General features: G+C 40.3%; 113 protein-coding genes, 1 other RNA gene and 3 riboswitches (1 of these 117 running past the window's edge). Of the genes, 93 read left to right on the forward strand and 21 right to left on the reverse strand.

Features of this window, described 5'->3' with window-relative positions:
- Window positions 1-181: 181 nt before the first annotated feature.
- A non-coding RNA gene (ssrS, locus tag D1B33_RS11715) (6S RNA) lies at window positions 182-373 on the reverse strand.
- Between the two features lie 182 nt (window positions 374-555).
- Window positions 556-1,197 carry a YfbR-like 5'-deoxynucleotidase gene (locus D1B33_RS11720; RefSeq protein ID WP_199677403.1) on the reverse strand — a complete coding sequence of 214 codons (642 nt, stop codon included), beginning with the start codon at window positions 1,195-1,197 and terminating at the stop codon, window positions 556-558.
- Window positions 1,198-1,507: 310 nt separating this feature from the next.
- Here D1B33_RS11720 and D1B33_RS11725 point away from each other — a divergent pair, with 310 nt between their 5' ends.
- From D1B33_RS11725 to D1B33_RS11830, 23 genes are all read left to right on the forward strand, one after another.
- Window positions 1,508-2,071, forward strand: a complete 564-nt coding sequence (locus tag D1B33_RS11725) for a superoxide dismutase family protein (RefSeq protein WP_118876591.1) — start codon at window positions 1,508-1,510, stop codon at window positions 2,069-2,071.
- 167 nt (window positions 2,072-2,238) lie between these two features.
- Window positions 2,239-2,811: a 5' nucleotidase, NT5C type gene (locus D1B33_RS11730; RefSeq protein WP_199677404.1), complete on the forward strand. Its 573-nt coding sequence runs from the start codon at window positions 2,239-2,241 to the stop codon at window positions 2,809-2,811.
- Window positions 2,812-3,371: 560 nt separating this feature from the next.
- Complete coding sequence (locus D1B33_RS11735) at window positions 3,372-4,085, forward strand: GntR family transcriptional regulator (RefSeq protein ID WP_118876593.1); 714 nt, start codon at window positions 3,372-3,374, stop codon at window positions 4,083-4,085.
- Between the two features lie 131 nt (window positions 4,086-4,216).
- The gene (phnG, locus tag D1B33_RS11740) at window positions 4,217-4,639 is read left to right on the forward strand and encodes a phosphonate C-P lyase system protein PhnG (RefSeq protein ID WP_118876738.1); all 423 of its coding nucleotides are present in this window, start codon (window positions 4,217-4,219) and stop codon (window positions 4,637-4,639) included.
- Window positions 4,640-4,650: 11 nt separating this feature from the next.
- Window positions 4,651-5,214, forward strand: a complete 564-nt coding sequence (gene phnH / locus D1B33_RS11745) for a phosphonate C-P lyase system protein PhnH (RefSeq protein ID WP_118876594.1) — start codon at window positions 4,651-4,653, stop codon at window positions 5,212-5,214.
- Between the two features lie 2 nt (window positions 5,215-5,216).
- Window positions 5,217-6,308 (forward strand): carbon-phosphorus lyase complex subunit PhnI, encoded by a 1,092-nt coding sequence (locus D1B33_RS11750; RefSeq protein WP_118876595.1) that lies wholly within the window; start codon window positions 5,217-5,219, stop codon window positions 6,306-6,308.
- Window positions 6,301-7,152: an alpha-D-ribose 1-methylphosphonate 5-phosphate C-P-lyase PhnJ gene (locus D1B33_RS11755; RefSeq protein WP_118876596.1), complete on the forward strand. Its 852-nt coding sequence runs from the start codon at window positions 6,301-6,303 to the stop codon at window positions 7,150-7,152. The genes D1B33_RS11750 and D1B33_RS11755 overlap by 8 nt, the downstream gene beginning before the upstream one ends.
- Window positions 7,142-7,978, forward strand: a complete 837-nt coding sequence (locus D1B33_RS11760; RefSeq protein WP_118876597.1) for an ATP-binding cassette domain-containing protein — start codon at window positions 7,142-7,144, stop codon at window positions 7,976-7,978. The genes D1B33_RS11755 and D1B33_RS11760 overlap by 11 nt, the downstream gene beginning before the upstream one ends.
- A 10-nt stretch (window positions 7,979-7,988) precedes the next feature.
- Window positions 7,989-9,164 carry a phosphonate metabolism protein PhnM gene (gene phnM / locus D1B33_RS11765; protein WP_118876598.1) on the forward strand — a complete coding sequence of 392 codons (1,176 nt, stop codon included), beginning with the start codon at window positions 7,989-7,991 and terminating at the stop codon, window positions 9,162-9,164.
- Window positions 9,165-9,180: 16 nt separating this feature from the next.
- Window positions 9,181-9,870 (forward strand): phosphonate C-P lyase system protein PhnL, encoded by a 690-nt coding sequence (locus D1B33_RS11770; protein ID WP_118876599.1) that lies wholly within the window; start codon window positions 9,181-9,183, stop codon window positions 9,868-9,870.
- Window positions 9,867-10,679 (forward strand): PHP domain-containing protein, encoded by an 813-nt coding sequence (locus D1B33_RS11775; protein ID WP_118876600.1) that lies wholly within the window; start codon window positions 9,867-9,869, stop codon window positions 10,677-10,679. Before D1B33_RS11770 ends, D1B33_RS11775 begins: the two co-directional genes overlap by 4 nt.
- A 116-nt stretch (window positions 10,680-10,795) precedes the next feature.
- On the forward strand, window positions 10,796-11,863 hold the full coding sequence (locus D1B33_RS11780; RefSeq protein ID WP_118876601.1) for a PhnD/SsuA/transferrin family substrate-binding protein: 1,068 nt from the start codon (window positions 10,796-10,798) through the stop codon (window positions 11,861-11,863).
- 153 nt (window positions 11,864-12,016) lie between these two features.
- Window positions 12,017-12,823: a phosphonate ABC transporter ATP-binding protein gene (gene phnC / locus D1B33_RS11785; RefSeq protein WP_118876739.1), complete on the forward strand. Its 807-nt coding sequence runs from the start codon at window positions 12,017-12,019 to the stop codon at window positions 12,821-12,823.
- Window positions 12,824-12,836: 13 nt separating this feature from the next.
- Complete coding sequence (locus tag D1B33_RS11790; RefSeq protein WP_407656726.1) at window positions 12,837-13,628, forward strand: ABC transporter permease subunit; 792 nt, start codon at window positions 12,837-12,839, stop codon at window positions 13,626-13,628.
- The gene (locus D1B33_RS11795; protein ID WP_118876602.1) at window positions 13,628-14,473 is read left to right on the forward strand and encodes a PhnE/PtxC family ABC transporter permease; all 846 of its coding nucleotides are present in this window, start codon (window positions 13,628-13,630) and stop codon (window positions 14,471-14,473) included. The genes D1B33_RS11790 and D1B33_RS11795 overlap by 1 nt, the downstream gene beginning before the upstream one ends.
- A gap of 174 nt (window positions 14,474-14,647) precedes the next feature.
- Window positions 14,648-14,794, forward strand: a complete 147-nt coding sequence (locus D1B33_RS18580) for a hypothetical protein (RefSeq protein WP_199677406.1) — start codon at window positions 14,648-14,650, stop codon at window positions 14,792-14,794.
- 157 nt (window positions 14,795-14,951) lie between these two features.
- Window positions 14,952-16,067, forward strand: coding sequence for an amidohydrolase (locus tag D1B33_RS11800; protein WP_118876603.1), 1,116 nt, complete (start codon window positions 14,952-14,954; stop codon window positions 16,065-16,067).
- A gap of 22 nt (window positions 16,068-16,089) precedes the next feature.
- Window positions 16,090-17,205 (forward strand): mandelate racemase/muconate lactonizing enzyme family protein, encoded by a 1,116-nt coding sequence (locus D1B33_RS11805; RefSeq protein WP_118876604.1) that lies wholly within the window; start codon window positions 16,090-16,092, stop codon window positions 17,203-17,205.
- An 8-nt stretch (window positions 17,206-17,213) separates the two neighbouring features.
- On the forward strand, window positions 17,214-17,906 hold the full coding sequence (locus D1B33_RS11810) for a GNAT family N-acetyltransferase family protein (RefSeq protein ID WP_118876605.1): 693 nt from the start codon (window positions 17,214-17,216) through the stop codon (window positions 17,904-17,906).
- A gap of 114 nt (window positions 17,907-18,020) precedes the next feature.
- Window positions 18,021-18,584 (forward strand): HPP family protein, encoded by a 564-nt coding sequence (locus tag D1B33_RS11815; RefSeq protein WP_118876606.1) that lies wholly within the window; start codon window positions 18,021-18,023, stop codon window positions 18,582-18,584.
- Between the two features lie 275 nt (window positions 18,585-18,859).
- On the forward strand, window positions 18,860-19,399 hold the full coding sequence (locus tag D1B33_RS11820; RefSeq protein ID WP_118876607.1) for a sigma-70 family RNA polymerase sigma factor: 540 nt from the start codon (window positions 18,860-18,862) through the stop codon (window positions 19,397-19,399).
- The gene (locus tag D1B33_RS11825; protein WP_118876608.1) at window positions 19,396-19,548 is read left to right on the forward strand and encodes a YvrJ family protein; all 153 of its coding nucleotides are present in this window, start codon (window positions 19,396-19,398) and stop codon (window positions 19,546-19,548) included. Before D1B33_RS11820 ends, D1B33_RS11825 begins: the two co-directional genes overlap by 4 nt.
- Before the next feature lie 26 nt (window positions 19,549-19,574).
- Window positions 19,575-19,781 carry a hypothetical protein gene (locus tag D1B33_RS11830; RefSeq protein ID WP_118876609.1) on the forward strand — a complete coding sequence of 69 codons (207 nt, stop codon included), beginning with the start codon at window positions 19,575-19,577 and terminating at the stop codon, window positions 19,779-19,781.
- A gap of 44 nt (window positions 19,782-19,825) precedes the next feature.
- On the opposite strand, the gene D1B33_RS11835 is transcribed toward D1B33_RS11830, so the two are convergent.
- Window positions 19,826-20,533, reverse strand: coding sequence for a Fe-S oxidoreductase (locus D1B33_RS11835; RefSeq protein ID WP_118876610.1), 708 nt, complete (start codon window positions 20,531-20,533; stop codon window positions 19,826-19,828).
- Between the two features lie 122 nt (window positions 20,534-20,655).
- On the opposite strand from D1B33_RS11835, the gene D1B33_RS11840 reads away from it, so the two are divergent.
- From D1B33_RS11840 to D1B33_RS11855, 4 genes are all read left to right on the forward strand, one after another.
- A complete protein-coding gene (locus D1B33_RS11840; protein ID WP_118876611.1) occupies window positions 20,656-21,084 on the forward strand; it encodes a DUF4395 domain-containing protein in 429 nt (142 codons plus the stop codon).
- A gap of 140 nt (window positions 21,085-21,224) precedes the next feature.
- Window positions 21,225-22,673: a GMC oxidoreductase gene (locus D1B33_RS11845; RefSeq protein ID WP_233549464.1), complete on the forward strand. Its 1,449-nt coding sequence runs from the start codon at window positions 21,225-21,227 to the stop codon at window positions 22,671-22,673.
- A 458-nt stretch (window positions 22,674-23,131) separates the two neighbouring features.
- Window positions 23,132-23,467, forward strand: a complete 336-nt coding sequence (locus D1B33_RS11850) for a pirin-like C-terminal cupin domain-containing protein (protein ID WP_233549465.1) — start codon at window positions 23,132-23,134, stop codon at window positions 23,465-23,467.
- Window positions 23,468-23,705: 238 nt separating this feature from the next.
- On the forward strand, window positions 23,706-24,248 hold the full coding sequence (locus D1B33_RS11855) for an NADPH-dependent FMN reductase (RefSeq protein ID WP_118876612.1): 543 nt from the start codon (window positions 23,706-23,708) through the stop codon (window positions 24,246-24,248).
- A gap of 448 nt (window positions 24,249-24,696) precedes the next feature.
- On the opposite strand, the gene D1B33_RS11860 is transcribed toward D1B33_RS11855, so the two are convergent.
- Together D1B33_RS11860 and pepT are read right to left on the reverse strand one after the other, a co-directional pair.
- A complete protein-coding gene (locus tag D1B33_RS11860; RefSeq protein WP_118876613.1) occupies window positions 24,697-25,662 on the reverse strand; it encodes a DMT family transporter in 966 nt (321 codons plus the stop codon).
- A 102-nt stretch (window positions 25,663-25,764) separates the two neighbouring features.
- The gene (gene pepT, locus D1B33_RS11865) at window positions 25,765-26,994 is read right to left on the reverse strand and encodes a peptidase T (protein ID WP_118876614.1); all 1,230 of its coding nucleotides are present in this window, start codon (window positions 26,992-26,994) and stop codon (window positions 25,765-25,767) included.
- A gap of 185 nt (window positions 26,995-27,179) precedes the next feature.
- Between pepT and D1B33_RS11870 the strand changes: the two genes are divergently transcribed.
- Window positions 27,180-28,877, forward strand: coding sequence for a hypothetical protein (locus D1B33_RS11870; protein ID WP_233549466.1), 1,698 nt, complete (start codon window positions 27,180-27,182; stop codon window positions 28,875-28,877).
- 77 nt (window positions 28,878-28,954) lie between these two features.
- Here the strand turns inward: D1B33_RS11870 and nfsA are convergent, their stop codons facing one another.
- On the reverse strand, window positions 28,955-29,692 hold the full coding sequence (gene nfsA, locus D1B33_RS11875) for an oxygen-insensitive NADPH nitroreductase (protein ID WP_118876615.1): 738 nt from the start codon (window positions 29,690-29,692) through the stop codon (window positions 28,955-28,957).
- A gap of 1,755 nt (window positions 29,693-31,447) precedes the next feature.
- Here nfsA and D1B33_RS11890 point away from each other — a divergent pair.
- From D1B33_RS11890 to D1B33_RS11905, 4 genes are read left to right on the forward strand one after another with little or no spacing between them, the layout of a single operon-like run.
- Window positions 31,448-32,842 (forward strand): spore germination protein, encoded by a 1,395-nt coding sequence (locus D1B33_RS11890; RefSeq protein WP_233549467.1) that lies wholly within the window; start codon window positions 31,448-31,450, stop codon window positions 32,840-32,842.
- Entirely contained in the window at window positions 32,842-33,945 is a 1,104-nt protein-coding gene (locus D1B33_RS11895) for a GerAB/ArcD/ProY family transporter (protein ID WP_118876618.1), read from the forward strand. Before D1B33_RS11890 ends, D1B33_RS11895 begins: the two co-directional genes overlap by 1 nt.
- Window positions 33,938-35,122, forward strand: a complete 1,185-nt coding sequence (locus tag D1B33_RS11900) for a Ger(x)C family spore germination protein (RefSeq protein WP_118876619.1) — start codon at window positions 33,938-33,940, stop codon at window positions 35,120-35,122. Before D1B33_RS11895 ends, D1B33_RS11900 begins: the two co-directional genes overlap by 8 nt.
- 4 nt (window positions 35,123-35,126) lie before the next feature.
- Window positions 35,127-35,330: a hypothetical protein gene (locus D1B33_RS11905; RefSeq protein WP_118876620.1), complete on the forward strand. Its 204-nt coding sequence runs from the start codon at window positions 35,127-35,129 to the stop codon at window positions 35,328-35,330.
- A 69-nt stretch (window positions 35,331-35,399) separates the two neighbouring features.
- Here D1B33_RS11905 and D1B33_RS11910 read toward each other — a convergent pair whose 3' ends face one another.
- Window positions 35,400-36,899: an SLC13 family permease gene (locus tag D1B33_RS11910; protein WP_118876621.1), complete on the reverse strand. Its 1,500-nt coding sequence runs from the start codon at window positions 36,897-36,899 to the stop codon at window positions 35,400-35,402.
- 277 nt (window positions 36,900-37,176) lie between these two features.
- A complete protein-coding gene (locus tag D1B33_RS11915; protein ID WP_118876622.1) occupies window positions 37,177-37,809 on the reverse strand; it encodes a glycerol-3-phosphate acyltransferase in 633 nt (210 codons plus the stop codon).
- 192 nt (window positions 37,810-38,001) lie between these two features.
- A riboswitch (SAM riboswitch) is annotated at window positions 38,002-38,110 on the forward strand.
- 114 nt (window positions 38,111-38,224) lie between these two features.
- Here D1B33_RS11915 and D1B33_RS11920 point away from each other — a divergent pair.
- From D1B33_RS11920 to D1B33_RS11930, 3 genes are all read left to right on the forward strand, one after another.
- A complete protein-coding gene (locus D1B33_RS11920; RefSeq protein ID WP_118876623.1) occupies window positions 38,225-39,526 on the forward strand; it encodes an O-acetylhomoserine aminocarboxypropyltransferase/cysteine synthase family protein in 1,302 nt (433 codons plus the stop codon).
- Window positions 39,527-39,803: 277 nt separating this feature from the next.
- Window positions 39,804-40,193: a hypothetical protein gene (locus D1B33_RS11925; protein ID WP_118876624.1), complete on the forward strand. Its 390-nt coding sequence runs from the start codon at window positions 39,804-39,806 to the stop codon at window positions 40,191-40,193.
- 453 nt (window positions 40,194-40,646) lie between these two features.
- On the forward strand, window positions 40,647-41,633 hold the full coding sequence (locus D1B33_RS11930; RefSeq protein WP_118876625.1) for a homoserine dehydrogenase: 987 nt from the start codon (window positions 40,647-40,649) through the stop codon (window positions 41,631-41,633).
- 515 nt (window positions 41,634-42,148) lie between these two features.
- On the opposite strand, the gene D1B33_RS11935 is transcribed toward D1B33_RS11930, so the two are convergent.
- A complete protein-coding gene (locus D1B33_RS11935; RefSeq protein ID WP_118876626.1) occupies window positions 42,149-42,379 on the reverse strand; it encodes a DNA-binding protein in 231 nt (76 codons plus the stop codon).
- Window positions 42,380-42,521: 142 nt separating this feature from the next.
- Here D1B33_RS11935 and D1B33_RS11940 point away from each other — a divergent pair, with 142 nt between their 5' ends.
- From D1B33_RS11940 to D1B33_RS11965, 7 genes are all read left to right on the forward strand, one after another.
- Window positions 42,522-43,385 (forward strand): DMT family transporter, encoded by an 864-nt coding sequence (locus D1B33_RS11940; protein ID WP_118876627.1) that lies wholly within the window; start codon window positions 42,522-42,524, stop codon window positions 43,383-43,385.
- 300 nt (window positions 43,386-43,685) lie between these two features.
- On the forward strand, window positions 43,686-44,381 hold the full coding sequence (locus tag D1B33_RS11945; RefSeq protein ID WP_118876628.1) for a response regulator transcription factor: 696 nt from the start codon (window positions 43,686-43,688) through the stop codon (window positions 44,379-44,381).
- Window positions 44,359-44,514, forward strand: coding sequence for a hypothetical protein (locus D1B33_RS18465; protein WP_158582966.1), 156 nt, complete (start codon window positions 44,359-44,361; stop codon window positions 44,512-44,514). The genes D1B33_RS11945 and D1B33_RS18465 overlap by 23 nt, the downstream gene beginning before the upstream one ends.
- Window positions 44,515-44,528: 14 nt before the next feature.
- The gene (locus tag D1B33_RS11950; protein ID WP_118876629.1) at window positions 44,529-46,730 is read left to right on the forward strand and encodes a sensor histidine kinase; all 2,202 of its coding nucleotides are present in this window, start codon (window positions 44,529-44,531) and stop codon (window positions 46,728-46,730) included.
- A gap of 100 nt (window positions 46,731-46,830) precedes the next feature.
- Window positions 46,831-47,931 (forward strand): metallophosphoesterase, encoded by a 1,101-nt coding sequence (locus D1B33_RS11955; RefSeq protein WP_118876630.1) that lies wholly within the window; start codon window positions 46,831-46,833, stop codon window positions 47,929-47,931.
- Between the two features lie 91 nt (window positions 47,932-48,022).
- Window positions 48,023-48,850, forward strand: coding sequence for an undecaprenyl-diphosphate phosphatase (locus D1B33_RS11960; RefSeq protein ID WP_118876631.1), 828 nt, complete (start codon window positions 48,023-48,025; stop codon window positions 48,848-48,850).
- A 183-nt stretch (window positions 48,851-49,033) separates the two neighbouring features.
- Window positions 49,034-50,323 (forward strand): globin-coupled sensor protein, encoded by a 1,290-nt coding sequence (locus D1B33_RS11965; RefSeq protein ID WP_147370402.1) that lies wholly within the window; start codon window positions 49,034-49,036, stop codon window positions 50,321-50,323.
- A gap of 69 nt (window positions 50,324-50,392) precedes the next feature.
- Here D1B33_RS11965 and D1B33_RS11970 read toward each other — a convergent pair whose 3' ends face one another.
- Complete coding sequence (locus tag D1B33_RS11970) at window positions 50,393-51,190, reverse strand: TIGR00266 family protein (RefSeq protein WP_118876633.1); 798 nt, start codon at window positions 51,188-51,190, stop codon at window positions 50,393-50,395.
- 180 nt (window positions 51,191-51,370) lie between these two features.
- Between D1B33_RS11970 and D1B33_RS11975 the strand changes: the two genes are divergently transcribed.
- The 4 genes from D1B33_RS11975 (at window position 51,371) to D1B33_RS11990 (ending at window position 57,470) form a co-directional block, all read left to right on the forward strand.
- Window positions 51,371-52,846, forward strand: coding sequence for an aldehyde dehydrogenase family protein (locus D1B33_RS11975; protein WP_118876634.1), 1,476 nt, complete (start codon window positions 51,371-51,373; stop codon window positions 52,844-52,846).
- Window positions 52,847-52,876: 30 nt separating this feature from the next.
- Window positions 52,877-54,046 (forward strand): saccharopine dehydrogenase family protein, encoded by a 1,170-nt coding sequence (locus D1B33_RS11980; protein ID WP_118876635.1) that lies wholly within the window; start codon window positions 52,877-52,879, stop codon window positions 54,044-54,046.
- Window positions 54,047-54,175: 129 nt separating this feature from the next.
- Window positions 54,176-56,326, forward strand: coding sequence for a beta-propeller domain-containing protein (locus D1B33_RS11985; protein ID WP_118876636.1), 2,151 nt, complete (start codon window positions 54,176-54,178; stop codon window positions 56,324-56,326).
- 274 nt (window positions 56,327-56,600) lie between these two features.
- Window positions 56,601-57,470 carry a hypothetical protein gene (locus D1B33_RS11990; RefSeq protein WP_118876637.1) on the forward strand — a complete coding sequence of 290 codons (870 nt, stop codon included), beginning with the start codon at window positions 56,601-56,603 and terminating at the stop codon, window positions 57,468-57,470.
- 383 nt (window positions 57,471-57,853) lie between these two features.
- Here D1B33_RS11990 and D1B33_RS11995 read toward each other — a convergent pair whose 3' ends face one another.
- The gene (locus tag D1B33_RS11995; protein WP_158582967.1) at window positions 57,854-59,269 is read right to left on the reverse strand and encodes a polysaccharide deacetylase family protein; all 1,416 of its coding nucleotides are present in this window, start codon (window positions 59,267-59,269) and stop codon (window positions 57,854-57,856) included.
- A 173-nt stretch (window positions 59,270-59,442) separates the two neighbouring features.
- Between D1B33_RS11995 and D1B33_RS12000 the strand changes: the two genes are divergently transcribed.
- Window positions 59,443-60,186 carry a threonine/serine exporter family protein gene (locus D1B33_RS12000; RefSeq protein WP_118876639.1) on the forward strand — a complete coding sequence of 248 codons (744 nt, stop codon included), beginning with the start codon at window positions 59,443-59,445 and terminating at the stop codon, window positions 60,184-60,186.
- An 11-nt stretch (window positions 60,187-60,197) separates the two neighbouring features.
- Window positions 60,198-60,674 (forward strand): threonine/serine exporter family protein, encoded by a 477-nt coding sequence (locus D1B33_RS12005; RefSeq protein ID WP_199677408.1) that lies wholly within the window; start codon window positions 60,198-60,200, stop codon window positions 60,672-60,674.
- A gap of 45 nt (window positions 60,675-60,719) precedes the next feature.
- On the opposite strand, the gene D1B33_RS12010 is transcribed toward D1B33_RS12005, so the two are convergent.
- Window positions 60,720-62,741, reverse strand: coding sequence for an EAL domain-containing protein (locus D1B33_RS12010; protein ID WP_118876641.1), 2,022 nt, complete (start codon window positions 62,739-62,741; stop codon window positions 60,720-60,722).
- Between the two features lie 358 nt (window positions 62,742-63,099).
- On the opposite strand from D1B33_RS12010, the gene D1B33_RS12015 reads away from it, so the two are divergent.
- The 4 genes from D1B33_RS12015 to D1B33_RS12030 all read left to right on the forward strand — a co-directional run bounded on the left by D1B33_RS12015 (window position 63,100) and on the right by D1B33_RS12030 (window position 67,219).
- Window positions 63,100-63,978, forward strand: a complete 879-nt coding sequence (locus tag D1B33_RS12015) for a GNAT family N-acetyltransferase (RefSeq protein WP_118876642.1) — start codon at window positions 63,100-63,102, stop codon at window positions 63,976-63,978.
- Window positions 63,979-64,105: 127 nt separating this feature from the next.
- Window positions 64,106-65,017 (forward strand): 1,4-dihydroxy-2-naphthoate polyprenyltransferase, encoded by a 912-nt coding sequence (locus D1B33_RS12020; protein ID WP_118876643.1) that lies wholly within the window; start codon window positions 64,106-64,108, stop codon window positions 65,015-65,017.
- A 147-nt stretch (window positions 65,018-65,164) separates the two neighbouring features.
- The gene (locus D1B33_RS12025) at window positions 65,165-65,347 is read left to right on the forward strand and encodes a hypothetical protein (protein ID WP_118876644.1); all 183 of its coding nucleotides are present in this window, start codon (window positions 65,165-65,167) and stop codon (window positions 65,345-65,347) included.
- A gap of 876 nt (window positions 65,348-66,223) precedes the next feature.
- Window positions 66,224-67,219, forward strand: a complete 996-nt coding sequence (locus D1B33_RS12030; protein WP_118876645.1) for an LLM class flavin-dependent oxidoreductase — start codon at window positions 66,224-66,226, stop codon at window positions 67,217-67,219.
- A 703-nt stretch (window positions 67,220-67,922) separates the two neighbouring features.
- Here the strand turns inward: D1B33_RS12030 and D1B33_RS12035 are convergent.
- Window positions 67,923-68,735: a S1C family serine protease gene (locus D1B33_RS12035; RefSeq protein ID WP_118876646.1), complete on the reverse strand. Its 813-nt coding sequence runs from the start codon at window positions 68,733-68,735 to the stop codon at window positions 67,923-67,925.
- A gap of 126 nt (window positions 68,736-68,861) precedes the next feature.
- Window positions 68,862-68,956, forward strand: a riboswitch (guanidine-I (ykkC/yxkD leader).
- A 104-nt stretch (window positions 68,957-69,060) separates the two neighbouring features.
- On the opposite strand from D1B33_RS12035, the gene D1B33_RS12040 reads away from it, so the two are divergent.
- The 8 genes from D1B33_RS12040 (at window position 69,061) to ltaS (ending at window position 75,038) form a co-directional block, all read left to right on the forward strand.
- Entirely contained in the window at window positions 69,061-69,417 is a 357-nt protein-coding gene (locus D1B33_RS12040) for a DMT family transporter (RefSeq protein WP_118876647.1), read from the forward strand.
- Complete coding sequence (locus D1B33_RS12045) at window positions 69,399-69,713, forward strand: DMT family transporter (protein ID WP_118876648.1); 315 nt, start codon at window positions 69,399-69,401, stop codon at window positions 69,711-69,713. The genes D1B33_RS12040 and D1B33_RS12045 overlap by 19 nt, the downstream gene beginning before the upstream one ends.
- 331 nt (window positions 69,714-70,044) lie before the next feature.
- Window positions 70,045-70,377 carry an STAS domain-containing protein gene (locus tag D1B33_RS12050; protein WP_118876649.1) on the forward strand — a complete coding sequence of 111 codons (333 nt, stop codon included), beginning with the start codon at window positions 70,045-70,047 and terminating at the stop codon, window positions 70,375-70,377.
- A gap of 86 nt (window positions 70,378-70,463) precedes the next feature.
- Window positions 70,464-70,592 (forward strand): hypothetical protein, encoded by a 129-nt coding sequence (locus D1B33_RS18770; protein ID WP_267897049.1) that lies wholly within the window; start codon window positions 70,464-70,466, stop codon window positions 70,590-70,592.
- 205 nt (window positions 70,593-70,797) lie between these two features.
- Complete coding sequence (locus D1B33_RS18470) at window positions 70,798-70,959, forward strand: hypothetical protein (RefSeq protein ID WP_158582968.1); 162 nt, start codon at window positions 70,798-70,800, stop codon at window positions 70,957-70,959.
- Window positions 70,960-71,659: 700 nt separating this feature from the next.
- Window positions 71,660-72,211: an RNA 2',3'-cyclic phosphodiesterase gene (gene thpR, locus D1B33_RS12060; RefSeq protein WP_158582969.1), complete on the forward strand. Its 552-nt coding sequence runs from the start codon at window positions 71,660-71,662 to the stop codon at window positions 72,209-72,211.
- A 95-nt stretch (window positions 72,212-72,306) separates the two neighbouring features.
- Window positions 72,307-72,465 (forward strand): multidrug transporter, encoded by a 159-nt coding sequence (locus D1B33_RS12065; protein WP_118876652.1) that lies wholly within the window; start codon window positions 72,307-72,309, stop codon window positions 72,463-72,465.
- Between the two features lie 662 nt (window positions 72,466-73,127).
- Complete coding sequence (gene ltaS / locus D1B33_RS12070) at window positions 73,128-75,038, forward strand: lipoteichoic acid synthase (protein ID WP_118876653.1); 1,911 nt, start codon at window positions 73,128-73,130, stop codon at window positions 75,036-75,038.
- Window positions 75,039-75,103: 65 nt separating this feature from the next.
- On the opposite strand, the gene D1B33_RS12075 is transcribed toward ltaS, so the two are convergent.
- The gene (locus D1B33_RS12075) at window positions 75,104-75,652 is read right to left on the reverse strand and encodes a recombinase family protein (protein ID WP_158582970.1); all 549 of its coding nucleotides are present in this window, start codon (window positions 75,650-75,652) and stop codon (window positions 75,104-75,106) included.
- Between the two features lie 91 nt (window positions 75,653-75,743).
- Here D1B33_RS12075 and D1B33_RS12080 point away from each other — a divergent pair, with 91 nt between their 5' ends.
- The 5 genes from D1B33_RS12080 to D1B33_RS12100 all read left to right on the forward strand — a co-directional run bounded on the left by D1B33_RS12080 (window position 75,744) and on the right by D1B33_RS12100 (window position 79,534).
- Complete coding sequence (locus tag D1B33_RS12080) at window positions 75,744-77,177, forward strand: SulP family inorganic anion transporter (RefSeq protein WP_407656728.1); 1,434 nt, start codon at window positions 75,744-75,746, stop codon at window positions 77,175-77,177.
- A gap of 12 nt (window positions 77,178-77,189) precedes the next feature.
- Window positions 77,190-77,609, forward strand: coding sequence for a universal stress protein (locus D1B33_RS12085; protein ID WP_118876655.1), 420 nt, complete (start codon window positions 77,190-77,192; stop codon window positions 77,607-77,609).
- A 190-nt stretch (window positions 77,610-77,799) separates the two neighbouring features.
- Complete coding sequence (locus D1B33_RS12090) at window positions 77,800-78,594, forward strand: polysaccharide deacetylase family protein (protein ID WP_118876656.1); 795 nt, start codon at window positions 77,800-77,802, stop codon at window positions 78,592-78,594.
- A 248-nt stretch (window positions 78,595-78,842) separates the two neighbouring features.
- A complete protein-coding gene (locus tag D1B33_RS12095) occupies window positions 78,843-79,190 on the forward strand; it encodes a rhodanese-like domain-containing protein (protein WP_118876657.1) in 348 nt (115 codons plus the stop codon).
- Between the two features lie 47 nt (window positions 79,191-79,237).
- Window positions 79,238-79,534 carry a rhodanese-like domain-containing protein gene (locus tag D1B33_RS12100; protein WP_118876658.1) on the forward strand — a complete coding sequence of 99 codons (297 nt, stop codon included), beginning with the start codon at window positions 79,238-79,240 and terminating at the stop codon, window positions 79,532-79,534.
- A gap of 66 nt (window positions 79,535-79,600) precedes the next feature.
- On the opposite strand, the gene helD is transcribed toward D1B33_RS12100, so the two are convergent.
- The gene (helD, locus tag D1B33_RS12105) at window positions 79,601-81,775 is read right to left on the reverse strand and encodes an RNA polymerase recycling motor HelD (RefSeq protein WP_233549472.1); all 2,175 of its coding nucleotides are present in this window, start codon (window positions 81,773-81,775) and stop codon (window positions 79,601-79,603) included.
- Window positions 81,776-82,001: 226 nt separating this feature from the next.
- A complete protein-coding gene (locus D1B33_RS12110) occupies window positions 82,002-82,532 on the reverse strand; it encodes a thioredoxin domain-containing protein (RefSeq protein ID WP_158582971.1) in 531 nt (176 codons plus the stop codon).
- Between the two features lie 318 nt (window positions 82,533-82,850).
- On the opposite strand from D1B33_RS12110, the gene D1B33_RS12115 reads away from it, so the two are divergent.
- The 6 genes from D1B33_RS12115 (at window position 82,851) to D1B33_RS12140 (ending at window position 88,179) form a co-directional block, all read left to right on the forward strand.
- The gene (locus D1B33_RS12115) at window positions 82,851-83,603 is read left to right on the forward strand and encodes an amino acid ABC transporter ATP-binding protein (RefSeq protein WP_118876660.1); all 753 of its coding nucleotides are present in this window, start codon (window positions 82,851-82,853) and stop codon (window positions 83,601-83,603) included.
- Between the two features lie 76 nt (window positions 83,604-83,679).
- A complete protein-coding gene (locus D1B33_RS12120; RefSeq protein WP_118876661.1) occupies window positions 83,680-84,519 on the forward strand; it encodes a transporter substrate-binding domain-containing protein in 840 nt (279 codons plus the stop codon).
- Between the two features lie 32 nt (window positions 84,520-84,551).
- The gene (locus D1B33_RS12125) at window positions 84,552-85,292 is read left to right on the forward strand and encodes an amino acid ABC transporter permease (protein ID WP_118876662.1); all 741 of its coding nucleotides are present in this window, start codon (window positions 84,552-84,554) and stop codon (window positions 85,290-85,292) included.
- A 16-nt stretch (window positions 85,293-85,308) separates the two neighbouring features.
- Window positions 85,309-86,004, forward strand: coding sequence for an amino acid ABC transporter permease (locus D1B33_RS12130; RefSeq protein WP_118876663.1), 696 nt, complete (start codon window positions 85,309-85,311; stop codon window positions 86,002-86,004).
- A 62-nt stretch (window positions 86,005-86,066) separates the two neighbouring features.
- Window positions 86,067-87,230: an acyl-CoA dehydrogenase family protein gene (locus D1B33_RS12135; protein WP_118876664.1), complete on the forward strand. Its 1,164-nt coding sequence runs from the start codon at window positions 86,067-86,069 to the stop codon at window positions 87,228-87,230.
- Between the two features lie 190 nt (window positions 87,231-87,420).
- Window positions 87,421-88,179 (forward strand): glycerophosphodiester phosphodiesterase, encoded by a 759-nt coding sequence (locus D1B33_RS12140; RefSeq protein ID WP_118876665.1) that lies wholly within the window; start codon window positions 87,421-87,423, stop codon window positions 88,177-88,179.
- Window positions 88,180-88,862: 683 nt separating this feature from the next.
- On the opposite strand, the gene D1B33_RS12145 is transcribed toward D1B33_RS12140, so the two are convergent.
- The gene (locus D1B33_RS12145; RefSeq protein ID WP_118876666.1) at window positions 88,863-89,891 is read right to left on the reverse strand and encodes a DUF2804 domain-containing protein; all 1,029 of its coding nucleotides are present in this window, start codon (window positions 89,889-89,891) and stop codon (window positions 88,863-88,865) included.
- Between the two features lie 265 nt (window positions 89,892-90,156).
- Here D1B33_RS12145 and D1B33_RS12150 point away from each other — a divergent pair, with 265 nt between their 5' ends.
- The 3 genes from D1B33_RS12150 to D1B33_RS12160 all read left to right on the forward strand — a co-directional run bounded on the left by D1B33_RS12150 (window position 90,157) and on the right by D1B33_RS12160 (window position 93,937).
- Complete coding sequence (locus D1B33_RS12150; protein ID WP_118876667.1) at window positions 90,157-90,693, forward strand: amidase domain-containing protein; 537 nt, start codon at window positions 90,157-90,159, stop codon at window positions 90,691-90,693.
- Between the two features lie 81 nt (window positions 90,694-90,774).
- Complete coding sequence (locus D1B33_RS12155) at window positions 90,775-91,365, forward strand: nitroreductase family protein (protein ID WP_118876668.1); 591 nt, start codon at window positions 90,775-90,777, stop codon at window positions 91,363-91,365.
- 361 nt (window positions 91,366-91,726) lie between these two features.
- Entirely contained in the window at window positions 91,727-93,937 is a 2,211-nt protein-coding gene (locus D1B33_RS12160) for an MMPL family transporter (RefSeq protein WP_118876669.1), read from the forward strand.
- Window positions 93,938-94,015: 78 nt separating this feature from the next.
- On the opposite strand, the gene D1B33_RS12165 is transcribed toward D1B33_RS12160, so the two are convergent.
- The 3 genes from D1B33_RS12165 to D1B33_RS12175 form a co-directional block, all read right to left on the reverse strand.
- Window positions 94,016-95,014 carry an anti-sigma factor domain-containing protein gene (locus D1B33_RS12165; RefSeq protein ID WP_118876670.1) on the reverse strand — a complete coding sequence of 333 codons (999 nt, stop codon included), beginning with the start codon at window positions 95,012-95,014 and terminating at the stop codon, window positions 94,016-94,018.
- Complete coding sequence (gene sigI / locus D1B33_RS12170; protein ID WP_118876671.1) at window positions 95,011-95,751, reverse strand: RNA polymerase sigma-I factor; 741 nt, start codon at window positions 95,749-95,751, stop codon at window positions 95,011-95,013. The genes D1B33_RS12165 and sigI overlap by 4 nt, the downstream gene beginning before the upstream one ends.
- A gap of 190 nt (window positions 95,752-95,941) precedes the next feature.
- Window positions 95,942-96,736 carry a hypothetical protein gene (locus D1B33_RS12175; protein ID WP_118876672.1) on the reverse strand — a complete coding sequence of 265 codons (795 nt, stop codon included), beginning with the start codon at window positions 96,734-96,736 and terminating at the stop codon, window positions 95,942-95,944.
- 256 nt (window positions 96,737-96,992) lie between these two features.
- Here D1B33_RS12175 and D1B33_RS12180 point away from each other — a divergent pair, with 256 nt between their 5' ends.
- The 15 genes from D1B33_RS12180 (at window position 96,993) to D1B33_RS12245 (ending at window position 110,575) form a co-directional block, all read left to right on the forward strand.
- Entirely contained in the window at window positions 96,993-97,658 is a 666-nt protein-coding gene (locus D1B33_RS12180; protein ID WP_118876673.1) for a hypothetical protein, read from the forward strand.
- 23 nt (window positions 97,659-97,681) lie between these two features.
- Entirely contained in the window at window positions 97,682-98,251 is a 570-nt protein-coding gene (locus D1B33_RS12185) for an NUDIX hydrolase (RefSeq protein ID WP_118876674.1), read from the forward strand.
- Window positions 98,248-98,856 (forward strand): chromate transporter, encoded by a 609-nt coding sequence (locus D1B33_RS12190; RefSeq protein WP_407656731.1) that lies wholly within the window; start codon window positions 98,248-98,250, stop codon window positions 98,854-98,856. Before D1B33_RS12185 ends, D1B33_RS12190 begins: the two co-directional genes overlap by 4 nt.
- The gene (locus D1B33_RS12195; protein WP_118876675.1) at window positions 98,856-99,383 is read left to right on the forward strand and encodes a chromate transporter; all 528 of its coding nucleotides are present in this window, start codon (window positions 98,856-98,858) and stop codon (window positions 99,381-99,383) included. The genes D1B33_RS12190 and D1B33_RS12195 overlap by 1 nt, the downstream gene beginning before the upstream one ends.
- Before the next feature lie 70 nt (window positions 99,384-99,453).
- Window positions 99,454-99,831, forward strand: a complete 378-nt coding sequence (locus tag D1B33_RS12200; RefSeq protein ID WP_118876676.1) for a VOC family protein — start codon at window positions 99,454-99,456, stop codon at window positions 99,829-99,831.
- A 92-nt stretch (window positions 99,832-99,923) separates the two neighbouring features.
- Window positions 99,924-100,703: an alpha/beta fold hydrolase gene (locus tag D1B33_RS12205; RefSeq protein ID WP_118876677.1), complete on the forward strand. Its 780-nt coding sequence runs from the start codon at window positions 99,924-99,926 to the stop codon at window positions 100,701-100,703.
- A gap of 410 nt (window positions 100,704-101,113) precedes the next feature.
- Window positions 101,114-103,135: a PKD domain-containing protein gene (locus tag D1B33_RS12210; protein ID WP_233549469.1), complete on the forward strand. Its 2,022-nt coding sequence runs from the start codon at window positions 101,114-101,116 to the stop codon at window positions 103,133-103,135.
- Window positions 103,110-103,835 carry a collagen-like protein gene (locus tag D1B33_RS18585; protein ID WP_199677410.1) on the forward strand — a complete coding sequence of 242 codons (726 nt, stop codon included), beginning with the start codon at window positions 103,110-103,112 and terminating at the stop codon, window positions 103,833-103,835. Before D1B33_RS12210 ends, D1B33_RS18585 begins: the two co-directional genes overlap by 26 nt.
- Before the next feature lie 490 nt (window positions 103,836-104,325).
- Window positions 104,326-105,177 (forward strand): ParA family protein, encoded by an 852-nt coding sequence (locus tag D1B33_RS12220; protein WP_118876679.1) that lies wholly within the window; start codon window positions 104,326-104,328, stop codon window positions 105,175-105,177.
- Between the two features lie 557 nt (window positions 105,178-105,734).
- Complete coding sequence (locus D1B33_RS12225) at window positions 105,735-105,941, forward strand: hypothetical protein (protein ID WP_118876680.1); 207 nt, start codon at window positions 105,735-105,737, stop codon at window positions 105,939-105,941.
- Between the two features lie 254 nt (window positions 105,942-106,195).
- Window positions 106,196-107,503, forward strand: a complete 1,308-nt coding sequence (locus D1B33_RS12230) for a sensor histidine kinase (RefSeq protein WP_118876681.1) — start codon at window positions 106,196-106,198, stop codon at window positions 107,501-107,503.
- A 62-nt stretch (window positions 107,504-107,565) separates the two neighbouring features.
- Entirely contained in the window at window positions 107,566-107,730 is a 165-nt protein-coding gene (locus tag D1B33_RS18475; protein WP_158582972.1) for a hypothetical protein, read from the forward strand.
- Window positions 107,731-108,106: 376 nt separating this feature from the next.
- Window positions 108,107-109,072, forward strand: coding sequence for a nucleoside hydrolase (locus D1B33_RS12235; RefSeq protein WP_118876682.1), 966 nt, complete (start codon window positions 108,107-108,109; stop codon window positions 109,070-109,072).
- Between the two features lie 173 nt (window positions 109,073-109,245).
- Window positions 109,246-109,623 carry a hypothetical protein gene (locus D1B33_RS12240; RefSeq protein ID WP_147370405.1) on the forward strand — a complete coding sequence of 126 codons (378 nt, stop codon included), beginning with the start codon at window positions 109,246-109,248 and terminating at the stop codon, window positions 109,621-109,623.
- A 199-nt stretch (window positions 109,624-109,822) separates the two neighbouring features.
- On the forward strand, window positions 109,823-110,575 hold the full coding sequence (locus tag D1B33_RS12245; RefSeq protein ID WP_118876684.1) for a class I SAM-dependent methyltransferase: 753 nt from the start codon (window positions 109,823-109,825) through the stop codon (window positions 110,573-110,575).
- Between the two features lie 560 nt (window positions 110,576-111,135).
- On the opposite strand, the gene D1B33_RS12250 is transcribed toward D1B33_RS12245, so the two are convergent.
- Entirely contained in the window at window positions 111,136-112,341 is a 1,206-nt protein-coding gene (locus tag D1B33_RS12250; RefSeq protein WP_147370406.1) for a hypothetical protein, read from the reverse strand.
- Window positions 112,342-113,050: 709 nt separating this feature from the next.
- A riboswitch (PreQ1 riboswitch) is annotated at window positions 113,051-113,097 on the forward strand.
- A gap of 119 nt (window positions 113,098-113,216) precedes the next feature.
- On the opposite strand from D1B33_RS12250, the gene queF reads away from it, so the two are divergent.
- From queF to queE, 4 genes are all read left to right on the forward strand, one after another.
- Window positions 113,217-113,717 carry a preQ(1) synthase gene (queF, locus tag D1B33_RS12255; RefSeq protein WP_118876686.1) on the forward strand — a complete coding sequence of 167 codons (501 nt, stop codon included), beginning with the start codon at window positions 113,217-113,219 and terminating at the stop codon, window positions 113,715-113,717.
- 241 nt (window positions 113,718-113,958) lie between these two features.
- Window positions 113,959-114,618 (forward strand): 7-cyano-7-deazaguanine synthase QueC, encoded by a 660-nt coding sequence (queC, locus tag D1B33_RS12260; RefSeq protein ID WP_118876747.1) that lies wholly within the window; start codon window positions 113,959-113,961, stop codon window positions 114,616-114,618.
- Window positions 114,619-114,621: 3 nt separating this feature from the next.
- Window positions 114,622-115,095: a 6-carboxytetrahydropterin synthase QueD gene (gene queD, locus D1B33_RS12265; protein ID WP_118876687.1), complete on the forward strand. Its 474-nt coding sequence runs from the start codon at window positions 114,622-114,624 to the stop codon at window positions 115,093-115,095.
- On the forward strand, window positions 115,088-115,343 hold the 5' portion of the coding sequence (gene queE, locus D1B33_RS12270; protein WP_118876688.1) for a 7-carboxy-7-deazaguanine synthase QueE. Its footprint extends 473 nt past the window's final position; the window shows 256 of its 729 coding nt (coding positions 1-256); the start codon lies at window positions 115,088-115,090; its stop codon lies beyond the right edge, outside the window. The genes queD and queE overlap by 8 nt, the downstream gene beginning before the upstream one ends.

Consider the following 115,343-nt stretch of genomic DNA (forward strand, 5'->3'; position numbering starts at 1 on the left):
TTCGAATCCCGTACGGGTCATAATGAAGAGTCTGTCTTGAAATCAAACTTTCAAGACAGACTTTTTTTGCGTTGTATTAGCTATTAAGTGGTAGGAGAGTAAAAAGACGCAATAAAAAGGGTGATTCCAATAATCTGGAATCACCCTCTTCAACAAAAAAGCCTTGCGATACATTATGTATGGCAAAGCCGCCTTGCCGTAGTTATTATAGAAAGTTTTAAACCACCACTCCTCAAAGTGGGTGTTCGCAAAAGATTTCCTGTATATCGTCATTCACCGCAGTGTGACGCTCGCCATTCCATCCTTGATATAAAACTCCCTTTTACAGATCAAAGGTTAAAACTTAATATGTGTACGGACAACGCAGCTTTAATGTTATATTAAACGATTGAAAATCGTTATGCAAGTATGACGTCTAAATAAAAACATCAACTTTTTATCATACAAACTCACTGGATAATTGCGGCTCGCTTTCTTTTGAGGAAAGTTAAAGGGGGATTAATTGGAATTTTAGGCAAAATAAAAAGCCTTCCATATATGGAAAACTTTTGACTTTTATTCATCTTTACTCAACACTTCGTTCGTCAATGCTGCGATGTTAATTTGGGTTTCTTCATGAATGACATCATTCAGAATTTCATTGCGGAAGTAGCGAACACTTTTTTCAAGCGGCATTTTTAATAACTTTTTAAGTGCCTGCTGATACATGATGACGAATTCTTTATCTGTATTCCCGCGTTTCAACTCTGCAAAGGACTCATAAAATTGATCGAGCTTATCTGCAAACTCCAAGAGCCGTCCTTCCAGGGTTTCGTCCTTGCCTTCTTTCATGCGATCCATGAACACATCCTGGAAATCGGGAGGTATTTCTTCCCGTATGAATTTTTCCATCATTTTTTCTTCTACGTGTGCCAACATTTGTTTTAGCTCCACGCTGGCATGTTTTACTGGTGTCTTGATGTCCCCAATAAATACTTCCGCAAAGTCATGATTGATGGTTTTCTCATAAAGGGACTTCCAGTTTACAGTAGCGCCATTCATTTCCTCAAGTGTGGCAAAAAACATTGCATATTGGGATACTTTCCATGAGTGAGCAGCAACATTATGTTCTTCAAATTTAAAACGACCTGGGGCACGGAAAATACGTTCTAAATCATTTAAACTTGTGAAAAATTTATGGATACCGATAAAAATCACTCCTCAAATTTTTTGTAAGCAACTTAAAGCTGCTTTTCTGTTTATCATATATATATTCATTCCCCAATAGTTGCCGAAAATAATCATTTAACAAATATTTATAAATTATTTACAAATAATAAAAACAAGACGGTTTTAATTTATAAGATATGCTAAAAGCCAAAAATGGAATAGTCATTCTTCTTAATTGAGTACTTGCCTGCCAGAGATAAATGTTTATGTTAATTCCTTAAAGGGATTGTTTAATTTGGCTAGTAACGGAATATTCCCTTTTCCTGATGGCGATACTGCCATCGAGGAGGGATAAAATATGTGGAAAACTTTAATATTTTTAATGAGTACAGCGTTACTATTAAGTGGATGTGGATTATTTGGCATGTCCAATGAAGAAAAACTCGTTCCGGTAAACGCGCCTGAAAGTTTACAAGCATCGGCGAAAGTAATTGATGCAAAAGGCGAAGAGATTGGCCATGCGGAGTTCACGGAAGGTTCTGACGGTGTCCTGATTTCATTGGGATTAACAAATATACCGGAAGGGGAGCACGGCATTCATATCCATGAAGTGGGGAAATGTGAACCGCCAACATTTGAATCAGCTGGTGCCCACTTCAATCCATTGCACAAGCAACATGGAACGAATAATCCAAAAGGACCGCACCTTGGCGATTTGCCAAACATCTCGCCGGAAACAGATGGTTCTGTTCAAGTAGAGTTTGTAGCGAAAAACATAACATTGGAACCTGGTATGGAAAATTCCATCATGGATGCAGATGGCAGTTCACTCGTTATTCATGAAAAAGTGGATGATTATAAAACAGATCCAGCAGGAAACTCTGGAGCACGTATCGCCTGTGGTGTAATTTCATCCCAATAATGATAAAATGGCTGTGGAGAGAAGCTGGATTCTCGGTTTCCTCACAGCTTTTTTTGGCCATACATAAAGAGCGCTTTTGTGTAAACTTATTTAAGTTTCTGTTAATTGATGATTTATGCAATTGTTTTTCGCGCCATGGTTTTTTAGACTTAAACTAAATTATTCTAATGGAGGTAACCATGAAAAGTATTGCGGTAGACATGGATCAAGTTTTGGCGGATTTTCTTGGGAAGGCATCGAAGGCATTTAAAGAGCGTTATAATATTTCCATTCCGAGAGAGGAATTCAATGTCATGAAGCTGGAAGCGCAATATCCCGAACTGGCAAAGGAATTCTTTTTAATGATAAATGAACCTGATTTCTTCCGTGACTTTGAATTGGAAGATCCGTATGCAGTGCCTGTTTTGAAGGAATTGAATGAGCATTATGAAATTTATATAGCGACTGCAGCAATGGATGTACCTGGAAGCTTTACTGCGAAGTATGAATGGCTGATGGAACATTTCCCATTTCTGGATCCTCAGTACTTTATCTATTGCGGGGATAAGAAAGTAGTAAAAGCAGATTACTTAATCGATGATAACATTAAGCAGCTTCGATCCTTTACCGGAGAAGGAATTCTATATTCCCAGCCTTATAATCTGCATTGCGACGAGTTTAAACGCGTTCACAACTGGCAGGAAATCAGGAATTTATTTATAGGAAGCGACCAAGATTCCTTATTGGTAAAAAGCAAATAATCCCATAGTAATGTTAGAAGCTGTCTTGAGTGCAAACTTTCAATGACAGCTTCTTTTAGTGGGCCGGATGAGCAAACTTGGCGGTGAAAATCCACTAAATATTTGGTCCATGGATGGTGACGTGGAATCTGAAGGAAGTTGACTGATAAACTAATGGCTACTCTCCACTCGATTGCCGTATTGTTTCCTTAAATGTAAAGTTAGTTATTTTTCTGTAAATAGATTTATTTTTAATTGTTTTTCGGCCAACGCTTTTTTAGACTTAAACTAAGTGTAGCAAAGTGCTTTCAAATGCTATACGGACATCTCTTATTTAACTCCTGTACTTTTTCTGTGGAGATAAAAAGGTCGTCAAAGACCAATTCTTAATTGATGGCAATATCAAACAACTTAACTCAATTAGCGGGGAATGGATTTATATTTTCAACCATAATGAGCCTTTCACTAATTTTATAAGAATACATAATCGGCGGAAATTAAATGCAAGTTAAGCAATAGAGTAGATTATTCACCAGCATGCACAATAACATACTAATAAGTAGCTTTTTTGAGGTGGAAATATGGAGAATATTGAAGTTCGCGATTATTTAATCGAAAAGATACAAAGTTTTAACGGCGGAGAAAACGGAAAACTGCCGAGTGAAAATAAATTAGCTGCAAAATTTAATGTCCCTAGGAAACGCATTCGTGACGTGATCATCAATTTAGAAGAAATGGGTATGATCGAGTCTAAGCAAGGAATTGGACATTTTATTTTACCGAAACGAAAGCTATTGAACATTGTGTTGACAGGGGACGTTAGCTTTAGTGAAAAAATGAAGCAGCAAACCGATAACTATAAATCTGTTTTAACAAGACTTGAGCAAGTTGTATTAACCGATCATGATTCCCGGCAAATCGAATTTGAAGGTAGTAAAGTTGTTTATATTATCGAAAGGCTTCGTTATATTGATGATGAACCTGCTGCATTACACCGGTCTTATGTAAATGGGGAACTTTTCCCGGAAATCAAAAAAGAACGTAGTCAGTTAACCTCGATCTATCAATTTTATAAAAACCATGGTATCGAAAACTTTGAAAGTAAATTCACCAGACTTTCAACGATATTTCCAGGTAAGTATGAACGTATGATGCTTCACTGTGAAAACCTCGTTCCGCTTATTTTAGTGGAATCCGACAATTGGGATAAGGATCACAATATCCAATTAGAATATACTGAAATTTTATATCGAAGCGACCGCTTCTCGTTCCAATTAAAAAATGAAAAGTCTTGAACAAGGATGGCTCTGTAAAAAGAGTCATTCTTTTTTTAGTATTCATTTTGCTTTTTACAAAGTCTTTACAGTGGCTTAATGGTGTTCTGCTTGGCGACAAGATACATTTGCAAATGGAAGGGGTGCGAATCATGAAACGTAATTTACGAACTAAACTATTAATCGAAATAGGAAGACATGAAGCGATTCAATTTGCAAAACAAATATTGAACACCTATCAAGTGGAAGAAATACAGCCACCTAAACTTGGACTTACTATGATTAAAATACGGGAATCTGCAAAGCAATCATTATTTTACATAGGCGAAGTGTTAATTACAGAAACAAAAGTGAAAATTCAAGCTAGCTTTGGAATCGGTATTGTCATTGAAGAAGATGAAGACTTGTCCCGTGCATTGGCAATTATTGATGCGGTTTATAAAGAAAACTTACCCGAAGCGGCAATTTTAGATAAAGAGCTAGAAGAACTAGAAGTGAAATACCACCAAAAGCAAGAACAGATGAAATGCTCTGTTGAACGGACAAAAGTGAATTTTGAGACGATGAAGATTTAGGAGGAAACCAAATGGATGAACATCTAACACAAGGCTCATTCCGAAAAATATTAGAGGCTATGACATTTCCGGGAAAAACGATTCCATTGGAAAAAAGTTCAACAGAAGTGCCACCTTTATATTCCCAAACCCTACTAGTATGCCAAACCCTTTTAGATAGTGAAGTGACATTTGCCGTGTTGCAGAACCAACAAGTCAGCCAATCGATTCATGCTTATACAGGCAGTCATGAAACAAAATTGGAAGAGGCGGACTTTATTGTAATCCCCCAAATGGTTTCGAATGAAGCATTGATTCAGTTAAAGTCGGTGAAAACCGGCGATTTAAGGGATCCACAAAAATCAGCTACTTTATTTATTGAGGTGGATAGTTTAACAGAAGGAACAGCATTTGAATTAAGCGGACCTGGCATTAAAGATAAGACGGTCATTCATTCCAATTTATCGAAAGAATTTATCGAAACTCGAGCACTATTAAATGGTGAATATCCATTAGGAATAGACACGCTATTCATTGATCGGGATGGACTGATACTGGGGTTGCCAAGAACGACAAAAGTGATGGAGGTGAAGTAAAGATGGGCTATGTAGCAGTTACGGGCGGTCAAGAAGCCATTGAAGCTTCTCTGCAGCATTTATCCTATGAGCGTTTAAAGGACGGGAAGTTTATCGATGTTCAGGCACTTAAGGCAACAATGCGGGGCTTCTTAGATCAAGTAATGTCTGAAAGCAGTCTTTATAGTGAGAATCTTGCAGCATTGGCAATGAAGCAAAGTGAAGGAAATGTTGAAGAAGCAGTCTTTTTACTGCGTGCGCACCGCTCAACGTTGCCAAGGCTTTACTATTCAACAGTAACAGATGCTCGAGAGATGTTTGTTCAACGCCGAATATCAGCGAGTTTCAAAGATATTCCGGGAGGGCAAATTTTAGGTGCATCCCATGATTATCTCCATCGCTTACTGGATTTTTCACTCATGGAGGAAACAGAAGCAGATGTCTTAGCGAAAAAATCCGAGTTTGAACAAATGGAAGTGCCTGAAAAAAGCTCCTTACCTTTAGATCATTTACCAAAAGTGATGGATTATTTGAGAAATGAAGGACTCATCAATGAATTTCCTTTAAATGATGAGGAACCGGATGATGTGACAAAGGAGAGCTTAACTTTTCCAAGCAGCAGAAGTGAACGTCTTCAAATTTTAACTCGTGGTCAAACGGGTGCAATTAATTCTCTTGGTTATGCAGGGTTGCGCGGTTATGGCTCATCGCATCCAAATGTGGGAGAAGTGCGAGTAGGCTATCAACCAATTCATATTGCTTTAGATGATGATGAAGATGAATACTATATCGGTTCAATTAAATTAACGGAAGTAGAATCATTTATTCCTGTTAATGTAAGTGAAAATGGCAAAGAAGTATTGGAGTTTGATATCGGGTATGGTGCTTGTTTTGGACAAAACGAAACGAAAGCAATTGCGATGTCTATCTTGGACCATGCCTTGGAAAATCCGGAAAACACACCAATCCATGATGAAGAGTTTGTTCTCCTTCAAGTCGATACAGTTGAATCCACTGGGTTTATCTCACATTTAAAATTACCGCATTACGTCACTTTCCAATCTAAACTTGAGCAAGTACGAAAAATCAAAAGGGAAGGTGTGCCAAATGAATAAATTTCCGTTCGCATTTTTAGATGAGCAATCCAAAAAGGAAATTCGAAGAGCGATTTTAAAAGGAGTTGCCATTCCTGGCTACCAAGTCCCTTTTGCCTCAAGAGAAATGCCCATTGGCCGTGGATGGGGAACGGGTGGACTGCAAATTACCCTGGCTTTAGTTGGGAAAGAAGATGTGCTGAAAGTGATTGATCAGGGCTCCGACGAATCTGTTAACGCAGTGAATATAAAGAAGCTTGTACAAAATACAACAGGTGTTCAAACAACTATTCATACTAGTGAAGCCACGTTAATTCAGTCTCGGCACCGTATCCCGGAGGTTCCATTACGCAGCGATCAAATTTTGGTTTTGCAAGTACCAGAGCCGGAGCCGCTTCGTCGTGTTGAAAGAAGTGAATTTAAAACAAAACAGCTGCATGCAGAAAAAGAGTATAGCGGGGCATGGCTGTGGCTATTCGAACAGATTATGCGCTATAACCAAACAACTCAAGGGGCAGATTATCCAGTACTGGTCCATGAGCGCTATGTGATGAATCCAAGTCCGATTCCACGCTTTGACAATCCGAAAATCAATGACAGTGATGCATTGATTCTGTTTGGGGCTGGTCGTGAGAAAAAAATTTACGCTGTGCCTCCCTATACAAAAGTGGAGTCGTTAGCATTTGATGATTATCCATTTGAAATCGAGAAGTTTGAAGGGAAGGCATGTAAAGTAACAGGGTTAACCAATGTCTTCTTAGATGAGATGACCGATGAAGTGACGGGTGAAACGTATTATGTATGCAATGATACGAGCTTCATGCAGGAATATTTAGAAAAGAGAGGGACAGTTAATGTTCGATAAACCAATTCTACAGATTAAGAATTTATCGAAGCAATATGGCAAGGGGTGTCTGCATTGCCAAAATGATGGCGCACAGCTGGAGCGTAATTTCTGTCCTGTGTGCAAAACGGTGTATGCCTGCAAAGACATTTCATTCGATCTTCATCGAGGAGAAATTTTAGGCATTGTTGGCGAGAGTGGCAGCGGCAAGTCGACTCTTATGAAAAGTCTCTACTTTGATGAAGAAGTGACATCAGGAGAAGGCTATTTAATTGATTATCATGAAGGCAAAGAAAATATATTTTCCCAATCTGGCCAGCAACTAAGATGGATTCGGAATACCCTTCTTGGAATGGTTTATCAAAATCCAATGCTTGGACTGAAAATGGATTTTTCATCGATTAGCAATATCGCAGAAAAACAAATCGCTGCCGGTAATCGAAATGTAGATAACATGGTAAGCCGAAGTTATGAACTGTTGGATAAAGTAAATATTCCTGTTGACCGCAGTAAAGAGCCTCCTAAAAATTTTTCCGGTGGTATGCAGCAACGAGTGCAAATAGCAAAAGCCCTCTCGAGCAATCCTCCTATCCTTTTACTGGATGAAGTGACAACCGGGTTGGATTTATCCGTTCAAGCGGCAGTACTGGATTTAATTAAAACCATTCAACGAGAGATGCAGATTTCCATGATTGTTGTATCTCATGATTTAGCCGTAATACGCATGCTGGCAGATCGGACAGTTGTTATGTTAAATGGACAAATCATTGAAGAGGGGCTAACGGATCAAATTTTGGAAGATCCTAATCACCCTTATACGCAACAACTCGTGTACTCATTACTATAGGAGGCAAGTTATGTTCATATTAACGAATGGAACGATCGTAACGGAAGAAGAAATGTTAAGTAATCACGCAATCGTCGTAGAAGGGGATACGATTGTTAAAATAATTCATGAAGATGAAGTAGAACAATATATCGATGCAATAATAATCAATGCGAATGGTGGTTATATTTCTCCGGGTTTTGTGGATATTCATTCTGATTATATTGAAACAATTGTATCGCCGCGCCCAAATTCGATGATGGATATGCATCTTGGTTTAAGGGAAAGCGAACGGATTTTAATGACCCATGGGATTACGACCATTTTTCATTCTCTTTCTTATTATGGAGACGATAAATATTCCCACAAAGCTATTCGTAATCCTGAAAATGTCCAAAAATGTGTCAATGCGATTAATGACTCCCATAATTCTCGGCATTTAATTCGCCATCGTTTGCATGCTCGCTTTGAAATTGATTGCGTAAATCAATTGCCTACCCTAATCGAGAATATTCAAGATGATAAAGTACATCTGTTGTCATTTATGGACCATACACCAGGACAGGGACAATATCGCAATTTTGAAATCTATAAACAGATTATGCGTGGTTATAAAGATATGACCGATCTTGAAGCGGATACATTAATTGCAAGTCAAATTGAAAAAGAAAAAATCACATTAGATCAAATTGAAGAAATTTCAAAGCTTGCAATCGAAAAAAATATTGCCGTTGCTTCCCACGATGATGATGAAATTGAAAAACTAGAGCTCGTGAAATCCTACGGTACAACTATCAGTGAATTCCCGATTACATTGGATGTTGCAAAGGCCGCGAAAAAGCTTGGCTTGAAAACAATAGCAGGGGCTCCAAATATTTTGATTGGGGGTTCTCATACAGGGAACTTAAGTGCGGCCGAAGCCATACAAGCAAGAGTAATCGATATTATTTGCAGTGATTACTATCCGCCTGCAATGCTGCATGGCATTTTTGAAATGAACAAAAAATTTGATGAAAGTTTACATTATCTATTCCAATTAGTAACCATCAATCCAGCCAGAGCTGTGAATATGGGCCATTTGATTGGATCCATTAAAGAAAATAAAAAAGCGGATTTACTAATTATTGAACAAATGGATGACGGCTTCCCAATGATTACAACAACGATGGTTGATGGCAAAGTCATACTGCAAACAAATTATCGGTAACGAAGGGGTTAGGTCAATGATTCAAGTAGAGAATTTACAAAAGCATTTTACAATCCACCATTTAGATAAAACCTTAAGAGCTATTCAAGGTATCTCATTTTCAGTAGAAAAGGGGCAATTTTTAGGCATTGTCGGTAAAAGCGGGAGCGGTAAATCCACGATTCTCAAAAGTATCTATGGCACTTATCGACCACAATCAGGCGCCATTTATTATGAATCTGAAAGCTTTGGCAATATCAATCTAGCAGAAGCAACTGATCAAGAGATCATTCACTTGCGAAAATATGAAATTGGCTATGTCTCGCAGTTTTTATCTGTGATGCCAAGAACCAGCGCCTTTGAATTAGTAGAGCAATCCGCCTTGGAAACAGGAAAAAGTCCTGAAGAAGCCATTACAGAAGCAAAGGAAACATTAAGCGATTTTGATATAGATGAATCACTCTGGAATAACTATCCGAACTATTTTTCGGGCGGTGAAAAGTTACGGCTGAATATTGCAAGAGCGGTTGTAAAAAAGCCCCGTTTATTGCTTTTGGATGAACCGACAGCGAGCCTTGACGATGCTTCTAAGCTGAAAGTACGTGAAGCAATCGAAAAACTAAAACTTCAAGGAACGACCTTAATTGGGATTTTTCATGATTTGGAGTTTATGGAAGGCTTATGTGATGAAGTATTTACAATGCAAAAAGGGGTGGTGAACAGTTGAAAGCCGATCTTCATATGCATAGCACTTATTCAGATGGTGCGGATTCGCTTGATGTGTTATTCCAAAAAGCATTGGAGAGAAAATTAACCCATATTAGTGTGGTGGATCATGATACAACAGCACATATTGAACCTGCCCTTCAATTAGCTGAACAGTATGGCGTCCAATTTATACCCGGCATTGAGATTTCAGCCTTTGATTTTGCAAGAAACCGAAAAGTTCATATTCTTGGCTATGATTTTACTAATGATACACATATCAAAGCTTTGTGTGACCCTCTTTTGCAAAGAAGACATCAACATTCTCTTTGGCAATTAAAGAAAATTCAAGATTCAGGTTTTGCACTATCAAAAGAGCGTGCAATGAGCTACGTAAAAGAGGGAGAAATTCTGTATAAGCAACATATTATGAATGCTCTTACAGAGGCAGATTTTACGTCTGAGAGTTATCAAAAGTTATACCGTTCCTTATTTAAAGGAGAGGGAATAGCCTCAGGAGATATCGAATATATAGATGCCTTTGATGCAGTTCGCGCCATTTGTGCCGATGGTGGGTATGCGGTTTTAGCGCATCCTGGCCAGCTTGACTCGTTTGATCTTGCAAAAGAGTTGGTAACCTTTGGCTTAAGTGGCATCGAAGTGATTCACCCTGACCACTCCCAAGAAGATGCAGATAGAATTAAAAAAATTTCCAGTGAGTATAATTTGTTTCAAACAGGCGGTTCAGATGACCATGGCAGGTATGGTGCGAGTTCTAATGGTAAAAAATATGTTTTGGAAAATATATACAATATACCGTTTATTAAATAGATGTTAATCATTGTTAAGTGTTTTTAAGATTGCTTTTTTCGTCAGAAAGTTGTGATTTAATAATTTAGTAGGATAAATCTATAGAAAAATAGTACATAAAAAGGGAGATTAGGATGATGAAAAAATTAGTTGCTATTATTTTCATGAGCATTTTATCAGTACTAGCCTTAGTTGGATGTAACTCTGAAACTTCAGGGACAAAAGATGCAAATGCAGCAGGTAAAGGAACACAAAACGATGAGCCGTTGGTAGTTGTATGGTATCCAAATGAATCAGGCAATGAATTAAAAGCATCCCGCGACACTATAGGCGCATTAATCACGGAAGCTACTGGACGCGAAGTTGAACATAAATTAACAACAGATTATGCCATTGCGATCGAAACCATTGCAAATGGAAATGCTCACTTAGCATTTATGGGAGCTCAAGGTTATATCGAAGCTAATGAAAAAAGTGCAGATGTACAGCCTTTAGTTGTTTCATCTGGTGAATCAGGTACATTGGAGGATGCGGTATATTACAGTTGGTTGGCAGTACCTAAAGAAAAGGCTGAAGAATATAAAACAAATGGTGAATTTGATATTGATAAAATCGCTGGAAAACGTTTTTCATTCGTATCAGCTTCATCAACATCAGGATATAAAGTTCCATCAGAAGCCATCATTAGCCACTTTGGTGATCAAGATGAATATAAAGATTTAACTGCAGAGGATCTAGCAGAATCAAATGCTTTATTCCCGGAAGTATTATTTGGCGATTCCCACCAGGGTTCAGCTGTAAATATGTTAATGGAACGCTCAGATGTATCAGCATTCTGTGATACTTGTGTTGCGAACTATGTAGAATTGGCAGAAGGGGAAGCAAACACACCAGGTGCTGTATACCGAGTAAAAGATGATGCAGCTGCTCCATTCAACAACTTAACAGGAAAAGAATTCGTATTAATCTCTGTGACACCAGTATTAAATGCACCATTCGTAGTGAATGAATCTGTACTTTCTCCAGAGGAAATCACAGCGTTGGAAGAAGCGATGACTTCAGATGAAACAGCAAACAATGAAGAAATCTTCGTTCCGGAAGGTTCAGATGCTGCTGGATTATTTGAAAAATCTGAAGGCGGCAATGAAAGATTCGTAAGTGTAGAAGATGATTGGTTCAATCCAATTCGTGAACTTTCAAAATAAGGTAAACGAAAAAGAGAGCTTATAAAATACGTATAAGTTCTCTTTTTTAAAATAGCTGTTTCGCGAGTGAAGTAAAGTCTTAAAGGAAATAGTGTGAAAAAATTTAGAGGAGTTGCAAAAATGCCGCAAGTTTTGACAATGGAAAGAAAAGACATGACAGAGTACAAGACTTCTGAAAACAAAGGTCAACAGGGCGAAACACTTCTTAAAGTTGAAAATTTATATAAGAGCTATAATCGCAATACCCTAGTTCTTCAAAATGTTCAAATGGCTTTAAAACAAGGAGAGTTTGTTTCCATAATCGGTCCATCGGGCGCAGGTAAATCCACACTTTTACGCTGTATCAATCGAATGATCGATCCAACATCCGGCAGTATTTTATTTGATGGAGTAGAAATGACGACTTTAAATAAGGCCGATTTAAGATCGCAGCGTGCAAAAATCGGGATGGTATTTCAACATTATAATTTAGTGTCCCGTTTAAGTGTTTTTGAGAATGTATTGCATGGTCGCTTTGGCTATAAATCTACTTTACAAGGGGTATTAAGCTTATTCACGGAAGAAGAAAAGAAACTAGCCCTCGAGATATTAGATAAGCTTGGCATGAAAGAGTTTGCATATAAAAGATGTGACCAATTAAGCGGTGGGCAAAAGCAACGTGTTGGAATTGCACGAGCATTGGTGCAACAGCCGAAACTGCTGCTTTGTGATGAACCGATTGCATCTCTCGATCCGAATTCTTCCAAAGTAATCATGGATCATTTAAAGGATATCAGTGAAACGATGGGAATTACAGTATTAGTAAATCTTCATCAAGTGGATGTTGCATTGAAATATTCCGACCGAATAATTGGTTTGAATAAAGGAAGCATTGTTTATGAAGGTATTCCTGAAAACCTTTCTAATATGGCAATCCGTGATATCTATGGCTCAGAAATAGAAGATTTGATTTTGGAATAAGGTGGTGCAAGTATTGAACGGTAATCTTGATGTTGTTAAGAAAAAGAAAATTCAAATGACGCTTGTATTACTCATTATGTTACTGATTACTGTGGGTACCTCAATGCTTACAGAGTTTAGTTTTGCGCAAGGGATTGCTTCAATACCAGGAACAATTGTATGGATGGCAACGAATTTAATTCCTGGAGCAGAAAGCATGGAGAACCTTCCAAAGGTACTCGCTAAACTATGGGAAACCATCGTTTTATCCGTTTTATCTACAACAACAGCAGCTATTGCTGCGCTGTTCTTTGCCTTATTAGGTTCCAAGACAACAAAAGTTAATCAACCAATGGCTATTATGTCACGTTTTATTGCATCCGTGTTTCGGAATATTCCGGTTGTGGCATGGGCATTAGTACTTGTAATCTCTTTTGGACATAACGTTGTGACAGGCTATTTCGCACTGTTCTTTACAACATTCGGATTTCTGGTTCGTGCTTTTATTGAAACAATCGATGAAGCAAGCATAGAATCGGTTGAAGCATTAAATGCGACTGGCGCTACATACTTCCAGATGGTCTTTCGTGGTGTTATTCCTGAAAGTTTGCCGCAAATGGTCAGCTGGTTATTTTTCATGATTGATACCAATATAAGAAGTGCTACACTCGTGGGATTATTGACAGGAACAGGAATCGGCTATTTATTTGATATACATTATAAACGGCTGGATTATGAAACGGTTGGTTTGATTACCATTTGTATAATTGTTGTGGTGATTGCCATTGAATTTATCTCCAATAAAGTAAGGAGGCTCATTTTATAATGGAAGCAGCTTCATCCGTGCAACGATTAAAGGTGCGGCACGGAAAAATTAAAATCAGAACTTTTAATAGATCGACTTTTGTACTTCAATTAACATTAAGTTTTATCTTGTTGTTTACAATTATTGCACCGTTTTTTCTAGACTATAGTGCAATTGATATTCAAACAGCTATTTTTTATACGCTCGATAATTTAAAAATGATGTTTTTACAACCAGCTTTAAACCAAGTTACTTTGGGGGCTGCACTCTATCAAATTTTGATTACTTTATCCCTGGCGTTTTTATCGACATTGATTGGTGCAGTAATTTCATTTTTCTTAAGCATAGCAAGTGCAAAAAATTTAATGCCTTCGTATATCTCAAATATTATCATTGCTTTTAACTCATTTATACGAGCAGTACCTACTGTTTTATGGGTATTGATTTTCGCAATTGTTGCTGGTTTAGGAAGTGTAGCTGCCGTTTTAGGAATGACGTTGCATACGATCGCTTACTTAACAAAAGCGTATTCTGAATCAATTGAGGATATTGATAATGGCATGATTGAGGCATTAAGAGCAACGGGTGCGAAATGGTGGCATATTATCGTGCATGTCGTTTTGCCTCAAACCTCTTCTTATATGGTTTCTTGGACATTCCTTCGCTTCGAAACGAATTACGGAGTAGCGATTGCTATGGGAGCAGCTGCTGCGGCAGGTGGGATCGGATTCGAATTATTTATGGCATCGAGCTTCTATTATGATTTACATGAGGTAGGGATGATTACGTACTTTGCTTTAGCAATTGCACTAATTTTGGAGTTCATCTCTATTTGGATAAAAAATAGACTGATTGGCAGTAGGTAGTCTGCTCAAGTCCCTCTAGCTTAGATGGGGCTTTTTTCTTTGGAACAATGAAATTTCTGGCATCCTTCAATGAGCTTAATTTTTTGCATATTTTACAAAAACATGTTGTTTTCACAAAAGGAGATGTGTATGATATAAGATATCTGAAAATTCAAACTAAGGGGCGCTTAAAAAATGATTAATTTATTATTATCCAAGTTTGAAACGTATTTGTTGGATGAGGAGCTAGATGCTAATAATCAGCAAGATCACATTGAAGCAGCGTATGAAGAGCCTGAAAATTTTTATGAATATCCACCTGGATTTTTTTCAAGTTTATAAATTTGCGAAACGGCAAATCCTGAAGGGGATTGTCGTTTTTTGCATTGAGGGAAATGCAATACTATTAATTGACTTTATAGGCGATAGCGGTTAATAAATAATCTTTTGTTATGTATAATAGATAAAAGGGAAAACGAAAAATTCGAGGTGCAAAAAAATGGGCCAAGTAAAGACATACGAAGAAGTCATCTATGGATGGTTTGATCATTTTCATGATCATCCGGAAGTTAGTTGGAAAGAAGTCGAAACAACTAAAAAAATTGCATCTATTTTAGATGAAATGAAGGTTAAATATAAATTTTTTGACGCTATTACCGGCCTTGTTGCTGAAATAGGACAAGGTGAAGAAGTGATTGCGGTAAGGGCGGATATTGATGCGTTATGGCAAGAAGTAGATGGAGTGATGCGCGCGAATCACTCTTGTGGACATGATGCAAATATTTCAATGGTATTGGGTGCATTATTGCAGCTAAAAGATGCTCCATTAAAAAAACGGATACGCTTTATCTTCCAGCCGGCAGAGGAAACGGGCGGCGGTGCCATTGAAATGGTGAAAAGAGGGGCAATCGATGATGTTTCTTATTTATTCGGGGTCCATCTTCGCCCAATCGAGGAACTGCCATTAGGGAAAGTAGCCCCTGCCATCCATCATGGAGCAGCACTCTTTTTAAATGGGTCCATTCATGGCATCGATGCGCATGGCGCAAGGCCTCATCAAGGGAAAAATGCAATTGACGTGGTTTTTGCGATTCAGCAAATGTTAAAAAATATTTATATTAATCCGTTTGATGTATATAGTGTCAAGTTGACGAAAATTGTGGCAGATGGGGGAAGCGTGAATATAATCCCTGGAAACGCAACATTTTCAATCGATGTCCGAGCACAGAAGAACGCCGTATTGGAAGAACTTCAAACTCGTATTGATGAAGGTTTTGAGGCAATTGGTTCTATGTTTGGCGTGGAAGTGAAATGGCATTGGGTAGATAAAACGCCAGGCGCAGAAGTTTCTGAGGAAGCAGCGAAAATAGCAGAAACATCCATTATCGAAGCATTGGGAATCGAACATTTAGCACAGCCAATTTCCACACCCGGCAGTGATGATTTCCATCACTACACAGTACTTCGCCCTCACTTAAAGGCTGCAATGATCGGCGTTGGCGCAGATTTGGCACCGGGCCTCCATCATCCCCATATGACGTTCCATAAAGACGCGTTAATGGCAGGAGCAAAAGTACTAACAAACACTTTACGAAATGCAGCAAGTTTAAACTAAAAGATAAAAGGAAGTACCAGTCATGAAAATCAAGAAAATCGAACTATTTGCGGTAAATTTACCATTAATACAACCTTTCATTATCAGCTATGCAACCTACCCAAACATTCAGTCCATTATTGTAAAAATGACAACGGAATGCGGGTTGGTAGGATGGGGGGAAAGCGTCCCTGATGAACATATTACCGGTGAAACGCCCCATTCCGCTTATGCCATGTTAAAGAATACATTGGCGCCATTAATGATTGGACAAAACCCAATGGAATTTGAGAAAATTCATGAACTAATGGATCAAAGCGTCCACAGAGCACCGGCAGCCAAAGCAGCAATTGATATGGCCTGCTTTGATGTGACAGGGAAAAAACTGAATGTTCCTGTTTATCAGCTACTGGGCGGCCGCTACCATGAGAAATTCCCTGTAACCCATGTACTAAGCATTGAGGAGCCAGAGAAAATGGCGAACGAAGCGGAGGAAAAAGTGAAAGAAGGCTATACCTCTTTCAAGATGAAAGTCGGCAGGGATGTAATGGGTGATGTAAAACGCATTCGAGCGGTACGTGAACGAGTGGGAGAGGACATTGCAATCCGTGTGGATGTAAACCAAGGCTGGGGCAATAGCGCGAATACCTTGCAAGCCCTGCGTCACTTGGAGAAGCTGGGCATCGATTGGCTGGAGCAGCCTGTCGCACAAGATGATATCGATGCAATGGTGGAGATTAAATCGAAATCAACGGTTCCACTCATGATCGATGAAGGAATTCGCGACATGAATAATATGCGGGAAATTATCGCAAAACGCGCTGCTGATAAGGTGAATATCAAGCTTATGAAGTGCGGAGGAATCTATCCGGCCGTGAAGCTTGCGACAATGGCGGAAATGGCTGGAATTGAATGCCAAATCGGCTCGATGGTGGAGTCTTCCATCGGTTCTGCTGCAGGTTTCCATGTGGCATTTTCGAAAAAAATAATTAAAAGTGTAGAGTTGACGGGTCCTGTTAAATTCTCGAAAGATATTGGGGATTTAAAAGACAGTTATATCATCCCGCATATTCAATTAAATGAACGTCCTGGTTTAGGTGTGAGTATAGACGAAACAGTATTAACAGAACTTACTCAGTACTCGGACAGTATAGAGTAGGTGAATGAATGGAATCAATTTATGAAGGCGTATTGGGCACACAACCTTATCATGTGAAGGTCCTTGAACAAAGCCATTTGCCCCAAATACTGGACTTGCAAAAGACTGTTTTTGATGCATTGTCCAATAAGGATATATTGCAGCCCTTATCAGAAGAAGAATTTCTATTTATCTTGGAAGAGCATGGTCTGTTAATAGGAGCATTTGTTGAGGAACAATTAATTGCGTTTCGCGCGGTATTGGTTCCCGAAATTGATGATGACCATTTAGGATATGCCATTGGGCTAGTCGATGAATCGGAATTAAAACGGGTACTTTACCAAGAAATATCAAATGTCCATCCAGATTATCGGGGACATGGCTTGCAAAAAGCATTGGCTAAAGTGATTATGCAACAGATTGATACGAAAGACTTTGATTATCTGGCTGCCACCGTCATGCCATACAATATTGCGAGTCTAAAGGATAAGTTTTCCCAAGGTTTTTATATTGTTAATTTAAAATATGCCTATGGCGGCAAGTTACGCTATGTTTTTGCTCTGGATTTACGTCAACAGCCATTGTTTGAACAGGATACGATTACGGTTTCAATGGGTGATATTGAGTTACAGCAAAGACTAATACAGGAAGGCTATGTTGGAATCGCAATGAAGCAAAGTGCGGATGATTGGGTTGTAGAGTATAGCAAAATGCACCCTTAATCATTGTATGAACGATTTAGCTGCCTTAAGCGTCGCGATAGATGTTTAAGGCAGCTTTTTTTGTGAAATAGTTATTGGGAATAAAAAGGAAGTATAGAATAGGAGGCGAGGACATTGAATTATAAAACACAGACAACAGAACAAGAGTTAAGAACTTATAACCAGAGAATAAGGGCTTTTTTCAAAAAAATAAGGGGTTATCCGCAAACCAACAATCGTTCTACGCTTTCAGATGCATTAATTGCCTCGATTGGCGCGTTTATCTGTATGTTAACAATCGTCCAATTAACCGAATATACTCATTCCTTATGGTTTATCGCCTCATTTGGAGCAAGCAGCATGCTGGTTATGACTGCATGGAATGCACCAGTTGGACAACCACGAAATGTGATTGGCAGCCATCTGATCGCTTCCTTCATAAGTGTCGGAATCTTGCAATTATTTGGCTCAAGTCCCTTAACAATGAGTCTGGCGCTATGTATCACAATTTTTTGTATGCTTATGACAAGAACTTTCCATCCTCCTGCTTGCGGAGATACGATCATTATTATGATAAATGCCTATAGCTGGAGTTTTTTAGTAGAGCCCGTATTGATGGGAACCATCGTCATCGTTGCATTTGGTCTAATCATCAATAATTTGCACCCGCGCCGGAAGTATCCATTGTATTGGTGGTAGCAAGAATAGGATGTATAGTATTGTTTACATATTTAGAGAACAAAACTCCGTATGATACAATAAGTTTTAAACTTCATTCTATATTACTGCAATGCAACTATTTTCATTGTAGTAATATATGTTGAAAGTTTGAGGAAGTGGGACTTGGGATTTATTATTTGCCTAAGGGTTGTAAAATTTGGTGTAATTAAACCTTTTATATATAGAGAGAGATATTTTTTTTGACCCAAAACAGAACATATGTTCCCTAAATTCGTACGAAGAGTGGTGTTTTTATGAATATGGATGAAAAAATACTAAATAGCAAAAAGTTTGAGAAGTTTTTGGAAGGTGAAAAAAATAAGCTGCTTTACTTAAATTACCGTTTAATGCCGAATGAAGAAAATGCCATGAAATTGGATGAGGCATACAAAAAGTTTGAGAGACAGCTGATTGCAAGATCTTATTTAAGGAAGGTCATTGCCTTTGAAGCCAGGAAATTTGACGCGAAAATAAGAGCAAAAGAAAAGAAAAATATATCCCTTCATGCAACGATTGAAGATGGAAGTACATTGGAAGGCGTCTTGGTAGACGAAAAAAGCTGCCACATTTATGAAAGAGTATTGGATTCAAATCTGGAAGAGATTTTCGAAGATCGCAAGCTATCTAAAGCAGTTGCGAAGCTGACGATTAAGCAGAAGAACATTCTCTCGCAAATCTACCTATGGGAATTAAGCGAAAAAGAAATTGCCAATAACTTAAAGCTAACTCAGCAAGCGGTATCTAAAGTGCATCGAACCGCTCTGAAGCGATTAAGGGAGGTGATGAAGCGGTGATCGAGGGCCTTGATTTTGTTCAAATACTAGGGGACGTTGGTTTTCCGGCAGCCATTGCGGTGTATCTGCTGGTCCGTTATGAAAGAAAATTAGACAAATTACGCGAATCTATTGATGCCCTTTCTGATGATTTGAATCAAAGCAAGTAGGCACAATGAGGCAGGTGTTGTACAGTATGCAAAACGATCATACAAAATATCAATTTCAAACCGAAGAGAAAAATGAGTTGTTGGAAAAGATGACGCCAATTATTGAACACGCGTTATTGCAAACACATCCAAGAAATAGAGAAGATTTAAGGCAGCATCTCTATGAACTGATGATCAAGACTTTAAATAATGTCAGATTTTCAGAACCTGGAGGATTATTTAGAAGAAAATGAGAGTACCAATTTCAACCCCCTCTTTTAGGGGGTTGAACCTTGTCTTACTTTATTGGGCAAAACGTACAACGCTGTAAGCCGGGAATGTCTTTTGAAAAGCAGCAGCTTTTTCTTAAGGGTTGATTCACTAGCTGGGCGGGATTTTTTCCGCCTGTATATTCATAAAACCATGATTTATTTGAAAAAGATTGCCATACTTTTGTATCTTCCAGTATTTCCAAATCTTCGAATGCGCGGTCGGCAAGCATTGGGTTTTCAAGCTGTTCATAGTAATTCCACAGCATGTAGCCAAAGAGGTTTTCCCATAAAGTGAGCGGGGAAATCGATGTTGTTTTTCGCAGTTGCTGAAACACTTCATGGCACTGATATAAAATTTTGCGAATAACATATTCCCGTTCCTGGTCCTCTACATAGCGGTAGTCATTGGGCGTGATAAATGTACCGAGCGTATTGACGCCATATTCATTGATTAAGCTATAGCGCACATCCTCTTTTTTTCCATCCCAAATTTCATCATACATCGCGAGCATATAAAATTGCGAGGCAATAAACATCCCGTAACGTCTGCTGAAGTGAGAAATTGCAGCCGTTTCCGTTGCTGCCTGCGTGATGCCCATCATTAAATTTCGAAAATCCTTTAAATAAAAATCCTTGTGCAGGTTTTCCAAAGTAAACAAAGGACGTTCCGGATCTTCCGTAAAAATGCCGTATGAATTTAAAAATCTAGATTGATCATAGGTTAGGGCAGGCATTGAATACACCTTCTTTCTTATTTAAATATATCACTTTGATAAATAATGATGAAGATTTTACTATACAAAGAGTACTTATAGTATTAAAATGTATTAAACTAATAAGAAAGGTTGGTTTTACGATGGAACAAGTACCTTCAATCCCGCGTCCATTAGTAAGAACAAACCAGTGGACCACTTTGCTTTCGGTTGTATTTACGTGGATTACAGGGACAGTTTGGATATTGGCAATCCCGCTTGTTGCCAATCTAATGGGGATATTATTTAACTTTAATCCCATCATGAAAATTGCGCGACTGTTTTTAATAAAACAAGAAAAGAAGTATGTTCCTGAAGATATAACACAGCAAAAATTTAACGCATGCATTGCAAGTTTTTGTTTGGCAGGCGGGCTAATAAGTTTTCTTGCAGGTTGGACAGTTGCAGGTTATACGTTTACAATCCTGGTTGCACTTGCCTCATTGATCGCAATTATAGGCTTTTGCATTGGATGTTTTCTCTTTTATCAAATCAAGCAATTTCAGTATCGCCACTCAACAAAGCACTCCTGATCACTTTGCTTCTCCGGGTGAAAAAGTATACATATAAATAGGTAGGAACCGTTTCCAAATTCAGAGGAAAGGGTTCTTTTTTATCTGAATTTCCCATACACTTAACTGTTTTAAACTAATGATAAAGGTGGGTATGGGATTTGGTAATACGATACCAAAACAACTGGATTCCGACAAAAAGTGTTGAGGAAATGGCACAAACTGAATATGATGTTCTGATTGTTGGAAGCGGACCTGGCGGCGGAGCGGTACTTTATCGGCTTTGTGAGCTATGGAAAAATCAAGGGGCCAAAAAAATTGGTATCCTGGAAAGAGGCGACAAGTTATTTCATTCCCATGCCCAAAACATACCCACTCAAAACGTCAATACTTCACGCGATGAACTATTACCATTTAATTCTACGCCTCTCGGTGAACGACTGCCCCAATTTCCAGGTGCCACAATGGTATATGCCCTTGGCGGCAGATCATTGTTTTGGAATGCCGCCACGCCAAGGCCAATTGAAGCAGAATTGCGTGGATGGCCAATCAACCGGCGTGAATTAGATGTCTATTATGGAATGGCGGAAAAGTTGCTGCACACGACAATGGATTATGCGAAAGGTTCGTCGATGCAGGACATCATGTTAAAAAGGCTTCATGGGGAAGGTATTCTTGAGGCAAGAGATATGCCTGTTGCATTCGATATGACTCCTTCTCATCAAGGGCAAGTGCATTCCAATCCCTGGTATAGTTCCATCAACGCTTTAGCCGCTGGATTATTTGATCGACCATATGATCTTGCGACAGATGCATATGTATCGCGTGTTTTCACTGAAAATGGCGGAGCGGGTGCTGTAGAAGTCTATTCTGCAGATAAAAGTGTCCACATTATTGAGGCAAAGAATATCGTCATATCTGCAAGTACTTTAGAAACGCCGCGTATTCTCCTTAACTCCGGTATTCAAGGGCCGAATATCGGGCGCTATTTAACAGGCCATGTATCAATGATTAGTATCGGTACAATAAGCCGAGAACAATTCTCCGATAGGCTTGGCAATCTATCTATCCTGAAATTCGAGACAGAGGATTCTCCTTATCAAATCCAGATTCTGGGGCCAGATCAATATTGGTCTTACCAGCAATTCGAAGACAAAGAGCTGAAAAATGAACTGGTGGTTGCTTACGCTGCATTTGGAAGAGTACAGCCAAGACCTGAAAACAGAGTATATATTGATCCTTCCCAAACAGATGACTACGGAGTTCCATTGCAACAGGTTCAATATTCGCTAAGCGAGCGTGATCTTCAGGTTGCCGAGCAAGTTGAACAAGGCATTAGGGAATCTGCAGATGCAATGGGGGTAACACTTGATGAGTCAACATTGGTATTGAGGCCGCCTGGTTCGGATATGCACGAATCTTGTACTTGCAGAATGGGGAATAACCCGAATACGTCCGCAACAAACCGAAATGGGCAGATACATGGAGTGCGAGGTCTTTATGTAGCGGATAATAGTGTTCTTCCAACACTGACGGCTGCCGGTCCGGTCCTTTCAAATACTGCTTTGGCCATTAGACTTGCGGATCATATTGTGCGTCAATCAAGATGAAAATAAAAAAGGCCACTGTTTAATTTAAGCAGTGGCGATCGGATGACTTCGGTAGTGTCCCGGAGTCATTTTTGGCTATGTTTCTTTAAATTTCAAAGAACGATTTGTTAGAAAAGTACACGTACTTTCTTTCCGCTTCTTATGCATTCATTCCGTACCACAGATTTTGCCATTGACCAACTGTCATCTTATCATAGTCGAATTGCTCTGTTGACCTCGCGCTGTTTGAGCCTTTACTAAAGACGCGTATCCTTCAGGTAATGACCAGCAGGGTCCAAACGTTTCATTGGAAGGCAGAAATCTTGGCGAGGATTTTACTTTGCGTGATGGTTTTAGAATGTATCATGGCACAACAGTTCCGGGCTTCTTGGGCAAAGGATAAGAATCACCATGTGGGGATCTACGTCATTCATATGGAGCCGAAAGCAGTCTTCAACCTACCCTCAGTTTCAGAGTCAATGACGAGAAATTTATACTTTTATCAGGGAGATCAACTAATTATAGAAGAAACTGCGATAGAAACTGATCACCGTGTAAGGCTTGCCGGTGATCAGGAAATTACGATTACCAATGGATCATCTGAGAGTTATATGCTACTCCTGGAGGGGGAGCCGATTGGAGAACCGGTTGTATCCTATGGACCGTTTGTAATGAATACTGAGCAGGAAATTCGCGAAGCATTCAGCCAAAATACTCAATATGGTGGTTGGCCGTGGGACCGTCAAGATCCTGTAAATAACCGCGATTCTGGAAGATTCGCACGCCATGCAGATGGTAGAGTTGAAAAAAGGTAACCACTATTTGTTACTTTTAACATTCGGATTTGTTAGGGGAAATGAACTTATTAAGTTCTACCTAATAATAGAATAAATTTAACACCTATTTGGTAAATTATAAAACCTTTTACAATTAGTCTGTATTAGATTAATAAAAAAAGAGTAGAATTGTCAGTGGTCAAGAAATTCATGAAGATAGGTTTTAGAGTAGGATTTCTAGATAACTATTTATGGAACAAGACAGGAGGAACAGCAAATGGCACAATTAAACATCGGTATTATTTTAGGTTCAACTCGTGAAGGACGCGTAAGCCCTCAAGTAGGTGCTTGGGTAAAAGAATTGGCTGACAAACGCGGAGATGCAAACTATACAATCATTGATATCGCAGATTACAAATTACCATTATTAGGTGAAACAGGCGGTGACGCATCAGGCGTCGCAGCTTGGTCACAAGCAGTAGGCGCACAAGACGGTTTCGTATTCATCGTACAAGAATACAACCATTCCATAACAGGCGCTCTTAAAAATGCGTTGGACTTCTTGCGCGAAGAATGGAACAACAAATCAGCTGGTATCGTTTCTTACGGTTCAGTAGGTGGTGCTCGTGCAGCAGAACACTTACGTGGAATATTAGGGGAATTATCAGTGGCTGACGTACGTGTACACCCAGCACTATCATTATTCACTGACTTCGAAAATGGTACAGATTTTAAACCAAAAGAAGTACAAGCAGATTCAGTAAACCAAATGTTAGACCAAGTAATTCCTTGGGCAACAGCTTTAAAAACAATTCGCTAAAAAATACTTTTAAATCGTTATAAATGGCGACATGAGCAAGGTAGAATGCTCGTGTTGCCTTTTTATTATTTGTAAGTTTAGTAAATCCTATCGTACTCTTGGTTGGTGTTGGAAAGTGAGTGCTGCATGCAATCACATTTCTCTTTAAGCTAAAGGAGGTTTTAGGTAACCAAGATGCTGAAATAAATTCGGCTATTGATGCTCAATTGATTTAGTTGCACTGTTATTGATATGGGGTAAAATTTTGATAACAGAAAAATCCAGGCATCACTTAATTGTGGTCCTGGCCTTTTTTATTTGTTATCGATTATACATAGGAACTCCGGTAGATTTTCAAGTCATCCTCAAGTATGAAGTTAATTTAATGCCCAACCTGCATAGCCTTTATAAGTACATAATTTAATATCTGCTTTTATGGAAAGCTACATTTGTAGTTAATGTAACCTAACTATTGATGTTCCCGAATTTCTAATGATTTTTGTTCCCGGTTTACTAACATAGTGTGATAGCTATGCAGCAGCATTCCGATGATAATAATTCCAGTTCCGATTAAAGCAATTGTTTGAGGAATAGGCAATCCAAGCAACAACATTTCTCCGATAATAACGAACAACACCTCGGTCGATTGTGTTGCTTCTACTGCCGCCAATTTCCCTTGGTCCTCTCGAACACGGTCGGTTGCGATGAAAAATAGGACCGTTGCGATGACGCCGGAACTAATCCCCACATAGAAAGACTGCAGTACCTGGTTCATACTGGGAAGGCCGACCGTGAACAGGGCATATCCCGCCAGCAAAATCCAGCATGGCAATGAAGCAATTGTCATGCCAAGAACACGTTGATAAGCATCAAGTCTTCCATCGCACACTTCCATCATTTTGCGGTTGCCCAACGGATACGCGAAAGCCGCAATGACAACAGGCAGGATGCCCAGCAACAGCGTTTTAAAAGAAGCGGACTGTGCTTGGGGAACCTGGATCAGCAAGATGCCAATTAAAATAATGGATGAAATGAATAGCGAAACAACGGGAATCTTTTGCCGCACTTTTGCGCTGTTCACAATGGTTACAAAAAATGGGGCCAATAAAATTCCGGCCACGATGGTAAACTGCCAAGTTCCGGACACGAGCCACCCCGGACCAAACGATGCTGCATAGGTTAGGGGTGCGTAGAATAAAACAAACCCTACAAAACTCCAAAGCAGCCACTGCCTTGGTTGAGACTTCATTTCAGCAGAAAGGGGTTTCCACCCTCCCCGTATGGCGACGATGACAAGCAAGAAGGGCAGCATGAAAAAGTAACGCAAGGAGGAGCTCCATAACCAGCTTCCGCCTTCCAACTCCATGGCGTGATTCAAAATAAAGGTGAAGGCAAAAAATAACGCGGCAAGTATGCCTAAAGCTATTTCTTTCATTCTGCAAACCTCCTTCCATAAATATTTATCTTAATATTCAGATATAATAAATTTTAAAAAATGCGAAGTAAGAATAGGGGCTTACTTCGCAATTCACTCTGATTATTTAGCCTGCGTTTCAAATAATTGAACAATTTCAACAATAACTTTTGCCGCTTTTTCCATTGTCTCTCCAGATACGAATTCATACTTGCCATGCATGTTTTCGCCGCCAGCAAATATATTTGGAGTCGGCAATCCCATATAGGATAATTGGGAGCCATCAGTACCGCCACGGATTGGATCAACGTTCGGTGTTATACCTAAATTTTCCATAGCCTGATAAGCGATGTCAACAATTTCTTTCACAGGTTCAATTTTCTCGCGCATGTTGTAGTACTGATCTTCAATTTCAACAGTAATATTGTTTTCCCCGTATTTTTCCTTCATCATTTTTTCGACTTCCAGGAAATGCGCTTTTTTGGCTTCAAATTTTTCACGGTCATGATCTCGGATGATGTAAGAAAGCTGGGCCTCTTCAATATGGCCGTTGAAATTCATTAAATGAATAAAGCCTTCATAGCCTTCCGTTTTTTCCGGTACCGCATCAGCCGGCATGGAATTCTGAAATTTAATAGCCAACGTGATTGCGTTCACCATTTTATTTTTTGCTGAACCTGGGTGTACGCTTGTGCCGCGAGTGGTTACTTTAACGCCAGCAGCATTAAAACTTTCATATTGAAGCTCGCCAAGTGGTCCGCCATCCATTGTATAAGCATAATCCGCGCCAAATGCTTTCACATCAAATTTGTGAGGGCCGCGGCCAATTTCCTCATCGGGTGTGAAGGCAACACGCAATTTGCCATGCTTGATTTCAGGGTGCTGTACCAAATATTCCATCGCGGTCATGATTTCGGCAATACCGGCTTTATCATCAGCGCCTAATAAAGTTGTTCCGTCTGTTGTAATGAGTGTTTGCCCGACATAACTTTTAAGATTGGGGAAATAATCCGGGGACATGACAAGTCCATTTTTTAACTGGATTTCTCCGCCGTCATATTGGTCGATTCGTTGAGGATTTACATTTGCTCCTGAGAAATCGGGTGATGTATCAACGTGGGCCAAAAAGCCGATTGTTGGGATCGATTTTTCAGTGTTGGCAGGTAAAGTAGCGAATAAATAGCCGTTTTCATCTAATGAAATGTTCGTTAATCCAATTTCTTCAAGCTCATCTTTTAATACATGCAACAAATCAAATTGTTTCTCTGTGGATGGAGTAGTGGAGCTTTCCGGATTGGATTGCGTATCAATTTTAGCGTAGCGTATTAAGCGCTCGATTACTTTTTCTTTCATTTATAATCCTCCTTGCGACTTGGTGTACTAATTGTAACATTTTGCTTAGAATTCCGGAATTAGTTGAGAGGGCTTGGAGGGTAAAAAACATGGATTCTATTGCTGGTGGATGTCGTTTGGAAAAGTTGTGAATTTATATGAAACTATTTACATAATGATTCCGTAGAAAAGGTAGTAGAGAAAGGATGATTCAATTGACTGAGAGTTTAATAATGGCGTTGATTGCCGCGGTAATTGCAACGATCTTCATTGTTCCTTTATCAAAAAAGACATCTGATGGGGAGATGACGAATCAACAGTTAATAAAATCCGTCATTTTTGTATTGGCAGCAGGTTTTATCCTTATTTTTGCCATGATTTATATTACGAAAGTTGATTTGCATTGGACTGTTTTGGCCTTTGCATTGCCTGTTTTCGCATTGCTTGGAACATTGATTTCCAAAGGCGTGGAGCAAACGTTTAAGGGATTTGTTTTATTGGCGAGTTTACTATTTTTGGCTTATATGATATCTGCTCCCTTGTTCAACGCAGATGAGAAATATGAATCGGCAAAAATGGAGGAAAAGGTGGAAATCGAACCATTTGATGAAACAAAGACGCCTGCAAGTGTACCTCCTCGATTTGCGGAAAACAAGATGAAGAAAGCTTTTGGGCAGGTTCCAAATACAAGTTACTATGAACTTGGAAATCTGCAAATCCAAAAAGTAAATAATGAGTATGTGTACATTGCACCGGTAGAGTTTTCTGGGTTTTTCAAATGGTTCAATGGAAAAACTACACCTGGGTACTTCACGATGAGTGCGACTGATTCGACAGACAACCCGAAGTTTGTTAAATCCGAAATGGCTTATGTACCTTCTGCTTTTTTAAATGAAAATTTGGAGCGGCATATGCGCTTGCAAAATCCAACGTTGATTTTCTATGGAGAGCCGCAGCTTGAAATTGACGAAGATGGAAAGCCTTATTACATTCGTTCTTATGGAAAGTTTATATCCGCGCGAAATGGCTTTGATGCAAAAGGGATTGTCATGGTGGATCCAGAGAATGGGAATACGGACGTGTTAACGTTGGATGAAGTGCCCGCGTTTATTGATGGGGCGGTTTCACCGGAGTCCGTCAGCTTGCAAAATAGTTATTTCGGCAAGTATGTTCACGGTTTTTGGAATAGCGTATTTGGAAAGAAAGATGTTAAGCTCCCGTCAGATGAAGGGACGGAAGCCAATGTCAGCCCTGTTTTCAATGAGAACGGAGAAATGTACTATTTTACAGACTTTACAAGTCCAAAAGAAGGAGTCGACTCCATGTTGGGTTATTCCCTAACAAACGCCCGCTCGGGGGAAGCTACTTACTATACTGGAAATCTTGAAGAGTCATATATGGATTCCCAGGGAGCCCTAGCAATAATTGAAAAGAAATTCATCGAAAAAGAATGGCAGGGTGAAATGCCGATTCTTTATAATTTCTACGGAGAAGCAAGCTGGCTCGCGCCGGTTCTTGATTCAAATGGTTTCTTGCAAAATTATTTCATTGTTTCGGCAGCCAACCCGGAAATTTCGGCCTTTGGCACAACTCCAAATGAAGCGCTAAAACAGTATAATACAGCATTGAACCGTGGAGGCGGGACGGTAGATGGAACTTCCCGCGCGGAAATAGCAACCGTATCCGGGGATGTTGTACGTGTCTACAAAGAACGTGTGGGGGATAATACCGTTGTATCGTTCCTGCTTAATACCGGACAAAACTTCACTGTCAGTTCACAAAATGCGCCGTTGGCAATTTACTTGCAAGAAGGGGATCGTGTAGCGGTTACGTATTTTGTGACAGGAGAATTATTCCTTCCTGTTAAGGAAATCGCCATTGAGGGAATTGCGGGACAAGAATAAGAAGCCTATTTAATCATAATTAAAAATGGTGACACCAAAAGGTCGTTTAGTAAAAGGCCTTAGTGTCACCATTTATTTTATTTCCAGTTAAATCCTTTGGAAGCCAGGAATTCTTTTATGTGAGGTCTGTTTTGGTCGACAAGGTAGTCGGCCATTTGTTTTGTCCAGTTGGCCATCTTTTGATTGGAACTGCGGCTTGCGTAATAGTCTTCCATGGTTGCATCGTATGCATCAAGCAATGTTTCATACTTCTCTGCATCATAATTGTTTTCATGGAGAACTGCTTCTACCGGCAAACGAGGCTTCGTTTCATTGCGCTTCGTTGGTGTTCCAATTGTCATCGCAAAGAGCGGGAAAACATAGTCTGGTAGATTGAATAGTTCGCTGATCTCCTTTGGATTGTTTCGCGCACCGCCAATATAGCAAATGCCGTACCCGGCATCTTCTGCAGCAACCACGAAATTCTGAGCAAAAATACCAACATCCGCCACACCGACTAAAAGGTTTTCGGCGCTATCTGCGGCAATGTCCACGCCATGTTTTTGGCCGGCAGCTTGAAGGCGTTTAAAATCAACGCAGAAAAGGAAAGAAGCACCGGCTGTTTTAAACTGGAATTCATTATTTGAAAGTTCTCCGAGTTTTTGTTTTTTCTCTTCATCGGTTACCCAAATCACACTGTATGCCTGTACGAAGTGTGAGCTGGCAGCCATTTGAGCCGTTTGAATTAAATCTACAACTGTTTCTTTAGGAATCGCTTCTCCCGTATACTTCCGAACGGACGTGTGGCTACGCAATAAATCCTTTACTCCTGACATTTCTATTCCTCCCCATACTAGTAATCATAAAAAAAGCCTTTTAGAGTAATCAGCTCTATAAAACGATCTATTTACATCTTAGTATATTTTGGTTGGACTTTCAAAAGGAGCCTCCTCCACCGAAGATTTCCTTCTTATTAAAGGAGCAGTTTCAAGGCCAATGATGTTAATTAACCAAAATTTAATCAAAAGTTGAAATAGTTGTATAGGAAATTTTAAAAAAATACAGATTAAGTATAAATGCTTTTTTATTATAGGAGCTTAAAATGAGACGTTATTTTTTTAGAAGTTCCCGAAAAGAGAGTGCGGGGCAAGAAAACAATAATACAAAAAATAATCAAAATAATAATCAGGGCAATTTTCAAAACAATAATCAAAAGAATAATAGTCAAAGCGAGTATCAAAACGATAACGGGAACGGCAATCAGAGAAGTGATCAAAACAATAACTGGAACAGCAGTCAAAGCGATTATCAAAACAACCAGAACAGCAATCAGGACTATCACCAAAACAATAGCCAGAATGGAAATCAGGGCAATTATCAAAATAATGCTGGGAACGGAAATCAGAGCCACTACCAAAACAATAGCCAGAACGGAAATCAGGGCAATTATCAAAATAATGTCGGAAACGGAAATCAGGGCAATTACCAAAATAGTGCCGGGAACGGGAATCAAAGCAATTTTCAAAATAACAACGAGAATGGAAGTTCGGGCAATAATCAAAACATTAATCAGAATAGTAATCATCAGGGCGATTTTCAAAACCAGAACAAAAACCAGGGCAATTATCAAAACAATAACGGCAACAGTAACCTAAATGATTATCTAAACAATAATCAAAATAGTAATCAAGGCAATTCCCTTAGCAACAACGGAAACAATAATCAAACCAACTACCAAAATAGCGACGGGAACAATCGAATTAATTACCAAAATAATAATGGCAACAGCAATCAGGATAACTCTCAAAATAATAGCAACAGCAGTCAGGGCAACTATCAAAATAATAACGGCAACAGCAATCAGGGCAACTATCAAAACAATAACGGCAGCAGCAATGAGGGCAACTATAAAAACAATACAGGCAACAGCAATCAGGATAACTCTCAAAACAATAGCAGCAGTCAGAACACCTACCAAAACAATAACGGCAACAGCAGTCAGGGCAACTATCAAAATAATAACGGCAACAGCAATCAGGATAACTCTCAAAACAATAACGCAAACAATAATCAAACCACCAGCCAAAATCAATATCAAACAAACTACCAGAACCAATATCAAACAAACTATCAAAACAATTATCAAACTCAATTTCAACAAAATAACCAAAGCAATAACCAAAGCAATAACCAAAGCAATACAAACGAAGTAAAGATTCCAATTGGTACCGGCTTGAATGGCAATATAGAGAATCTAAAAATGATGCTGGGTCAATCTGAGGATTNGCAGCAGTCAGAACACCTACCAAAACAATAACGGCAACAGCAGTCAGGGCAACTATCAAAATAATAACGGCAACAGCAATCAGGATAACTCTCAAAACAATAACGCAAACAATAATCAAACCACCAGCCAAAATCAATATCAAACAAACTACCAGAACCAATATCAAACAAACTATCAAAACAATTATCAAACTCAATTTCAACAAAATAACCAAAGCAATAACCAAAGCAATAACCAAAGCAATACAAACGAAGTAAAGATTCCAATTGGTACCGGCTTGAATGGCAATATAGAGAATCTAAAAATGATGCTGGGTCAATCTGAGGATTTAATCATCCGAGAAATAACGGTCGGTTCTTCACAAAAAAAATGCTCCATTGTTTATTTAAGTGTGTTGGTGGACCAGAACCTGGTCAATACCAATATATCTAAAATTGTTGAAGCAAAAAATGCACAGGAAATTATGGCAATATCGGAGATGAAGAATGTTGATACAGTAAATGAAATAGCTGATGCTGTTTTGTCCGGAAACATGGTTTTAATGGTGGATGGGGCAAAGACCGTTTGGGTTATGAATACGGCTGGAGGCGACAAGCGTTCTATTGATGAACCACAGTCTGAGCCGGTAATTCGCGGGCCGAGATCGGGTTTTGTTGAAAGCATAGATACCAATATTGCACTCATACGACGGGAACTGAAAGATCCGAATCTTCGGTTTGAGATGCATGAGGTAGGTGAGCGTTCTAAACAAAAACTTGCCGTTTGTTATGTAGAAGGGATTACCAATAAAGATATTCTGGATGAGGTAAATCGCAGGCTGAAATCCATTGATATCGATTTTGCCCCGGATTCAAGCTTAGTGGAACAATGGATAGAAGATAGCTTTCTGTCGCCTTTTCCGCAAATTCTTGATACAGAAAGACCAGAACGTGTCATTTATTCCATTCTTCAAGGGAAGATAGGCATTCTGGTTCATGGATCTCCGTTTGCGCTAATCACACCTGTTACACTTGGGTATGCTCTGCAATCGATAGATGATTATAGCCAACGGTGGATTATTGGTAGTCTACTGAGATTGCTGCGGTTTGTAGCAACGTTTATTACTATTTTTTTGCCGGCAGTCTATGTTGCATTAATCTCTTATCATCCGGGGTTGATTCCGACGCAGCTTGCATTTTCAATTGCAGCCACCAGGGAAGGCGTACCTTTTCCATCTATTTTAGAAGCGCTCTTAATGGCGGTAACATTTGAGATACTGGAAGAAGCAGGAATTCGGCTTCCTAAAGGGATTGGACAGACGATAGGAATTGTTGGAGGGATTGTAATTGGCGATGTTGCCGTAAGTGCAGGAATCGTTAGTCCGGCAATGGTAATTGTCACATCCCTTACGGCCATTGCCTCCTTTACAATTCCTAATTATAGTACAGCAGTCGGTTTGCGCGTCATGAGATTTGCATTGATTTTTGCTGCAGCCATTTTGGGGCTTTATGGCATTATTCTTGTTTTCATTATGATGGTTGTCCATGTCGTTAATTTAAAGAGCATGGGTGTACCTTACACGGGCCCATTTGCGCCTTATTTTTTGGGAGACTTAAAAAACCTGTTTATCCGCGCACCCATTATGACACTAACGAAACGCCCGCCGTATTTGGAAACTGAGGATACCCAAAAAGTCAATAATGGAGGTCAGGATAAATAATGAAACTACAATCGGAAGAGGGATTTATCAGTGATAGAGACATCATGATTGCGGTGATTTCAAATATTATCGGATTATTAACATTAACACTCCCAAGGTTGCTTGCGGCAAATACAAATTCATCGGATGGATGGCTGGCAATTGTGCTGGGAGGAGGTATTGTAAGTTTTTTTGCTTATATTGTCTCAAAAATTGCCTCGTCATTTCCGAATCAATCCTTTTTTTCCTATGCTTCCTATCTCGTCTCGAAGCCGCTTGCTGTTTTTTTTACGCTTATGTTTACGCTGCAATATTTGGCAATCGCTTCTTTTCAAGTGCGTGAAATATCGGTACTGGCTCATCAGTATTTATTCGATCAAACTCCGCGGGAAGTAATCGCCCTGGCTTTTTTGCTAGTTGTTATCTACGCTGTTTCTGGTTCGCATGCCGCGATTTTCCGTTTGAATGTTTTATTTCTTCCAATTATAATCGGCGGCTTGCTAATACTGATTCTATTACCTTTAGGTTTCATAAGGACGGAAAATTTATTGCCTGTTTTTCAAACGGATATAAAGGGGTATTTGAAAGCAACTTATTCAAGTATTACAAGTTTTATGGGTTTTGGAATTGTTCTTTTTTATATTGCCCTTGTTAAAAGCCCTGAAAATACCCCAAAAATGGCTGTCAGGGGAGTATTGGTAATTACGTTTCTTAATCTGCTTCTTTATATCGTATGTATTGGGGTTTTAGGGAATTTAACCACGGAAAATTTATTCTTTCCTTCATTTGATTTGTCTAGAACAGTAGACATACCTGGAGGCTTTTTTCAACGGTTTGATTCCATTTTATTTGTAGTTTGGACGATGATTATATTCACTACAGCTTTAATGGCGTTTGATATTGCGGTAATGACGCTCATGATGGTATTTGAAAAACTGAAAAAAATAAAAGTGATTTTTACGCTCTCGCCGATTCTCTTTTTTATCAGTATGCTGCCAAAGGACTACTTAGAGTTGACCAAGGTCTCCAGTGTTATGAGTTCCTTTATTGTAATTTATTTAGTAATCGTGACAATTTTGTTGGGGGTAGCTTATAAAATTAAAGGTGGAAATCAAAATGCGTAGGGTTGCTGTAGTCTTCATTTTAATTGTTTGTACCGTTTTTGTAAGTGGTTGTTGGGATAAGCAAGAAATTGAACAGAGGGCATTTGTTTACGGAGTGGCAATAGACCTCTCGGAAGATAGTTCTACTTCAAATCCGGAAATAAAATTAACGCAACAGCTCATTGTGCCCGAAAACTTAACGAATATGGGTGGCGGTGGAGGAGGCAGTGGACCTGCTTTTCAAAATCTCTCCAAAACTGGAAAAACATTAATAGATATTAGTAGGGAAACGATCAAGCTAACTAGTCGCAGGATAGATGTTACCCACTTAAATGTAGCCCTTTTTTCAGAAGATGTTGTGAAAGAACCAAAAATGTTTGAACAGTTAGTCGATGTCTTTCTCCGTGAAAGGGATGCGCGTCGGGGCATTAAACTGGTCATTGCAAGCGGAAAAGCAGAAGAACTATTAACAGTAGAACCGGAGCATGAAAAAATACCAGCTGAATACATTAACAAGATGTTGGAGGAGACTGGAAATTTAGCGATTTTGGATATAGTAAGAGTAGGTGATATTCAAGAGAAATTACTTGCGAGGGAAAGTTTTCCGATAGCGCAGCTCAAAATGAAGAATCCAAAAGAGATTATTTATGAAGGCATAGCTGTCTATAACGGGCATCAAGAAAAAGTTGTTGGGACCTTAAAAGATGAGGAAGCAAAAGGGCTAAGTTTTTTCAGAGGCAAGAGGCATACCGGAACGATTAACATTGAAGTATATCGTAAACCGGCAGCGGTCGAGATTTTAAAAATAAAAACGAAAGTAACACTCAAAAACAAAGAGATGAATAATCTTAAATTTTTAGTAAATGTTGATGTAAATGGGTTAATAGCGGAACAATTTGGAACAGAAAATGTGATGAACGAAGATGTGCTTAGAGAGTTTGAAAACGCTACTCGAGAGAAGGTAGAGGAAATTATGAGGAAATCGGTGGATACGTTACAAAAGGACTTTCAGACAGACGCATTGGGACTAGGAGTACATTTAAAAAAATTTCATCCAAAGTTATGGGAGTCGGTTAAAGGTAATTGGGATTATGGAGAAAATTACTTTTCTCAAAGCACGATTGACATAAATACAGATGTCACGATTGAAACACCAGGCACTATTAACCGAACAGCTCTAGGGGGAGGGACTAAGTAGTTTAATGAATATGATAATGGAACGGTTCCCCGGAATGTTTACAGTCATTTGTACACTCCTAGCCTATATGATTCCTTTTACGATTTATAAAATCAATCAAAAAATCCATTTGAAATTAGATCCACCTTGGAAACAGGGAGATAATAAGGAAAATGGGAATCAGAAGAAGTCGCCAAATAATAAATCAAAAACATCCAATGAAGGCTAGCGTTATAACTATAAAGGCGATAGAACCCTTGGCAACCTATACAGGAGTCGCCAAGGGTAAACAATCAGCTTACAGCAATCCAATCCATTTCCAGTAGGTTGCACTGAACAGCAATATGAGCAGGTATCCCAATATTGTCAACGGAATGCCGGATTTCAGGAAATCCTTTGTTGTAAAGGCACCTGTCCCATATGCAAGCATGTTTTGAGGGGCGCTGATTGGTAGCAAGAAACCAAAACAAATAACAAATTGCTGAATTAACACAAATCCAATCTGATTCACATCCAAAGTAGCGGATAGTGCAATAAATACCGGAATTAAAGCGGATGCAAGGCTCGTTGCACTAGCAAAGCCAAGATGGATCAGGATATTAAAGATTGTCACTAATGCGATGGTAGCCAAAATAGGCATGGAATCTAAACCTAAGGATCCAAAGACAGTATCGGACAGCCAGGAAGCTCCGTCTGTATCGAGCAAAACCGTACCCAGTGAGATCCCGACGGCAAATACGATGATTGTACCCCAGTCAATACGGCCTGAAGCCTCTTTCCATGAAAATACGCCTATTTTCGGTGTGAGTAAAAAGGCAATCGCTACAATTGTAACTGTTGTCGTGTCAAATGGGTGAAGTATGCCTTCTGTCGCCCAAAGGAATAGTAGAATAACGGAAGTCGTGATTAAAGTAATTTCTCTTCTCTTTAAAGGTCCGAGCTCATGCAATTGCTGTTTAATAATTTCTTTTCCGCCTTCAATATTATTTGTTTCAGGCTTGATCAGTTTAATCATAATAAAAAATAAAGCAATCGACATGATAATGGAAACAGGTGCAGCATAGATAAACCATTGAAGCCAAGTAACATCAATGCCGAATTCACTATTGATAAATCCAAGCGCAACCAGGTTTTGCGCAGCGGCTGTTTTAATTCCGATATTCCAGATGGAAACAGCCTGAGTGGCGGTAATTACCAGGAGTGCAGCGAGTTTACTTTCATTAGTTAGACCGAATGCCGCTACAATCCCGATTAAAATTGGGATGACGGCACCGGCACGAGCTGTTGCACTTGGTACAAAAAAGGCTAAAACGATCGATACAAGGATGGCACCGAAAACGATGGATTTTGTTTTCGTTCCCACCATCGATAAAATCCAGAGGGCCAATCGTTTGTGTAAATTGGTTACTTGCATGGCAGCTGCCAAGAATAATGCAGCCGCAACAAGAGCAACGGAAGAACTGCTAAATCCGCCAAGTGCAAGTTTCAAAGCAGCATTTGTACCCATTGTTGCACCAGGATCCTCCAATGAAGGCGCCAAACCTAATAATACGGCAATCAATGCAATAATCATGGCGGAACTGATTGGATAGGAAACTGCTTCGGTAACCCACATAATGACCGCAAAAGCTAAAATGGCAAGTGCGCGTTGACCTGCTACAGGTAACACTGAACCATCATTCGGTAACATGGTAATGATAATTAAAACGGCAAATGCAAGAATTATCCAAAGCGATTTAAAGTTTCTTTTTTTCTTGTTTTCGGTCTTTTTTTCATTTACTGATGAGTGCGTTGCCATAAAACCAAATCCTTTCGCTGTTAGAATGGAACAGATAAGAACAATAGTTTAACTAGCTAGTCTTAAAGGTTGAATATTATTTCCGGAAACCTTTATTACCTAAATTATAACAAGGAAAAATTTCCATAATGTTAAAACAATGTGAAATACTGTCGCAATTTGTTGAATTATTTAACAAAAGTTTCAAAGAAAAAAGGAGTTTCCTCAAACTGAGGAAACTCCTTTTTCTGCGCCGAAAGTGAAACGACAGGCGCAAAAAACTTTTTTAAATAAAAAATTACTTTTTCTTCTTAAAAGCGGAAGTAACTTTCGGTTCTGTTCCGAGACGCAACCGGTTAATATTCTCAACATGGAGAATAAAAGCAATTGAAAATAAGGTAATCGCAATTAGAAAAGGCCCGAGGGTTGGTTCGATTAACAGGGCTGCAGCACCAAATAGGATGTATAACATAAAAACACCGATGATCAGGTAATTTGTTATGAGTGATGCAAGAACAAAAACAAGCAATGCAATCAGTCCAAATTTCCAATTAAGCGCGATAAAAATACCGATTAAAGAGGCTGTTCCTTTTCCGCCCTGAAACTTCATATGAATTGGAAAGTTATGCCCGATAATAACGGCAGCTCCCATCATATAAAGCAAAATGGAAACTTCCCCTGCATTATAGGAGGTAAAGTTAGCCAGGATTAAACGAAGCAGCACAATAGCCAAAATTCCTTTTCCGATATCTATGAATGCTACCAATGCGCCATATTTCCATCCCAGCGTTAAGGTAGCATTTGAAGCGCCCGCATTTCCATGGCCAGCTTCCTTTAAGTTGACGCCCGATAATAGTTTTGCAGCATTTGAGCCATGGATACACCCAATCAAATAGCCGGTGAGTAGTGTCAAAATAATTATCCAGAGCAAAGAGAACACTCCTTTCTAATGGCAGAAGCCATAATTTTGCATGATTCGAAATGTAGCAGTTGTTTTTATCTTATAGTATACTCTATGATTATTTAAGAAGTTTCGAAAATTATAAAAATTTTTAAAAGAATAGTTGACATAGTAGTTTACTATGACTTATAGTAGATTCAACGATGGAACATGAATCAAATACCTTTATCCAGAGAGGCGGAGGGACTAGGCCCTATGATGCCCGGCAACCGGCGTGAAAACGCAAAGGTGCTAATTCCTACAGATTTTGATTAGATCTGGCAGATAAGGGGAGGAAAAATTGCAGCTTTGCAGCCCTCTTCTTGTAAGAGGGCTTTTCGTTTTTCCAAAAAGTCCTCCTCAAAACCTGGTCGTCCCATCGATACTATAATTAGGAGGAAGAAACATGTCACAACAACGTCCGGAAACGCTATTACTTCATGGGGGGCAAAAACCAGACCCCGTTACAGGCGCGATTGCAGTACCGATTTACAGAACAACGGCTTATGCTTTTGAGTCTACAGAACACGCACGAAAACTTTTCGCCTTGGAACAACCAGGCAACATTTATTCCCGTATCATGAATCCAACCGTCGATGTTTTTGAACAGCGCGTAGCTCTACTTGAAGGAGGTACAGCGGCAGTGGGGTTATCTTCAGGGGCGGCTGCCATCGCATTTTCCATTTTAAACATCGCAGGCGCCGGGGATGAAATCGTTGCTGCCGGTTCATTATACGGCGGAACGTATAACCTGTTTGCCAATACATTGCCGCGTTATGGCATTACAACAACTTTTGTGGATGAGGCAAATCCCGAGAATTTTGAAGCGGCCATTACTGACAAAACGAAAGCTATTTTTGCTGAAACAATCGGCAACCCAAGCTTAAATATTCTAGACATTGAAAGAGTGGCGGAAATTGCTCATGCGCATGGACTTCCGCTGATTATTGACAACACATTCCCATCCCCATACGGATGCAACCCGATTGAATTTGGAGCGGATGTTGTTGTCCATTCCGCAACAAAGTGGATTGGCGGCCATGGTACAACAATCGGCGGTATTGTAGTAGATGCCGGCAAATTCGACTGGACGCAAGGAAGGTTCCCGGGCTTCACAGAACCGGACGCATCTTATCATGGCTTGCGATATGGCATTGATACAGCGGCGGCTGCATTTGCCACAAAGCTGCGCGTACAGCTATTGCGTGATTTTGGACCGACTTTGAGTGCGGATAGTGCATTCAACTTCCTGCAAGGTTTAGAAACGCTTCATTTGCGTTATACAAAACATGGCGAAAATGCATTGAGAGTTGCTGACTATCTTGAAAACCACCCATCCGTGGAATATGTCAACTACCCAGGAAGAGAAAACTTCCCATCGCATTCATTAGCGAAGAAATATTTGAAAAATGGCTTTGGCTCCATGCTTACATTTGGCATCAAAGGCGGCCGTGAAGTAGGAAGCAAAGTAATCGATCACGTTCAATTGTTCTCCCACGTTGCAAATGTCGGAGATGCAAAATCCTTGATTATTCACCCGGCTTCTACCACACATCAACAATTATCACCTGAAGAATTAAAAGTCGCAGGTGTATCCGAGGAGCTCATTCGCTTATCTGTTGGATTGGAAGCAGTGGAGGATATTATTGAAGACTTGGACCAAGCTTTAACGAAAGCTGTTGGGAACGTAGCACAGGCGAAAGCTTAACCCTTATATAATAGAGGAAAACGTCTATTCATTTCATTTGTGAAAAGGGCGCTTTCTTCTAAAACCGCCACTCATTCGGCATCTTTTCTTTGACTTGGCTGATTACCGTTCTATGGTACAGCCAAAGTCTCTTTATAAAACCAAGTATTCATATTTGTTTTATTGACTTTTTAAAATTTTAAATTTATACTATGAATACATAGTAATTCTGTTGGTATTTATGTGGTAAACATTTTAGCAGAGGATTTCGGCGATTACAGTAAAGGAGTGTTGCTAAATGGGGAATATATATAGTGCGCAAAATGTGGCAGCTTACTTCATCTATGAATTAAATGAACAAAGAACTTTTATTAATGCGGCATCTTTGCAATATTTGTTAACGAAAGTAGAAGAAGTCTGGCGTGAACAGTTTGGGCATAGTGCATTTCGTGAAAAAGTATGGAATTTTGATATTCATGGTTATATTGTAAAAGAAGTAGCTGACACGTATGAAGAATCTGGAATTCACCATCTCTTTTTGCCTGCCAAGGATTGGTTTTTGCAGTTCGGTCAATTCCAGCTCCAATATAAAACGTATAGTGTACCCGCATTTACAAATCAAGAGCAAGATCTAATTAATCGAATTGTAAATGAATACTTAGAAGTCTTTCTGAGTAAGGCCTCCTAATTGCTTGCACTCCTTTCGTCGGTACGGTTTTGGGTGGGCTTTAACAGACCTACGCAAACCCGTGTATTAAAAAATCCTTGCAAACAGATAACCAGAACGTTTCTGAACCAACAGAAGAACAGCTAACTTCTGTGGTGTTAATCATCAACAAATCGAATAGTAAGGATCCTCAAGAAACCTGCAACAACCCGTTGCAGGTTTTATGCTAAAATCCGCGAGAAGCTTCACAATTCTGCCCTTCTTAAAAAAACAATTGTCCACCTAAGGAAGAATTCCCTTGAGTTCCTTTAAAATATAAGATAAAATCTTCTTATGTAAAATTTTTCGAATTATTTGTTTTTATGCTAATAAAAATATAGAATAGCATTTATCAATGGGCGCCCGTCACTATATAGAAAGAATCGAAGGCGTCCTCATTTGCAGACGTAAAGGAAAGATGGAGGCGAGAAGAGAATGGCAACAATCAAGGCGGCCATCTTAGGTTTTGGCACAGTTGGTCAAGGAATATATCATATTTTAAACGAAAAACGTGAAGAGCTCCGCGATAAATTGGGATTGGAAATCGAAGTTGCAAAAATCCTTGTGCGTGATACAACAAAGGAACGTATTCCAGGTACGGCTCATTTATTAACGGACAATATAGATGACTGCCTGTCAGTAAAAGGCATCCAAGTTGTTTTCGAAGCCATCGTCAATGAAGAACCTGCGTTTACATATTTAAAAAAGGCTGTTGAACATAAATGCCATGTAATCACAGCCAATAAAGTGATGTATGCGAAGCGCGGGCCGGAATTGGAGCAATTAGCCAAACAACATGGCGTGTTTGTTGGTTTTGAAGCAACAACAGCAGGTGGCGTTCCCGTTATTAAAACGATGAAGAACATCCTGTTGGTGAATGATGTTTCGAGAATCCAGGGAATTTTAAATGGTACCACTAACTATATTTTAACAAAAATGCGTGCGGAAGGCTGGACGTTTGAAGAGGCTTTAAAAGAAGCGCAAGCACTTGGGTATGCTGAGGCCGATCCGTTCAATGATATTTCCGGCCAAGACGCTTTCAAAAAGCTCATGATTCTTTCTTCTCTTGCCTTTGATGAGCAGCCGAACTGGGCAGACGTGGAAGTAATCGGAATCGATACAATATCCGCGGAGCAAGTGGCCGATGCTACGGAAAAGGGACTTCGTTATCGACATGTTGCGGAAGTGGAGAAGTATTCGGATGGCACAATCTATGCGAGGGTGGCGCCGATGCTGGTGGATAAAGAACATCCTTTGTACCCGGTAGACGAGGTATTTAATGCCGTCACGATGGAAACGAACTATATCGGTACATTAACACTGGTTGGACCGGGAGCAGGCATGTATCCAACAGCAAGTGTGATGGTGGAAGATTACGCAGAAATCATCGGCAAACGAGCAGGCTTCGTTGTCACAATTTAAAACATCCTGAGGCGTGAAAAGTGAATTTGCGCTTCGGGGTGTTTTTTATTTTGCAATAAAAGTTGTCGGAGCGCTTGTTATGCGAGCACTAGCGGTTCAGAATGGCATTGGTGAAAAAGCAGAAGGAAGAGCCGGTGAAGTCGGTCGAATAGAGCGTGTCAAAACGGTCGAATAGAGTGTATCAAAACACCCGTTTGAAGGAAGAGCCGGTGAAAACGGTCAAATAGAGTGTATCAAAACGCCCCTTTGAAGAAAGCGCGGTGAAAATGGTCAAATAGAGCGTGTCAAAACGCCCGTTTGAAGAAAGGCCGGGTGAAAACAGTCGAATAGAGAGTGTCAAAATGCCCGTTTGAAGAAAGCTGGGGGAAAACTGGTCGAATAGAGTGTGTGTAAACACCCGTTTGAAGAAAGGCCGGGTGAAAACGGTCGAATAGAAAACGCCAAAGCGCCCAAAAAACCAAATACCTCATAAATCGCCAGGAATGTGAAAAGGCATTCCTGGCTTTCTTATTTTATCAATCTTCATCCTTAATATCAGGATCTTCGGGTATGGGGGTGTTGCGCCAGATTTCAATCTCTTCTTTTATGCGTTCCAGTTGCTCATGATACGTATCGAACTGAGCACTGTTGATTAAAAATTGTTCCCCATCATGCACCGCTTTGATTCGGCCAGCATAAATGTAGCGCAGGACTTGATCTTCGGGCATGGAAATATCCTTTGCGGTTTCGGCAACGGTTTTAAACATAGATGATGGCCTCCTTTTCTTTCTTATTATAAATAATTATCTCAAAAAGCACGAATAACACAAAGCGAAAATAAGGATTAAAGACTTCCTAGAATATGGTAGCATAATAGTAATGAGAGCGATTTAACAGGGAGGCAGGACATTGAATAGTTTACCATACATATTTGTCTTACTAGCCGCGGTCCTTTGGGGCACAGTGGGGACCATCCAAACTTTTTTGCAGGAAGATGTCTCGTCCATTACAGTGGCAGCTGTGCGTTCAGCGATCGGAGGAGGGGCGCTTCTGATTGCAGCGCTGGCTATGAAGAAAATCCATTTTAAAACGTGGTCTTGGAAATGGACGATTTTAGCAGCGTTAACGATTGCTTTATTCCAATCTTTATTTTTCACTTCGGTCCGTTTTACAGGAGTAGCGATTGGAACGGTGGTCACGATTGGAAGCTCGCCGGTATTTTCCGGTCTTGTGGAATGGGTGATCTGGAAAAGAAGGCCGAATCGCATTTGGGCCATTGCCACGCTGCTAGCGATTGTTGGATGCGTTTTATTGTTTGTTAATCGAGGACAAGCAACCATTAGCCCTATCGGCATTTTATTGGCGTTAAGCGCGGGTCTTATGTTTGCCCTCTACACGAACTGCAGCAAGCAATTGACAGAAACAGAAGAAACTCTGCCGGCAGTGGCGATGACTTTTACCCTATGTGCGCTTATGCTGCTGCCGTTTTCAGGAGATGGCGTAGCATGGGTCTTTCATAGCCAAAACTTCCTGCCCATTCTATTTATGGGGTTAGCCGCAACAAGTTTGGCCTATGTTTTGTTTTTGGCAGGTTTAGAAAAAATCAGCTCATCCTCGGCAGTCACGCTTTCTTTGGCAGAACCTTTAACCGCTTCAATGCTTGGCGTCTTTTGGGTTGGAGAATATTTAAGCGCTACCTCCTGGATTGGGGTTGCATTGCTGCTGGCGGGCATTGTTGTGTTGACGGTTGGGACTAGCCGATTTGCTAAATAAATTTGATTATCATTTTATATTTTAAAAAAGACATCAATTAAGAGAATTGTTCTCTTGTATTTGATGTCTTTTCATGTAAGAACCCTACCTAGTACCTTCCAAAAAACTAGAGACCCAGGATGTTCCTCTTGAAAAGGTTTATATCAATTTTCAAATAAAGTAAACTAGGAGACAAATATCCTAAATCGCTTAATACATAAATTTCCCCAAAATCTTAAGAATTTCTTCAGATTTATACAGACCATTTATTAAGATTCGATTTGTAAGATAAAGGCATAAGAAAAAGATGAGGTGAGGGCAGTGGAGAAACTGACGGTGCTCGTCACAGATGATGACAAGGACATTCGTGATGGGATTGAGATTTATTTAAAGAATGAAGGCTATAACGTTTTGAAGGCAGCCGATGGGATGGAAGCATTGAATCTATTGGAGAAAAATGAAGTGCATCTCATCATCCTGGATATTATGATGCCGAATATGGATGGCATTACCGCTACCTTTAAAATCCGTACAGAGCGCAATATTCCCATTATCATGTTAAGCGCAAAAGCGGAAGATACGGACAAGATTCATGGACTTTCAGTAGGCGCGGACGACTATATTACCAAGCCGTTTCATCCTCTGGAGCTGCTTGCGCGGGTAAAGTCCCAGCTTAGAAGGTACGTCCATCTTGGAACTTATAACGGACAATCGCAAGCCAAAGTGGAAGTCAATGGGCTTTCGCTTGATGCAGAAGCAAAAGAAGTTCGATTGGATGGGGAATTGATCAAGCTCACACCGATTGAGTACAAAATTACCGAGCTTCTCCTCAAAAATGCGGGACGTGTTTATTCCATCAACGAAATCTATGAGCTCGTTTGGAATGAAGAAGCTTATAATGCGGAAAATGTGGTGGCTGTCCACATACGGAAAATACGCGAAAAAATTGAGGCGGATCCTAAAAATCCGAGGTTTTTAAAGGTTGTGTGGGGCATTGGATACAAAATTGAAAAATAAAATTGAAGCAGGCATTACGACCATCAGTGTGATTGCAAGTGTGGCAGGGATGTTCGTGATTATCATGAAAACTTGGCAATTTATGCGTGAGCATCTTGGTGAAATGATCCAGTTGCTTGTGAAATTATTTTAGAGGAGGAAACGAATATGAAACCGAAAGGCAAATTAATCCTCACTCTTTTTCTTATAACTTGGACGGCGTTTGCTGTTGTGTCATTCTTGAATAATTCGCAAAACTATTTATTCAAATCCTATTTCGATTCAGATTATTTTCAATCAAACAAGACCAGTTTTGTTGATCAGTTAGGTAACTATGTACTCACGCCGTTTGACCCGGAAGAGGCAAAGGAGAAAATTAGCGTAACGCAGCAAGAAATCGATTATTATCGCCACTATTATGGAACGTTGCCGGAACAGCTTCAAAATATCCGCGAGCAATACAGCGAACAAATTCTGCAGGCAGAAGAATCCGAGGATGCAGCACTTAAGAAGTTTTTGATCGACGAACGCGATGGAAAGATGAAAGATGTTACCAAAAACTTTGAAAGCGACGAGTATGTTGAAAAGAAAATCTTGAAGCAAAAAGAAAGTGATATCGATCGTTATGCAATGGAACAAGCTAGGCAACGCCAAGAATTCTTGAATGAATATAAACACTATGCTTATCACTTTGTTAATACTGAAACAGGTGAAAACTTTTCTTCTGAAATGCAGCCAAAGAATGAGGTGTATCAAGAAAGTTTCAATGAATCGAAAACGGCACTGTTAACAGTTGATAATACGGAATATATAAATGCAGCTGATTCTGCATATGCACCTGATGCTGTGCTGCGAATCGATGGCGGGGTCTCCAAATTTGAAGGTTCCATAAGCATTCCGAAGTCAATGATGAATAACTCAAATTTTGCAAGTGAATATCATAGCTTTACAAGAGCCCAAACGATTTTCTATATTCTTTGGATTACCGGTATTTTAGCCATCGTGGGCTTATGCACGGCTGCAAAACCATCAAAAGCATTAATGCAGGGTCCAGGAAGAATGAAAGAGGTATTCGCTCGTATACCGATAGATGTTCGTTTGCTGATAATCCTTGTTGCAGGAATGATTTCTATTGCCATGATGGATACCGTAGGGAATACAATTCAAAATTTCTATCAGTATACTCCAAATATAAGATGGTTTGAGATAGTGGTCAGCATGATTGTAATGTTTATTGCTGTTACGATAGTTATTTTGGGTTTAACTTGGACTTGGGATTCTATATCGAATGAAGAGAAGTTTAAAAAAGAACTGAAAAATGCCATGCTTCATCGTGTGGCGGGTGTAATGCAGGATGTTTTCTTGAACCGCTTTTTTGGAATCCAGGCAGTAGCGGTGATCATTGTCGCGTTCCTTGCAGGTATCGGCTTTGTTGGCGCTGCAATTAGCGGTGGTGAATTAGTCTTAATATATATCGTGTTATTTTTCTTTATCGCATTGCCTGTATTCTTTATTTTCCTTCGTTATACGGGCTATTGGAACCGAATCATGAAGCAGACGCAAGAAATGGCGGAAGGGCGTCTAACTTCGGAGATTAAGGTGAAGGGGAAATCGATTTTTGCCAATCATGCGCGCAATTTGAATGCGTTGCGTGAAGGGGTACGGACTTCAATGACGGAGCAGGCAAAAAGTGAGCGGCTGAAAACGGAACTGATTACGAATGTGAGCCATGACTTGCGAACACCGTTAACTTCTATTATCACCTATACTGAATTGCTGAAAAATCCAAACCTAACAGAGGCTGAGCGGGCACAATATATTGATGTTCTGGATAAAAAATCGGCTCGACTGAAAACGTTGATTGAAGATTTGTTTGAAGTATCAAAAATGGCAAGCGGAAATATTGAACTAACCAAACAATATATCGATCTAACGCAATTGATGCAGCAAGCTATCGGGGAACATAAGGAAGCCTTTGCAAACGCCAACCTCGATTTGCGTGTATCCATGCTGGAACAGCCGCTGTATGCAGTGGTGGACGGGCAGAAGATATGGCGCGTAATTGATAATTTAATTGTCAATGCATTAAAGTACTCGATGGAAGGGACAAGAGTGTATGTTGCGTTGAAACAGCACAATTCCATGGCTGAGTTTACAGTCAAAAATGTCTCCCAATATGAGCTGAATGATAATGTAGAAGAATTGACGGAACGATTCAAGCGTGCGGATGCTTCCCGTCATACGGATGGATCGGGATTAGGCCTGGCCATTGCCCAATCTATTGTTGATTTGCATCATGGACGAATGACGATTGAGGTGGATGGTGATTTGTTCAAAGTAACCGTCTTTATTCCAACTGAAAAAGCTTGACGCTCAGCTGTCCTTCAATATGAAGGGCAGCCATTTCTTGTTATGAACAAACCTCCTTAACGTGATATACTTTTTGTAGTCGTTAATGGAGGATTTGCATATGGGAAGGATTCTTGGCATAACGCTTGCCCTTGGTTTATATAGTATACTAACTGTCTATTTGGGGCTCAATTTAAAAAAGTGGCTTGAGTCAATCAACCTCTTTCGCTGGCCCGTTTTTTATTGGCTTCTTCTTTTTCTCGTTTCATTTAGTTTTATCATAGGAAGACTTCGTGATTCTTTAAAACCCCTCATAATTCTCGGGAATTATTGGATGTTCTTCTTGGAGTATGGGCTTCTGCTATGCATTTTGGCCAATCTAGTTATATATATCACACCGTATAAAAATGTACCCATCATGGGTTCGATTGTCATGGGGCTTCTCGTGATATTGTTTGCTTGGGGCTCATATAATGCATATTCTCCTGTTGTCCGTAATTTGGAAATTAGCATTGACCGACCTGGTGAACCACTGAGATTGGTGGTGGCGTCCGATTTCCATTTAGGTGTCCTGTCGCATAAAGACCATCTTCAGCGATTTGTCGAGCTTTCAAATGAAGCGAAGCCAGATGCAGTTTTGCTGGTGGGGGACATTGTTGATGATGATCCGATTTGGTTCGTCGATGAAGGCATGAACGAAGTGATGAAGCAGCTGACCTCGACATATGGTGTTTATGGGGTGCTGGGCAACCATGAATACTATGGAGGGAAAATTCCGGAGTTCATTGATGAAATGAAAGAATCGAATGTCCAAATCTTACTGGATGAAACAATTTTGGTTGGAAATCGTTTTTATTTAACGGGACGGGAAGATTTAACGAACGCGGAACGAAAAGAGCTTGAAGCATTAAAACCGGAAAGTGGAGAGCACCCATGGATTGTCATGAACCATACTCCTCAGGATCTGCAAGAGGCGGAAAAAGCGGGCGTCGATTTTCACGTATCGGGACATACCCATCTCGGACAGCTATGGCCGAATAACTTCATCACAAACCAAATTTTCGAAGTGGATTATGGGCACCTTCAAAAAGACGCCAGCCACTTTCTTGTGTCATCGGGATTTGGTTTCTGGGGTCCGCCAATGAGAATCGGCAGCCGCTCGGAACTGTGGGTTGTAGACATTTCTTTTAATGAGGAATCCGTCGGGAGATATGGACATTAAAACGCGTTTCCTGTATTGTAATTACGTATTTAAAGGAAGAACAATTACGGTTGATGTAATTGATAGAAAAAAGAGGAGATAATATTGATCTATGGAATTATTCGATTTAATTAAAGCGATTATCCTCGGTTTTGTAGAAGGGATGACGGAGTTCGCGCCGGTTTCTTCGACAGGTCATATGATTATTGTGGATGATTTGTGGTTGAATACAAAAGAGTTTTTAGGGTCAGGGTCTGCAAACACATTCAAAATCGTGATTCAGCTCGGGTCGATTTTGGCGGTAGTGGTCGTCATGTGGAAACGTTTGCTGAGTTTAGTAGGTTTGTATAAAATTGAAGGACAAACCGCAACCCGCAGATTCAATTTGGGACATGTTATTATGGGGATTATACCAGCTGGAGTTTTAGGCATATTATTCGAGGATTTTATCGATGAAAATCTGTTCTTTACTTCTACGGTAATTATCGGTCTGATTATAGGGGCGATCTGGATGATTATTGCAGACAAATTCGGACCTAAAAAACCGTCTATTACGTCGTTGGATGAAATTTCCTATAGCAAGGCATTCAAAATTGGCATAATTCAATGCTTATCTTTATGGCCAGGATTCTCGCGCTCGGGGGCAACAATTTCCGGAGGGGTCATGCTGGGGCTCGATCATAAAACGGCCGCAGACTTTACTTTCATTATGGCAGTGCCGATAATGGCCGGTGCGAGTGGAATCTCTTTATTAAAAAACTGGAGCGATTTAGAGCCAAGCCATACAGGGTTTTATATACTTGGGTTTGTTAGTGCCTTTGTATTTGCGTTAATCGCCATTAAATTCTTCTTAAAATTAATTTCAAGAGTAAAATTGGTGCCATTTGCGATTTATCGTCTCGTATTGGCTGCGATTTTAATTGTAGTATTATATTTATAATCCAAACTCGTCTCGAAAGATTTCTTTCGAGGCGTTTTTTTATCTTTCACATCGAAGTGAAGAGGATGTTCACAAATGGGCAATAGAAAAGCAGGAAGTGTGAGAAAAGTCATACTATCTAGTGGAAGCTGTCATTTAAACTGATATTAGCAGTAAATTTTAACTGGAAAATGGAGTGGTTTGGTGTTCCTGCTAAAAAAAGAGAGTAGATCTTTGATTTTGGACGAGCGTTTTTCGAATGTCGGTATTTATGTGCAAGACCATGATTTATTAGAACAGCTTTCCATCATTGACCTAACGGAAAGAGACTTGCATATAATACGGGCTTTAAAGCCTTCCATTGAGTTGCAAATCGAGGAATTGGTCGAAACCTTTTATTCGGTCATTGAAAGTGTTTCGGAATTTGACGAGATGATTTCCACTCACAGCAGTTCCGAAAGACTCCGCCATACGTTGCGCTGCCATGTGGGCGAGATGTTTGATGGCCGGATTGATGAACAATACATAGAGATGAGAAGAAGAGTAGCCAATAAGCATGTGTTGATTGGATTAACGACAAAATGGTATTTGGCCTCTTTTTATCAATTGGAATCCAAAATTCAGGAAATCATTTTTGGCTTAAATCTAAATCATTTCGAAACGCAAAAAGCAATCCAATCACTAAGAAAGGTATTCAGCTTGGAGGAGCAGATCGTTTTGGATGAATATGACCGGGTTGCTGCACAACTTTCAATGAAGCAGCAACACAGCGTAAGAGCGGAAGTCAAAGAAATCATTGGCGGCATTGCCGTTACGCTTGAGGAGCAATCCTTAACGACGACTGAACTCGTTTCAGAACTAATGGCCAACACTTGCAATATAAGAGAATTATCGCGCAGTAGCATTCAGGATGCGCAAGGAACAAAACAGGCGTCTGCTGAAGGGTTGCATCAGCTAGTAACGTTAACGGAAAAAACAAAGGAAATTAACCAGAAAACCATTGATATGTCAGGAATGATTGAAAACTTGAACCAGTCATCTTCCGAAATTCAGGCAGTGGTCGAAATGGTGAAAAATATTGCGGGACAGACCAATCTATTGGCATTAAATTCAGCCATCGAAGCAGCGCGAGCCGGGGTGCATGGCAAAGGATTTGCCGTGGTGGCATCCGAAGTGCGCAAGTTGGCGGAACAAACGAAGCAATCCGTGGAGAAGATTGCCTCTTTAATCGGAATGTCGAGTGAAGTAACGGCACAAGTAATCGATTCAATCCATCAAATACAGGACCTAGTAAAAGAAGGCATAGAGGAAAATGAAAAATCTCTTTTTTCTTTTGAAAAAATTTCTTCCTCCGTGGATGCGACCATTCTCGATTTTGAAAAAGTAGGCAAGCAAGTAGGCGAATTATCTTCCGTTGTGGAGAAAATAGGCAATTACACAAAGCAACTGGAGGGAGCTTCCGCCACTTTAAAGGAGACGATTGATGGGTTTTGAACTCGTTTCAAAAATATTAAAAGTGACTCAGTATAACTGCCGAGTCACTTTTTTGCTTTAGATTTGGGCTTAATCATTAAACATATTGAACAATCCGCCAATTCCGCCTTCGCCTGCGTTTTGGCCGCCTCCGCCTTGGGTAACAGGGGCAGCTGCAAATACGCGGCTTGCCAAACGGCTGAATGGCAATGATTGAATCCAAACCGTTCCCGGTCCGCGCAAGGATGCAAGGAAGATGCCTTCCCCACCAAAAAGAGCTGTTTTAATGCCGCTTACAGCTTGGATGTCATAATCTACATTAGACGTCATTGCCACCAAGCAGCCTGTATCCACCAATAATTTTTGACCCGGTTGAAGGTCGACTTTTTTAATGGTACCTCCGGCATGGATAAAGGCCAATCCATCACCTTCAAGTTTTTGCATAATAAAGCCTTCACCGCCAAAGAATCCAGTACCGATTTTACGTTGGAATTCAATACCGACCGATACGCCTTTTGCTGCCGCTAAAAATGCATCTTTTTGGCAAATAATTTTTCCATTATAAATGCTTAAGTCCATTGGAATAATTTTCCCTGGGTAAGGAGCTGCAAAGGAAACATGCTGTTTTCCATGGCCAACGTTTGTGAACGTAGTCATAAATAAACTCTCGCCCGTTAGCAAACGTTTTCCGGCACCCATTAATTTCCCCATCAGTCCGCCACCGCCGCTTCGGGAACCGTCGCCAAAAACTGTTTCCATTTTAATGGCTTCGTCCATCATCATTAAGCTTCCTGCCTCGGCAATGGCCGTTTCGTTCGGATCCAGTTCCACTTCTACAAATTGCATATCATCTCCATACAACTTGTAATCAATTTCATGATTGTTCAAATTCATAACCTCCTAAAGTCATTAATAAATATATACCATTTAGGGATACGTTTTCCCTTCCTAAAAGTTTCATAGAAATAATTTTTACACACGATTAATAACCTATATAAAAGAGAGTTTTTGGACAGGACGGATGGGTGAAGGACAATTTTGTTCAGAAGCTAAAGGAGGAGGGCGTTAATGGAGATTCGCAATTATATAGATGGAAAATGGAGACCGAATGATTCGCTTCAATCAATCCCTGTCATCAACCCAGCGAATAGTGAACAGCTTGCCACCGTTCCGCTTTCAACGGATGTTCAAGTCCGTGAAGCAGTGAATGCGGCAAAAAAAGCGCAAAGATTCTGGGCGCAAACACCGGCGCCAAAACGTGCGGAATTTCTATATGAAATTGGTTATAAGCTAAAAGAAAAGAAAGAATCTCTTGCTCAAATTTTAACGAAAGAAATGGGCAAGGTCATCGAGGAAGCGCGTGGGGAAGTGCAAGAAGCCATTGATATGGCATTTTATATGGCAGGTGAAGGAAGACGCTTGTTTGGGGAAACCACTCCTTCTGAACTGGCAGATAAGTTTGCCATGAGCGTTCGTGCGCCAATCGGGGTAGTGGGGCTGATTACGCCATGGAATTTCCCGATTGCCATTGCCACATGGAAGTCTTTCCCCGCAATTGTGACGGGCAATACGGTGGTTTGGAAACCGGCGACCGAAACACCGTTGATGGCCTATGAAATGGCAAAAATCTTTGAGGAAGTCGGCTTGCCAAAAGGTGTGGCTAATGTTGTTTTTGGAGCCGGTTCAACTGTCGGAACGGCCATGATTGAGCATCCTGATGTGAAAGTGATTTCATTTACCGGTTCAACGGAAACTGGAAGAAAGGTTGCAGAACTGGGCGGACGTCATTTAAAAAAGGTGTCCCTGGAAATGGGCGGGAAAAATGCGGTCATTGTTATGGAAGATGCCGATCTGCTATTAGCCGTGGAGGGTATCATCTGGAGCGCTTTTGGAACAGCGGGTCAACGCTGCACCGCATGTAGCCGCGTCATTGTGCACAAGGATGTAAAAAGAAAGCTTGAGAGTCTGTTAGTGGAGGCAATTAGTAAATTAACCATTGGAGACGGACTGGATTCGGCGAATAAAATCGGTCCAGTCATTAATGGAGCAGCTTTGGAGAAAATTGCGCAGTATGTCGAGATTGGAAAGCAGGAAGGTGCCACTTTGCTTGTGGGAGGAAACTCGTTAACGACGCCTCCGTACGATGAAGGGTTTTATTTTGAACCGACCGTGTTCACGAATGTCACGAAAGAGATGGCCATTGCACAGGAAGAAATCTTTGGTCCTGTTTTAAGCATCATCGAAGTTGAAAGCCTGGAAGAAGCCATTGAAGTAAATAACAGCGTGAAATTTGGCTTGTCGAGTTCTATCTTCTCGCAAGACATTAATAAAATATTCCAAGCGCAAAGAGATTTGGACACGGGAATTGTGTATGTCAATGCTGGAACAACCGGTGCAGAAATTCATTTGCCTTTTGGCGGGACAAAAGGGACTGGAAATGGCCATCGTGACTCAGGTCAAGCGGCGTTGGATGTGTATACAGAATGGAAAAGTATTTATGTCGATTATAGTGGGAAGCTGCAACGGGCGCAAATTGATACGTAAAAATAAAACAACGAAAAGGGGATGTGTGTGATGAAAGTTGTTGTTTTAGGCGCTGGCTTGATGGGAAAAGAAGCTGCACGGGATTTAAATGCAAGCGATAAAGTAGAAAAGGTGTTTTTGGCGGATATCAATACGAAAGCGGCCAAAGCATTTGTGGAATCGCTTCAAACAGATAAAATTGAAGTAGTGGCATGTAACGCGGGAAATAGAGAAGAATTGCGGACTGTCATGGCAAAAGGCGATGTTTGCGTAAATGCACTTTTTTATGATTTCAACGAGGCAGTGGCAAAGACGGCAATTGAAGTCGGCGTCCATGCCGTTGATTTGGGCGGGCATATCGGAGAAATTACCGAACGCATTTTAGCGTTGAATGAGGAAGCAAAACAAAAGAACGTGACGATTATCCCTGATCTGGGAGTGGCCCCCGGGATGATCAATATTCTGGCAGGCTATGGGGTCTCAAAATTGGACTCGGTCGAATCCATCAAATTGTATGTTGGCGGCATCCCCACAAAGCCGCAGCCGCCCCTGAATTATACGCAAGTATTCTCGCTGGAAGGGGTCTTTGACCATTACACGGAGCCCGCAAAAGTGATTCAACAAGGCAAATTAAAAGAAGTCCCTTCCTTATCGGGTATCGAGCCCATTTACTTTAACGAATATGGTGTACTGGAAGCCTTCTATACCTCAGGCGGAACGTCTACGCTGATTAAAACATTCCCAAATGTCAAAACGCTCGAGTATAAAACAATCCGCTATAAAGGGCACGCAGAAAAATTTAAGTTATTGAGTGAATTAGGATTCCTTAGCAAGGAAAACAAGGTGGAAGTCGACGGTCAAGAAGTGCGGGTTCGCGATGTGGTGCGTGAAGCGTTAAAGAAGAAGCTTGATTTAGGCGATCAAGAGGATGCCGTACTGCTGCGCGTTATTGTTTCGGGCGAAAAATCCGATGAACAAGTAACGTATGAATATGAATTGAATGTGAAGCGCGACGCAGCAACAAGCATGACCGCAATGGCCCGGGCAACTGCTTGTACAATCGCCTCTGCAGCCATTATGCTGGGAAGCGGCGTCATTACAAAGCGAGGAGTTTATCCGCCGGAATCCATTGTTCCGGGATATGAATATATAGAAAAAATGGCAAAACGCGGTGTCATCATTAAAGAAACTTCCCATCGTTCAACAATTATTAAATGGTAAAGATAAAAATGCGTGAAGAGTTATGTTCTTCACGCATTTTTATTTTAGAAAGATTTACATATTTTGTGTAACGAAAATCTGCCTTGAAGGTCTAATGAAATAAGCAGACAATCCAAAGGAGTGAGTTACATGAAAGGAAGGTTAATAGCAAGCAGCCTCGTTTTCGCAATTATTGCCTTATTGGCAAGTACAGCAATATTTTATTTTGGAAAAAAGGTAGAAGTACATGCTTCCACAACCGTTTTGGTTGATCACCCGTATCAGGTTTATTTTTCGCAACCTCTTAATAGCATTAATGAGAAATTGATTTATGTGACAAATGGGGATGGCGAGCGGGTTGAAGCTGCAATCACTCTTCAGGATGCCCACCATTCCTTATCAATCGAGCACTTGCCGCCTGGGGACTATAAGCTTCATATTGAAGCGGCCGCATTTGAAAAAAAGCGAAAAGCCGAGGGGCAAGAAATACAATTCAAAGTGGTTCAAGAATTGAAAGAATTAACGTCCGTTGAAGAGCTGGAGGATTTCTTTCAAACCATATTAGATGAGGAGAGAAAAAATCGCGGTAGAGGTCGGGTAGTAGTGGAAGAGAGTGCAGATATGAAAACTTCCAACGCCGCAGCAGATACTGCCAGCACCGAAGCAAGTTCTTCCCATTCTTCTACCAATAACCAGGTAGAGGGAATTGAAGAAGGGGATGTGGTGGTAACAGATGGCCGCTATATTTATTCCATTGTTGACCAACAAATTGTCATCATAGATGCAAGAAATCCCAAGAACCTAAAAGTGGCAAACAAGATAAAATTGGAGGGCAATCGTAACCCGATGCAATTAATGTTGCATGATGGGATGCTGATTGTCATTGCGGATGAATATATCGAGATGAAAAAGGATGGCTATTCAAACGGCATCAGCATGACTAAAGCGGCTTTTTATAATATAAAAGACGCCGAAAATCCAAAGTTAATAAGGGAAGTCGGCCAAGATGGCTACATGAACGGCATTCGGAAATATGGCAATACACTTTATATCGTAACGAATAAAATGCCGGATTATTGGCTGCTAACGAAAGAAAAAGAGGTTGAGCTTCGTCCGTATACGTATGATAGTAAACAAGCGGAAAGCATCAAACCGATGAACATTGACCAATTAACCATTTTGCCTGGCGCGAATGAACCGAATTATACGATTATATCGGCAGTTGATTTAAAGAACTTTGGCAGCAGCAAGGTTGAAACAAAAGGTTATTTGGGCGGAAGCTCCGCTTTATACATGTCCGAACATGCCTTGTATTTAACAGCGGTCAATTATAGGGCTTTTATGGGAGACAGTGTGGAAGAGGCAACAACGGATATGGCCATTTTGCCTGCAGGAGCAACAAATACCGAAATATTTAAATTTAAAATTGAAGGTCAACGTGTAGACTTTACTGCATCAACGTTCATAAAAGGCAGCATCTTGAATCAGTTTTCGATGGATGAGCATAACGGGTATTTCAGGGTGGCAACAACGGAAGGGGATTTCTGGGGAAGTGCCGACAATGCTTCAAAAAATCATCTGTTCGTCTATGACGAGAATTTAATGAAAATCGGAGAAGTGACTGACTTGGCACGTGGTGAGAAGATTTATTCGGCTAGGTTTATGGGAGATAAAGCATATATTGTGACTTTTAAACAGGTAGATCCGCTGTTTGTAATTGATCTTGCAAACCCGGAAAAGCCAAGAGTATTGGGAGAATTGAAAATCCCGGGCTTTAGCAATTACCTTCATCCGTTAGGCGAAAATCATTTAATTGGCATTGGATATGATACCGAAACGAGAGTGGATGAATCAATGAAGCAGCCCTTTGTCACAAGAGCGGGCATGAAGGTCTCGCTGTTTGACATTACGGACTTTGCCAATCCCAAGGAGCAGGATTCGGTGGTCATCGGCGGACGCGGAACATATTCGGAAATCGAGTACAATCACAAAGCGTTATTCAGGCATGATGCCTATGGGTATTATGGTTTTCCGGTAACGGTTTATGAAGCGAAAGAAAAATACGATGTCGCCTACAAAGGGACTGGAGCGGTTGTATACCAAATTACGCCTGAAAATGGCATAAAAATAAAAGCCAACTTGGTGGCTCCAGCTCAAAAAGGAGAACAGTACGAAGACTGGGGAGCTTTAATTTCAAGGCTTATCTATATTGATGACACGCTTTATACTGTGTCCAGGAAAGAAATCAAAGGCTATGACTTGGAAAGTTTCGAGTTGGTTGACCAAGTGGAGATTAAATAAAATAGTAGGAGCTTGTTTTGAGATGTATTTTCAAAACAAGCTTTTTTCTATTTAAGGAAGAACACTTGATTTGAAAAGTTCTAAAGCTCGACTATGAGGTGTTTTTGAAGAAAATATTGAAGTACAGGATTTCTGTTTATTTGCGCAATCTGCGGGGTGGAATACTTTCTTTCCATATGATGAGGACCAAATTATAGAGGGGATTAAGGGATATGATACTATTAAAGACGAGAGTAAATTATAAATTGGTTAGAGTTAAACAAGAGGTGGCAAGTTGAAAAAATTTACTGGAATCGTAATCATAATACTTAGTTCGCTATTGGGCCTGTTCTGTGCGATAGGTCTTTTCCAGGAGTTTATCGTTGCTGCGATAGTTTTTTGGATTATTAGTTTCCCGCTTTATATATGGGGTCAAAAGATCAGAACTACAAAGTATGAATTTAAACAAGAAGGAAAGCGTTTGATAAAAAACTATATCTTTGTTTTTTTTATTCTTCCGCTAGCAATCTATTTATTTGGAAATTATTCTGAGTTTAAAGAAAATACATTTGTAGATGAACATTATATTGTCTATGAACCTGCATCAGGTACTCTTCTAGGAGAGTTGTCGATCTTTCTGTTTTTAGTTCTTGTTTTTCTTTTGGCTTTTCGATTTCTTAATTCCGAATTAAAACGAAAAAGGTTATGGGATGTTATTATTTTTGGAACGATTCTTTTGTTAATTGGATTTAATGTTCTTACGTTCTCTGATTATAGAGGAATACATAAAGAAGATGGATTAGTATCAAGCAATTGGAAAGGTGAAAAAGATATTATTTCTTTTGAAGAGATTGAAAGTGTCTTTGTGGAGCCTTATGTGCATCATGGAAGTTTATCCAATTCCTCCGATGAGACAAGGTTTGTTTGGCGAGTGACTTTTCAACCCAAAAATCAAGAAAAAGCAGTAGCTTACCAATATAGAATGATGTCGGAGTCCAATTTAGAACAAACGATGGATATCAAAAAGATAGCGATGAAAAATGATATACCTTTTATAGTTGGAGAAATGAGTCCAGAAACATTCGAGATGTTTGTTTTTGATCTGGAAATGGAAGAACTTGATAAAGAACATTATTATGAGCTTTTTCAAGTGAATAATGAATAATAATGATGAGCTTTCAGAAGGAATCTAATTGACTAGTGGACGTCAAAATTGCAGGGAAATGGCTGCGTCTATTACAACCAAATAGATTCCAAAGAAACCGGCTGGACCCCATAACCCAGTTTATGGGACACCATATCATCAATTCAAACTTCATTTGTCGCACCAAAACCCCCGTCTGAGTCAAGCACGGCGAGAAACGGTCGAATAGAACGCGCCAAAACGCCCGTCTGAGTAAAGCGCGGCGAAAAACGGTCGAATAGAACGCCCAAAACGCCCATCTGAGTCAAGCGTGACAAGAAACGGTAGAAGAGAGCAAGCTAAAACCCCCGTCTACCGCCAACAAAAAATCAGCAAGGAATAATCCTTGCTGATTCTAACTCACACTATTTCCCATAACCCTTTAATTCACTAACCGTTACACACTCGTATCCTTCTTTTTGCAGATAGATGAGGACTTTTTCCAAGCCGTCTGCGGTGGATTGATGGATATCATGCATCAATATAACATCATTATTTTTCAATGTCTTTTGAATCTTCGGCAGCAGCTTGCTTGAATCGCGGTATTTCCAGTCGAGCGTATCAATCGTCCACATTACGAGAGGAGTGGAAACGGAATCTTCCACGGTTTTATTTTTTTCTCCATAGGGCGGCCTGAAAACGGTTGGATAGTGTCCGGTAATTTTAAAAATCGTATTGTTCGTTTTATCCACTTGTGCCGAGACATTGCTAGGTGAGAGTTTGGTTAAATTTGGATGGCTCCATGAATGGTTGCCGATTTCATGGCCTTCCGCCAAAATCGCTTTAACGATTGATTCGTTGCCGGCTACCTGATTTCCCACGATAAAAAAAGTTGCTTTTGCATCGTATTGAGCCAACAGATCCAAAACTTGTCTAGTAATCTTGTGATGGGGGCCATCATCGAAAGTCAACGCCACTTTCTTGCCCAAACTTTTTTTCGGAACGGGCTGCAAAATCGTAATGTCGCTCTTTACACTCGTTTGAAAAGCACTTCCCAATATGGGATTCAAAAATGACATCGGGATGGATAGCTTTGGTGTACCCACGCTCTCATCCGTAAAAGCTCCTTGATCGTAATAAAGAACAAAAGCATCATTTTCGATTACAAAGCGGTTGTAGTTTTTCCAATAAGGATACGAAAGGATATTCCATTTTTTAATGTTTATATGATTCTTGTAACTTTTTTGCTCCAGCATTTTTTGATTCACGTATTTTGAAAGCTTTTTCAAGTGTTCAACATTTTGATTAAAAATCTTTTTTGAATCAATGAGCTCTCCGGTTTTTCGGTTAAAGAAGAGAGTATAATAAGCATCCCCAACATTTTTCCCATTAACTGTTTCTTTTTTTGTCATTAAAATCGAATAATAATTTTCCTTATAAGGCGTTATTTTTACGGCAATGGAAAGATTATTTTTCATTTCGTTCTTGGAATCTTGAATTTTTGTTATGTATTGTTGCTTCGTTGCTTTTATGTAATCTGTAATTTTTTGATTTACAGGTTTGAATTTTGTTGATGGATAGATGATTTTATATGGATTGGCAGGATCGATAGAATTATCTTTAAAAAGGCGAATTCCTTCAAAGTCCGACTCCACCTCGATTACCGCTTGCTCCGCTGCTTTCACTTCTTTTATTCCATTGCCAGGGTTTGAGTTGCTGGCCAAAGCAGTGGCATTCTGAAACTTGGAATCTCCATTCAAGACCATAAATCCTCCAACAATTGCCGATAACATAAAAATCACGCTAATCAATAGTACCTCTATCCATTTATAACGTTTCAATGGTAGGTTCTCTCCTTTGGTGTGTTGTTGTTCCATAATCAAAAGGGATGATCAGGTTAAAAATTCCTTTATTAAATTTACAAAATTAACCTCCCTTATAAAAAATATGTATTGAGTTATCCTAAACTGTTCGATAATATAGCATGGAGAAAGAAGGAGAATGACTCGAAATTATGAACAATGAACAAAATGTTGAAAAGGCACTTGATTGTTTTTTATTGGCCGGCAAAATCATGATGGAAAGTGGAGCGGAAACCTACCGAGTGGAAGACACGATGCTTCGCATGGCCCGCTCGCAAAACATTGAAGCGCAAAGTTATGTCACTCCAACAGGGATTATTCTGTCCGTGGGAAAAAACCAGATGAAAATCAGTTCCATTACATCGCGGATTACTGATTTACATAAAATTGCAAAAGTTAACAATGTTTCCCGCAAGCTTACAGTTCAAATAATAACACTTGATGAGGCTTATGAGGAGTTAAAAAAGATAGAAAAAACTAATTCTTTTTTACCTCTGCATATCCAAATATTGGCGGCTTCAATTGCCAGCAGTTCTTTTTTGGTTTTATCTAAAGGATATGGGTCGGATATGCCCGCTGCCTTTGTGGCTGGAGGGATTGGCTATTTAGTTGCGACTCTTATTCAGGAGATGACAAAGGTGAAATTCTTCTCTGAATTTTTAGCTGCTTTGGTGATTGGCTTGGTCGCTTCCATGGCCGTGCATTTAGGCTTGGGAACTGAAATGGATAAGATCATTGTCGGGGGAGTAATGCCGCTTGTTCCCGGGTTATTGATCACCAATGCCGTACGGGATTTAATGGCGGGGCATTTTACCGCAGGCATTGCCAAAGGAGCTGAAGCATTCTTAACGGCATTTGCGATTGGTTCGGGCATTGCACTGAGTGTGTCGTTTTAAGGAGAATGATGATGGAGTTAATCTTACAAGTACTTTTTAGCTTTTTATTTACAGCATGCTTTGGTGTTATTTTTAATGCTCCGATTAAAGCCATTCCTTACTGTGGTTTTGTTGGGGCTGTGGGTTGGATAATTTACTATATGCTGATGAGTATCAATATAACGGAAGTTCAGGCATCTTTTTTGGGTGCATTTGCCGTGGCATTGTTGGCGCAGATTTTTGCCCGAAGGTTTAAAATGCCGATGATTATTTTTAACGTATCCGGCATTATTGCATTGGTTCCTGGGGGCATTGCCTATAATACGATGCGCAATATTGTAGAACTGGATTATAACATGGGCATGCAAAACGGAATGCGCGTCCTCATGATCTCGGGCGCCATTGCCATGGGATTGGTTTTTGCGGAAGTGATGGTCCAGCTGGTGTTAAGGATGTTTAAAACAGGGCGTACCTCCATGCAATCCTTCGCCCGTGCAAAACGAAAATGAATACAAAGAAAAGGAGGCTACTCTATAGCGGAGTAGCCTTTTAAACTAGATATTCATTGATTCTTCAATCAGCTCGGAAATCGCGGCACCGGGTACCGGCTTGCTGATTAGGTAACCTTGGATGGCATCGCAGCCGTATTCTGCCAGTAATTGCTGCTGCTCCTTCGTTTCTACACCTTCAGCCAGTACGGTCAAGTTCATTGACTTGCCGAACTGCACCATTCCATGGATCAACCGCTGTGTTTTCTCGGACTGCAGAAGAGAGTGAATAAACGTTTGGTCAATTTTCAGCACTTCGATTGGCAGGAGCTGCATATAACGGAACGAAGCATAGCCCGTCCCGAAATCATCGAGAATAAAAACAATGCCCTTGTCGTTCAGTTTCCGCATTTGTTTGATAATAGATGTTTCCGCTTCTGCTTGGAGCGCGAACTTTTCCGTAAATTCAATTTGAATCAAGTTGGCAGGACAGTTGGTCTTATCCAAAGTGGAAAGAATGAATTTGGCCATATTTTTGTCGCGGAATTCGCGGACAGATAAGTTAATGGTCACTTTTATGTCCAATCCTTCTTTATGCCAATTTGCTGCCTGTTGACAAGCTTCTTCAATCACAAATGAGCCGATATTATTAATTAAACCCGTTTCCTCTGCGATGGGTATCAACTCGTCGGGAGAAACGACGCCGATTTCTTCATCTTCCCAGCGGACCAGTGCTTCCACGGCCAATACTTTGCCAGTATGAATATCAACCTGGGGCTGGTAGAAAACTTTAAGATTCTGTTGATTCAGCGCAAGCAACAGCCGTTTTTCAATAATAGATTTGCGGTTAATGGCTTTATGCGTTGCATTGGATAGTGAAACAATATGATCCCCGCCTGCTTCACGAACATTTGCGATGGTTGCAAGAGAAGCTTTCATTAGATGCGGAAAGCTTGTCTGATCCTGTGGTGAACGAGTGATTCCACCGCTAATGGACAATGGAACGGCGATATTTTCATTATAAATGGGATTTTGCTGCAGATAAGTCAGGAATCCCTGGATAAACCATTCGCCAAGCGGTGTAATGACGACAAATTCATTTTCGTTGATTCTTGCCATTTCACTATCTTGGAAATAGATTTTCATGCGCTTCGTGAATTCCATGATCAGATTAGTTTCCATTTTATAATGAAGCTCTTTAATGGTATAAAATTTATCAATGCTTAAATAAACGAATGAAAAATGGCGTTTTTCATCAATCATTTCATTGACGATTTGTTCTAGCCGATGTGCATTCATTAATCCGGTTTCCGTGTCAACATAGGCGATTTTTTCAAGCTGCTGCTTTAGCTTTTTTTCGTTTGTAATATCTTTTTCAACCAGCACAAATTCATCGTTTTGCTTGTCCGCGGAAGTCGTGGGAATCGCCGTCAAGAACACCCAATAGGGGATATTATCTTTCGTTGCTTTTTCTACCTCGCCTTGCCAGATTTGGCCGGCATTCATTGTTCGCCAAATGGAATTCGCCACCTTCAAGCTGTGTTCATCATTCGGGAAAAGCTGCCAGAATGTTTTGCCCAAGACGCGTTTTGGTGTCCAGTGGCTTGCAGTCAGGAAGTTCTGGTTGCAATTCGTAATAAGCCCTTCCGCATCAAAGGTAACAACCATATAAGAAGCATAAAGCCCTTCGATTAAATCTCTCAAAGCCTGCGTATCATCATTCATGCGTGTAAAGGCTTCATCTAGCAAGCATGTAACCAAAATGCAAGGTTCATCATTCACTAGCACAGAAGTTGTCAACAGTGTTGCATTTACGATCACATCTTCTTTTGTTAAAAGTTTTATATTTTCAAAGCGTAATGGCTCTTTTCCAGCTAAAATAGTGTGATAGGATTCTTTGGACATAGTTGCCAGCAAACGATCTTGAATGGAGCCTTTTGAAAAATCCTGAAGCTCATAACCAAATAACTTTTTGCTTAAATCGTTCCAAAAAAGCACTTTATCATTCTTATTTAGTACAAAAGTTGGGAAAGGAGACAAATTTACCATTTTTCCATCGATTACTCTGTTCATCATCTCTTGGCTCATTCGTTTTTCACTCCTAAATAGTCACAAATTCATACTGTTTATTATAAAGTTTTAATAGCAAATAGTCATTAATAATCTGACAAAAATTTTCAGTTTAATTTTTCGCGGGACAAAAGTTGTGATTGTTTGGAAATAAAATAAAAATAATGAGAAGATGGGTTAAAAGGACTATATTAAAATTTTCCATATTCTTTTATGGAAGGCATCGAAAGCCAGGAACTGTGCTAGTATGCTTAAAAAAACTGCCATAAAAGCATCAATGAGGTAATTACCGTTAATTTGCGATATGACCTTGCGGGGGCTTGGATGTTCATCTAAAATGAAAAACATCATTGACAAGAATCGGAGAGTTGGAAGAATGAATCTATCAATTATTACCGCATCGTTTCCCATCGATCATGAAACATATAATGAAATCAAAACCCTGTGCGCATCCGCAAGTGAGATTGATAAATATAATTATTGCCCTGTTCTCAATCTACAGGAGTCGCAAAACTACCAGGTCAAAGGGTTTTTTGTTCTTGCATATGATGACGAACAAAATGAACTTGTTGGCGTAGCAAGTGCAGTGGACCAAATGGGGTTGAATACATATGAATGGGCCATTCTAATAGCGCCGATGTACCGGGAAATTGGATTGGATGAGGCTATATTGAAGGTAATTGGAGATGGATTGCATCAACGCGGGGCACAAGGTGAACTCGCCTTGGTCATTGAAAATGACAAACGAAGACGTGAATTTGTGGAGAAGTACGGGTACTCTCAGAGTTTTTCCGAAGCAACTTTTGAAGCAAAACCGGAAGCGATGGAACCGGATGAATCGATTGATATTCGACCATATTGTCGAGCAAACGATTCAGAAGCACTTATTCGGATTTTTAGTGAAGCTTTTGGAGATTTACGGGAAGAATCAATAGAGTTAATCGATTTTAATACAACGACAGAAGGAAGAATTTTGTGGGTCGCTGAATTGAACGGGGAAATTGTGGGGACGGTAACCACTTCCAAGGAAGGAAGTGCGCAATGGGTGACAGCCTTGGCCGTGCATCCCGATAAGCAAGGAATGGGCATTGGTACCAAATTGTTGATATGGGCAAAGGATTTCACTATGCGCAGTGGAGAGTCGGTTGTCATGCTTGAGGTGGAAGTGGAGAATGAACGAGCGCTGGCAGTCTATGAAAAGGCTGGCTTCCTAAAAACGATGCAAGTGGATTATTATGAATATACTGGTGAGTAAAAGACGGAAAAGCTAGTTTTTTAACGCCTACTAGCACCAATATTTCTCGAAAGATGAGCGAGAACTATTGGTGCTAATTTGTTATAATGTATGAATGTGAAAAATTATAAAAGGGAAGTTGAAATAGATGGAGAATGAAAAACAAATGAGTTCCGCAAAATTAATGTGGAAAATGACTCGCCCCCATACATTGACAGCAACCTTTGCGCCGGTGATATTGGGAAGCGTAATGGCTTTATACGATACCGAAATTGATTATCTTCTATTTATTGCCATGATGGTTGCTTGTTTGGCTTTGCAAATCGCCACAAATTTATTTAATGAATATTACGATTTTAGGCGCGGGCTGGATACGGCAGAATCAGTTGGAATCGGCGGCGGAATTGTACGCCACGGCTTAAAGCCCAAAAATGTTCTGACGGTAGCCATTCTTTTATATGTGGTTGCTGCCATCATCGGTGTTTACATTTGTATGAACAGCAGTTGGTGGTTAGTGGTGATCGGCTTGTTTGGGATGGCAATCGGCTATTTATATACAGGCGGGCCGCTTCCTATTGCCTATACACCATTTGGTGAATTGTTCGCTGGTGCATTGATGGGGACAGGCTTCGTGTTAATCGCATATTTCATCCAAACGGGTGAACTTACATTAACGTCTGTGCTGATTTCAATCCCGCCCGGTATTCTGGTTGGCGCAATCAATATGTCCAATAATATTCGGGATATTGAGGAAGATACAAAGGGTGGCAGAAAAACGCTTGCGATTCTACTGGGTCGCGAAAAAGCGGTGATGACATTAGCGTTTGCCTTTGTGATTTCGTATATTTGGATCATTGCCCTTGTTATTGCCGGGATGGTCAGTCCTTGGGCGTTAATCGTATTGTTGACCGTGAAAAAACCGATTTCCGCCATTCAAGGCTTCAAAGAGGGTGCAACCAAGCCGCAATATATGCGGGTGGCAATGAAATCAACAGCAATTACGAATACATTATTTTCCTTTGTTTTAGCGATTGGGTTATTCATCAGTTATATTATTTAAAGCTGGGCGTCTCTGCAGAAGCAGAGGCGCTTTTTCTATTAGTTTTCTCTAATATCGAATGAATCATTTAAATATTATTTTCTAGTCCATTCCATTACACCAACCTTGTACCCTTACATAAAGTAAGCGTAAAGGAGGTGGATAAAGGTGCTTTTGCTGCTTCTTGCGATTGCGTTAATGACATTGGGATTAGTGATGTTTGCAGTAGGTAAATATACAAAAAGAATTTGGCTGAAATTGCTTGGAATTTTCGTAGCGGTTGTCGGCTTCCTGATTTTTGTGGCAGTCGTATTGATATTCCTATTTTTCCCAGGGGCAGTAACCCTCTAGGATTGTAAAAATGACCCTATCCAGGATGAAATTCCCGATAGGGTCATTACGTTTGAGTGGAAGTGAAGAGTTGGTTTTTGTCGATTTTAACGGAGATATCCCGCATGAATGAAAGTGATCATTTTGGAGGGGAAAAGAGGGGAGAGTTCCTTTTTCGATGTCTTGAAGGATTGGGTTAATAAGAGTGGGTAGTGAAATTTTTGTCAACTAAGTTTACGATTCAGGACATAGGACTAAGTTGATTTGTCGATAAATCACAAAAAAATCGATAGTTTTCTTAGAAAATAAGCAGGCTTACGCTACTATTTGAAAAAACTAAATGAAGGTGCATTCCCATCATAGGAGGAGCTTGAATTTTTGTAAACCCGGTTGACGAATTTAGTATGCAGGAAAAATAGTGCTGTCGATATAGGAAGTTGAACAAGAAAAGCTTTCAATATAATGATCTAACAAGGCCCATCTTAGGGAATGGTTTGAATGGAAGGGGTAAATTGGGGGAGCTTTCGATTTTTTTTGTCAACCTTGTTGACTAAAGGGGTATAGCGGAAAATCAAACTGTCGAATAAAGAAGGAAATCCCAATTCTTTATTAGTATATTAAAGATAAAAGGGGAAATTTAAAACCCTGCTTTGAAAGCTACACTTAATGAGAGTGATGATAATATTTTTTGTCAACCTGGTTAACGGAAAAAGTATAGGAGAGACAACGATTTGTCGTTTTAAGGGATATTTTTTGGGAGTGTTTGGGGAAAATCCCGAGTAGCTAAAGGATTCGACACAACCAAGGTAAGTCATAAAAATGGATTTTATGCTTTTGAATTCATTACAATGAACTCATTCGTTGATAGATGACGTGTTCACATAAGGAGGCTTTAAAATGAAATTAAGTGTATTGGATCAAGCACCTATTACGAAAGGGAATACAGCTGCGGACGCGGTAACTAAAGCGGTAGAATTGGCAACCGTTGCGGAAGAGCTGGGGTATGAGCGTATTTGGATGGCTGAACATCACAATACAAAAGGATTCGCCAGCTCGGCTCCTGAAGTTATAGCCTCCTATATTGCAGCAAAAACGAATCGGATTCGTGTTGGGACAGGGGGCACGATGGTGATGCATTATTCTCCTTACAAAATAGCGGAAGTTTTTAAAACGTTAAGTGCGTTGGCTCCCGGGCGAATTGATTTCGGAGCGGGCCGGGCTCCGGGTGGCGACCATTATGCCATGTATGCTCTATCCGAAGGACGGCAACCGCAAGTAAACAACTTATATGAGAAGATAAAATGGACTCTGGAATTCCTCAATGATGAAGCACCGAAAAATCCATATTACCAAAAGGTAACCGCGTCGCCTTATAACATAGAATTGCCGCAAAGCTGGCTGCTCGGATCAAGCGGCAATAGTGCGGTGGAAGCTGGGAAAATGGGCCTCGGTTATTCTTATGCGCAATTTTTTAATGGCTATATGAATAAGCGGGTGTTTGATGCGTATAAAGCAAACTTTATTCCATCAGTCTTTATGGAGAAACCGGAGATTATTGTTTCCTATTTTGCAACTGTTGCGGAAACAAGAGAAGAAGCTGAATATCAAGCGAAACCAGCTGACATTGCCCGACTATTATTCCATAAAGGCCAGGCCGATCCGTTGCGCATGACCCCGGAGGAAGCAAAAGATTATCCGCTATCGGAAATGGATCGAATATGGATTCAAGACAATCGATACCAGCACTTTGTGGGTACGGCACGAGAGGTTGCGGATCAGCTGCATCAGGAGCAGGGAAAGTTTGGATTTGATGAAGCGATGATTTGTACCATCCCGCATTCACAGGAAGCGAGATTGAATGTTTACCGGTTGCTGGCGAAGGAATTGATTTAACTTCATTCATGGGAGTTCAACTCTCCACTGAATGAAGTTAAAGCCTCAGGCGCATGTGATATTGAATGAGAGGTGCCAATTAGGGTGCCTCTTTTTACGTTGAAGAACAATGTCCACAATAGAAATGGAAACTTCATAATATGGAGTTTGCGAGAATAGAATAGTGGCATAAATCATGCTGATGAAAGAATTCTTATATAAATTGAGGGGATGAAGAAGCTGGGTTGCCTGAGATTGATCATGTTGTTTTTTTGCATTTTTGGGATTTCCCATTTTTTTATAAATAACGCTTCTTTTTGGGAAACACTTTTATACTCGATTGTGATGTGGACAATCATATTGATGATAAAAAAATAGAAAGGGAGGGAGCTGTCCGGAAAGAATTCTCTTCAGATAGCTCCCATAAAGTATAGCAAAAAATCTTTTCGTCAATTAGGTTGACTAAAAAGTACTGCCCTTCACCAACTAAATCAATGTCGGTAGAGAGGTTGTTAAATTAGGATGTAAATAAATGATTTTTAGATAAAACATATGCCTGAATTTAACTCACTCTACACAGTATAGAATGCATATTATAGAGGAATAGCTGAACCGTCAACAAGGTTGATGAAAAATTGACTATGTAACTTTAGCATCTAAGTGCCTGGTAAAGTTGATTTGAAACGATGCTTTCTATCTTCGTTATCTTGCTAAAGAAATTAAATTATTTCTTCAATTTTTCTTGTAGCAAGTCGACAGGAACAAAAAGCCCCACCCGCCCATGAGTTTCATGTTCCAATGTAGCAAACACCACCCCGATGACGCTGCCGTTTTTATTAATTACGGGACTTCCACTGTTTCCGCGATAAACAGGTGCCTTGATCATCAGCACTTCCTCGTCCCAATCTTCAAGCAGAGTATAATCAATCACATTTCCTTTATTGGCAATTCCCGTAAAGTATAAAGGATTGCCGATGAAATAGATTTCTTCATTTTCCGTCGGAGTGTATGATTCAGCCAAAGGTAAGTAAGGAAGATGCTCGGCATCAATTTTGACGATCGCCAAATCGATTTCAGGATAAGTTTCAACGACTTTCCCCTTAAATAAACTTTCAGCATCCGGGAAGATAACAGTCAAGGTAAGTGCATCTTCTATGACATGGTGGTTCGTGACGATATAGCCGTCTTGCGAAATCGAAAAACCGGTTCCCTTGCCATCATTTGTCTTGATTTCAACGACCGCTTGCTTGTACTGCTGGATATTTTCCTGGCTGGAGAGCTGGGAAGAGGCTTTAAGAAACTCAATTGCAGGAATCGAATAAATTTCAAAAATCACAGCAAACGTACTAAAGGCGAGCATCGCAGCCATCATCCAAGCAAAAAGACGAATGCGTTTTGGCCTTTTCTTTGGTTCTTTTACACCGGATAGCCGTTCTTCCCGTGCTTTCTCAAGTGCCTTTTTCTGTTCCTCGAGAACCAACTCGATTAATTCCTCTTCGCTGATCGGTTCAAAATCCTCGTTCTTCTTTTTATCCATTTCGCCACTCCTTGAAATGTCCTTTCATTCATCTTAACGAAAAGCGCAAGGGTTTGAAAAGCATCGTTCCCCTTATACTTGAAACGGATTGTTGGTTGTGACATAATATAAAACAATTAAATGAAGAGAAAAGTTTTCTAGGGTTCCGTAAGTTGCTGCTTAGTCTGGTCCGAGAGAAAACTGCGCGAAGCGTGACACGGAAGGACAAAAGCCTGGGAGATATCACTATATCTCTTGAGGCTTTTTTTGTTTAATAATCTCTAATTTCGAACGCAGCTAAGGCGGGCATTCTACACTTTTCTTTTAGATAGGAGGTAGTTGAGTTATGAATGGATGGCTAAAGGTTATTACCGCATCATTCCTAGAAGTATTCTGGGTAATTGGGCTTGCCCATGCCGATGAAGCGTGGGAGTGGATTGCGACAGTTATTGCCATTGTGATTTGTAATGTTTTATTAATTCAAGCGACTTCTGTACTTCCAACAGGAACAGCATATGCCGTTTTTGTTGGCTTGGGAACAGCGGGCGCGGTCGTATCGGAAATCTTGTTTTTTGGAGAACCATTTAACATCATCAAGATTTTACTGATTGTCCTATTGTTAGTCGGCGTGATTGGCTTAAAGCTTGTGACGGATGATCAAGAAAAAAAGGAGGCTGATGAAGAATGGCATGGTTCGCTTTAATAATAGCCGGACTTTTTGAAACCTTTGGAGTCGCCATGATGAACCAATACAGCGTCAGCAAAAATTGGAAGCCCCTTGTGCTATTAATCCTGGGTTTTTGTGCAAGTTTATTCTTGCTGGAATATTCGATGAACACCATCCCCATGGGAACCGCCTACGCCATCTGGACCGGTTTTGGCGTGGTAGGAGGAACCGTTGTCGGAATGCTTTTTTATGGCGAGTCCAGGAGCTGGAAAAGGATTTTGTTCATTACCATCATTCTTTGCTCAAGCGTTGGACTGAAAATGGTATCTTAGAAAGCCTGATTATTGGACGATCGTTATTTAACAGGTAGTGATTTAATGAATGCAGGTGATGATACTGCCGATCTGATTGAATCTATTCCAATAAAGTAACATAGGAATTTTAAAAGTGTATATATGTTTTAAAAGGGCTGCATGTTTCGTCATGTGGTCTTTTTTTAATTAAGGAAGGCTAAACCCCTTAGCTGAATTTTTATGTTAAAATCGGGAAATAAAACAGGGTTTATGGGTATTTAGGTATAGAAGTGCTAATAAAAATAAGTTGAAATGGTTTATTATTTTAGGATTGGGGAATAGGTAAATCAGCATTATGGAGGCGAACTAAATGAGGTCAAGTATTCAATTTCATAAAAATGAAAATATATTAATAGGGTTTATTGAAGGTGAAATCGATATTCATACAGCGCCAATATTAAAAGATGAACTAGAATCGATTGTTTTGTCAGACGGCATGATTCTAGAACTGGATTTGTCCAAGGTAATTTATATGGATAGCAGTGGTCTTGGAGTAATTGTTGCACTCTATAAAAGAGTAATTAAAGAAAATGTTTATTTAAAATTGGTAAACTTATCTCAACGAATTTTGAGAATGTTTAAAATTACAGGTCTTAGCGAATTAATGGATATTGAAATGCAAAGAGCGACTAATGCAAGCTAGTTTTAAATAGTCTCGTTTATTTAGGAAAGCATTTTTGAAGTATAACCATGATATTTCTCCAACATATCTGCGAAGGAGGGATAGAAATGGCTAATGATCGTAGTAACCGCAACAGCCGAAAAGAGTTTGCTAACGAAGCAAATGTTAATCGTAGCTTTAACCCAAATCATGAAGAATTCGCAGCTGAAGCAGATTTCAATCGTAACAACTGTTAGAAATGACAAATTCAATTAAATTGTAAGGGCCTGGAATGCTTTTAAGTATCCCAGGCTTATTGTATTTATTACTGTTTAATAAAGAGCACCATCTCAATGGGATGAACATTTTTCGTATTTCCGGTAAAATATTACTCAAAATTAACATAAATATCAATTTCAATCGTTTATACTAAAAGTAAAGCAAAACCAGAGGGGGAATTAAATGGATACTGAAAAGAATAAGCCATCAGCACCTCACTTGGATGAAGACCCAAAAAGCAATCATGAAACTAACGATAATGAGCTGCATCAAAACATAAAGGAAACAATTGAAAGAAATAAAAAGTTAATAGAGAAGAATCACGAAATTCTACATAAAAAATAAAATTCTTCATCCTCTTAGGTTAATGATGGTTACAAGCAAGGAGTAGAAGATGCATTTTTCTTCAATTAAAGGCGAGTGCGTCTTTTTTTCATAAAAGGAGCGGATTCGAAAAAGCTTTTAAAAAAGAAACGATGTTAGAGTATAGGATATGGAGTTATGTATCTATTCATGTCAAAACCAAACAAACCATCAACCGCGGGAGAAAGTATATTTTTATTTATCTCAATACTTATAAACATGCTTACCCTTCCATTGGCTTTTTTCATAGGAGTCATGGCTACAGATTCTCCTGATAGTGGTATGAAAGAAATGATATTGGCTTTTCTATTTGTTCAGGGAATTCCATTACTCCTATTTGCTGGCAGCCTGTTTCTTTTCATTAGCAGGATTCGAGAAAACCGCAAGAATGAAAGATCGTTCAACAGAAAGAATGGAGAATAAATAAAAGTTACAAAAAATTGAGTATGTTATTGGGAGATGAGATGCATTCCAGGGAAGCGATGCGCCAGTTTTCCTTACATCGACCGAATGAAGCGCATTCCATGGATTCAGCACGCCAGTTTTGCATTTCACCCCAACCAATAGGCTTACCATCATAGAGCCGGACTGTCGACTGTTCCTTTTCATTGCGCATGAATTATGTAAATTCAGGTATCCTTAAAGAGAATCTGCTTTTTTAAACGTGGAGAGGATGGTACAGGTGGGTAAACATCATTATTTCGTTGCGGTAAAGCTTCCGGCCGAAGTGAAAGCTTTTTTACAGAATTGGGTGAAAGATCATCAAGAGGAGTTTCCGTTTGGAAGGTGGGTACATCCCGAAGATTTCCATATAACCCTCGCTTTTTTGGGATTTGCGGAAGAAGAGATGAAACAAAAACTCGTACGGTCATTGCCTGGAATTTTGGGGCAGGAGCCGACATTTACATTAAAGCTCAATAAAATCGGGACATTTGGAGCCGTTAAGAAACCAAGAATTTTTTGGGCAGATACCGAGCACTCCGACGATTTGAATCGCATTCAACAAAAGGTATACCGCCAATGTATCGACATAGGATTTGAGCTGGATAAAAAGCCATTTCGCCCGCACATAACATTGGCAAGGAAATGGAACGGCGATCAGGATTTCAATCCCGAAAAGTTAACGGAAATTGGTGGTCAACTTGCTTTTACGGTCAATGAAGTTGTTCTTTACGAAACTCATTTGGATCAGACACCCAAATACGTGGAATATGCGGTATTTCCTTTGAGATAGAGTGTCGATTTTTCAAATGTTACCAAAACTTAATATAAAAGTTCTATTAAATCGTTTATACTAAGATTAAAGTCATATGAGGAGGGGGAATTTAAATGGATATTGAAAAGAATAACCAATCAGTACCTCACTTAAATGAAAACCAAAAAAATAAACATGAACCTAACGGCAATGATCAGCATCAAAATATTAATGAAACCATCGCTAAAAATAAAGAAACTATAGAAAAGAACCGCGAAATTCTGCGGAGATAATAAAATAATTTTTTCAACCTCTTCTTAGGGCGCTTTTCATAAGGAAAGCGCCTTTCGTATAGGGTGCTATGGTTCGAGCGCAACAGTTGATATTAATGGTCAGTGATTTTACATTAGGTAGATACCCTTATTATTTATTCCTAAACCTTGGAGTAAATAATTATTTTACATAATGGTTGTAGCATGGTGCAGCAACCGCATTTGTGGGCAAGCTAATTTAATAATTGCAGCGTTTGCTTGCTTTTGGACAGGAGATTCTCCTGTCTTTTTATATACAGCTTTTCTGGCTGCAACTAATCTTCTACTGATGCATTTTACCCAAATTCATCCTGCATTTCATGTTGATGCCTGCATATGCAATTAAAAAGGTGGTCGAAATCGTTCAAATTTGGGACTAAACATGTTAAACTCTTTCTATTGCGTTTTTCGGACTCATTTTTTATGAGATTGAAAAGGTTCAAAAGTCAATCGGTAATCACTGAGGGACAATAGGAAACAAAAGGTAGAACAGCGAAGGGTCGTTTAATAGATAAGACTCTTTTTAAGAGAGTGTTTTGATAATTTCTCACGTAATAAGCAGCGGATGCTTATTAATATATGATTTAAACAATAAATTTTATAAAAAATGAAAAGTATTACAATTTAGTAGAGTGGGGGTATTTATGAAAGTCGTTTTACAAAAAAGCCGGAATTTGTTCAGTAAATTTGCTGTCTTTTTCCTTTTGGCAGTTATTTTTCTATGGATCAAGACATATATCGTTCAATTGACGCAGTTTGATTTAGGGGTAAACAATTCAATTCAAGAGTTTCTATTATTTTTAAACCCATTGGGCTCTTCTATTCTATTTTTAGGATTAGCGTGCTTTTTTAGAGGAAGAAAAAAATACATCTGGTTAATTGTTATTGATTTCCTTTTATCCTTCCTTTTATATGCCAATGTGCTATACTACCGCTTTTTCAACGATTTCCTTACATTGCCGACCTTATTTCAGACGCAAAATTTTGGAGATGTGAGCACAAGTATTCCATCTCTTATAAAACCGTATGATTTTTTATTTTTCATCGATATTTTGGTGCTAATCGGCTTGCTTGCTTTTAAGTTTGTTAAAGTCCAATCAACAAATGTGAAGCGCCGGTATGTGGCGGCTACCTTGTTAGCCGGCTTGAGCATTTCAGGGCTGAATTTGGTTTTGGCGGAATCGGATCGCCCTCAATTATTAACAAGAGGTTTTGATCGCAGTTATATTGTGAAGTATCTTGGGATGTACAATTATACGATTTATGATGCCGTACAAAGTACCAAAGCTTCTACACAAAGAGTTATGGCAGACAGCGACGACATTACCGAAGTGATTAACTTTACGCATTCCAACTATGCCGAGCCGAATCTGGAATATTTTGGAGCAGGCAAGGGAATGAATGTCATTTTGCTGCATCTTGAGTCGATTCAGGAATTTCTAATCGATTATAAATTGCATGGTGAAGAAGTGACGCCATTTTTAAATTCCTTGACTCGGGATGAAAACACTCTATATTTTGATAACTTTTTCCATCAGACAGCACAGGGAAAAACGTCTGATGCCGAGTTTCTTTTGAATAACTCATTATATGGGTTGCCGACAGGGTCGGCCTTTACATTGAAAGGACGAAACACATACCAAGCAGCACCGGCAATTTTAGGGCAGCATGGGTATACATCGGCAGTGTTCCATCCCAACACAGGGACATTCTGGAACCGCAATGAAATCTATAAATCATTTGGCTATGATTATTTCTTTGATTCTAGCTACTATGATATGATTCCGGGGCAATTAGCGGATTATGGGCTAATGGATAAACCATTCTTTGAGCAGTCCATACCGAAGCTGGAATCTTTGCCGCAACCATTCTATACGAAATTCATTACTGTGTCGCACCATTATCCATACAAGATGAATCAGGAAGAGGCTACGATTGCGCCCCATACTACTGGGGATCAATCGGTAGACAATTACTTCCAGACGGCTCGTTATGCAGATGAAGCATTGGAACAGTTCTTTGCTTACTTGAAGGAATCGGGATTATATGATAATTCAATTATCCTCATGTACGGCGATCATTATGGAATTTCCCAAAACCATAATGCGGCGATGGAACAAGTTCTTGGCAAGGAAGTAACGCCGTTTGTGAGCAAGGCGGAGCTGCAGCGAGTACCATTGTTCATTCGTGTACCGGGCATGGAAGGCGGCATCAACCATAAATATGGTGGACAAGTGGATATTCTGCCGACGCTTCTACACTTGCTGGGCGTGGAAACAAAAGAAAATGTCCATTTCGGAACAGACATATTGTCCGAAAAGCATGATGAAATTGTGCCATTCCGTAATGGTGACTTTGTAAGCCCGACGATTACATTTGTGGATGGAAAATTCTACGATTCAAAAACAGGCTTGCCATTGGCAGAGGAACGTTTGGAAGAAGCGAAGAAATACCATGAAAGGGTACAGCTTGAACTGGAACTGTCGGATCGAGTAGTCAATGGAGATTTGCTTCGTTTTTATACACCAGAAAGCTTCAAGCCTTTAGAACGTTAATGTAAATTAGAGAAGAGCAAGGTTTTGGAATTCCAAAGCCTTGCTCTTTTTTTGGTTATAGCGCGTTACTCAATATCCTTGCTTTCAAGATAACGGTACAGGGTGGATTTGCTGATGCCGGTTTCATTTTTGATGTCGATCAATTTAATGCCGGCATGATACATTGAAATCGCCTTTTTTATATTTTCATCCGACTTTTTGGGGCGTCCAATGGATTTGCCTTGCTTTTTTGCTTGATGTATTCCATTTGTTGTAGATTGTTTGATGATATCTGATTGAAATTTAACGATATGGCTCATAACATCTTGAAGGGTCTTTTCCAAAAGCTCATCGCTTTTTAATCCTTCATTTAAAAAGTGAATGTTCACATGATCTTTTTCACATACTTTTAATATTTCAACCAGATGCCGGGAAGTATCAGCCAAAGCGATCATGCTTTCGACGAGGATGGAGTCCCCGGATTGCATTTCCATGAGCAGCGATTCAAGTTCGCTTCGCTTTTTGGGGGTCCCATGGGTTTCATGAAAAATTCGATCGCATTTGCCTTGTAACTTATTTAATTGGTTTTCTGAGTAGATGTCATTATATAAAGGTCTTACGTAACCGTATATCATCAATTGAGCGCCCCTATCTTTTTCCCAAAAGGGTTCCTTTTTGGTAATGGCGATGGTACAATGTGAAAGAATTTTAGAAAAGGAGATTATCATGCAAACTTTAAAACAACAATGGTTCGGGAATGTTCGCGGCGATATTTTATCAGGGATTGTCGTGGCGCTTGCCTTGATTCCTGAAGCGCTTGCCTTTTCAATTATCGCCGGGGTTGACCCAATGGTTGGTTTGTATGCATCATTTATCATAGCGACCGTCATTGCATTTGCCGGTGGACGGCCTGGCATGATTTCAGCTGCCACGGGAGCAATGGCGTTGGTAATGGCCCCATTAGTGCGGGATTATGGTTTGAATTATTTATTGGCAGCAACCATCTTGACGGGGGTTATTCAAATCTTGTTGGGGGTATTGAAAGTAGCAAGAATCATGAAATTTATCCCTAACGCCGTGATGATTGGTTTTGTGAATGCATTGGCCATCTTGATTTTTATGGCTCAATTGGAACATTTCATCGGCATATCAACCATGACTTATGTGTTTGTCGCAGTGACATTAATCCTATTATACACGTTACCACGCTTCATTAAAGTTATTCCTGTACCGTTAATTGCGATTGTTGCCTTAACATCCATAGCAATCTTCAGTGGAGTTGATTTAAGAACAGTGGGGGATCTTGGGACAATTACGCAAACACTGCCAACTTTCTTTATACCAGATGTTCCGTTGAATTTCGAAACGCTGAAAATCATCCTCCCATATTCCATCTCGCTGGCAATCGTAGGGCTGTTGGAATCGCTGTTAACAGCACAGATCGTGGATGATATGACGGGAACGGAAAGTAGTAAAAACCAGGAAGCACGAGGGCAAGGAATTGCCAATGTCATTACAGGCTTCTTTGGGGGAATGGCTGGTTGTGCCATGATCGGACAATCCATGATCAATGTGAAATCCGGTGGTCGAGGAAGATTATCGACACTCGTGGCCGGCATTTTCTTAATTTTTCTGATTATCGTTCTTGGGGAATTGGTTGTTCAGATTCCAATGCCTGTTTTGGTAGGAATCATGATTATGGTAAGTATCGGAACATTCGATTGGAGTTCGTTTAAATACATTATGAAAGCCCCACGTACGGACGCCCTCGTTATGCTGGCGACTGTTGTCATTGTAGTTTATACCCATGACCTATCAAAAGGCGTGTTCGCAGGTGTAGTGTTAAGCGCCATTTTCTTTGTTGTCAAAATTTCGACGGTCAAAATCATGAAAGAAGGAAATCGATTTACTGTTGACGGCCAATTGTTCTTCGCTTCTACAGACGGCTTTGTGGAGTATTTCAAAAAAGCAGATATTCAAGAGGAAAATTTAACACTCGATTTTTCGAATACCCGTATTTGGGATGAATCCGGTGCAGGTGCCGTCATGAAAGTGGTAGAGCTATTGAGGGAAAAAGGAATTCACGTCAACCTTATCGAAATAGATGCTTCCAGCAAGAAGATAATGGATAAGTTAGACGGAATTTTATCGTCACATTAAAGGAGGGCTCTCATGTATAAACACATTTTGCTTGCTTCGGACGGTTCAGAGAACGCCGTACGTGCAGCAAAAGAAGCGGTTAAAATTGCTTTTTGCAATGAAGAATCGATAATAGATGTGGTGTATGTGGTCGATTTCGATCAGTCAAAAACAGATGTCCTGCACGCCGGTTCCAGTGAGACTTTAGACATTGAACGCCGCAAAAAGAATTCAAAAGTACTCCAATACCTGAACGAAGCCAAGGTGAACTATAAGACAACAATCCTTCATGGCAAGCCGGGACCAGAAATTATCAAATATGCAAATGATCAAAATGTCGATCTTGTTGTGATCGGCAGTCGTGGGCTTAACGCATTGCAGGAAATGGTGTTGGGAAGCGTCAGCCATAAAGTAATAAAGCGCGTGAACTGTCCAGCATTAGTCATAAAATAATACCAGAATGGAAAACCGGGATTTTGAAATCTCGGTTTTTTTTGTTTCCCGCCCTTAATTCCAACCGCGCAATTTTTGTACAACTATGAACAAAAACAGGCAATTAGAAATTATCAAGAACAGCACATTTATTTTGCACATTTAACAAATAATTAGTTATATCTAAATAAAAATTTAAGGGAGTGTTTTTGTGCGAAAAGCAATACTTTCTTTACTTGGCTTGTTCCTTATAGGCGTTGCCATTTTTTTTGTGACTGACAGCAAAAACGGCAGCGTTTCGGCAGATCGTGGCCGTAAGTTTTATGAAGAAGCAGGTCAAATTATTTGGGATATTAAAACAGAGCGAAAAGTAGTTGCCTTGACATTTGACGATGGTCCGCATAAAAAGTATACCTCTGAAATCCTGGATTTGCTGGACCAATACGATGCAAAAGGGACTTTTTTTATTGTTGGCCAACAAGCTGAAAAAAATCCGGACGTAGTTATGCGAATGTACGAAGATGGGCATGAATTAGCGAATCATACGTATACACATCCCTACAGCAGGAATGTTTCCAAAATAATGAAGGAAATCAAGCAAACAAATGACGCTATTTTCAGCATTACAGGTCAAACGCCAACCCTTTTTCGACCGGTGGAAGGACAATATACCGATCCCATGATTGACGAAATCTCAAAAGGCGGATACAAAGTCGTTATGTGGTCTTGGCACCAAGATACAGAGGACTGGAGAAACCCTGGTGTAAATCGTATCGTGAATCGAGTGTTAAATGGAATAAGAGAAGGGGATGTGGTTCTGTTTCACGATGGAGGCGGAAATAGAACGCAAACCGTGAGAGCATTGGAAAAAATCCTGCCGGAACTTCAAAACCAGGGTTATCAGTTTGTAACGATTACTGATTTAATGAAGATACAAATGCAGGAAAGCGGACAAAACGGCCATGATTATAAAGTGAATGAAATAGATGAAGTAGAACAACCCTAAAAGTCTTTGGAATTTGTGAAAAGGAAAATGACATGCGGTAGTTGGAAGCTCGATTACCGCATTCGCGCTGAACAAACAGGTTACATTTAAAATGCTTTCCATTACTATCCTTTTGTATCTTCAATCGCTGTTGACGATTATTCTTTCTCCTGCTTTAAACTTAAAGGTTAAAATCCGCTCTGGTGTATAATAGTAGAAAAATAGGATGGAAATTCGATATACTAAGCGAAATAGGAGTGAAGGCATCCGTGGTAGAACCAATTTTAATCATCATCCTTGCAGCGTTTTTAGTGTACCGGCTAACGCCGGCAAAAGGAATCAACAATATCTCAACGGAAGAATTGAGAAACGTATTGAATGACCCGAACAAAGTATTTATCGATGTTCGATCACCTATAGAATATAAAGGGCAACACATTAAGCAGTTCAAAAATGTTCCGCTAAAATCGAACTTCAAAGACCTGCCGAAAGATAAAGAAATCGTGGTCATTTGCCAAACGGGCATCAGAAGCAATCAAGCCTGCAAAAAATTAAAGCGGCTTGGTCACAAGAATATCACGAATGTTAGTGGGGGACTAAGCCACTGGAAATTTTAGTTTTATCAGTGAGAGGCTAACACCACTGAAATTAAGGAGGAAATTAAATGAAAGAAATTTCGCCTCAAGAAGTTCAAGAGCGTTTGGAAAATGGGGAAACATTGCATTTAATCGATGTACGTGAAGTGGATGAAGTAGAAGCAGGGCATATCCCCGGCATTGTGCATATTCCATTAGGTTCGATTGAATCGCGTGTGGACGAGCTTTCAAAAGAAACGCCCTATATTATGGTTTGCCGCTCGGGAGGTCGAAGCGGAAAAGCAACGGAATTCTTGGAAAGCCAAGGTTTTGATGTAACCAATATGAGCGGTGGCATGCTTGCATGGGAAGGAAAAGTAGAATAATCGATCCTGCAAGGGGTTTCTAAAAAATAGGCAGAGAAAGTTATTTCTCTTTGCCTATTTTTTTATCTATTTACCTTCAAGCAGAAATGTTTCCAGACTGGGTCCAACTAAATACAACTCATGCATCGCGCGGGTTAGTGCCACGTACAACAGCTTCCGGTCAATCGTTGTATCAAAATAGGGAAGGTCAAAGGCAGCAAGAATGACTGCATCAAATTCAAGTCCTTTTGCGAGATGGCTCGGTACAACAAGAAGCTTTGAACGGCCAAGTGCCGATTCTTCGCTAAGCATTTCAGCAGGAACCTCGGCTTCCACGAGCAATTTCGTATAGTGCTCCGCTTCGGAAGTTGTTTTGCAAATAAGCGCAATCGATTGATGGCCATGCTGCTTAATGGATTCATATAACGTGCTGATCGCCGCTGTATCGAATTTTTCGCTTTGCACAAAAGTAGGTTCCTGGCCATGCCGCACAACCGGCTCGACCAGCGGCAGATTTTCATCCATTTTGGAAAGGATTTTATTGGCCACATTCATAATCTCGATCGTTGTTCGATAGCTTTTTTGCAGCGTAAAATAGTTGGCGCGCGGGAAAAGCTTCAAAACAGACTCCCATTCTGTTAACGAACGATAACCATGAATTCCTTGCGCCAAGTCCCCAACCATGGTAAACATGTCGGTTTCAAGTCCTTCCTGCAATGCAGCCAGCTGGAATAAACTATAGTCCTGTACTTCGTCGATAAAGACCACGCGCATTTTCCATTGATCCGAGATGCCTTTAATCTTGGCATGCAAGTAGTAAAGCGCCGCTAAATCTTCCAGCACCCATTTTTCCTTAAGATGTGCCTGCAAAAATCGTTCCTGCTGCTCCAACGTCCATTCAGGAGAAAGTTCCTGAAGGAGGAAGCGATCCGTTAGCAGCTTGCGGTATAGTTGCTTGATTTTCACTTTTTCAAATCGTTTCATATATAGGCTTGCCGCTGATTTAGATTCCGCTTGTATTTTGGGAATACGTTCATCCCGTTCATCGATGAACTTCACAACGGTTGCCCGTCGTTTGTCGGGATCTCTAAGCCCGCTTAATGCTTTCCCAATCATCTCTTCATAGCGGGCATTCAAGGAAGAAAGAACACTTTTTGCTTTTCGTTTGACCTCCGTTTGCACAACCTTCTTAATGCGCTCGATCCGCTTCTCGATCGGCATATAAGCAAACTCTTCCAAAAACAGCCTCTTCAAGTGGCTGCCTCGCATAATGCGGTATTTTTCAATGAATACATCTTCATCAAAAAGCTCTGCCAACTCTTGTTCAACCCTTTTAATGTAGCGGTCCAATAATTCTTTAAAAAAGAGGGAACCTTTTATTTGCGGAATGTTAAAAGCAGGAAGTACATCAATTCCTTCCTCCACAATGGTTTCAAGCTGGTCATTGGAATTTTGCAATTTTAGTTTTAGTCCCGTTGCATTTTGGACGTATTCCGCATAAGTCGTTTGGCAAATTCGCTCCACACCCAACTCCGGCAAAACGTCTCCGATATAGTCGATAAAAAGTTTGTTCGGGGCAAGGATCATTAATTGTTCGGGATTGAAATGTTCGCCCATTGTATATAAAAAGTAAGAAATGCGGTGCAGGGCAATGGTTGTTTTACCGCTTCCGGCAGCACCTTGCACCAAAATGGGCTGTTTTAAATGGGCGCGGATAATTTCATTTTGTTCTTTTTGAATGGTGGCCACGATTTCGGTCAATCGCACATCGGCCTTGCCTGTGAGCGCTTCTTGCAACAGGTCATCATTCGTTGTTAAATCCACATCTTGAAAACTGAGAAGTTCTCCATCTTCTATTTTATATTGGCGCTTGGAAAACAGGTGGCCTGTAAAAACTTCGTCGCGCACAGGATATGTAATATCGCCGAGGCGGCCGTCATAATAGACGTTAGCAACGGGTGAACGCCAATCCACAATAATGGGTTCAAAAGTCTCGTTATGGAAAAGAGAGGTTTTCCCGATATATAAAAGTTCTTGATTTTCACCGGTTCGTTGGAAGTGAATGCGGGCAAAATAGGGCTTTTTTCTGACTGCTTCCAAACTTTCTTTTTGGTTTAACGCCAGTTCGAAAAAGCGGGAGTTGGTGAGAATATTGATATAGCTGTCACTGGAATCGATATATTCCAGGTTGGCCATGGATTCCTTGATTTTCTCCTGAACAGCCCTTAAATCCCTTTGCGAAGCTTCCAGAAGTTCGTCCATATACTCTTTCGTATAAGTTAAGCGTTCAACCTCTTTGGGAAAATCGGGATGCTGCAGGATGCTTTGTTCATTGTTTTCCGCCACGGTCATCAATCCTCCCATGCTCTAGGTTAGAAGTTAATTTTACTAAATTTCCCTAATGAAGTGAAGTTTTGAGGCGGGGATGGGGTGGGAAAAAGGAAAAGCCGTTTCCATATTTGAAAACGGCTTTGTATAGAGGAGTATCTTATGAAATTTTTGAAAGGGCTGTTTCAACTGCTTGTTTTAAATCGGATGGCTCGAGTTCATACGTAAACCCTAATAATTTCTCGCCATTGAAGAATATCGTTGGCACAATTTTCACTTCGCGTTCAATCGCCTCAGCTGTAATCGCCAGGCTAACATCAACATTTTCAAGTCGTTCTTCTTCTTGCAGGTTGTATTGATCGACCAGCAATCGTTTCAGCTCTTTATCGGAGTATTCGTGCCATTCGGATTGTGTTTCGAGCAGTTGTGCAATGACATGTAAAGACTCTTTTGGATTCGAATTGTCCAATGTCCAGTGAATCAATGCACCGTGGATAAGTTCTTCGCGTGGTTTATCGTAAAGTTTCACGATCACTTCAACTTGGTTATTTTCGATATAGGGAGGCAATACTTCTTTTGCCAATCGGTAGATTCTCGCAGTGCCTGGGCACGCCACATTGATAAATGCTTCTATTTTCAAAGGTGCATCCGGGTTGCCAAACTTCAAATGATCATTTTTTATCTTAGTCATACTAAATCTCCCCTTTAAACATATTTCAATATAATATATACTATTTTTATAGGGATTGTAAATATTATCGTAGAAAAACAATCCAACCCTAGTTATATTTACCATATATTAGTGTTAATCAAACGTAATATCACTGTTTTCCAAAAAAAGAATGAATCTTTTTAATTGTAAAATTAAAATAAAATTATTATTTACAATACCTATAAGGTTAGTTATATTTATCATTATATGAATATTCGAAATGGTAAGCTTTTTTAAAAAGAATAGTATTTTTATCATCTCAAAAATTCCATTTCAACTTAGGTGGGAGGTGTAATCGTGTTATCAGTCAGAGACTTGCATGTGTCGTTCAATCAAAATGAAATTCTTAAAGGCATTGATTTAACGGTCAATAAAGGCGACGTGGTGACATTGATTGGTCCAAGTGGAACAGGGAAAACAACATTGCTGCGCTGCATGAATTGTCTTGAAAAACCGTCCAAAGGGGAAATAACCCTTTCTGATTTGCACTTTAATTATGAAACAATCAGCAAAAAAGACATTCTGCAGCTTAGAAGAAGAACGGCAATGGTGTTCCAGCAATTCAATCTTTTCAAAAATAAAACGGTTCTGGAAAATGTTATGGAAGCTCAAATGGTGGTACAGGGAAAGAAGAAGAAAGATGCTTACGAAAAAAGCATAGAAGAGCTGGAGAAAGTGGGACTGCTCGATAAGCTTCAATCCTATCCTTCCGAGCTGTCTGGAGGGCAACAGCAGCGAGTCAGCATTGCGCGTGCATTGGCTGTTGAACCGGAAGTGATTTTATTTGATGAACCTACCTCCGCACTGGACCCGGAGTTGGTGGGTGAAGTATTGAAAGTAATCGAAGATGTCGCGCGCTCAGGAGTGACAATTGTGTTGGTAACGCACGAAATGTCGTTTGCCAAGAGAATTTCCACCAAAGTGGTCTTTATGGATAAAGGCGTGATTGTGGAAGAGGGAACGCCGAAATATATTTTTGAAGAATCAGAGAATGCGCGCACAAAGGCTTTTTTAAATCACTTTAACTCGAATCAAACAGTAGAAGCTTAAACTTTATACAGCAGGGGCCAACCCCAGGCGAATTTGTTTAAACAATTCAGTTTCACAAAAGAAGGGAGATTTTTTTATGTTCAAGAAAAGAAATTTATTATACCCGGTTTCATTGGCGGCATTAATTTTAGCGGGATGCGGTGGAAGCGAAGAAGAGAATGCCTCTTCTGATGGAGCTGACGAAGCTGCGGGAAGAGAAATTACGGTAGCGGTACCGCCTTCATCGAAACCGCTAAGCTATACAGATGAAAACGGAGAACTAACAGGATACGAAGTAGAAATCCTAAAGTTGGTTGATGAAAAATTGGAAGATTACACATTTGACATTGTAGGTGTTGCAGATAGTGCAGCGGAAATTGGCCTGGATACAGGGAAATATGACATGATTGCGCAAGGTTTGTTCAGAAGTGAAGCTCGCGAGGAGAAGTACTTGATTCCGGAAGAGAGCAACGGTGCAAGTTTAATGCGTGTTTACAGCAATACAAGCGTAGGAACGATTGATTCTTTCGAGGACCTGATCGGCAAAAAGATTTCTCCTCCATCACCAAGTGGTGGAGTGTTTAACTTATTGACGGAATATAATAACGAAAATCCGGATAATCCAATTGAATTCCAAACATCCGACCATGGGTTCACGGTTGCCGAACGATTGCAAGCAGTGGAATCCGGAAAATATGATGCACTTGTATTGCCTTCCAACTTAGGCCAACAAGAGATTATTGACGCGCAAAACCTGGAAATCACGGTGTCGGAACCGCTTAAAGTATTCCCTACGTATTTCTTGATTCACAATTCCGAGGAAAACAAAGCTTTGACGGAAGATGTTAGCGCCGCTTTAAAAGAATTAAAAGACGAAGGAACACTATCTGAATTATCGTTGGAATATTACGGTGAAGATGTTTTCCAATATGAATAGAAACATGTAGTTTTTCATCAGGAGGTGGTCAAATGGATATCGGATATATGGTAGAAATTTTCCCGAAATTGATTGCCACATTGCCCATAACTTTATCAATTATCATAACTTCCGCCATACTGGGTTTATTGCTCAGTATTGGCGTTACGGCTCTGCGAATTAAAAAAATAAAGTTTTTGTCGCCTATTCTGGAAGCGTATATCTCTTTCATGCGAAGTGTGCCAATACTATTGCTGCTGTTTATTGTTTATTACGGGTTGCCGGTATTCTTTTCTCTTTTAAATTTGGATATCAATGATCTGAGCGGTATCGTTGCAGCCATGATTACACTCATTATCTTTAACGGTGCCTATCTATCCGAAATTTTAAGACCCGCTTATTTAGCGATAGACAAGGGGCAGCATGAAGCCGCCAACAGCTTGGGATATACACCCTTTGCCAAGTTCCGGAAGATTGTGGTTCCGCAGATGGCGCCAATCGCTTTACCTGGACTGGGAAATGCCGTTATCTATCTGATCCATGATACCTCCTTGGTGTTTACGATTGGTGTAGTGGATATTCTGGGAAAAGCCAATTTAATTTTGGCAAGCTCGTATGGAGAAAATAAAGTAGAAGTTTACTTAACAATAGCCCTAATTTATTGGGGGCTTTGCTTATTGTCTGATCGATTGGTTAAATTCTTTGAAAATCACACGTATATAAGCAAAATCCAAAAAAGAAGAATGTTTGGTTCCAAGTTTGGAAAAGGGAATATTCAATCGCATTCGGATTGAAGGAGGGGGAGAAATTTTGTTTGATTTTAAGGTATTGCTGGAAAGCACCATAGATATAGCTGCCGCTGTTCCAAGAACGCTCGTTTTGGCAATTGTTATCCTTCTCTTATCCTTAGTGGTGGGTACTGTAATCGCTTTGATTCAACAGTTTAAGGTACCTGTGTTCTCTCAAATCATTAAAGTGCTGCAATCTTTTTTAAGAGGAACACCGAATGTGGTTTTATTGCTTTTGATGTATTACGCGCTTCCGGAAATTTTAAGCTTCTTTGCGGGAATTCTGGGAATTGAATTTGATCCAAACAACTTGAACCCGGTTATTACGGTAATTGTTACTTTCACAATTAGTTATTCCGTGTTTCAATCAGAAATTATCAGAGGTTCCATTCTATCGATCGATAAAGGGCAAATCGAAGCGGCCCAATCACTGGGGTTCAGTTCTTGGCAGACGTTTAGGAGAGTCATCGTACCTCAAGCGTTGGTAGAAGCTTTCCCGGATATTATCAACTCGTTGATGGTCATCATCAAAGCACTTTCGCTTGCTTATTTGATTACTGTTGTAGATATTCTGGCCCAAGCCAAAATGGTGGGCGCCCTCACTTACAGATACCTGGAAGCGTTCATAGGAGCCGCACTCATCTATTGGATGATTGGCATCATCCTTACTTTTGTAGCCAACAGATTTGAGTTGAAACTAAGACGAGGTTTCCATTAATGTACAAGGTTATTCGGTAGTTGAAATAGTACATAGCTAAAACTTTTAAGGAAGTGTAACTTGTGTCCCAAAAATTATTTATTAAAACAAAAATTCAAAGTGAATGGCTGGAAAAACTGTTGCCGCTTAAAGAGGAGTTTCGCAGCCATTCTAGAGAAATCGATGAACAGTCCAAGTTTCCCGGCGAAAATATTCAAGCTCTTGTCGACCTAGGCTATACAAAACTAACATTGCCCAAAGAGTATGGCGGCGAGGGAATCAGCGTATCGGAAATGGTTTTCCTTCAAGAAACCATTGCCAGTTTTGATGGTGCCACAGGATTGGCGATTGGCTGGCATCAAGGTGTTGTCGGTGAGCTGTACGAGAAAAAGTTATGGGAAGAAAAAATGTTATCTTCTTTTGCGGAAGACGTGTTGAACGGTGCTTTGGTAAACAGGGTAGCTAGTGAAATTCAAACCGGCAGTCCAACGCGGGGTGGCCGCCCTGGCACAACAGCCGTTAGAAAAGATGGCAAATGGCTGATTTCCGGAACGAAAAGTTATGCAACGATGATTCCGGCAATGACTCATATTCTTGTTACGGCATGGGTAGAAGAAAAAGAGAAAATTTGCGTATTCTTAATTGATAAAAAGTCGGATGGCGTGTCGGTTCGAGAAAACTGGGAAGTGATGTCCATGAGAGGAACTGCCAGCCATGACCTGATCTTGGACAATGTGGAAGTACCCGAGGAAAATTTAGTGCAAATTCAGGAGGCACCACGAGGAAACAGTTTAAATGGCTGGATTCTTCATATTCCTGCTTGTTACCTGGGTATTGCGCAGGCTGCCCGTGACTATGCTGTTCTATTTGCCACACAACATTCGCCAAATAGCTTAAATGGCCCAATTAGCCAATTGCCGAATGTGCAGAAATTAATTGGCGATATTGAATTGGAATTAATGAAAGCGAGACATTTCCTATATAGCGTCGCGGAAGCTTACGATGATGAGGCGCGACGTGAATTGATCACGAACGAACTAGGCGCGGCAAAACATATTGTCACTAATTCCGCCATCACGATTGTAGATAAAGCCATGAGATTGGTTGGGGCAAAAAGTCTCCAATTATCGAATCCATTGCAAAGATATTATCGCGATGTAAGAGCTGGCCTTCACAACCCGCCAATGGACGATATGACCATCTCCAAATTAGCCCAAACGGCTATTAAGGAAATTGAAAATCAATAATTGAATAGCGGAAGACCAAAATGTACCATTCAACTGAAGTGAATGGTACATTTTTTAATTACTTTTTGGGTCCTGCAGATTGGAATGGAGATTTTACATAATTTTAAAGTATCTACGGGTGAAAGATTAATGGCGCGTTGATACTATAGGGGTAGATCTACTATTTTGTAAGCTAAAGGACGGTACAATAATGAAAGTTTATGCACACAGAGGGTATTCAGCAAAATACCCTGAAAATACGCTTGCTGCGTTTAAAGCTTGCGCAAACCTGCCGATTGATGGAGTGGAATTTGATGTTCACCTGACGAAGGACCAACACGTTGTGGTGATTCATGATGAATCCATTAACCGTACATCAAATGGGGAAGGGGTTGTAAAAGACTTTACGCTTCAAGAGCTCCGGGCCTTTGATTACGGTGCTTGGTTTGGCAAGGAGTTTGAAGGCGAGAAGATTCCGACATTAAGTGAAGTGCTCGAAATTTTTCGTGGGACGAAAATTCGCGTGAACATTGAAATCAAGTCGGATATTTTTCGTTATCCTGGATTGGAAGAATTGGTTCTGCAAGAAGTCGAGGCATTCCAAATGACGGATCAAGTGGTGATTTCATCTTTTGATCACGAGGCGGTGGCAAGGATTGCGACGTTTGCACCAAACGTGGAAAATGCCGCGTTGTTTGCTAATGCGATTTTGGAAATCGAAGAATATCAAAAGAAAATTCCGGCCAAGGCATTACATGTTTCGTTGCCATCCGCTTTTCGACGACCGATCGCCAAGGCAATTGAACTGGGTTCAACCGTTCGCGTCTATACTGTAAATGAAGAAGAGCATGCTGCACACCTGCTTAATACGGGAGTAGAGGCCATCTTTACGGATGAAGTTGAAAAAATGCTGGCGTTTTTGGAAAAACATTTTAGTTTGGAGCAGATTAGGAAGCGTGAGCATATCTAAGGAGTTTGGTTAGCGTCTAAAAAGAATTCTAGGGATAAGGGAAAGGGATGAGCTTCCGAGCAGAGCCTCTCGTGGACTGGATGTATGCGGTTTTGATGAAAAGAGGCCACGAGTGGAGTTCTCATGGACTGGTAGCATGGAATTTTAGTGAAGTGAGTCCACGAGTGGGGTTCTCGTGGACTGGGAGCATTGGATTTCAATGAAACGAGTCCGCGAGCGGAAATCTCATGGACAGGCATCATGTAATTTCGGTGAAACGAGTCCGTGATCCGGGCTCTCATGGACAGGCATCATGTAATTTTGATGAAACGTGTCCATGATTCGGGTACTCATGCCTGGCAACAGGTGATTACCGTCAAACAAGTCTTTTGAGCAGGCTCTAGAAGACTCGAAGAATGCACTTAAAGCCATAAGAGTGTCATTAGAAGTCCACAACGACCGGAAGCTTAAAAAAATTCTTCATATATGGACATCTAACTATCTTGCACATATGAAACTGTCCCATACCCCATAGTAATGGACAACATACAGCCGTGCTCTTGCATTCTCGTCCCAAACCATCTTCGTATCGGAAAAAAAACCCCCGACGCAAGAGCCATCGGGGAACAGTAATACCAGTAGCACGCGTTTTCATCAAAAAAGCCCCAAGGCATTAAGCCCGGGGACTGAAGAGTTTTTTTACTTCACCATTTCGCGGAGTATTTTTCGATGCCGCCCAACATTTGTTGGATGGTTAGCAAGCTGCCGTCGTAAAGTTTGATGTGGCCATGATAATAACCGAGGAAGTGGCGGGTTTCGGATTTTACTAACTTTCCATTTGTTTTGTTGGTATATTCGAAGAAAGGGTGAAAGGTTAGCATGACATGGTCCGAGAATTTTGTTGTGATATACCAAGGTTTCATGTAATTGGTGTCATCGCAGGTAAATACGACGTCTTCGTGGATTTTGGTCATCTTGCCGTTAACGAATACGGCATTTTCCGTCATTCCTGTTCCGTCTGTCCATTTTCCTCCGAAGTTTAGCCCGATTCGGTCATTGCGTATTTTCTGGGAAGCCATTGCCCAATTCAAGGAGGCGTTGCGCGGCCAGACGCCACGGCCAAAATCAAGAATGCTGAAACAGTCTTCTTCATGGAATCGATAATGGCGATTTCCAAGTTTCACAAACCCCATGGTCGGTAAGGTGTGATGTTTTGAAGTGAATTGGAAGGTTTGGCGATTCCACGGAACAACCACATTTAATGTATCATCCTCTTGTGGATGGAGAATCGTTAACTCTGCAAGAAGCAGTTCATTGTCGAAGTTCTCGGAAGTTACTTTTAAAAATGTTTGTTGTTGAAAATAGGTGATGCTAATCTCCACTTCATTATTTGAAAATTGGATAGGCTCGAACACCCTCGGCGGCATTTTTAATTTCGTCCCTAGACCAAGGGGAATCATTATAGTTTTTTCGAAAAAACGCTGTGTTTCATATTCTAAAAAATAAAGCGTACAAACCGCGGCATAGTCGAAATGGCTGATTGTCACGGAAAAAAAGATTTCTTCTCCAAAAATGCTCCAATGATTCCATTTTTTCTTCCGTAAATAGTGGCCAGATAAATTGCATTCGATGATGGGTTTACGAGCAAATCCAATAGCTTCAGGGTTCAGGTTGCCCTTTTGATCACAAAGCCTTGTAAGTTTGGTAATTTCTTTTTCTGCGTGCTGCGTCAATTCCAACATCCCCTCACTTAAATAATAGTATCCGCACCTGTTCTATTGGAAGTAAAATATGTTGATAAACTGCAAAATATGCCCAGTTTAGACAATTGTAGATAATTTACTTCAGAAAGTAGAATTAACCCAATTGTAGCAAAATTTATAAAACTTTGCTTTAAATCAAGCAGTTGGAAATAAATTTCCCAAGAGTTCCTTGTATTCTTTTGAAGAATGAACATTCAAAAGCGATGCATAGAATGGATAAAGGGAGGTTATTCAAATTCCAACTTATTACAATCGTGAAGCAGCGGTGCAATATGCCAGAACTTGGTGGAATGGGAAAAATCCAAATTATCCGGCGTTTTTGGTTGATTGTACAAATTTTATCTCCCAATGTCTAAGGGCAGGAGGTGCGCCGATGACCGGTGCGCCCAATCGTGCAAGCGGCTGGTGGATTACCGATGCATGGAAGAGCGGAAGAGGGACAGCCGGTCATTATTCGAGGGAATCCTGGAGTTATAGCTGGTCAGTCGCACATAGCTTCAGATGGTATTTGGAAAATGCAAAAAAAGGTCTTACCGCCGAACGTGCAGAGGCACCATCGGAACTTCAAATTGGAGATGTCATTTGCTATGACTTCCAAGGAAACGGCGTTGTCGATCATACAACCATCGTGACGAGCATGGTTGATGGCGTTCCGTATATTCATGCGCATACCGCAGATAGCGCAGATCGGCACTATGATTATTCCAACTCGCACGCCTGGACACCAAACATTCGCTATTATTTTTATAAAATTGACGATGTTTTTTACTAAAATAAGACTTTGTCTAAATCGAATTTATAGAAACTATGGTAAGGTTTATTTGATATTAGCATTTTTGAAGGAGAGAAAAGGATGAACCCGCAAACACTATCAGTACGAGAAGCAATTATTGGAAGACGTTCAATCAAAAAATTTAATGGGCAGCCTGTAGATCGGGAAGTGCTAATGAAAATTATCGACGATGCCGTTTGGGCACCTAATCATCAAAATAGACAACCATGGCGTTTGGTTGCAGCGTGCGGAGAGGAAATTCTTGAGCTTCATAAGCTGTTGCGCGATACAGCCATTCCAAGATGGAAAGACCTTTCCGAAGAATCCCTGGAAAAGCAAATGCAAAAATTCACGCTGCCAGGTGCATATGCGTTTGTAATTGTACCGGAGGATGTGCGCCAAAAACAACGGTTGGAGGATTTTGCAGCAGCTAGTACATTCATTCAAAACTTTCAACTGCTAGCATGGGATATGGGAATCGGGTCGTGCTGGAAGACGCCTGACTTTTTGGATAAACCCGAATTCCGTGAAGCGTTGGGTGTCAAACCGGGTGAAAGAATCATATCGATGCTCCAATTAGGATATTTTGATGAACTGCCAAAAGCGATGGAACGAAAAAAGAGTGACGAAATTGTGACATTTTTTGGGCGAAATCAAAAAAATAATGATTAAATTTTTATGAAAATCAGCTGCATTAATATACTGATATAATGAAATTTTTGTTCTGTACAATGTTTGTATACTGTTAAAACGTAGTTTTGTAAATAGTTTATCTGTTATTTTCCCCCAAAAACATTTTTGTTTTCATTGCTTTTTACGGATGTATGCCATTGCTGTAAAAGAGGAAAATATTAGAATAATAGAGTACAATAAACGCTAGGTAGCAATACCTTAGCGTTTTTTTTTGTTGAACTGGAAAGTGGGGGCGTTGATTAACCGGCCACCCTAAAGTTTTTAAAAGTTCATTTACCGCTAGGGTATACGCTCGATTTTATTGAAAATGATTTCGAAATAATAAAGAGGGGATGAAACAATGCCAAAAAACCCGCTCGAAAAGTGGGGAAAAGTTGTAGGAGATAAACGATCGCGCTGGGTAACGCTTTTGTTGTGGTTAGTCCTTGTCGCAATTTTATCCATGACCTTGCCTCAAATCAATAGTATGGAAAACTATGCTGGAAGTGATTTGCCTGAAGAGGTGATGAGTGAACAGGCCAATAAAATCATGGAAGAACAATTTTCTTCGGATTCAGGCATTCCATTATTAATTGTTTGGTATAAAGAAGCGGGCTTGGAGAGTGAGGACCTCCAATCAATCCAGGCTCTTTATAAAAAACTGGACGAAAGCCCATTAAACGGCCAGACAACTCTCCCGCCTTTAGGTAATTTGCCAACAGAAACCCTGTTAGGTAGTGTATCCGAAAATGGAACGAGTATCGTTACGCCTATATTTTTCGATGAAAGTGCCAACACGGATACACTCAAAGAAAATCTTGAAAAAATCAGCAGCCTGACGGAAGAGCAAATTGGGGAAAACCCATATGAAACCAACATCGAAGAAGATGGTTTGCATGCCCGTTTTTACGGTCCAGTCGGCATTTCCGTAGATGCGACCAATTTATTTATGCAGGCCGACGTGAAACTTATGATTACAACGGTCATCCTGATTTTGGTATTGCTTGTTGTCATTTATCGTTCACCTATTTTAGCCATCACACCTATCATTGTAGTGGGTATAGCCTATGGCGCCATTAGCCCGTTGCTCGGCTGGTTTGCCGAAAATGGCTGGATTGACAAAGATGCACAAGCGGTGTCGATCATGCTGGTCCTGCTGTTTGGGGCAGGAACCGATTATTGTTTATTCTTGATTACGCGTTTCCGTGAAAAATTACTGGAAGCAGAAAATAAATTCGAAGCCCTTTCGAGCGCCCTGAAAGAATCCGGTGGCGCCATTATGATGAGTGCACTTACGGTATTTATCGGGTTGGCAACATTGGGATTGGCGGATTATGGCGCCTTCCAACGATTTGCTGTTCCTTTCAGCTTCGCGATTCTTGTGATGGGAATTGCGGCCCTGACCATCTTGCCCGCTATTTTGGCTATTTTAGGCCGGGGTGCCTTTTGGCCGTTCATCCCCCGTACGGATGAGATGGCGAAAAAGGTAGCCAAAGAAAAAAATAAACCTTATAAAGCGCCGAAACCAAGACACCCCATCATGACGAAAATTGGTGAATTTGTAACAAATAAACCTTGGCTTGTCATCGTGGGTACACTTGTTATCCTGGGTGGGTTGGCATTCACATCAACTCAAATTAAGTACAATTATGATTTATTATCATCATTCCCGAAAGATATGGGTTCGCGTGAAGGCTTTACAATCATTGCCGAAAATTTCTCGCCCGGAGAATTGGCACCTGTAAAAATCATCGTGGATACAAAAGGGGAAGACCTCAATCTTACCAAACAAATTGCCGCGCTTCCCTACATGGATATTGTCAGTGAGCCGAGAGTGGGAGAAAGCGACGCTTCTTTTCAACTCTATGAAGCGGATTTGAATCAAAATCCATATTCCAACAAGGCGATGGATTTAATTCCGGTCTTGAAAGAAGATATGGAAACGATTCTTGCAGACGCGGGGATAGAGGAGGCTGGAAACAGCTACTGGATCGGCGGCGAAACAAGCGCCCAGGCAGATACAAAAATGGTGCAGGAAAGGGATGAGTCAATCATCCAGCCGGTGATGGTCGCTATTATTGCCGTTTTGTTACTGCTGTATTTGCGTTCTGTGCCGGCAACGATTTACCTGGTCGGGACCGTGCTGATTTCATTCTTCGCTGCGTTGGGGCTGGGATGGCTGGTATTAACAACGTTCTTTGGCGCAGAATCGATTGCCAGTGCGATTCCGTTGTATTCCTTTGTATTCTTGATTGCCCTGGGAGAAGACTATAATATCTTCATGATTTCGGAAGTTTGGAATAACCGAAAAAAACAGAGTTTAAAAGAATCGGTGAAAAATGGAGTCATCCAAACTGGTTCGGTCATTACATCAGCAGGCCTGATTTTGGCGGGAACATTCGCTGTGCTTGCCACATTGCCAATTCAACTATTGGTTCAATTTGGTGTCATTACGGCGCTGGGTATCTTGATTGACACATTTATTGTACGTCCGTTGCTTGTTCCGGCCATCACGGTTGTGTTGGGCCGCTATGCATTTTGGCCAGGAAAACTATTTAAGAAGCAAGATTAACATAAAAAGCGCTGATCCGCGACAACTTCTTTGGATCAGCGTTTTTTTAGGTACTAAAAGCAAAAATGTGATTAGAAATTACTTCTCTTCACTTTTGTCCATGTTCTTTTCTTTTGCAGGATGGCTAGTTTGATTTTTATTTTGAGATGCTTTTGTATTTCCATCTTTTTTATCTTCTTCTTTAAGAATATGCTTCTTCGCATTTTCACTCGCTGAAGCGGGTTTTTCAACTTTACTGCTTGGCAAGTCTTTCTGCTCTTCATTTGCTGTCTTTGGTTCTGCAGTTGGTTGTGCCTGCGAGTTGCTTTTCGATTGTTCCGCTTTGATTTCATTCGTTTTTATCTCGGGCAATGTCGGGGATGGTTGAGTATCCTTCATTTTATTTTCCGAGATTGGTACGTGCTGTTGGGTCTTCTCTGTTCTTTTCTCAGGAGTAGAAGAGTGAGGTTCCGTTCCTTCTATTTCCTCCTCGATAATAGGGGAGGGTTGTTTTTCTTTCATCTCCTCTTCCGCACGAACGGATCCGAGAGAACCCTCTTCCTTCGTTGATGAGGAAGGTTGAGCATGTTCATTGCGAACATCCTTGACCATCATTTCAATCTGCTCTTTCATCTCGCCATCCGCTTTTTCTCCAAACTTTGCGGAAATCTCAAGTTTCCCATTGTTGGGAACAGCTTGTTGAATTGCTTTTTCGAGCACTTCCTCGATTGGAAGGCCAGTCCAATCTTCCATGGTTGTTTTCTTCTCTTTGGATTGAACGGAGAGAATATTCCCATGTTCATCTATCGCTAATTCAATTGCATTCTCGCCGTTTATGTGGATATAGGCATAAGTGCTTTTCCCGGTTGGAAGAATGGAAGCTGCCAGAAAAATGACAAGGATGGCTGCTGCAATTGCGGGCAGAAATCCTTTTTTCTTAAGAAGTGGGGGAGCAGCCACAACAGTAAATTCGACCTCATCCCCAATATCGGCATTCGAATCAAGCGGAATGCCCCGAAGGAATTCACCGTTTTCTGTTAGGAAAATCATATGTTTTTTATTTTTTTCGCACACTATGCCTTTAAATGAGCGCATCATTGCATTACTCCTTTAACATAATCTTTTATGTAATGAAAGTCACTCTTTAAAAGCAAAACAACTGAGATAATGTACTTTCGATGACGTTCCACTGTTTTTCTTGATACCTCAACCAATGCCTCGATATCCTTGGATGGCAATTTTTTGTTTTTTATTAAATATGTATAGAGTTCTTCTGTATCTGCAATGAGTTGAGCGATTTGAAACGCCGTTTTTCGGCTATCCGCATGCTTTGGAGAAGATTTTGTCAATTGTTCGAATGTCAAGTTGAACTCGGCCAGCAAGTTTTTATAGTGAATCAATTCATCTTTTCTGGAAGTTGCACGCTGTTTTTCGTTATATGTATGGATCGATTGCTTATCAAAAATAAAATGCTGGTCAGATGATTCATCGTTGGCTGGTTCCAAAAGCATGTGTCTTTCTTTAAGCGTTGTTTCCCTGCGTAAATAATCGATGAGTCTTCTTTTGATAATCAAGTGGGCAAATGTCTGGAAAGAGGCGGCTTCTTTCACATTAAAAGCGATTACCGCTTCATAGAACCCGCTCATCGCGACGCTAAATTCTTCGTCGTGTTCATCGATCGGGCGTTTACAGACAAAAGACGCAGTTCGTTTAATAAAGGGAGTACCGGCAAAAAGGAGGTCGTTTAAAACCTCCTCATTGCCCGCTTTTGCCTTTAGAACTAGCTGGTTCATATTTTGTTTTTCGAATAGTCCGTGAATAATGGACAAAAGCATAAATACCCTCCGTTCCCATAAAGCCGAATGCCTAATGATTGTATAGGGCTTTTTGGAAAATGAAAAGCGGTTATGAAAGAATGAAATAAAATTTTAATAATATTTCAATCTTCCATGGATAAAGCTACATTCATAAATTATAGGGTTGGCCCTATTTTAGATAGACAGGAAATAAGCGAAAAATGAAATGTTACTCGTTTGATTGTTTGTTTTGTGCTTTTTGTTGATCTTTTAATGCTTGTTTTTCAGTTTTATGTTCATCTTGAAGTGTTTTGCGTTCCACCTTTTGCTCTTCTTGAAGTGCTTTGCGCTCAGCCTTTTGCTCAGCTTTAACTTCTTTAGTTTCGGCTTTTGCAGGTTTTGCAGCTGGTTTTTCCGCTACAGGAGCTTTAGGAGCAGGAGCTGGTGCAGTTGTTGTTTGTTCAGTGCTTGCTTGTTCTTCTGCTTGTGTTTCTTCAACAACATCTTCATTTGATTCAATGACAACTGCTTCTTCTTTAGCAGCTTGTTGCTTTGCTTCAAATTTAGCAATTGCTCTTTCGGCATTGCGTAAAATTGCAGCTTTTGCTGTATCATTGCCGGCATTTTCGTATGCTTGTTTTAAAGCGGCTAAATTTCCAGCTGTGTAACCTTCCGGGATTGCAGGGAAATCATTTTCAGTCGCTGCTATTTCTTCTTCGTTTGCAGGCTCAGTAGTGTCTTCTGAGTTTTCAGTTGTTTCTTCTTCAGCTGCTTCTTCTCCAGTTGTTGTTTCATCAGTAGTTTCTTCCTCAGCAGCCGAAGTTTCTTCTGTCGCTTTCTCGTCTGTTGAAGCAGTTTCTTCTTCAGATGCGTTCACAAGATCAACTGTATTTTCCGCAGTTTCTACGCCTTCTGTTTCTTCTTCAGGTTGATTGAACAATTTTTCATCTGCCCATACATAGCTTGATCCTGCTACTGTCAATGTGGCTACCAATAAAGCAGCGCTCGTTTTTTTGAATTTCATTTAAATTCACCTCATGGTTGGATTTTTGCCTCGACTTTTATTCGGACATTCATTTATTCGTAAGCTTTTATTGGTTTGTGGGGGTATGAAATATTACAATATTATTACAATTGAGTATTTCTAAAGAAAAGCAGAAGGATTCGATTTGCCAAAATCATGGTAAATGTAGCGTAAGGTCTATAAAAATCGAAAAAGTAAAGGTAGTATAAGAGGATAGAAATATTTAACAATAAGTGTTCGCCTAGGGGGAAGAGAAATGAGCGTACTAAACAAATTATCCACGACACTCCATCGAAAAGATTCCCGTCCCAATATGATATTGGCACGAGAGTTGGTGGAAAATACAAATATCGAAGGCATCCAAGAAATCATAGAAAATCTAAGAAATAAAGATAAAAAGGTCAGTAGTGATTGCCTGAAGGTGGCCTATGAAATTGGAAGGTTAAAGCCGGAGCTGATTAGTGATTATGCCCAAATATTTATCGATTTGCTGAAAAGTTCGAACAACCGGATGGTCTGGGGAGCCATGCAGGTTTTATCGACGCTTGCGCTGGTAAGTTCCCAAACGCTTTTAAAAAACCTCCCTGTTCTTCAATCGGCCATTAAAAGAGGTTCTGTCATTACGGTAGATAAAGGCATCTTAACGTTAGCAAAGCTTGCATCCATCAGTGAAGAAACGAATAATCTTATTTTTCCTTATTTGCTTGAACACCTTAGAACTTGCCGAACGAGGGAAGTACCCCAGCATGCAGAAAGCACAATGCTTGCCGTTACGGAAAAGAATCGTGTAGAATTCCTCGAGGCGATTAGCCAACGAGAACCGTATATGACCAAACCTCAAGCAAGACGGATCAAGAGGATAATAGCACAGATTGAAAAACAACAGACGCACTATACACCAACAATTCTAAAAATTCGATAATATAAAAGGGTAAGGGGATATCTATGCATTATTTAAGGCAGCAACTCGAACGGTATACACCATTCAATGCCCAGGAAGAAAAAGATCAAGAAATCATTTTACGATATATGGACACTTTTGATAATTTATTGACGAGGGAAAATGAATTTGCCCATTTTACTGCGTCTGCATGGATTGTAAATGAAGCGAAGACAAAAGTGCTGATGGCTTACCATAATATTTATAATTCGTGGTCTTGGGTTGGCGGACATGCGGATGGAGACGTGGATTTATTGCATGTCGCTCTAAAAGAGGCAAAGGAAGAAACAGGACTGACGAATGTGAAGCCATTATCGGAAGAAATGTATTCAATCGAAATTTTGGGCGTTCCAGCTCACGTGAAAAAGGGCAAACATGTGGCAACCCATGTTCATCTCAATGTTACGTTTTTACTGGAAGCGAGCGAAGATGCTCCTACTTCTATAAAAGAAGATGAAAATAGCGCGGTTGGATGGTTTGAACTGAATCAAGCGATTGAAGAAAGTACAGAACCGGACATGCAGGTGGTTTATAGAAAATTAAATGAAAAGCTAGAGAGATGGAGTGATCATTGATTACGAAAAAAATAACAGCCCCTTTTGAAGAAAAAGGATTTTGGCCAAAACAAAAAGATATTTTTATTGCCTTCTTTCGGTCGGGCATTTTGGGCTTTGGCGGAGGGCCTTCCACCATACCGCTTGTAAAAAAAGAAGTGGTCGATCTATTCAAGATGATGAGTGATGAGCAATTTTCGGATGTACTTTCCATCGCTAATACGCTTCCGGGCCCAATTGCCACCAAAATGGCCGGCTATATCGGTTACCGTGTTGGGGGCGTTTCGGGGATGGTCAATGCTTTACTGGCAACGGTATTGCCAACTGTTATTTTAATGATTGTCCTGCTGACTTCTTTGAGCGAATTCAAAGAGTTTGACTTTGTACAAGGCATGACAAACGGCGTGGTGCCGATTGTAGCCGTGATGCTCGGGGTGCTGACGTGGGAATTCCTGGTGAAGTCGAAAAAAAACCTCGGCTGGAATAAGGGAGCAATAATATTAGTCTTCTCATTTTTAGCCATCGTCGTTTTCGGTATTCATCCGGGAATCGTCATTACGTTTTTATTAGTGCTTGCACTGTCTCTTCCTGTGAAAAAGCCAGAAAGGGAGGAGGCAAATAAATAATGATTTATCTACAAATTTTCCTGGCTTTTTTCTATCCAGGCATCCTCGGATATGGAGGCGGGCCATCATCCATTCCGTTAATCGAGCATGAAGTAGTAGAGAAATATGGCTGGATGACAACAAGCGAGTTCAGTGAAGTGCTCGCTTTTGGGAATGCGCTGCCCGGCCCGATTGCTACGAAAATGGCCGGTTATATCGGCTATGAAGTGGCTGGAATCCCCGGTGCACTGGTTGCTTTGTTTGCAACAGTGGGTCCTTCGTTAATCTTGATGTTAATTTTGCTGAATATACTGTTTCGCTATCGCCATTCGCAAAGAGTGAAACGGCTATCCAGTTTCGTATTGCCCGCGATTGCAGTTTTATTGGCAGAAATGACATTCGACTTTTTTGATACGTCCTATGAAGCAATCGGCATTTTGGCGACCGTCATTTTAATGGCGGCTGCGTATATCGCGCTCGAGCGGTTGAAAATCCACCCTGCGTTTGTGATTCTGGGAGGCCTTTTAGTAGGTGGGTTCTTTTTATAAAGAAAAGTATAGATTATTAATTTATTCAAAAGCTTATAAGGGACAAAAAATTTGAAATGAGGGCGATGAAATGATTGAACGTATTGGACAAGTGATGCTATATGTTGATGATCAAGAAAAAGCGGTAAAGTTCTGGACAGAGAAAGTCGGGTTTCAGTTACGCTCGGAGCATAATGGAGACGGTATGCAATGGTTTGAGATTGCACCAAACGAAGATGCCCAAACAACCTTTGTTTTGCACAACAAAGAATTCGTTGCCAAAATGTCACCGGAACTAAACCTGGGAACGCCGTCAATTATGTTTTATGTCGAAAATCTCGAAAATTTGTACGGGAATTTAAAAGAGAAAAATGTAACGGTCGGTGAAATCGTCCAAATCCCGGGTGGAAAGGTTTTCAATTTTGCCGATGACGAAGGGCAGTATTTTGCGGTTATGGAAAAAGCATAGAAACAAGAAGCCGCTTCACATCATAAGAAGCGGCTATTAATATAACAGGATTTTTGAAAATTTAATTAACTGATGAATTAGAGGTGAACTTTGTGACATTGCGATATCAAGAATACGGTGATCGAAGTGCGCCTTTAATGCTATTTTTGCATGGCGGCGGGGTAAGCGGATGGATGTGGGATAAACAGATTCAATACTTTAACCATTATCATTGCATTGTTCCAGACTTGCCTGAACATGGATTAAACAATAATGAAATTAATTTTTCTATAAAAGGCAGTGCAGAAGAATTAATTAAATTAATCGAAGAAAAAGCCGGAGGAAAGAAAGTCATCCTGATTGGTTTTTCTTTGGGTTCTCAAGTAATTATTCAAATATTAAGTATGAAACCAGATTTAATAGATTTTGCAATAATAAATAGCGCTTTAGTCAGACCAATATCATACGCCTACAATATAATAAAACCTACTATTAAATTATCATTCCCTTTAATTGGAAATAGGTTTTTTTCAAAACTACAAGCAAAAACATTGTATGTAAGCGAAGATTACTTTGAAAAATATTATGAAGAAAGTTGTCAAATGAAATCCGACACTCTTGTTAGAGTATTGGAAGAAAACATGTCGTTTGAAATACCTAAAGACTTTGGAGAAGCAAATGGAAAGATATTGGTTACGGTAGGAGAAAAAGAAAAAGCTGTAATGAAAAAATCTGCAAAAGATATTGTAGAAGGGAATTCCAATTGTATAGGCATCATGATACCTGGAATTGGTCATGGAATATCTTTAGCCATGCCTGACTTCTTTAATCATATGGTAGAAGCATGGATACAAGAAGGTAATTTACCAAAAGAATGTAAAGTGATAAGTTGATATTTGTTGTTATTGCAGATGTGAGTTCCAGTGGAATAGAAACAAGTGGACTTCAATAGGGAGTCCTTTTTTGAATGGAAATCAGCAACTTATTTAACAGTGCCTTGTGAAAAAAATATTTTTTAATCCACAGATACCTACAACCTTATCCACAAAGTGGACAAAAAAACGAATTATCCACAAGAGAAAATCTATTAATTTAAATTTTCTCCTTTCCAACCACATACTTTTCCACAAAAAATCCTTAATCTATTTTCTAAGTTCAAAGGACACTTTCAATCATAAAATAAAATTTGTATGCTGTTAGTCATTCGTTTAATGCCATAAATATAAGTCTCATAATATAATTTGAATCTCAAATATCCAATTTTATGGAATTTGATATTCTACTAAATTTATGAAGGGAAGATATGATGACAGTTGGTCCTATTAATCCGCTTAATGGCTTTCCAGTTTGGTACAAAGACCAGAATGGATTAAGATTAATGCTAAATACAGACCCCAACGATCCGTTCTCACTCATTACACCTGCCGACTTGCCGAATCCAGGTCAGCCAGTTGCATTCCCCGGTAATTTTCCAAGTGAGGCTTTTTATTTCATTGCCGATGCGGAAATGGAATTTGGCAATGTAGAGGCGCGATTAGTATTAGCCTTGGAAGGAGCATTTGTAAATGAAGTGCCGGTAGATGGAGAGCAAATTGTATTTGGGCGAGTTCGAATTCGTGTAGAAGGACTCCAGCCAGGTGCAACTTATACTGTTATGCATCCATATGGTATAGACGAATTTGTTGCAGATCAAGATGGAGAAATTAACTTTACTGAAGATATCGGAGGGATGGATGGAGGAAACTTTGAACTGGCCTTAAATAGTCGGGTATTTCCGTTTATAAGCTGGGATTCCAATATTCCACCGGCTGCTCCAGCAGGATATATTGGGGACCCAAATGAACTACATGAAGTTGCTGGGAGTTTAATGATTGATCCAGTAACCAATCAGCCGCTGAATATATTTCGAATAGAAGGACCGGGAATTGGCATCGGTTCGCCATTTCAATCGACAACTCCTGGATATAATCCTGACAACACAATCGAAACAAGATTGTTTAGCTTAGCTGGAAAAATTTCCACCATCTCGGGGGTGGATGTACCTAGAACCACTTATACACAAAGCACGACTGAGCATACACTTGATGTATTTGCTGAATCCGATGTAGGACCCCAGACAATTGAAGTAACGGGAGAGGGGATCAATCCAACGATCTTGCAAGGGGAAAATGGACTTTACTTTGCCCGTGTGAATTATGTAGGGGATACACCTCCAGCTACCGTGACTGTAACGAATGTAAGTGATAACCCGCCAAGTGTTAAAGAGTCGATTCCTACAGATTTCATTACAGCAATTGCAAACTATAACAATGAAACGAAAATACTCACAGTTACCGCTTCATCCAGCGATGAAATAAACCCAGTGACCTTAACTGTACTGGACTTTGGTATGGGAGAAATAGAAATTCCAGCAGGTGGAGTCTTGGAGCTTTCAACAATCATGGTTCCAGCAAGCATCACAATCCAATCCACTGCTGGAGGAACACAAACCATTCCCATTACAGTTTCAGGGTCAAATAATCCACCTGTGGGAGTTAGAGCGAATGCAGGGGCAGATCAAACAGTATTGATCAACACTACTGTTGAGCTTGATGGAAGTGGTTCAACAGGTCCAATTACCTCTTACCAATGGACTCAAACAGAAGGGGAACCTGTCAATTTGTTAAATGCAAACGAGGTTATAGCTGCTTTCGTTGCGCCGGATGTGGAAACAACGCTGACATTCAGCTTGACCGTTGAAGGAGACGGCGGACCTTCAACAGATATAGTGGTCGTAAGAGTACTCAATTCCGCTCAGCAACCAATTGCAAACGGTGGAGGAAATCAAATTGTTCAACAAGGAGCTGTAGTTGCTTTAGCTGGCAGTGCAACGGGCGAAGTAACCTCCTACCTATGGGAACAAGTTGGTGGGCCGCCAGTTCAACTAACCAACCCAAACACGCCAACTGCATCTTTTACTTTCCCGAGGGAATTTTCGACTTTAACATTTAGATTTACTGTTAGTGGACCAGGTGGAAGTTCATCAGATGAAGTGCAAATATCGACAAGACCAGATAGTTTAACTGTAACGAGAGCGGAATTTAGAACACGTGATACCGAATGGCGAATTTCAGGTACATCCACTGTACTAGGTGCAAAAATGACAATTCATATTGGAAATTCTCTAAGTGGAAACATCTTAGCGGAAGTGTCTACTGATGCTCTTGGTGAGTGGCAATATCGAGTTGGGCCATCTACTGTACAACCGGATGGTACACGTGCAATATCCATTCAATCTAGTTCGGGAGGTACACTCGTCAATGTTCCGATTAATGTACGAAATTAATAAAGAAATTTCACGTTTAAATAGAAATATAACGCAGCTTTTACATTTAGAAAGTGACCAGTGGACAAAAAGAGAAAAGCGGTTAATGATGACTATGAAAAAGAGATCATCTGTATTAAATGAAAAGTTAGAAGAATTACAAGAGATATTTAATTCAAGGAAGGATTGTGAGCACGACGGCCATAGTGGAATTTGTTGCGAAACTGCCATTGATTTCCCATGGTGTAAACCAGGACCACCAGGACCACCAGGACCAGAGGGACCACCGGGATTACCCGGAGCAGAAGGGCCGCCTGGACCCCCAACTATAGCAGGGTTGGCTTATGGGTTTGTGTATAGAGCATTCGAAGGCGCCAATAGTGGCGTAGTGCATTTTGATGTTTCGGGTCCTTTACATGATGAGGTAACAATGGTTCCAGAAGGATTGGAAGTGGGCGTAGCAGGTGTTTATCAAATAGGTTATTCCATTACCCTAAGACGTGGAAATAGCATAGAGGAAACAGCTGCTCGAATCCATGTAGGGGTAAATGATTTAATTCATATCCCAACTTCCTATACAGAGTCCGCTGTTTCCCAACAGCTTACTTCCTCCCAATTATATTCCTTAAGAGAAAAAGATGTGGTGAAATTAATCGCTGAATTACCTGAAGGAATGAGCTATACAGCAGCCTCTCTACAAATTGTAAAGGTTGGTGAATAAAGCTTTTAATCGATATAAATAATTGCGCATGAATGTGGCTAATTAACATTTGTGCGGTTTTTTTTCTAAAATTCATGTGCTTTTAATAAAATAGCATTTAAGCTATCAAAAATACGACCACAGATGTTTTATTGTACGAAAGCGAAGCCACAGTCACACGGTTTTGGCAGTGACGAACGCGTTAGCGACATTCACATATGTTTTGGCTGTGACGAAAGCGAAGCGACAAGTACATATGTTTTGACTGTGACGAAAGCAAAGCGACAGTCACAAATGTTTTAACTGTGACGAAAGCAAAGCGACAGTCACAAATACGCCAATGGGTTTTGATATATTGTGTAATTATTTCCCGAGAAATGTCTGATTGTGCGAAATATACGAAGCATCGGAAATTCTAAAATGATTAATGAAAGGAGAGACTCTTTCATACGCTATTTAAAGGGGGTTTCCAAATTTTGCAGGAACAGTGCCTGAGGAAAGGAGATGTTAAATGGCAGTTGTTATACCATTCATTAACTTAAAAGGTGGAGTAGGAAAGACAACAACGGCCGTTGGTTTAGCTGAAATTTTAACGTCCGAATTCAACAAAAGAGTATTGCTCATTGATCTGGATCCTCAAACAAATGCAACCAATATGTTAATCGGCGATCAGCAGTGGAAGAAATTAAACAAGCAAGGATACACATTGGCAACATTGTTCGAAGAAGCTCTGGATCCGGATGAGACCAAATTTATTCTTGAAGAAACATTGCAAGAAAATGTTTCGAACATTCTATCCACAAAACATCTGGATTTGCTTCCTTCAAGTTTAGACCTCATCAATATTCAGGACATGCTTGCGAAAATTCCGACCGGTCCATTTTATTCGGATAACCCCATTGAAATTTTGAAAAAAGGAATTCGTTCGATCAAGTATAATTACGACTACATCTTGGTCGACTGCCCTCCGAATATGGGAATCATTACATTGAACGGTTTGCGCATCGCCACCGGCTATATCATCCCGACCATTCCCGATTTCCTATCTACATACGGCATTTCCTATGTTGTGAATCGCATAAAAGAATTTTCGAAGAATATGGATATGCAAATCGAAGCGCTCGGCATCGTTGTGACAAAATATGATGAAAGTTCCAACGTACATAAAACCACTCTGGAAAAACTGAAAAAGAAAAAACAACTTCATGTATTCCAGGAAGTTTTTAAACAAAATAATCGTTTGGCCGAAGCGGCGGATTATAGCAAAATGTATGACTCTTTTAAGGAAAAGTGGGATGAGCAAGGGCAATATGAGGCATTTTCCGGTTTGGCAAAACAGCTGATCAAAAAATACGAAGGGTAAATTCGATTCAATCAAATTCGCCTTGGCGTATTTGTACCTGTCGCTAACGCTTTCGGTACAGCCAAAACATATGTGACTGCCGCTTCGCTTTCGTCACAGTCAAAACATATGCGTCGAGATTATATCGAGCTTAGGCCTGCACGATGCAGGTCAGGTAGCCGTCGTCGCAGGATGCGACGTTCTTAGGCTATCTTCCTTTATATACTTCTTTTAAAAATCTGTGACATCCGCCGGAGGCTTTAGGCCAACAAAATTCTTTTGCGACGAGTAACCGCAGGAGCAGGATGTTGGTTACTTAGACGTTGTTGCTGTCGCTTCGCTTTCGCACAAAAAACATCTGCCACAGGACGTGGCGTTCTTAGTCTAAGTTCCTTGGTTTCAGTCAGGGTGAACTCTCACCGAATTCAATTACCTGTTCTATTCATCTCCCTACTTTATAGAAGAAGAATAATTTTACTGAATGAAGTTAAAATAAATATACATTTGTGGGACAAACTATTGAATGAACATCCAGGAATTTTTCTGGATGTTTAAACCATTCAATGGGGGATAGCAAAATGCCAAAGGTAGAAGCAAACCAGACAAATTGTCAGTGCAATGTTAATCAGCAAGGCCACGCCCAAGCAGCACGGAACAAACAGGAAATTGCTTCAGAGATTTACCCGCAAGATCATATCAAGCAGGTAAAGTCTAAAACCAATTCTGGCAACCAAACGAACGAACAGGATTCACAGGTGGAAAGTGAACGAACTGCCTGGAATTAAATTTGTTTTCGGATGGCTTATCTACATTGATGGAGAGGGGTTATGGAGAGGAATCTCTGTAATTCCTCTTTTTAATTTGTTTATCCAAGCCTGAAAGTCATTCTGAAATTACGAGTTAATTTCCACCAAATAGTAGGCCGATAAGATTGAATCGTAAAGTATAGAAAACTTATTTAATTTATAGGTTTTAAAATGGTCATTACTATAGTACCATTATAGTTGGTAAGGAAAATATAATGAGGAAGTACTTGGTAATGAAAAGTTATAGGGTAAAAATGATATTAATATTATCGATTTGTTTGTTGATTTTCTTTACCGTGCTCAGTTTTTATGTTACCAACCAAAATATGAATACTGCGGTGGAAGAATCAATCGCAAATCAAAGCCTTGAATCGGCTAAGCGTATTGCAGAAACTTTAGATGTCGATACGTACAAAAAATTCTTGATGAATCCAGAAAAAAATGAATATTATTGGGCCATTAACGATGAATTAAATCACTTTAGGGTAGATTTGGGTGCCTTGTTTGTCTACACGATAAAGATTGATAATCCGACTGTTTCACAAACGATGATTGCTGGATTGCCTCGTGATAAACAAGATTTCTTTGAGATTGGTAAACCAACCACAATCCCGCCCGAACAAGTAGTAATAGGCTATCGGGGAATGCCTTTTACCACCGGAGTGATTGATGATCCGAGATACGGCACCTATTTAACGGTAGGAACCCCTATTTTTGATCAAGAAGATCAAATTATTGGCTATCTAGCCATCGATATTAGTACGAGTAAAATCAATGCCGTCAAAGAAAAGGTACAAGAAAATAATTTGCTGATCTTTTTAATGAATGCCCTTTTCACTCTTATCATCATTATTTCTTTCCACCTCTTGCAAAGATGGTATCAGAAGGAAGTAGCAAAAGAATTGGCGAGCACGGAAGATACCTATCAGGGGGAAATTCGAACGCTGATCAGCTCTGTTTCTTCGTTAAGGCATGATTATTTGAACCATATTCAAGTGATCCAAGGATTGCTGGCTATTGGCAATATAGACAAAGCCAAGGAATACATAGATTCTTTGTCCAACGAAGTGCTTTTAATCGAGTCCATCAATCCGGAAATTGAACATCCCGGCCTTGCCATCTTACTGAAATCGAAAAAGGTGGCTGCCCAAAATCAACAGATACAAATGAAAACGGATGTTGCCAACGATTCATTCCACCATATTACTTCAACCGATTTGATTAAAATTCTTTCCAATCTAATCGATAATGCGATGGAAGCAACAATGGAATTGCCGGAAAGTCAGCGAAATGTTTCGATACTATGCGATAAAATGGAAGATTGCTATCTGTTCGAAGTGAAGAATACAGGATATAAAATTGTTGATGACAAGGAGATTTTCAAGCAAGGATTTACTACAAAACCAGAACATGAAAGCAAGGTGCGGGGACAAGGGCTGTTTATTGTAAAAGAGGTCGTCAATAAATACTATGGCGATATTGAGATTCATTCCAAAGAGGACGGCTTCACGATTGCGACCGTTAAAATTCCGACCAAATAGTTCCGCATATTTTCCTTCCTAAAGTCAATAATAAGAAAAACTTTGGACTGGGAGAGGGGAAAATGCGGAAAAGAGTATTGATTGGCGTGTTTCTTGGATTAACTTTCATCACTTCGGCATGCATGGATAACGGAGATAATACCCCGGTAGAGGTCAAAGCGGAAGTGGATGAACACAAAACGGCGGATCATCCAATCAACATGAAAGCATTATTAAAAGAAATATAACTCATGGTACATGAAGTTAGGCTTGCGGCGGATGCCACAGATTTTAAAAGGAAGTTTATCGAGTATCTCGATAAAATCTGGGCGCACATGCTGTCCCGAAAGCGAAGCGTCAGGTCCATATGTTTTGGCTGTACCGACNAAAGGAAGTTTATCGAGTATCTCGATAAAATCTGGGCGCACATGCTGTCCCGAAAGCGAAGCGTCAGGTCCATATGTTTTGGCTGTACCGACAGCGAAGCGGCAGGTACATTTACGCCAAGGCGTTTTTGATAGAAAGTTGCTAACTTGCCGGGTGGCTTTCTTAGATACTTTTCGAATAATAATTTATAATGGTGGTTGAAAGAGTGATTTTGAAAAGTAAGGTGGCTTTTATTATATGAATAAAATACCGTTAATTATTGATACAGACCCTGGAATCGATGATGCAATGATGCTGACGTTTGCGTTTGCAAATGAAGAGGCATTTGATATTCGATTGGTTACTACATGTGCTGGGAATATTCCGCAAGAGAAGACCAATTATAATGCACGCACGCTTTTAAGCTATATTGGAGCGAATGTTGAAATCGCGCGAGGGCTAGAACAACCCATATTCCGTGAACTCGAAGTAGCGGAAGACATTCATGGTGAAAGCGGCTTTGGCGATGTGGAATTTCCAGCGCCAACGTTGCCGGTAAGTGAACGGCCTGCCGTAACGGCCATGCTTGAAACCATCCTGGCGAGCGAAGAGAAAGTAACAATCGTGGCAACAGGACCCCTAACAAACGTGGCTGCCTTATTATTCGCTCATCCCGAAGTAAAGCCGAAAATTGAACGCATTTCATGGATGGGCGGCGCAGCAGTCGGCGGCAATATGTCTGCAGTGGCCGAATTTAATGCATATGTTGACCCACATGCCGTCGATCTTGTTTTTCGTTCCGGAATTCCTGTGATTATGAGTGGGCTGGATGTTACGCACAAAGCGTTTGTTACTCCAGAAGAAGCAAAAGTGATTTTAAGTTACGGTACCGAATTTGCCAAAAAATCGTATCGGTTACTTACATATTATTTGAATGTTATGAAGAAAACGCCTTTCGACGAGGAAAATTATGATCAAGTACTGCGTTTTCACGATGTATGCGCGGTGATGTATTTACTAAGACCGGACATCTTTGAAGGGCAGGACTGTTATGTGGAAGCCGTGCTGGATGGTCCGGCAAGCGGAGCAACCGTGGTGGACTATCAAAATAAAACAGGCAAAACGCCAAATGTCCATGTGCTGCATTCCGTAAACCGTGAAGTTTTTGTCGGGGAATTTATAAAAGCTGTACGGATCGTTTCAGATCGAATCTCATCACGTTAATCATGTTTGACTGCACCTCCAGTGGTTTAGCCATTGGGGGTTTTTTGATTGTTTGATTAAATGTAAAATGCAAAATATATTTTTAGACATCGTTCTATGCGTCCAGGTACGTGAAAACTTCACTCATATATTAGAGAAAAAAGGTGTTAACTCCATAGGGGGTGAAGAGAAAGTTGGTATATTATCCGCCGAATGATAGAGGAAATCCAAGAAGCAGATCTTTCCCGCAAGATCCGAGAAGGGGACCGATGCCTCCAAGGCAGCAAAGACAACCAATGCCGCCGATGCACAGACAGGCGTATGGAGCTGAATATGGACCTCAGTACCAAGCAAGACAACAAGGGCATCCAGGGCATCAATTCCTTTACGAAAATCAACATCCCCAAATGCCGCCTCATCAGATGCCACCGCAACAAATGCATCCGCAGCAAATGCCAAGACGGAGATTTCCGGGAGACATCAATCAGTTAATGGACCATGCAGGCAAGGTATCAGAAGGTATTAATATCATGAGACAAATTGGTGCGTTTTTCAATACGTTCAGAGGATGAAACTGGATTGCACACACACATCAATGGTGAACGTTGATGTGTTTTTTATTTGGTTTAAAAGTAAGGGTAAAGTTGAAAATTGGGCAAGAATAGTTAAAAATGAGAGTATCTTAATTTGGAGGTTTTTGTTTGTCTGACTTATGTTTAGAGCTGGTGGATACTTTCTCTTGAACAATTAACTAAAGGAGAGTGTCTACAAATGAAAAAATATTTTTACGAAGCTTTTGAAGGGCTGGCACGTCTGGCTCCAGGCAGCGAACAATCAACGATGAAAGCAATTTCATTGGTAAATGCAGCAAAAGAAAAGGAATTAAAAATACTGGATATAGGTTGCGGAACCGGGATTCATACAATGATATTGGCGAATTGGTTTCCAAATGCCCAAATCACAGCAATTGATACCAATCCGCAATACCTGGAAACACTGCAACAACAACTACGCAAAAAGGGATTGGAAGAAAGAGTCGAGGTTCGGAATACTTCCATGTTGGAGATGGATTTCCCTCCGGAAACGTTCGACCTCATTTGGGCGGAAGGGTCCATTTACATTGCAGGCTTTCAGGAAGGTCTCCATCAGTGGAAACAATTTTTAAAGCAAGATGGCGAACTGGTTTGCAGTGAAATTTCATGGTTGCATGCGAATCCTTCCAAGGAAAGCAAGGAATTTTGGACGCAAGCATATCCCGAAATCGATACCATTTCCAACAAAGTGAATCAACTAACCGATTCAGGATATGCTTATCGCTTTTCATTTGTTTTGCCAAAGAAAGATTGGATCAATGAATATTACCATCCGCTTGAACGAAATCTTGAAGCGATGGAACGCCAATATAATGATACTCCGGTTGCTTTGGATGTTGTGAATATGATTAAACAGGAAATTAATCTTTATCATAAACATTCACAGGATTATAGTTATGTGTTCTACGGAATGAAAAAGAATAGTTTGTAGATTTGGGAGAGCCGAAGCTTCTTTCGTGGACCGGTAGCGGTTGTTTTGATTGTTTTGAGTACACTAGAGAGGTTGTCGCGGACTGACGGGAGTTGATTTAAATGAACTAAGTCCACGAGAGAGGATATCGGGGAAGGCGGGAGCTGTTTTAGTTGCTCATGAGTATCCATCTTACGCAAGCTTTCGGTACAAAAAGCATTTGCTGAATGAGGTTAAATTTAAGCGTATTCTCTACTAGGAGCCTTTAATAGTTAATTTTCATTAATGGACTTTATGCGGTATCTCTATATCCTCTTCAAATTCGTCCTCGTGTTCAAATTCATCCTCTTGCACTGGAACAAGCTGTGCCGACAAGGCAATAGATGGTTTGTATAAAATAATGATGGCCATCTATTAATATATTTAAATACCCAAATGTATAAAAGTAAAATCTTTAAATAAAAAACCCTCAATTAGAAAGGAAACTAAAAATCAAAACCTTTCTAATTAAGGGTCCTTTTTACATAGAATTAACCTTTATCTATTTAATGTAACTGTGGTTATAATCCAATCACGATAGATTAATTCATTCCGGCAGGCGCTGCTGAAACATTGTTAATGTCAACAGGAATCGTTACGGTTCCATTAGCTTCTGAAGTGATGGTAATCGTTGGGGATATAACGGTTAAATCGGGAACGGCTAGCTGGCCGGTTGAAGGATCAATAATTCCATCATATCCGGTAACAGTTAGTGCTGGTGGATTCACCTCATCACTTGATTTTGCCCTAATAGTCAGTGTTTTAGCAGCGGTATCGTAATTAGCAGAGGCTATTATTCGATCTACAGGTTTAATTGTTTTTATCGTATCATCTGCAGGATCATCGATGTTATTTTCCAAATTCGTTACGGTGATTTCCACAGGTGGTTCGGCTCCTGTATAAGGAACATGAGCAAAATATTGGTTATCCCTTCCGGCTAGTGGTGTTGTCTCAATACCAGTTCCTGAAACTGTAATGTTTTGGTCAACTTCTGATAAAACAAATACATCAATAAATCCGCTATCAGCGGTTTGACTATAAGTTGCTTGTTGGATATCTAATCCATTAGTAGTGGATATTTTCCCCATCAGTGAAAACAGGTTTGTCTGAATTCTTCCCAATCTTCCAAGCCCTGGTCCTTCAATACGGAAGTAATTTTGATTTTGATATCCTCCAGTAACTCTATGAAGCACATTAGGATCACCAATATAGCCCTCTGGTGCCGCTGGTGCTACAGATGGATCCCATTTTAAAAACGTACCGATTCGGCTGTTAAGTGCTGCATTGAAACCACCGCCGGCTCCGATATCCTCTGTGTAGTTAATTTCACCTTCAGCATCAGTTTTAATAATATCTTTTCCATATGGATGTGTGATCGTGTAATTGGAATTAGGAGTTAGCCCATCCACTCTAATACGGACACGTCCAAATACAGTTTGATCACCGACTGCTGGCACCTCACTATTAAATGAGGCTTCAAGAGCGAAAGTTCCTCTCGCACTCACATTGCCAGATTCAATTTCAGCTTCGGCCATTTGATAAAATGCCTCACCAGGGTAATTGTCAGGGAATTGAATTGGCAAGTTTGGATCGAAACCTAAAGTGGCTGGATCAGCCTCTTCCTCTTCCTCTATTAATCCACAATAAGGATCTGCCGGATCTAAACAAAGCTCCAATTTTACGCCATTCGAATCTTTATACCAGAACGGGAAGCCATTGTCATCCCGGGTTGGCCCTACTTCTGTCAATTTAGGCCCAGATTCAATTACTTCGGCTTCAGCATTATCCCAGGGAATCCAACTACTAACGGTGATAGTAAGAGTGAACGATACAAGAAATAGACGCTTAAGTAAAACATTTCCTTTGGCTTGCTCGGATTTTCTCTTTAAAAGCATTCACAAACGCTCCTCACTTTAAAATTTCTAAGAATAATGCAATGTTGTATGTTGCCAATTTTTTCCTACAACCTACTTTTATGCCATGCACTTATAGAAAATTCGTTTAGATACATATTTTTTGTAACTACTTAGGTCCCCATAGCCATCAGATTAAGCAGTGAATAATTTTCATCTAAATAGGTCTTCCTTCCATTCAATACGTATGGAGGGATCGTAAAATATAAACAAGCTGCCTAGTGAAAAAAATGTATTTTAGTAAGCTTCTTTGACATACCTACTTTTCTATTACTCGCTCGTTTTGAAACAAGAATGATTTCGCACCCGGTAATTTACACCGTTAGCTTGATGGATATATCGTGGTACCCCTATAAGATTTATATGTCGAAACATAACAGCTGGTAGCTGGAAAGCACTTGAATTCCAGTGGCTCTTTATACTCAGTCCATCAAAGCCTCCTTGCCTCACTTTATAATAAAAGAGTTCTACCAAAGGAAAAAATTAGTTTGACTCTTTTCCAAATATCCGCTATCATATGGATGAATTAAATGCCCGACTAGAAGCGGGAGAGGTTCATAGCTGATACCCTCTATAAAAAACTATGGAAACATGACGAATTCAGCCATGTCCATAACGGGATATGGCTTTTATGTTTTTATATGCTTTTATAGACATCATCTGGCCTCTCTTTGACAAGTGTTGGGAAACATTTGCAAGGAGGTTTTTTTATGTCTGGAAGAAGTCATGAAGAAGGATTAAAAGATTTAACGTTATTAGGGAACCAAGGGACAAAATATGCGTTTGAGTATGCGCCTGAAGTGCTGGAGGCGGTAGATAACCTGCATAGCAACCGTGATTATTTCGTAAAGTTTAATTGCCCGGAATTCACAAGTTTGTGCCCGCTTACAAACCAACCGGATTTTGCGACAATGTACATTTCATATATCCCAGATAAAAAAATCGTGGAAAGCAAGTCATTGAAATTGTACTTATTCAGTTTCAGAAACCACGGGGATTTCCACGAAGACTGCGTCAATATCATCATGAACGATTTAATCAAGCTGCTCGACCCTCGCTATATTGAAGTGTGGGGAAAATTCACGCCTCGCGGAGGCATCTCGATCGACCCTTGGTGCAACTATGGAAAACCGGGAACGAAGTATGAAGAAATGGCCGATTATCGCTTAATGAATCATGATTTAAATCCTGAAAAAATCGATAACCGCTAAGCAAAATCATAGAACTCAATACACAAGAGGTTATTAGCGACCCTCTCTAAAAAACTAAGGAAAAACAGCATTTTCTTAGTGCTGTTTTTCTATTTTCATAGTGTCTAGCTTCAGCGCCCAGCCCCTCGAGGTCGCTTCAGGTCCTCGGTCGAAAGCGAAAGGATGCTTTCGATTCGGACCTTCCAGCGCTTGTCGGGGCTAAGCAGGGCGCTTACGCTTTTCGAAAAGGAGTTTTCCAATGTTGAAACAAGAAAAAGCAGTAGTGGTGTTTAGTGGAGGACAGGACAGCACGACTTGTCTGTTTTGGGCTAAAGAACAATTTGGCGAAGTGGAGGCCGTGACGTTTGATTACGGACAGCGGCATGCCCTAGAAATCGAGTGCGCGAAGGAAATTGCGCAGGAGCTTGGTGTGAAGCATCATATCCTTGATATGTCGCTTCTTAATCAGCTGGCACCGAATGCATTAACGCGCCAGGACATTGAAGTGGAAGAAGGGGAAGACGGCGAATTGCCATCGACTTTTGTACCGGGACGTAATTTGTTGTTCCTTTCTTTTGCCGGGGTGCTGGCAAGTCAGGTCGGGGCAAAACATTTGGTCACGGGCGTTTGCGAAACGGATTTTAGCGGCTATCCGGATTGCCGGGACATTTTCATCAAATCATTGAACGTGACCTTGAATTTATCGATGGATGACACGTTTGTGATTCATACCCCTCTTATGTGGATGAACAAAGCACAAGCGTGGGGACTGGCGGATGAACTTGACGCCCTAGAATTTGTTCGGGAAAAAACCCTCACTTGCTATAACGGCATTAAAGCGGATGGCTGCGGGGAATGTCCAGCATGTCAGTTACGTAACCGAGGACTTGATGAATACCTGAATTCCAAAAAGGAGGGTTAAGGCATGTTTGAATTTTCAATTGTCGAGAAGCTCCAAAAATTTGGTAAAGATATCGAGCGCGAGCAGCTAAAGTACCATTCAAAACGCGTGCTGGTGAGTAAGGAATTTACTTTTGATGCAGCCCATCATCTTCACGCCTATGAGGGAAAATGCAAAAACCTTCACGGGCATACGTATCGTGCCGTACTGGGAATCAGCGGCTATACAGATGAACTTGGGTTGGTGATTGATTTTGGGGAGATAAAGGAAATCTGGAAGCAGCAGATTGAAATTTATCTTGATCACCGCTATTTAAATGAAACGCTTCCGCTAATGAATACAACCGCTGAGAACATGGTTGTGTGGATTTACGAAAAATTGTCCGAAAGCTTAACGGACGAACAACGGTCTCGTGGGGTACGCGTTGAATTTGTCCGGCTTTATGAAACGCCAACGAGCTATGCGGAAGTGAAACGGGAGTGGATGGAAATTGAGTAAAATCCCTGTTATGGAAATCTTCGGACCAACGATTCAAGGTGAAGGCATGGTCGTTGGACAGAAAACGATGTTTGTCAGAACAGCCGGTTGTGATTATTCTTGTTCCTGGTGCGACTCGGCATTTACTTGGGATGGCAGTGGAAAGCACCTCATTACCCAAATGACGGCCGACGAAATTTGGGCGGAGTTAAAGCGGCTTGGTGGCAATGGATTTTCATTTGTCACCTTGTCAGGGGGGAACCCGGTAC

Source organism: Ureibacillus yapensis (genome assembly GCF_003515775.1).
Taxonomy (GTDB): Bacteria; Bacillota; Bacilli; order Bacillales_A; family Planococcaceae; genus Ureibacillus; species Ureibacillus yapensis.

Excerpts from the sequence above, each read along its gene's own strand:
- D1B33_RS12245 (WP_118876684.1), top strand. The coding sequence starts at position 109,823 with ATGAAAAAATATTTTTACGAAGCTTTTGAAGGGCTGGCACGTCTGGCT.
- D1B33_RS11750 (WP_118876595.1), top strand. The coding sequence starts at position 5,217 with ATGGGCTATGTAGCAGTTACGGGCGGTCAAGAAGCCATTGAAGCTTCT.
- D1B33_RS12230 (WP_118876681.1), top strand. The coding sequence starts at position 106,196 with ATGAAAAGTTATAGGGTAAAAATGATATTAATATTATCGATTTGTTTG.
- D1B33_RS11950 (WP_118876629.1), top strand. The coding sequence starts at position 44,529 with ATGAAACCGAAAGGCAAATTAATCCTCACTCTTTTTCTTATAACTTGG.
- D1B33_RS11855 (WP_118876612.1), top strand. The coding sequence starts at position 23,706 with ATGGCACAATTAAACATCGGTATTATTTTAGGTTCAACTCGTGAAGGA.
- D1B33_RS12195 (WP_118876675.1), top strand. The coding sequence starts at position 98,856 with ATGATTTATCTACAAATTTTCCTGGCTTTTTTCTATCCAGGCATCCTC.
- D1B33_RS11810 (WP_118876605.1), top strand. The coding sequence starts at position 17,214 with ATGGAATCAATTTATGAAGGCGTATTGGGCACACAACCTTATCATGTG.
- D1B33_RS12040 (WP_118876647.1), top strand. The coding sequence starts at position 69,061 with ATGAATGGATGGCTAAAGGTTATTACCGCATCATTCCTAGAAGTATTC.
- D1B33_RS11920 (WP_118876623.1), top strand. The coding sequence starts at position 38,225 with ATGTCACAACAACGTCCGGAAACGCTATTACTTCATGGGGGGCAAAAA.
- D1B33_RS11935 (WP_118876626.1), bottom strand. The coding sequence starts at position 42,379 with ATGTTTAAAACCGTTGCCGAAACCGCAAAGGATATTTCCATGCCCGAA.
- D1B33_RS12010 (WP_118876641.1), bottom strand. The coding sequence starts at position 62,741 with ATGAGCCAAGAGATGATGAACAGAGTAATCGATGGAAAAATGGTAAAT.
- D1B33_RS12160 (WP_118876669.1), top strand. The coding sequence starts at position 91,727 with ATGCCAAAAAACCCGCTCGAAAAGTGGGGAAAAGTTGTAGGAGATAAA.
- D1B33_RS12165 (WP_118876670.1), bottom strand. The coding sequence starts at position 95,014 with ATGATGCGCTCATTTAAAGGCATAGTGTGCGAAAAAAATAAAAAACAT.
- phnH (WP_118876594.1), top strand. The coding sequence starts at position 4,651 with ATGGATGAACATCTAACACAAGGCTCATTCCGAAAAATATTAGAGGCT.
- D1B33_RS11975 (WP_118876634.1), top strand. The coding sequence starts at position 51,371 with ATGGAGATTCGCAATTATATAGATGGAAAATGGAGACCGAATGATTCG.
- D1B33_RS12075 (WP_158582970.1), bottom strand. The coding sequence starts at position 75,652 with ATGATATACGGTTACGTAAGACCTTTATATAATGACATCTACTCAGAA.
- D1B33_RS11850 (WP_233549465.1), top strand. The coding sequence starts at position 23,132 with ATGACGAGAAATTTATACTTTTATCAGGGAGATCAACTAATTATAGAA.
- D1B33_RS12065 (WP_118876652.1), top strand. The coding sequence starts at position 72,307 with ATGGATATTGAAAAGAATAACCAATCAGTACCTCACTTAAATGAAAAC.
- D1B33_RS11860 (WP_118876613.1), bottom strand. The coding sequence starts at position 25,662 with ATGAAAGAAATAGCTTTAGGCATACTTGCCGCGTTATTTTTTGCCTTC.
- D1B33_RS11770 (WP_118876599.1), top strand. The coding sequence starts at position 9,181 with ATGATTCAAGTAGAGAATTTACAAAAGCATTTTACAATCCACCATTTA.
- D1B33_RS12020 (WP_118876643.1), top strand. The coding sequence starts at position 64,106 with ATGGAGAATGAAAAACAAATGAGTTCCGCAAAATTAATGTGGAAAATG.
- D1B33_RS11755 (WP_118876596.1), top strand. The coding sequence starts at position 6,301 with ATGAATAAATTTCCGTTCGCATTTTTAGATGAGCAATCCAAAAAGGAA.
- D1B33_RS18470 (WP_158582968.1), top strand. The coding sequence starts at position 70,798 with ATGGATACTGAAAAGAATAAGCCATCAGCACCTCACTTGGATGAAGAC.
- D1B33_RS12085 (WP_118876655.1), top strand. The coding sequence starts at position 77,190 with ATGTATAAACACATTTTGCTTGCTTCGGACGGTTCAGAGAACGCCGTA.
- D1B33_RS11980 (WP_118876635.1), top strand. The coding sequence starts at position 52,877 with ATGAAAGTTGTTGTTTTAGGCGCTGGCTTGATGGGAAAAGAAGCTGCA.
- D1B33_RS18580 (WP_199677406.1), top strand. The coding sequence starts at position 14,648 with ATGATTAATTTATTATTATCCAAGTTTGAAACGTATTTGTTGGATGAG.
- D1B33_RS11985 (WP_118876636.1), top strand. The coding sequence starts at position 54,176 with ATGAAAGGAAGGTTAATAGCAAGCAGCCTCGTTTTCGCAATTATTGCC.
- D1B33_RS11840 (WP_118876611.1), top strand. The coding sequence starts at position 20,656 with ATGGAACAAGTACCTTCAATCCCGCGTCCATTAGTAAGAACAAACCAG.
- D1B33_RS12155 (WP_118876668.1), top strand. The coding sequence starts at position 90,775 with ATGAACCCGCAAACACTATCAGTACGAGAAGCAATTATTGGAAGACGT.
- D1B33_RS11805 (WP_118876604.1), top strand. The coding sequence starts at position 16,090 with ATGAAAATCAAGAAAATCGAACTATTTGCGGTAAATTTACCATTAATA.
- D1B33_RS12180 (WP_118876673.1), top strand. The coding sequence starts at position 96,993 with ATGAGCGTACTAAACAAATTATCCACGACACTCCATCGAAAAGATTCC.
- queD (WP_118876687.1), top strand. The coding sequence starts at position 114,622 with ATGTTTGAATTTTCAATTGTCGAGAAGCTCCAAAAATTTGGTAAAGAT.
- D1B33_RS12005 (WP_199677408.1), top strand. The coding sequence starts at position 60,198 with ATGGAGTTAATCTTACAAGTACTTTTTAGCTTTTTATTTACAGCATGC.
- D1B33_RS12035 (WP_118876646.1), bottom strand. The coding sequence starts at position 68,735 with ATGGATAAAAAGAAGAACGAGGATTTTGAACCGATCAGCGAAGAGGAA.
- D1B33_RS11960 (WP_118876631.1), top strand. The coding sequence starts at position 48,023 with ATGGAATTATTCGATTTAATTAAAGCGATTATCCTCGGTTTTGTAGAA.
- D1B33_RS12225 (WP_118876680.1), top strand. The coding sequence starts at position 105,735 with ATGCCAAAGGTAGAAGCAAACCAGACAAATTGTCAGTGCAATGTTAAT.
- D1B33_RS12200 (WP_118876676.1), top strand. The coding sequence starts at position 99,454 with ATGATTGAACGTATTGGACAAGTGATGCTATATGTTGATGATCAAGAA.
- sigI (WP_118876671.1), bottom strand. The coding sequence starts at position 95,751 with ATGCTTTTGTCCATTATTCACGGACTATTCGAAAAACAAAATATGAAC.
- D1B33_RS12210 (WP_233549469.1), top strand. The coding sequence starts at position 101,114 with ATGATGACAGTTGGTCCTATTAATCCGCTTAATGGCTTTCCAGTTTGG.
- D1B33_RS11735 (WP_118876593.1), top strand. The coding sequence starts at position 3,372 with ATGGAGAATATTGAAGTTCGCGATTATTTAATCGAAAAGATACAAAGT.
- D1B33_RS11890 (WP_233549467.1), top strand. The coding sequence starts at position 31,448 with ATGATGCTGGGTCAATCTGAGGATTTAATCATCCGAGAAATAACGGTC.
- D1B33_RS12120 (WP_118876661.1), top strand. The coding sequence starts at position 83,680 with ATGTTCAAGAAAAGAAATTTATTATACCCGGTTTCATTGGCGGCATTA.
- D1B33_RS11900 (WP_118876619.1), top strand. The coding sequence starts at position 33,938 with ATGCGTAGGGTTGCTGTAGTCTTCATTTTAATTGTTTGTACCGTTTTT.
- D1B33_RS12185 (WP_118876674.1), top strand. The coding sequence starts at position 97,682 with ATGCATTATTTAAGGCAGCAACTCGAACGGTATACACCATTCAATGCC.
- D1B33_RS12080 (WP_407656728.1), top strand. The coding sequence starts at position 75,744 with ATGCAAACTTTAAAACAACAATGGTTCGGGAATGTTCGCGGCGATATT.
- D1B33_RS11730 (WP_199677404.1), top strand. The coding sequence starts at position 2,239 with ATGGAGGTAACCATGAAAAGTATTGCGGTAGACATGGATCAAGTTTTG.
- D1B33_RS12000 (WP_118876639.1), top strand. The coding sequence starts at position 59,443 with ATGAACAATGAACAAAATGTTGAAAAGGCACTTGATTGTTTTTTATTG.
- D1B33_RS11955 (WP_118876630.1), top strand. The coding sequence starts at position 46,831 with ATGGGAAGGATTCTTGGCATAACGCTTGCCCTTGGTTTATATAGTATA.
- D1B33_RS11910 (WP_118876621.1), bottom strand. The coding sequence starts at position 36,899 with ATGGCAACGCACTCATCAGTAAATGAAAAAAAGACCGAAAACAAGAAA.
- D1B33_RS12045 (WP_118876648.1), top strand. The coding sequence starts at position 69,399 with ATGGCATGGTTCGCTTTAATAATAGCCGGACTTTTTGAAACCTTTGGA.
- nfsA (WP_118876615.1), bottom strand. The coding sequence starts at position 29,692 with ATGTCAGGAGTAAAGGATTTATTGCGTAGCCACACGTCCGTTCGGAAG.
- phnC (WP_118876739.1), top strand. The coding sequence starts at position 12,017 with ATGACAGAGTACAAGACTTCTGAAAACAAAGGTCAACAGGGCGAAACA.
- D1B33_RS12220 (WP_118876679.1), top strand. The coding sequence starts at position 104,326 with ATGGCAGTTGTTATACCATTCATTAACTTAAAAGGTGGAGTAGGAAAG.
- D1B33_RS12030 (WP_118876645.1), top strand. The coding sequence starts at position 66,224 with ATGAAATTAAGTGTATTGGATCAAGCACCTATTACGAAAGGGAATACA.
- D1B33_RS11925 (WP_118876624.1), top strand. The coding sequence starts at position 39,804 with ATGGGGAATATATATAGTGCGCAAAATGTGGCAGCTTACTTCATCTAT.
- D1B33_RS11895 (WP_118876618.1), top strand. The coding sequence starts at position 32,842 with ATGAAACTACAATCGGAAGAGGGATTTATCAGTGATAGAGACATCATG.
- D1B33_RS11835 (WP_118876610.1), bottom strand. The coding sequence starts at position 20,533 with ATGCCTGCCCTAACCTATGATCAATCTAGATTTTTAAATTCATACGGC.
- D1B33_RS12175 (WP_118876672.1), bottom strand. The coding sequence starts at position 96,736 with ATGAAATTCAAAAAAACGAGCGCTGCTTTATTGGTAGCCACATTGACA.
- queF (WP_118876686.1), top strand. The coding sequence starts at position 113,217 with ATGTCTGGAAGAAGTCATGAAGAAGGATTAAAAGATTTAACGTTATTA.
- D1B33_RS12140 (WP_118876665.1), top strand. The coding sequence starts at position 87,421 with ATGAAAGTTTATGCACACAGAGGGTATTCAGCAAAATACCCTGAAAAT.
- D1B33_RS12110 (WP_158582971.1), bottom strand. The coding sequence starts at position 82,532 with ATGACTAAGATAAAAAATGATCATTTGAAGTTTGGCAACCCGGATGCA.
- D1B33_RS12015 (WP_118876642.1), top strand. The coding sequence starts at position 63,100 with ATGAATCTATCAATTATTACCGCATCGTTTCCCATCGATCATGAAACA.
- D1B33_RS12100 (WP_118876658.1), top strand. The coding sequence starts at position 79,238 with ATGAAAGAAATTTCGCCTCAAGAAGTTCAAGAGCGTTTGGAAAATGGG.
- D1B33_RS12125 (WP_118876662.1), top strand. The coding sequence starts at position 84,552 with ATGGATATCGGATATATGGTAGAAATTTTCCCGAAATTGATTGCCACA.
- phnG (WP_118876738.1), top strand. The coding sequence starts at position 4,217 with ATGAAACGTAATTTACGAACTAAACTATTAATCGAAATAGGAAGACAT.
- D1B33_RS18585 (WP_199677410.1), top strand. The coding sequence starts at position 103,110 with ATGTTCCGATTAATGTACGAAATTAATAAAGAAATTTCACGTTTAAAT.
- D1B33_RS18770 (WP_267897049.1), top strand. The coding sequence starts at position 70,464 with ATGGCTAATGATCGTAGTAACCGCAACAGCCGAAAAGAGTTTGCTAAC.
- helD (WP_233549472.1), bottom strand. The coding sequence starts at position 81,775 with ATGGACGAACTTCTGGAAGCTTCGCAAAGGGATTTAAGGGCTGTTCAG.
- D1B33_RS12235 (WP_118876682.1), top strand. The coding sequence starts at position 108,107 with ATGAATAAAATACCGTTAATTATTGATACAGACCCTGGAATCGATGAT.
- D1B33_RS12050 (WP_118876649.1), top strand. The coding sequence starts at position 70,045 with ATGAGGTCAAGTATTCAATTTCATAAAAATGAAAATATATTAATAGGG.
- D1B33_RS11725 (WP_118876591.1), top strand. The coding sequence starts at position 1,508 with ATGTGGAAAACTTTAATATTTTTAATGAGTACAGCGTTACTATTAAGT.
- phnM (WP_118876598.1), top strand. The coding sequence starts at position 7,989 with ATGTTCATATTAACGAATGGAACGATCGTAACGGAAGAAGAAATGTTA.
- D1B33_RS11930 (WP_118876625.1), top strand. The coding sequence starts at position 40,647 with ATGGCAACAATCAAGGCGGCCATCTTAGGTTTTGGCACAGTTGGTCAA.
- D1B33_RS11870 (WP_233549466.1), top strand. The coding sequence starts at position 27,180 with ATGATTCAATTGACTGAGAGTTTAATAATGGCGTTGATTGCCGCGGTA.
- D1B33_RS11760 (WP_118876597.1), top strand. The coding sequence starts at position 7,142 with ATGTTCGATAAACCAATTCTACAGATTAAGAATTTATCGAAGCAATAT.
- D1B33_RS11795 (WP_118876602.1), top strand. The coding sequence starts at position 13,628 with ATGGAAGCAGCTTCATCCGTGCAACGATTAAAGGTGCGGCACGGAAAA.
- ltaS (WP_118876653.1), top strand. The coding sequence starts at position 73,128 with ATGAAAGTCGTTTTACAAAAAAGCCGGAATTTGTTCAGTAAATTTGCT.
- D1B33_RS11830 (WP_118876609.1), top strand. The coding sequence starts at position 19,575 with ATGCAAAACGATCATACAAAATATCAATTTCAAACCGAAGAGAAAAAT.
- D1B33_RS11820 (WP_118876607.1), top strand. The coding sequence starts at position 18,860 with ATGAATATGGATGAAAAAATACTAAATAGCAAAAAGTTTGAGAAGTTT.
- D1B33_RS11800 (WP_118876603.1), top strand. The coding sequence starts at position 14,952 with ATGGGCCAAGTAAAGACATACGAAGAAGTCATCTATGGATGGTTTGAT.
- D1B33_RS18475 (WP_158582972.1), top strand. The coding sequence starts at position 107,566 with ATGCGGAAAAGAGTATTGATTGGCGTGTTTCTTGGATTAACTTTCATC.
- D1B33_RS11780 (WP_118876601.1), top strand. The coding sequence starts at position 10,796 with ATGAAAAAATTAGTTGCTATTATTTTCATGAGCATTTTATCAGTACTA.
- pepT (WP_118876614.1), bottom strand. The coding sequence starts at position 26,994 with ATGAAAGAAAAAGTAATCGAGCGCTTAATACGCTACGCTAAAATTGAT.
- D1B33_RS11905 (WP_118876620.1), top strand. The coding sequence starts at position 35,127 with ATGAATATGATAATGGAACGGTTCCCCGGAATGTTTACAGTCATTTGT.